The organism is Blastomonas ursincola (genome assembly GCF_013607875.1).
Taxonomy (GTDB): domain Bacteria; phylum Pseudomonadota; class Alphaproteobacteria; order Sphingomonadales; family Sphingomonadaceae; genus Blastomonas; species Blastomonas ursincola.
Window position 1 is genome coordinate 13,866 of the sequence record NZ_VDES01000003.1, and the last position, 113,812, is coordinate 127,677.

Annotated in this window: 101 protein-coding genes and 1 tRNA gene (1 of these 102 running past the window's edge); 45 read left to right on the top strand and 57 right to left on the bottom strand. The window is 64.5% G+C overall.

Annotated features, from left to right (window positions below):
* The first annotated feature begins 94 nt into the window (after positions 1 to 94).
* Positions 95 to 1,528, top strand: a complete 1,434-nt coding sequence (locus tag FG486_RS13925; RefSeq protein WP_181268010.1) for an aldehyde dehydrogenase family protein — start codon at positions 95 to 97, stop codon at positions 1,526 to 1,528.
* Between the two features lie 4 nt (positions 1,529 to 1,532).
* On the opposite strand, the gene FG486_RS13930 is transcribed toward FG486_RS13925, so the two are convergent.
* The 3 genes from FG486_RS13930 to FG486_RS13940 form a co-directional block, all read right to left on the bottom strand.
* Positions 1,533 to 2,237: a hypothetical protein gene (locus tag FG486_RS13930; RefSeq protein WP_066282149.1), complete on the bottom strand. Its 705-nt coding sequence runs from the start codon at positions 2,235 to 2,237 to the stop codon at positions 1,533 to 1,535.
* A 73-nt stretch (positions 2,238 to 2,310) separates the two neighbouring features.
* Complete coding sequence (locus tag FG486_RS13935; RefSeq protein WP_181268011.1) at positions 2,311 to 2,790, bottom strand: GreA/GreB family elongation factor; 480 nt, start codon at positions 2,788 to 2,790, stop codon at positions 2,311 to 2,313.
* Positions 2,791 to 2,942: 152 nt separating this feature from the next.
* Positions 2,943 to 4,994, bottom strand: coding sequence for a lytic transglycosylase domain-containing protein (locus FG486_RS13940; protein ID WP_241695829.1), 2,052 nt, complete (start codon positions 4,992 to 4,994; stop codon positions 2,943 to 2,945).
* A 97-nt stretch (positions 4,995 to 5,091) separates the two neighbouring features.
* On the opposite strand from FG486_RS13940, the gene dapA reads away from it, so the two are divergent.
* The 7 genes from dapA to alaS all read left to right on the top strand — a co-directional run bounded on the left by dapA (position 5,092) and on the right by alaS (position 14,195).
* The gene (dapA, locus tag FG486_RS13945) at positions 5,092 to 5,967 is read left to right on the top strand and encodes a 4-hydroxy-tetrahydrodipicolinate synthase (protein WP_066282153.1); all 876 of its coding nucleotides are present in this window, start codon (positions 5,092 to 5,094) and stop codon (positions 5,965 to 5,967) included.
* Positions 5,967 to 6,449, top strand: a complete 483-nt coding sequence (smpB, locus tag FG486_RS13950; RefSeq protein WP_060978456.1) for an SsrA-binding protein SmpB — start codon at positions 5,967 to 5,969, stop codon at positions 6,447 to 6,449. Before dapA ends, smpB begins: the two co-directional genes overlap by 1 nt.
* A 266-nt stretch (positions 6,450 to 6,715) precedes the next feature.
* Positions 6,716 to 7,237: a DUF2062 domain-containing protein gene (locus tag FG486_RS13955; protein WP_181268012.1), complete on the top strand. Its 522-nt coding sequence runs from the start codon at positions 6,716 to 6,718 to the stop codon at positions 7,235 to 7,237.
* Between the two features lie 142 nt (positions 7,238 to 7,379).
* Positions 7,380 to 9,833 (top strand): hybrid sensor histidine kinase/response regulator, encoded by a 2,454-nt coding sequence (locus FG486_RS13960; protein WP_181268391.1) that lies wholly within the window; start codon positions 7,380 to 7,382, stop codon positions 9,831 to 9,833.
* Positions 9,830 to 10,174, top strand: a complete 345-nt coding sequence (locus FG486_RS13965) for a response regulator (protein ID WP_066282155.1) — start codon at positions 9,830 to 9,832, stop codon at positions 10,172 to 10,174. The genes FG486_RS13960 and FG486_RS13965 overlap by 4 nt, the downstream gene beginning before the upstream one ends.
* 120 nt (positions 10,175 to 10,294) lie before the next feature.
* Positions 10,295 to 11,380 carry a recombinase RecA gene (recA, locus tag FG486_RS13970; RefSeq protein ID WP_060978458.1) on the top strand — a complete coding sequence of 362 codons (1,086 nt, stop codon included), beginning with the start codon at positions 10,295 to 10,297 and terminating at the stop codon, positions 11,378 to 11,380.
* Positions 11,381 to 11,534: 154 nt separating this feature from the next.
* Positions 11,535 to 14,195: an alanine--tRNA ligase gene (gene alaS / locus FG486_RS13975; protein ID WP_181268013.1), complete on the top strand. Its 2,661-nt coding sequence runs from the start codon at positions 11,535 to 11,537 to the stop codon at positions 14,193 to 14,195.
* Positions 14,196 to 14,495: 300 nt separating this feature from the next.
* Here alaS and rpmE read toward each other — a convergent pair whose 3' ends face one another.
* The 12 genes from rpmE to rpsB form a co-directional block, all read right to left on the bottom strand.
* Positions 14,496 to 14,726 (bottom strand): 50S ribosomal protein L31, encoded by a 231-nt coding sequence (gene rpmE, locus FG486_RS13980; RefSeq protein WP_060978460.1) that lies wholly within the window; start codon positions 14,724 to 14,726, stop codon positions 14,496 to 14,498.
* A 111-nt stretch (positions 14,727 to 14,837) separates the two neighbouring features.
* Entirely contained in the window at positions 14,838 to 15,296 is a 459-nt protein-coding gene (fabZ, locus tag FG486_RS13985; RefSeq protein WP_066282160.1) for a 3-hydroxyacyl-ACP dehydratase FabZ, read from the bottom strand.
* Between the two features lie 9 nt (positions 15,297 to 15,305).
* Positions 15,306 to 15,989: an OmpH family outer membrane protein gene (locus tag FG486_RS13990; protein WP_066282162.1), complete on the bottom strand. Its 684-nt coding sequence runs from the start codon at positions 15,987 to 15,989 to the stop codon at positions 15,306 to 15,308.
* The gene (gene bamA / locus FG486_RS13995) at positions 15,989 to 18,673 is read right to left on the bottom strand and encodes an outer membrane protein assembly factor BamA (protein ID WP_066282198.1); all 2,685 of its coding nucleotides are present in this window, start codon (positions 18,671 to 18,673) and stop codon (positions 15,989 to 15,991) included. Before bamA ends, FG486_RS13990 begins: the two co-directional genes overlap by 1 nt.
* 116 nt (positions 18,674 to 18,789) lie before the next feature.
* The gene (gene rseP, locus FG486_RS14000; protein ID WP_181268015.1) at positions 18,790 to 19,902 is read right to left on the bottom strand and encodes an RIP metalloprotease RseP; all 1,113 of its coding nucleotides are present in this window, start codon (positions 19,900 to 19,902) and stop codon (positions 18,790 to 18,792) included.
* A 3-nt stretch (positions 19,903 to 19,905) separates the two neighbouring features.
* Entirely contained in the window at positions 19,906 to 21,117 is a 1,212-nt protein-coding gene (gene dxr / locus FG486_RS14005) for a 1-deoxy-D-xylulose-5-phosphate reductoisomerase (protein ID WP_181268016.1), read from the bottom strand.
* A gap of 7 nt (positions 21,118 to 21,124) precedes the next feature.
* On the bottom strand, positions 21,125 to 21,931 hold the full coding sequence (locus FG486_RS14010) for a phosphatidate cytidylyltransferase (protein WP_181268392.1): 807 nt from the start codon (positions 21,929 to 21,931) through the stop codon (positions 21,125 to 21,127).
* Positions 21,918 to 22,694: an isoprenyl transferase gene (locus FG486_RS14015; protein ID WP_181268017.1), complete on the bottom strand. Its 777-nt coding sequence runs from the start codon at positions 22,692 to 22,694 to the stop codon at positions 21,918 to 21,920. Before FG486_RS14015 ends, FG486_RS14010 begins: the two co-directional genes overlap by 14 nt.
* Positions 22,691 to 23,248: a ribosome recycling factor gene (gene frr / locus FG486_RS14020; protein ID WP_066282169.1), complete on the bottom strand. Its 558-nt coding sequence runs from the start codon at positions 23,246 to 23,248 to the stop codon at positions 22,691 to 22,693. Before frr ends, FG486_RS14015 begins: the two co-directional genes overlap by 4 nt.
* 4 nt (positions 23,249 to 23,252) lie before the next feature.
* A complete protein-coding gene (gene pyrH / locus FG486_RS14025; protein ID WP_023836941.1) occupies positions 23,253 to 23,975 on the bottom strand; it encodes a UMP kinase in 723 nt (240 codons plus the stop codon).
* Positions 23,976 to 24,166: 191 nt separating this feature from the next.
* Positions 24,167 to 25,090 (bottom strand): translation elongation factor Ts, encoded by a 924-nt coding sequence (gene tsf / locus FG486_RS14030; protein ID WP_066282170.1) that lies wholly within the window; start codon positions 25,088 to 25,090, stop codon positions 24,167 to 24,169.
* A gap of 136 nt (positions 25,091 to 25,226) precedes the next feature.
* Positions 25,227 to 26,009 carry a 30S ribosomal protein S2 gene (rpsB, locus tag FG486_RS14035; protein WP_060978467.1) on the bottom strand — a complete coding sequence of 261 codons (783 nt, stop codon included), beginning with the start codon at positions 26,007 to 26,009 and terminating at the stop codon, positions 25,227 to 25,229.
* Positions 26,010 to 26,355: 346 nt separating this feature from the next.
* On the opposite strand from rpsB, the gene FG486_RS14040 reads away from it, so the two are divergent.
* On the top strand, positions 26,356 to 26,631 hold the full coding sequence (locus tag FG486_RS14040; RefSeq protein WP_060978468.1) for a hypothetical protein: 276 nt from the start codon (positions 26,356 to 26,358) through the stop codon (positions 26,629 to 26,631).
* Here the strand turns inward: FG486_RS14040 and FG486_RS14045 are convergent.
* Together FG486_RS14045 and FG486_RS14050 are read right to left on the bottom strand one after the other, a co-directional pair.
* A complete protein-coding gene (locus FG486_RS14045) occupies positions 26,600 to 27,421 on the bottom strand; it encodes a CDP-alcohol phosphatidyltransferase family protein (protein ID WP_181268018.1) in 822 nt (273 codons plus the stop codon). The genes FG486_RS14040 and FG486_RS14045 overlap by 32 nt on opposite strands.
* 49 nt (positions 27,422 to 27,470) lie before the next feature.
* Positions 27,471 to 28,205, bottom strand: coding sequence for a phosphatidylserine decarboxylase (locus FG486_RS14050; protein WP_060978469.1), 735 nt, complete (start codon positions 28,203 to 28,205; stop codon positions 27,471 to 27,473).
* A gap of 211 nt (positions 28,206 to 28,416) precedes the next feature.
* Between FG486_RS14050 and FG486_RS14055 the strand changes: the two genes are divergently transcribed.
* The 3 genes from FG486_RS14055 to FG486_RS14065 all read left to right on the top strand — a co-directional run bounded on the left by FG486_RS14055 (position 28,417) and on the right by FG486_RS14065 (position 33,113).
* Positions 28,417 to 29,637 carry an NADP-dependent isocitrate dehydrogenase gene (locus tag FG486_RS14055; protein WP_066282172.1) on the top strand — a complete coding sequence of 407 codons (1,221 nt, stop codon included), beginning with the start codon at positions 28,417 to 28,419 and terminating at the stop codon, positions 29,635 to 29,637.
* Positions 29,638 to 29,644: 7 nt separating this feature from the next.
* Positions 29,645 to 31,279 (top strand): bifunctional GNAT family N-acetyltransferase/carbon-nitrogen hydrolase family protein, encoded by a 1,635-nt coding sequence (locus FG486_RS14060; RefSeq protein WP_066282176.1) that lies wholly within the window; start codon positions 29,645 to 29,647, stop codon positions 31,277 to 31,279.
* Positions 31,280 to 31,340: 61 nt separating this feature from the next.
* Complete coding sequence (locus tag FG486_RS14065; RefSeq protein WP_066282177.1) at positions 31,341 to 33,113, top strand: cation:proton antiporter domain-containing protein; 1,773 nt, start codon at positions 31,341 to 31,343, stop codon at positions 33,111 to 33,113.
* A gap of 194 nt (positions 33,114 to 33,307) precedes the next feature.
* Here FG486_RS14065 and rlmN read toward each other — a convergent pair whose 3' ends face one another.
* Positions 33,308 to 34,561, bottom strand: coding sequence for a 23S rRNA (adenine(2503)-C(2))-methyltransferase RlmN (gene rlmN / locus FG486_RS14070; protein ID WP_479682245.1), 1,254 nt, complete (start codon positions 34,559 to 34,561; stop codon positions 33,308 to 33,310).
* 81 nt (positions 34,562 to 34,642) lie between these two features.
* On the opposite strand from rlmN, the gene FG486_RS14075 reads away from it, so the two are divergent.
* Complete coding sequence (locus FG486_RS14075) at positions 34,643 to 35,053, top strand: low affinity iron permease family protein (protein ID WP_181268020.1); 411 nt, start codon at positions 34,643 to 34,645, stop codon at positions 35,051 to 35,053.
* On the opposite strand, the gene FG486_RS14080 is transcribed toward FG486_RS14075, so the two are convergent.
* Together FG486_RS14080 and FG486_RS14085 are read right to left on the bottom strand one after the other, a co-directional pair.
* Positions 35,050 to 35,541, bottom strand: a complete 492-nt coding sequence (locus FG486_RS14080) for a hypothetical protein (RefSeq protein WP_181268021.1) — start codon at positions 35,539 to 35,541, stop codon at positions 35,050 to 35,052. The genes FG486_RS14075 and FG486_RS14080 overlap by 4 nt on opposite strands.
* The gene (locus tag FG486_RS14085) at positions 35,538 to 36,194 is read right to left on the bottom strand and encodes a histidine phosphatase family protein (protein WP_066282186.1); all 657 of its coding nucleotides are present in this window, start codon (positions 36,192 to 36,194) and stop codon (positions 35,538 to 35,540) included. Before FG486_RS14085 ends, FG486_RS14080 begins: the two co-directional genes overlap by 4 nt.
* 188 nt (positions 36,195 to 36,382) lie before the next feature.
* Here FG486_RS14085 and dnaN point away from each other — a divergent pair, with 188 nt between their 5' ends.
* Complete coding sequence (gene dnaN / locus FG486_RS14090) at positions 36,383 to 37,501, top strand: DNA polymerase III subunit beta (protein WP_023836928.1); 1,119 nt, start codon at positions 36,383 to 36,385, stop codon at positions 37,499 to 37,501.
* A gap of 418 nt (positions 37,502 to 37,919) precedes the next feature.
* Here dnaN and FG486_RS14095 read toward each other — a convergent pair whose 3' ends face one another.
* Both FG486_RS14095 and gltX read right to left on the bottom strand, forming a co-directional pair.
* Positions 37,920 to 39,203, bottom strand: a complete 1,284-nt coding sequence (locus FG486_RS14095) for a citrate synthase (RefSeq protein WP_060977102.1) — start codon at positions 39,201 to 39,203, stop codon at positions 37,920 to 37,922.
* 42 nt (positions 39,204 to 39,245) lie between these two features.
* Complete coding sequence (gene gltX / locus FG486_RS14100) at positions 39,246 to 40,706, bottom strand: glutamate--tRNA ligase (protein ID WP_181268022.1); 1,461 nt, start codon at positions 40,704 to 40,706, stop codon at positions 39,246 to 39,248.
* Between the two features lie 97 nt (positions 40,707 to 40,803).
* Here gltX and FG486_RS14105 point away from each other — a divergent pair, with 97 nt between their 5' ends.
* The gene (locus FG486_RS14105; protein WP_181268023.1) at positions 40,804 to 42,933 is read left to right on the top strand and encodes a ComEC/Rec2 family competence protein; all 2,130 of its coding nucleotides are present in this window, start codon (positions 40,804 to 40,806) and stop codon (positions 42,931 to 42,933) included.
* Here the strand turns inward: FG486_RS14105 and FG486_RS14110 are convergent.
* Complete coding sequence (locus FG486_RS14110) at positions 42,914 to 44,296, bottom strand: L-serine ammonia-lyase (protein WP_181268024.1); 1,383 nt, start codon at positions 44,294 to 44,296, stop codon at positions 42,914 to 42,916. The two genes, FG486_RS14105 and FG486_RS14110, sit on opposite strands and share 20 nt — an antisense overlap.
* A gap of 24 nt (positions 44,297 to 44,320) precedes the next feature.
* Complete coding sequence (locus tag FG486_RS14115; protein WP_181268025.1) at positions 44,321 to 46,294, bottom strand: S9 family peptidase; 1,974 nt, start codon at positions 46,292 to 46,294, stop codon at positions 44,321 to 44,323.
* A gap of 125 nt (positions 46,295 to 46,419) precedes the next feature.
* On the opposite strand from FG486_RS14115, the gene pabB reads away from it, so the two are divergent.
* The 5 genes from pabB to dxs all read left to right on the top strand — a co-directional run bounded on the left by pabB (position 46,420) and on the right by dxs (position 51,892).
* Positions 46,420 to 48,252: an aminodeoxychorismate synthase component I gene (gene pabB / locus FG486_RS14120; protein ID WP_181268026.1), complete on the top strand. Its 1,833-nt coding sequence runs from the start codon at positions 46,420 to 46,422 to the stop codon at positions 48,250 to 48,252.
* 233 nt (positions 48,253 to 48,485) lie between these two features.
* On the top strand, positions 48,486 to 48,629 hold the full coding sequence (locus tag FG486_RS14125) for a hypothetical protein (RefSeq protein WP_171007788.1): 144 nt from the start codon (positions 48,486 to 48,488) through the stop codon (positions 48,627 to 48,629).
* Positions 48,626 to 49,321, top strand: a complete 696-nt coding sequence (gene msrA / locus FG486_RS14130; RefSeq protein WP_181268027.1) for a peptide-methionine (S)-S-oxide reductase MsrA — start codon at positions 48,626 to 48,628, stop codon at positions 49,319 to 49,321. Before FG486_RS14125 ends, msrA begins: the two co-directional genes overlap by 4 nt.
* 49 nt (positions 49,322 to 49,370) lie before the next feature.
* Positions 49,371 to 49,844 carry a Fur family transcriptional regulator gene (locus FG486_RS14135; protein ID WP_066278693.1) on the top strand — a complete coding sequence of 158 codons (474 nt, stop codon included), beginning with the start codon at positions 49,371 to 49,373 and terminating at the stop codon, positions 49,842 to 49,844.
* Positions 49,845 to 49,957: 113 nt separating this feature from the next.
* Positions 49,958 to 51,892 carry a 1-deoxy-D-xylulose-5-phosphate synthase gene (gene dxs, locus FG486_RS14140; protein WP_181268028.1) on the top strand — a complete coding sequence of 645 codons (1,935 nt, stop codon included), beginning with the start codon at positions 49,958 to 49,960 and terminating at the stop codon, positions 51,890 to 51,892.
* Between the two features lie 84 nt (positions 51,893 to 51,976).
* Here dxs and FG486_RS14145 read toward each other — a convergent pair whose 3' ends face one another.
* The 8 genes from FG486_RS14145 to purE all read right to left on the bottom strand — a co-directional run bounded on the left by FG486_RS14145 (position 51,977) and on the right by purE (position 60,232).
* Positions 51,977 to 52,405: a DUF3035 domain-containing protein gene (locus tag FG486_RS14145; RefSeq protein ID WP_181268393.1), complete on the bottom strand. Its 429-nt coding sequence runs from the start codon at positions 52,403 to 52,405 to the stop codon at positions 51,977 to 51,979.
* Positions 52,398 to 52,970, bottom strand: a complete 573-nt coding sequence (gene lspA / locus FG486_RS14150; protein ID WP_181268029.1) for a signal peptidase II — start codon at positions 52,968 to 52,970, stop codon at positions 52,398 to 52,400. The genes FG486_RS14145 and lspA overlap by 8 nt, the downstream gene beginning before the upstream one ends.
* A 148-nt stretch (positions 52,971 to 53,118) precedes the next feature.
* Positions 53,119 to 55,986 (bottom strand): isoleucine--tRNA ligase, encoded by a 2,868-nt coding sequence (ileS, locus tag FG486_RS14155; protein ID WP_181268030.1) that lies wholly within the window; start codon positions 55,984 to 55,986, stop codon positions 53,119 to 53,121.
* 30 nt (positions 55,987 to 56,016) lie between these two features.
* Positions 56,017 to 56,940 (bottom strand): bifunctional riboflavin kinase/FAD synthetase, encoded by a 924-nt coding sequence (locus tag FG486_RS14160; RefSeq protein WP_181268031.1) that lies wholly within the window; start codon positions 56,938 to 56,940, stop codon positions 56,017 to 56,019.
* Between the two features lie 7 nt (positions 56,941 to 56,947).
* Positions 56,948 to 58,132, bottom strand: coding sequence for a membrane dipeptidase (locus FG486_RS14165; RefSeq protein ID WP_181268032.1), 1,185 nt, complete (start codon positions 58,130 to 58,132; stop codon positions 56,948 to 56,950).
* Positions 58,129 to 58,626 carry a dihydrofolate reductase gene (locus FG486_RS14170; protein WP_066278706.1) on the bottom strand — a complete coding sequence of 166 codons (498 nt, stop codon included), beginning with the start codon at positions 58,624 to 58,626 and terminating at the stop codon, positions 58,129 to 58,131. Before FG486_RS14170 ends, FG486_RS14165 begins: the two co-directional genes overlap by 4 nt.
* Positions 58,623 to 59,708: a 5-(carboxyamino)imidazole ribonucleotide synthase gene (locus FG486_RS14175; protein WP_181268394.1), complete on the bottom strand. Its 1,086-nt coding sequence runs from the start codon at positions 59,706 to 59,708 to the stop codon at positions 58,623 to 58,625. Before FG486_RS14175 ends, FG486_RS14170 begins: the two co-directional genes overlap by 4 nt.
* A gap of 5 nt (positions 59,709 to 59,713) precedes the next feature.
* On the bottom strand, positions 59,714 to 60,232 hold the full coding sequence (purE, locus tag FG486_RS14180) for a 5-(carboxyamino)imidazole ribonucleotide mutase (RefSeq protein ID WP_338401624.1): 519 nt from the start codon (positions 60,230 to 60,232) through the stop codon (positions 59,714 to 59,716).
* Between the two features lie 227 nt (positions 60,233 to 60,459).
* Here purE and FG486_RS14185 point away from each other — a divergent pair, with 227 nt between their 5' ends.
* From FG486_RS14185 to FG486_RS14200, 4 genes are all read left to right on the top strand, one after another.
* A complete protein-coding gene (locus FG486_RS14185; protein ID WP_181268033.1) occupies positions 60,460 to 61,086 on the top strand; it encodes a GGDEF domain-containing protein in 627 nt (208 codons plus the stop codon).
* 65 nt (positions 61,087 to 61,151) lie between these two features.
* Positions 61,152 to 61,868: a GGDEF domain-containing protein gene (locus FG486_RS14190; protein WP_181268034.1), complete on the top strand. Its 717-nt coding sequence runs from the start codon at positions 61,152 to 61,154 to the stop codon at positions 61,866 to 61,868.
* Positions 61,869 to 62,002: 134 nt separating this feature from the next.
* On the top strand, positions 62,003 to 62,719 hold the full coding sequence (locus tag FG486_RS14195; protein WP_181268035.1) for a GGDEF domain-containing protein: 717 nt from the start codon (positions 62,003 to 62,005) through the stop codon (positions 62,717 to 62,719).
* 77 nt (positions 62,720 to 62,796) lie between these two features.
* Positions 62,797 to 63,906 (top strand): alpha/beta fold hydrolase, encoded by a 1,110-nt coding sequence (locus FG486_RS14200; RefSeq protein ID WP_422125056.1) that lies wholly within the window; start codon positions 62,797 to 62,799, stop codon positions 63,904 to 63,906.
* A 6-nt stretch (positions 63,907 to 63,912) separates the two neighbouring features.
* Here FG486_RS14200 and panB read toward each other — a convergent pair whose 3' ends face one another.
* Complete coding sequence (panB, locus tag FG486_RS14205; protein WP_181268036.1) at positions 63,913 to 64,785, bottom strand: 3-methyl-2-oxobutanoate hydroxymethyltransferase; 873 nt, start codon at positions 64,783 to 64,785, stop codon at positions 63,913 to 63,915.
* Positions 64,786 to 64,907: 122 nt separating this feature from the next.
* Between panB and FG486_RS14210 the strand changes: the two genes are divergently transcribed.
* Positions 64,908 to 66,002: an endonuclease/exonuclease/phosphatase family protein gene (locus tag FG486_RS14210; protein ID WP_181268037.1), complete on the top strand. Its 1,095-nt coding sequence runs from the start codon at positions 64,908 to 64,910 to the stop codon at positions 66,000 to 66,002.
* On the opposite strand, the gene FG486_RS14215 is transcribed toward FG486_RS14210, so the two are convergent.
* The 3 genes from FG486_RS14215 to FG486_RS14225 all read right to left on the bottom strand — a co-directional run bounded on the left by FG486_RS14215 (position 66,003) and on the right by FG486_RS14225 (position 67,842).
* Positions 66,003 to 66,989, bottom strand: a complete 987-nt coding sequence (locus FG486_RS14215) for a glycerophosphodiester phosphodiesterase (protein WP_181268397.1) — start codon at positions 66,987 to 66,989, stop codon at positions 66,003 to 66,005.
* 23 nt (positions 66,990 to 67,012) lie between these two features.
* Positions 67,013 to 67,297 (bottom strand): DUF427 domain-containing protein, encoded by a 285-nt coding sequence (locus FG486_RS14220; protein WP_181268038.1) that lies wholly within the window; start codon positions 67,295 to 67,297, stop codon positions 67,013 to 67,015.
* Positions 67,298 to 67,464: 167 nt separating this feature from the next.
* Positions 67,465 to 67,842, bottom strand: coding sequence for an ArsC family reductase (locus tag FG486_RS14225; RefSeq protein WP_422125057.1), 378 nt, complete (start codon positions 67,840 to 67,842; stop codon positions 67,465 to 67,467).
* Between the two features lie 138 nt (positions 67,843 to 67,980).
* Between FG486_RS14225 and FG486_RS14230 the strand changes: the two genes are divergently transcribed.
* Positions 67,981 to 68,367, top strand: a complete 387-nt coding sequence (locus FG486_RS14230) for a hypothetical protein (protein ID WP_206678403.1) — start codon at positions 67,981 to 67,983, stop codon at positions 68,365 to 68,367.
* A 130-nt stretch (positions 68,368 to 68,497) separates the two neighbouring features.
* Here the strand turns inward: FG486_RS14230 and FG486_RS14235 are convergent, their stop codons facing one another.
* Together FG486_RS14235 and FG486_RS14240 are read right to left on the bottom strand one after the other, a co-directional pair.
* Complete coding sequence (locus FG486_RS14235) at positions 68,498 to 70,015, bottom strand: S10 family peptidase (protein WP_181268040.1); 1,518 nt, start codon at positions 70,013 to 70,015, stop codon at positions 68,498 to 68,500.
* A gap of 89 nt (positions 70,016 to 70,104) precedes the next feature.
* A complete protein-coding gene (locus tag FG486_RS14240) occupies positions 70,105 to 71,685 on the bottom strand; it encodes a hypothetical protein (protein ID WP_181268041.1) in 1,581 nt (526 codons plus the stop codon).
* A 126-nt stretch (positions 71,686 to 71,811) separates the two neighbouring features.
* On the opposite strand from FG486_RS14240, the gene queF reads away from it, so the two are divergent.
* The gene (gene queF / locus FG486_RS14245; protein WP_066283431.1) at positions 71,812 to 72,270 is read left to right on the top strand and encodes a preQ(1) synthase; all 459 of its coding nucleotides are present in this window, start codon (positions 71,812 to 71,814) and stop codon (positions 72,268 to 72,270) included.
* On the opposite strand, the gene FG486_RS14250 is transcribed toward queF, so the two are convergent.
* Complete coding sequence (locus FG486_RS14250; RefSeq protein ID WP_181268042.1) at positions 72,267 to 73,346, bottom strand: phytase; 1,080 nt, start codon at positions 73,344 to 73,346, stop codon at positions 72,267 to 72,269. The genes queF and FG486_RS14250 overlap by 4 nt on opposite strands.
* Positions 73,347 to 73,534: 188 nt before the next feature.
* On the opposite strand from FG486_RS14250, the gene FG486_RS14255 reads away from it, so the two are divergent.
* Together FG486_RS14255 and FG486_RS14260 are read left to right on the top strand one after the other, a co-directional pair.
* Positions 73,535 to 76,288, top strand: a complete 2,754-nt coding sequence (locus FG486_RS14255; protein ID WP_082751199.1) for a TonB-dependent receptor — start codon at positions 73,535 to 73,537, stop codon at positions 76,286 to 76,288.
* Positions 76,289 to 76,373: 85 nt separating this feature from the next.
* A complete protein-coding gene (locus tag FG486_RS14260) occupies positions 76,374 to 76,778 on the top strand; it encodes an acyl-CoA thioesterase (RefSeq protein ID WP_066283417.1) in 405 nt (134 codons plus the stop codon).
* A 3-nt stretch (positions 76,779 to 76,781) separates the two neighbouring features.
* Here the strand turns inward: FG486_RS14260 and FG486_RS14265 are convergent, their stop codons facing one another.
* Positions 76,782 to 77,972 (bottom strand): DUF3667 domain-containing protein, encoded by a 1,191-nt coding sequence (locus FG486_RS14265; protein WP_241695830.1) that lies wholly within the window; start codon positions 77,970 to 77,972, stop codon positions 76,782 to 76,784.
* Between the two features lie 86 nt (positions 77,973 to 78,058).
* On the opposite strand from FG486_RS14265, the gene FG486_RS14270 reads away from it, so the two are divergent.
* Complete coding sequence (locus tag FG486_RS14270) at positions 78,059 to 79,342, top strand: enoyl-CoA hydratase-related protein (RefSeq protein ID WP_241695832.1); 1,284 nt, start codon at positions 78,059 to 78,061, stop codon at positions 79,340 to 79,342.
* Positions 79,343 to 79,804: 462 nt separating this feature from the next.
* Here the strand turns inward: FG486_RS14270 and FG486_RS14275 are convergent, their stop codons facing one another.
* From FG486_RS14275 to folK, 8 genes are all read right to left on the bottom strand, one after another.
* A complete protein-coding gene (locus FG486_RS14275) occupies positions 79,805 to 82,123 on the bottom strand; it encodes an EAL domain-containing protein (protein ID WP_181268043.1) in 2,319 nt (772 codons plus the stop codon).
* Between the two features lie 362 nt (positions 82,124 to 82,485).
* The gene (locus FG486_RS14280; RefSeq protein ID WP_181268044.1) at positions 82,486 to 83,553 is read right to left on the bottom strand and encodes a cell wall hydrolase; all 1,068 of its coding nucleotides are present in this window, start codon (positions 83,551 to 83,553) and stop codon (positions 82,486 to 82,488) included.
* A gap of 208 nt (positions 83,554 to 83,761) precedes the next feature.
* Positions 83,762 to 84,724 (bottom strand): glycosyltransferase, encoded by a 963-nt coding sequence (locus FG486_RS14285; protein WP_231750106.1) that lies wholly within the window; start codon positions 84,722 to 84,724, stop codon positions 83,762 to 83,764.
* A 109-nt stretch (positions 84,725 to 84,833) separates the two neighbouring features.
* A complete protein-coding gene (locus FG486_RS14290; RefSeq protein ID WP_181268045.1) occupies positions 84,834 to 86,234 on the bottom strand; it encodes an MATE family efflux transporter in 1,401 nt (466 codons plus the stop codon).
* A 149-nt stretch (positions 86,235 to 86,383) separates the two neighbouring features.
* Positions 86,384 to 88,216 (bottom strand): DUF885 domain-containing protein, encoded by a 1,833-nt coding sequence (locus FG486_RS14295; RefSeq protein ID WP_181268046.1) that lies wholly within the window; start codon positions 88,214 to 88,216, stop codon positions 86,384 to 86,386.
* 168 nt (positions 88,217 to 88,384) lie between these two features.
* Complete coding sequence (locus tag FG486_RS14300) at positions 88,385 to 89,275, bottom strand: cobalamin B12-binding domain-containing protein (protein WP_181268047.1); 891 nt, start codon at positions 89,273 to 89,275, stop codon at positions 88,385 to 88,387.
* Between the two features lie 165 nt (positions 89,276 to 89,440).
* Positions 89,441 to 89,516: transfer RNA gene (locus tag FG486_RS14305), tRNA-Lys, on the bottom strand.
* A gap of 84 nt (positions 89,517 to 89,600) precedes the next feature.
* Positions 89,601 to 90,095: a 2-amino-4-hydroxy-6-hydroxymethyldihydropteridine diphosphokinase gene (folK, locus tag FG486_RS14310; RefSeq protein WP_181268048.1), complete on the bottom strand. Its 495-nt coding sequence runs from the start codon at positions 90,093 to 90,095 to the stop codon at positions 89,601 to 89,603.
* Positions 90,096 to 90,117: 22 nt separating this feature from the next.
* Here folK and FG486_RS14315 point away from each other — a divergent pair, with 22 nt between their 5' ends.
* Positions 90,118 to 90,789, top strand: coding sequence for a uracil-DNA glycosylase (locus FG486_RS14315; RefSeq protein WP_181268049.1), 672 nt, complete (start codon positions 90,118 to 90,120; stop codon positions 90,787 to 90,789).
* Here the strand turns inward: FG486_RS14315 and FG486_RS14320 are convergent.
* Both FG486_RS14320 and FG486_RS14325 read right to left on the bottom strand, forming a co-directional pair.
* Positions 90,773 to 91,312 (bottom strand): (2Fe-2S)-binding protein, encoded by a 540-nt coding sequence (locus tag FG486_RS14320; protein ID WP_181268050.1) that lies wholly within the window; start codon positions 91,310 to 91,312, stop codon positions 90,773 to 90,775. The genes FG486_RS14315 and FG486_RS14320 overlap by 17 nt on opposite strands.
* Positions 91,313 to 91,375: 63 nt before the next feature.
* The gene (locus tag FG486_RS14325; protein WP_181268051.1) at positions 91,376 to 92,137 is read right to left on the bottom strand and encodes a class II aldolase/adducin family protein; all 762 of its coding nucleotides are present in this window, start codon (positions 92,135 to 92,137) and stop codon (positions 91,376 to 91,378) included.
* A 30-nt stretch (positions 92,138 to 92,167) separates the two neighbouring features.
* On the opposite strand from FG486_RS14325, the gene FG486_RS14330 reads away from it, so the two are divergent.
* From FG486_RS14330 to FG486_RS14340, 3 genes are all read left to right on the top strand, one after another.
* Positions 92,168 to 92,815 (top strand): SOS response-associated peptidase, encoded by a 648-nt coding sequence (locus tag FG486_RS14330; protein WP_066278565.1) that lies wholly within the window; start codon positions 92,168 to 92,170, stop codon positions 92,813 to 92,815.
* 189 nt (positions 92,816 to 93,004) lie between these two features.
* The gene (gene rpsU / locus FG486_RS14335; protein ID WP_007688176.1) at positions 93,005 to 93,211 is read left to right on the top strand and encodes a 30S ribosomal protein S21; all 207 of its coding nucleotides are present in this window, start codon (positions 93,005 to 93,007) and stop codon (positions 93,209 to 93,211) included.
* Between the two features lie 129 nt (positions 93,212 to 93,340).
* Positions 93,341 to 93,946, top strand: coding sequence for an FKBP-type peptidyl-prolyl cis-trans isomerase (locus tag FG486_RS14340; RefSeq protein ID WP_181268052.1), 606 nt, complete (start codon positions 93,341 to 93,343; stop codon positions 93,944 to 93,946).
* 64 nt (positions 93,947 to 94,010) lie between these two features.
* Here FG486_RS14340 and FG486_RS14345 read toward each other — a convergent pair whose 3' ends face one another.
* The 3 genes from FG486_RS14345 to FG486_RS14355 all read right to left on the bottom strand — a co-directional run bounded on the left by FG486_RS14345 (position 94,011) and on the right by FG486_RS14355 (position 99,345).
* A complete protein-coding gene (locus FG486_RS14345; RefSeq protein WP_181268053.1) occupies positions 94,011 to 94,478 on the bottom strand; it encodes an acyl-CoA thioesterase in 468 nt (155 codons plus the stop codon).
* Between the two features lie 160 nt (positions 94,479 to 94,638).
* On the bottom strand, positions 94,639 to 97,308 hold the full coding sequence (locus tag FG486_RS14350) for a TonB-dependent receptor (protein WP_181268054.1): 2,670 nt from the start codon (positions 97,306 to 97,308) through the stop codon (positions 94,639 to 94,641).
* Between the two features lie 252 nt (positions 97,309 to 97,560).
* Positions 97,561 to 99,345, bottom strand: a complete 1,785-nt coding sequence (locus tag FG486_RS14355) for an aminopeptidase P family protein (RefSeq protein ID WP_181268401.1) — start codon at positions 99,343 to 99,345, stop codon at positions 97,561 to 97,563.
* A 222-nt stretch (positions 99,346 to 99,567) separates the two neighbouring features.
* On the opposite strand from FG486_RS14355, the gene FG486_RS14360 reads away from it, so the two are divergent.
* On the top strand, positions 99,568 to 101,634 hold the full coding sequence (locus FG486_RS14360; RefSeq protein WP_181268055.1) for a S9 family peptidase: 2,067 nt from the start codon (positions 99,568 to 99,570) through the stop codon (positions 101,632 to 101,634).
* A 48-nt stretch (positions 101,635 to 101,682) separates the two neighbouring features.
* On the opposite strand, the gene FG486_RS14365 is transcribed toward FG486_RS14360, so the two are convergent.
* On the bottom strand, positions 101,683 to 102,522 hold the full coding sequence (locus FG486_RS14365) for a hypothetical protein (protein ID WP_241695834.1): 840 nt from the start codon (positions 102,520 to 102,522) through the stop codon (positions 101,683 to 101,685).
* A gap of 312 nt (positions 102,523 to 102,834) precedes the next feature.
* Between FG486_RS14365 and FG486_RS14370 the strand changes: the two genes are divergently transcribed.
* The 4 genes from FG486_RS14370 (at position 102,835) to FG486_RS14385 (ending at position 105,554) form a co-directional block, all read left to right on the top strand.
* Entirely contained in the window at positions 102,835 to 103,497 is a 663-nt protein-coding gene (locus FG486_RS14370; protein WP_060977892.1) for an energy transducer TonB, read from the top strand.
* A gap of 96 nt (positions 103,498 to 103,593) precedes the next feature.
* Positions 103,594 to 104,361: a MotA/TolQ/ExbB proton channel family protein gene (locus tag FG486_RS14375; RefSeq protein WP_060977891.1), complete on the top strand. Its 768-nt coding sequence runs from the start codon at positions 103,594 to 103,596 to the stop codon at positions 104,359 to 104,361.
* Positions 104,362 to 104,538: 177 nt separating this feature from the next.
* On the top strand, positions 104,539 to 105,072 hold the full coding sequence (locus tag FG486_RS14380) for an ExbD/TolR family protein (protein WP_060977890.1): 534 nt from the start codon (positions 104,539 to 104,541) through the stop codon (positions 105,070 to 105,072).
* A 38-nt stretch (positions 105,073 to 105,110) separates the two neighbouring features.
* Positions 105,111 to 105,554, top strand: coding sequence for an ExbD/TolR family protein (locus FG486_RS14385; RefSeq protein WP_060977889.1), 444 nt, complete (start codon positions 105,111 to 105,113; stop codon positions 105,552 to 105,554).
* An 81-nt stretch (positions 105,555 to 105,635) separates the two neighbouring features.
* Here the strand turns inward: FG486_RS14385 and FG486_RS14390 are convergent, their stop codons facing one another.
* On the bottom strand, positions 105,636 to 107,075 hold the full coding sequence (locus tag FG486_RS14390; protein ID WP_181268056.1) for a hypothetical protein: 1,440 nt from the start codon (positions 107,073 to 107,075) through the stop codon (positions 105,636 to 105,638).
* Between the two features lie 27 nt (positions 107,076 to 107,102).
* Positions 107,103 to 108,350, bottom strand: coding sequence for a TIGR04063 family PEP-CTERM/XrtA system glycosyltransferase (locus FG486_RS14395; RefSeq protein ID WP_181268057.1), 1,248 nt, complete (start codon positions 108,348 to 108,350; stop codon positions 107,103 to 107,105).
* 123 nt (positions 108,351 to 108,473) lie between these two features.
* Between FG486_RS14395 and FG486_RS14400 the strand changes: the two genes are divergently transcribed.
* From FG486_RS14400 to FG486_RS14425, 6 genes are all read left to right on the top strand, one after another.
* Positions 108,474 to 108,647 (top strand): hypothetical protein, encoded by a 174-nt coding sequence (locus tag FG486_RS14400; RefSeq protein WP_167348194.1) that lies wholly within the window; start codon positions 108,474 to 108,476, stop codon positions 108,645 to 108,647.
* Complete coding sequence (locus tag FG486_RS14405; protein WP_181268058.1) at positions 108,640 to 110,001, top strand: putative O-glycosylation ligase, exosortase A system-associated; 1,362 nt, start codon at positions 108,640 to 108,642, stop codon at positions 109,999 to 110,001. Before FG486_RS14400 ends, FG486_RS14405 begins: the two co-directional genes overlap by 8 nt.
* Positions 110,002 to 110,028: 27 nt before the next feature.
* The gene (locus FG486_RS14410; protein ID WP_181268059.1) at positions 110,029 to 111,207 is read left to right on the top strand and encodes a mechanosensitive ion channel family protein; all 1,179 of its coding nucleotides are present in this window, start codon (positions 110,029 to 110,031) and stop codon (positions 111,205 to 111,207) included.
* 199 nt (positions 111,208 to 111,406) lie between these two features.
* Complete coding sequence (locus tag FG486_RS14415) at positions 111,407 to 111,865, top strand: MaoC family dehydratase (RefSeq protein WP_060977884.1); 459 nt, start codon at positions 111,407 to 111,409, stop codon at positions 111,863 to 111,865.
* A gap of 51 nt (positions 111,866 to 111,916) precedes the next feature.
* A complete protein-coding gene (locus tag FG486_RS14420; RefSeq protein WP_060977883.1) occupies positions 111,917 to 113,092 on the top strand; it encodes an acetyl-CoA C-acyltransferase in 1,176 nt (391 codons plus the stop codon).
* 141 nt (positions 113,093 to 113,233) lie between these two features.
* A complete protein-coding gene (locus FG486_RS14425) occupies positions 113,234 to 113,743 on the top strand; it encodes a pyridoxamine 5'-phosphate oxidase family protein (protein WP_181268060.1) in 510 nt (169 codons plus the stop codon).
* Between the two features lie 57 nt (positions 113,744 to 113,800).
* Here FG486_RS14425 and dgcA read toward each other — a convergent pair whose 3' ends face one another.
* On the bottom strand, positions 113,801 to 113,812 hold the 3' portion of the coding sequence (gene dgcA, locus FG486_RS14430) for an N-acetyl-D-Glu racemase DgcA (RefSeq protein ID WP_137775759.1). Its footprint extends 957 nt past the window's final position; 12 of the gene's 969 nt are visible here — the last part of the coding sequence; the start codon falls outside the window, past its right edge; the stop codon is at positions 113,801 to 113,803.

Here is a 113,812-nt window from a genome sequence, read left to right on the forward strand (position 1 = left end):
TGCGCCCCGCTTGCCCTTTCATTGCAACGGGGGAGGGCGGTCCCCTCTCCCAACCCTCTCCCCTGAAGGGGAGAGGGCTTTATGGGATCAGCACATGACCACCCTCAAATCCGTCTACCCGCTCTATCTCAACAACGAGGCGCAGCAGCCGAACACCGATCTGGAGGTGACCGACAAGTTCACCGGCGAGGTCGCGTTCCGTGTGGCGCAGGCCGATGCGGCGACGATCGATGCGGGGATCGCAGGCGCGGTCGAGGCAGCCGAGCCGATGGCGGCGATGCCGAGCTACGAGCGGCAGAACGTGCTCAACCATTGCGTCACGCGCTTCAAGGAACGCGCCGACGAACTCGCCTATGCGCTGTGCGTCGAGGCGGGCAAGCCGATCAAGGACAGCGAGGGCGAGGTCAGCCGCCTGATCGATACCTTCCGCATTGCCGCCGAGGAATCGGTGCGCATGGCGGGCGAGGTCCAGACCATGGACATCAGCCCGCGCGCCAAGGGCTATCGCGGCATGTGGAAGCGCGTCCCGATCGGCCCGTGCTCGTTCATCTCGCCGTTCAACTTCCCGCTCAACCTCGCCGCGCACAAGATCGCGCCGGCGATCGCGGTCGGCTGTCCGTTCGTGATGAAGCCGGCGAGCCGCACGCCGCTGGGCGCAATCATCATGGGCGAGGTGCTGGCCGAGACCAACCTGCCCAAGGGCGCATTCTCGATCCTGCCCGCCAGCCGCGACGGCGCAGACCTGTTCACCACCGACGACCGGCTCAAGCTCCTGTCCTTCACCGGCTCGCCCGATGTGGGCTGGGACCTCAAGGCGCGCTGCGGCAAGAAGAAGGTCGTGCTCGAACTCGGCGGCAACGCGGCGGTCATCATCGATGCCGATGCTAACCTGGATGACGCGATGGAGCGCGTGATCTTCGGTGCTTTCTACCAGTCGGGCCAGAGCTGCATCGGCGTGCAGCGCATCCTCATCCATGCCGATGTCTATGACCGGTTCCGCGACATGCTGGTCGCCAAGACCGCGACGCTGATCGCGGGCGACCCCAAGGATCGCGATACGTTCATCGGTCCGATGATTCACGAGAAGGAAGCATCGCGGCTCGATGGCTGGGTGCAGGAGGCGGTGGCCAAGGGCGGCACGCTGCTGTGCGGCGGCAAGCGCGACGGTGCTATGCTCGAGGCGACGCTGCTCGAGAACGTGCCGCATGACTGCAAGATCGTTACCGAAGAGGCGTTCGGCCCGGTCGCAGTGCTGTCGAGCTTCACCGATTTCAAGGCGGCGATGGCCGAGGTGAACAACAGCAAGTTCGGGCTGCAGGCGGGCGTGTTCACCCGAGACCTGTTCAAGATGTTCGACTGCTGGGACCATCTCGATGTCGGCGGCGTCGTGATCAACGACGTGCCCAGCTTCCGCATCGACAACATGCCCTATGGCGGCGTTAAGGATTCCGGCCTCGGCCGCGAAGGCATCCGCTTCGCGATGGAGGACATGACCGAAATCCGCAACCTGCTGATCCGGGGCGGCTGAGCGTTCAGCCGGTCCCCTGGATCAGCATCATGATCGAGAAGGTCACGAAAAAGCCCTTGAAGACCGCGAATGCGGCGATCCAGCAGGATTTGAGCAGCGAGGTGCCCAGCTCTAGTCGAAACCAGCGCGCCTGCTGCACGGTGTACCAGATCAAGGTCACCAGAAAGATCGGGAAGCCGATATATATACCATCATAATATTTGCCCATGATCGGGTATTCGAAAGTCGTGTCGCTCATGAACGCGATCGCGATATGATTGGCTAGGCCGAACGGCGCGGCGACGAAGCACTGGCTGTAAAAGGGCGGGCGCAGCGACGTTCGGTCGATGGCGATCTTGCGGTGACGCAGCAGATCGATCGACAGCAGCAGCGGGTAGATGCTGAAAATGAACGCCGTGAACATCAGTTCGTTCTTCCAGTCGCGCAGGAATTCGGGGCTGTCCTTGATCGCCTGTGCGACCGCTTCCGGTCCAAGGATGAATTCGCTGACCGTGCTCGCCATCGCGATGGTGATCATCAAGAAGACGGGAGGGTTGATCGTGCTTTCGTAGCGCGCCTTTGGCCGGTCATCGAGCTCGTCATCGGCATAGGCCATCATCCGCTGCGGCCGGAACAGCGAGAGCAGAAAGGTGCGCGGATAGAAATACAGCCAGCTGACGATCTCGAACAAAATGTCCTCGACCGAGCGGAGCAGCCCCATGAAATCCATATGATTGTTCCCCCACTTCAGCGGCAAGAACTATCATAATGATATGGTCGCGCAATGGGGGCGTGGTCGGGCCTCAGCCAGGATAGCGGATCGCCATGACCTCGTATTCCTTCGCGCCTGCGGGCAGTTGCACCGTGCGCAGATCGCCTACGCTGGCGCCCTTGAGCGCGCGGGCGAGCGGGGAGCTCCAGCCGATCCGGCCGGCGCCCGCATCCTGCTCGTCATCGCCGACCAGGGTGAGCGTGCGCCAGTTGTCGTCCTCGTCGGCGATATCGACCTGGGCGCCGAACCAGACGCGGCTCTTGTCGCTCTGCGTCGCAGGATCGATCACGCGCGCGGCCTTCATCTTGCGCGCCAGGCGATTAAGCTCGCGGTCGATCTCGCGCATGCGCTTGCGGCCGTACAGGTAATCGCCATTCTCGCTGCGGTCGCCATTGCCGGCGGCCCAGCTGACGATCTCGACAATCGCGGGGCGCTCAACGCCGAGCAACTGGTCGTAGCGCGCCTTGAGCGCGGCATAGCCTTGCGGGGTGATGTAATTGGGGCGGTCCATGGCGGGGCTTTAGCGTGAACGTGCCAGCAGGTGCAGCCTTTTCAGTTTCCCATCCCCGTCACCCCTGCGAGCGCGGGGGTCCCGCTTCATTTGACCGTCGCACAGAAGCGGGATTCCCGCGTTCGCGGGAATGACGGGGCGGAGGCGTATCGTCAGCCCGGCGTATTCTTCCCCAGATAGCGGCTGAGCTTGTCACGCCCCCGCATCGTCGCGCGCTCGGGGTGCATCACGTCATAGACCACCGCGTTTTCCAGCACGCGCTGGACATAGTTCTTGGTCTCGAAGATCGGGATGCGCTCGACCCATTCGACGATGTCGATGCCGCCCGTGCGCGGGTCACCATTGGCGCGCAGCCATTTGTTCACATTGCCGGGACCTGCGTTGTACGCCGCGACTGCAAGCGGATAGCTGCCGCCGAAATAGTCCATCATCCGGCTGAAATAGCCCGCGCCGAGCTGGATGTTATAGCCGGTATCGTCGGTCAGCGCGCCGAGCGAATAGCTGAGCCCCATCTTGCCCGCCTGTTCGCGCGCGGTGCCCGGCATCAGCTGCATCAGCCCGCGCGCACCGGCATGGCTGACCGCGTTGGGGGCATATTGGCTTTCCTGCCGGGTGATCGCGTGGATCATCGTCCAGCTGCTGAGCGCGCCCGGCGGCACCGGCATTTGCGGGAAGGCGACCGATTGCAGGTCGTCTACGCCCTTGGCGCGCGCCGCCTGGCCGACGATGACCGCAAGGTCGCGCCTCCCGATCTGGCGCGCGAGTTCGGTCGCGAGAACATGCTCTTCCGGGGTCTTCGCCGCCGCTGCCACCGCGCCGAAAAAGCGCCGCTGGGTCGGCCAGTCGCCGCTGCGCGAGATCGCCTGGGTCGCCTGGACCAGCGAGCTCGCGTTGAATCGCCCGCGCTCGACCGCGCTCACTTGCACGCTGGGTGCGGTGGCAAAGGGCGGGATGTCGCGGCCCAGCCGCTCGGTGGCGAGCTGGCCGTAATAATGGTCGGGATAGGCGGCGGCCATTTCGAAATAGCGCATCGCCTCGGCCTGGTCGCCCGCGACGGCGGCTGCACGGCCCGCCCAGTAGAATCCCTTGGAGCGGGTCTGCGGGGTGCGCGCGCCGCCGCCATAGCGCGCGAACATGCCGATCGCATCGCGCGGACGCCCCAGATTCTGCAGCGCCACCGTGCCCGCCAGCCAGGTCAGGCTGGTATAATCGTCGCGCACGCCCAGGCTCTCGTCGGAAATGTCGTGGCCGGGCGCGAAGGCATCATCGACCTTCGAGGCAATGTCGAAGGCAAGCGCATATTGCCCGTCATTGCTCGCCGCGCGCGCCTGGCTCAGCAGCAGCTCGTACCAGCTTTCGGCATTGACCGGACGGTATTGCAGCGCGGGCCGGCTGCCGAGCATCTGGCGCGCGAGCGTCCAGTTGCCGGTATCGACGAGGCGCCTGGCGCGCTGCGCGACATAGCCTGCATCAGCCATCGCCTCGGCGCCGAGCGATCCGGCGAGCGCATCGGCATCGGGCAGGTTCTTGAGCATGGCGAGCCGCGCCGCGAACACCGCGCGCCGTGCTGGGGAGACATAGCCGAACTGCTCCTCGGCATCGGGCGTGGCCTTCGCCCAGAGCAGCGCATCCATCCGCGCGTCATGATCGGCAGCGGTAAAGTCCGTGGCAAAGCGGCTGAACAGCATTGCCTTGTCTTCGGGCATCATCGTGCCGCCGCGCCAGGCGGCGATCGCGACCGTGCGCGCGGCATCGCGCTGCCCCACCGCGTCGAGCGCCATCGCATAGCGCGCGCGGCCGACATTGGTGAGCGGCGCAAAGCGGTTGAAATAGGCGACCACCTCCTGCGGCGCGGCGGGGCCTGCGCCCAGCGCCTGCTCGGCATTGCGGCGCATCTTGTCCTCGTCGGGCCAGCCGGGGTTGGAGATCAGGAAGCTCGCAAAGGTCGAGAAGGTGTAATTGTTGGGCGTGGTGGTCAGCGCGCGCCAGTTGGCGATCGTGCCCGACATGTCGGTCGGCATCGACTGGAGCAGGTTGGCGCGCGCGCGGTCCCAGTCGCTGCCATCGCCGCTGCGGCTCGGCACGGCGGCATAATCGGCGGTCTGGTCGCTGGCGAGACAGGCGGCAGGGACGCCCAGCAGGGGCAGGGCGAGCAGCACGGCGGTGCGCCGCGCAATAGCAATTCGTGAAACCATGCTGGACATGATGCGCTTTCGATCCTTATCAGGCGCTGAACACGCAACCTTGTGTGCGAATGGATTGTTCTTGCCTGATTTGCGGGCAAGGTAAAGGAGCTACCCGATGTTTTCCGGCTCAATTCCGGCCCTTGCGACGCCCTTCCGCGACGGAGCGTTTGACGAGCCTGCGTTCCGCGCGCTGATCGACTGGCAGATCGACAATGGCAGCTCGGGCCTGGTCCCCTGCGGCACCACCGGCGAGGCCGCGACCATGTCGATCGAGGAGCATGATTATGTCGTGCGCGTCTGCGTCGAGCAGGCGGCGGGGCGCGTTCCGGTGATCGCGGGCTGCGGGTCGAACGACACCAAGGTCGCCATCGGGCACATGCTCAACGCAAAGGCCGCCGGCGCCAGCGCAGCGCTGGTCGTGCCGCCTTATTACAACCGCCCCGGCCAGGACGGGGTGCGCGCGCATTTCAAGGCGCTGACCGAGGCGTGCGACCTGCCGATTGTGCTCTATAACGTGCCTGCGCGCACCGTGACCGACATCAAGGTCGAGACCATGGCCAAGCTCTCGCGCTTCCCCACGATCATCGGCGTCAAGGATGCTACCGGCGATCTCGAGCGCGTCAGCGCGCAGCGCGCGCAGTGCGGCAAGAAATTCTGCCAGCTGTCGGGCAATGACGAACTGGCGCTCGGTCATCGCGCGATGGGCGGTGTCGGCTGTATCTCGGTGACCGCCAATGTCGCGCCTGCCTTGTGCGCGCAGTTTCAGGCGGCGCTGGCCAAGGGCGATTACAAGGCCGCGCTCGCGCTCAACGACCGTCTGTACCCGCTACACTCGGCGATGTTCTCAGATGCGTCGCCCGGCCCGGTCAAATATGCGCTGCACCGCGTGCGGCCCGATTTCCTGCCGGATCTCAGGCTGCCGATGACCCCGCCCGACAAGAAGAGCCGCAAGGCGGTCGACGCGGCACTGGTGCACGCTGGGCTTATCTGATGGCGCGGCCCAAGCCCGAGACGTTCGACAAGAAGAAGATCGTCGCCGAGAACCGGCGCGCGCGCTACGATTATGCCATCGATCAGGTGTACGAGGCGGGGATCGCGCTTACCGGCACCGAGGTCAAGTCGCTGCGCTTCGGCGAGGGATCGATCGCGGAAAGCTATGCCGAGGTCAGCGACGAGCAGGTCTGGCTGATCAATTCGAACATCCCCGAATTCAGCCATGGCAACCGCTTCAATCACGAGCCCAAGCGCCCGCGCAAGCTGCTGCTCCACGCGCGCGAGATCGCCAAGCTGCACGGAGCGGTGGCGCGCCAGGGCATGACCTTGGTGCCGCTGTCGATCTTCTTCAACGGAAGAGGCCGCGCCAAGGTCGAACTCGCGCTCGCCAAGGGCAAGAAGGCGCCCGACAAGCGCGCGGCGACCAAGGAACGCGAGTGGAAGCGCGAGCAGGGCCGCCTGCTGCGCGATCGGGGATAAGCAACTCTCCGCCCGTCGAAAATTAACCTCGCTTCATAAGATCGCGTGCGCCAGATCACCGCCGCGCGCTATGGGGCGTGCTCGAACGGGGTCGCAGCCCGATTCGGGTGATTTCGAATCTGGGTAAACGTCGTTTTAATCCGTTGGGGGCTATGGCCTTTTGCGGCGGCGCTCCCACATGGGCCCTGTCGCTTGCAGCGGACAGCAAAGGGCATAGGGTTTTGGAGTTGACGGAAGGCCGTTTCACCCGCTGGGTTGGTCGCAACATGCCGACACGCGAGAGTATGGAGCAGAACCGCTTCATCCGGCCTTTTGCTGCGCGCGTGCTGCGCTCTGACCTGTGGCGATTCACCCGGCGGTCGGTGCCGCGCGGCGTGGCTCTGGGGGTGCTGGTCGGCGTGATCCTGCCGATCGCGCAGATCTTCGGCGCGGCGCTGCTCGCGCTTCCGTTCCGCGCCAATGTGCCGGTCGCGGCGCTGACCACCTTCATCACCAATCCGTTCACGACGCCGCTGCTCTGGGTCGCCGCCTATCATGTCGGCAGCTTCATCCTGCGCGTCGATGCCTCGACCTTCGGCCAGCCGGTGGCGACCGCGCTCAACCAGCCGCATGTCGAGACCTGGATGGAATGGCTGACCGGCGCCGCCTCGATCACCGCCTTTGGCCTTGTCGTGCTGGCCATCGTGATGGCGGCGGTCGGCTATGTCGCCAGCGCGATCGGCTGGCGGATATGGATCGCGGGCAAGCGCCAGCGTCGCCTCGCCAGGGCGCGCCACCGCCTCCCTTGAACGCCTTGCGATTTGTAACGCATCCCGGATTGCGCTAGCGTCGCGCGCGCAACACTGAAGCTGGCCGGACGCGCCATGCCAGGGGGATCCGACGACCTTGACCACCACCCGTGCCCGCCCCGACCTTGACTGGCCGGAATGGCTGCCCGCGCTTCCCGATCCCGACAGCCCCGATGCCCGCATCACCACGCTAATCATCCTCGGCGGACTGGTGGTGAGCGGCGGCCTGATCTGGCTAGCGCTGGGTGACTGGGTGCCGCTGGCGCTGTTCGCGGGTGGTCTGGTGGCGCTTGCCTCGCTGATCCTGCTGGTGCGTCACCAGTTTCCGCCGCGCAGCGACGTGCAGCGCACGATGCCCGACTGGTCGGTGACCTTCGCCGCGACCGACCACCCGACGATCGCGATTGCCATTACTGACGAGGCGGGGCGGATGATCTGCGCCAACCAGCGCTTCATCGACCAGTTCGGCGCCGAGATGGTCCCGCCGAAATTGTCGCTGGCCGGTCAGGGCGGCGACCTGCTCGCCGAGGCAGGACGCGCCGCCTGGCGCGATGGCGAGGGCAGGGCCAGCGGACTGGTCGCTGCAGGCGTTCCGATCGATGCCGAGGTGCGCCGTGTCGGGCGCGGGCAGGACTATCTACTGTGGAAGTTCGAGCCGGTCGCACGGCACGATCTCGCGGTTGAGGCCGATGCGATGCTGGTCGGGCGTCCCGGGCGCGCGCTGGGCGAGGGCGGCTTCATGGCCGCCGCGATCAGCCCCGAAGGTCGCATCCGTGCCGCCAACAGCGCCTTTGCCGCGCGCGCCGCCGGGGCCGAGGCGGGCAATATCGTCGGGCGCGATCTCGCGAGCTTCCTGCGCGCCGACGAGCGCAACCGTATCTATTTCGAGCGCGAGGGCCGCAAGGGCGTCCCGCTGCGCCTGTTCCACCTGCCGCTGGTCGATCCGCTCCACGTCACCGATCCGGCGGAGCGCGAGAAGGCACCTGCGCTGGTCGTGCTGATCGACGAAGACCCGGCTGGCATGGATAAGGGCACCGCACTGGGCTATGTCCAGACGCTGCTCGGGTTGCTGCCGGTGGGCCTGGCGATGACCGATCGCGACGGGCGCTTCCTGTTCGCCAACGATGCGTTCCTGCGCGCGGCAGGGATCACCGAGGCCGAACTGCCGCCCTATCCCGGCGATCTGGTGGTGCGCGAGGACAAGGGCGCGATCGCCGATGCGGTGCGCCGCCATGCCAGCGGACAGGCGATGGCGGGCGATGTCGCGCTGCGGCTACGCAACCAGCCCGACGAGCCGGTGACGCTATCGCTCGCCAGCCTGCGCGGAATGGGCGATGCTGCGGTGCTGCTCTCGGTCAAGGATAACAGCGAGGAAAGCCGGCTCAAGCGCCAGGTCGCGCAGGCAAGCAAGATGCAGGCGATCGGCCAGCTCGCGGGCGGCGTTGCGCATGATTTCAACAACGTGCTGACTGCGATCATCGGCCATTGCGACCTGATGCTGATGCGGCACAGCCCCGGCGACAGCGATTATGACGACATCCAGCAGATCCGCAGCAACTCCAACCGCGCGGCCTCGCTGACCCGGCATCTGCTCGCCTTCTCGCGCCAGCAGACCCTGCGGCCGCAGGTGCTGCAGCTGCCCGATATCGTCTCCGACACGTCCGAGCTGCTCAAGCGGCTGATCGGCGAGAAGATCGTGCTCGAGGTCCAGCACGACCGCAATCTGGGCCCGGTCCGCGCCGATCCCGGCCAGCTCGAACAGGTGATCGTCAATCTTGCGGTCAATGGCCGCGATGCGATGCTCGCCAAGCGCCCGCCCGGCGGCACGCTCACCATCCGCACGCGCAAGGTAACGGCGGCGGACGTGCGCGCGATGAACAGCGACATCCTGCCGGTCGACGATTACAGCGCGATCCTGGTCGAGGATGGCGGCACCGGCATGCCGCCCGACGTGCAGGCGCGCATCTTCGAGCCGTTCTTCACCACCAAGGAGGTCGGCAAGGGCACAGGGCTTGGTCTGTCGACGGTGTACGGCATCGTCAAGCAGTCGGGCGGCTATATCTTTGTCGATTCCGAACCGGGCCAGGGCACGACCTTCTCAATCTATTTCCCGGTCTATCGCGGTGGCGCGGTCGAACAGCGCAGCCGCAAGCAGACCGCCAAGGTCAATCCCGGCCAATGGGGCCATGCGCGGCTGCTGCTGGTCGAGGACGAGGACATGGTCCGCGCGGTCGCCGAGCGTGCGCTGACGCGCCAGGGCTTTACCGTGGTGACCGCGAGCGATGGCGAGGACGGGCTCGAGCGGCTGGGTGATAGCGGCCCGTTCGACCTCGTCGTCAGCGATGTCGTGATGCCCAATCTCGACGGGCCCGGCATGGCGGTGGAGATGCGCAAGCGCATGCCCGGCCTGCCGATCCTGTTCATGTCTGGCTATGCCGAGGAAACGCTGCGGCAGAGCATATCGATCGACCAGGTGCACTTTCTGCCCAAGCCGTTTTCGGTTGCGCAGATTGTCGATGCCGTGCACGGCGCGCTCGCTGCATCGGCACCCCCGCCGAACCAGGCCCCAGCGAATGAAGGAAAGCTACCCACGTGACTGAGTCCAGGACCTTCCTGATCGCCGAGGACGAGGCGATGATTGCGATGCTGCTTGAAGATTTCATCGACCTGGCCGGTCACCAGATCGCTGCCATGGTCGCCAGCCTGGAAGATGGGCTGGCAGCGGTGCAGGCCGGCGGCTTCGATGCTGCGATCCTCGACGTCAACCTGGGACGCGACAAGGTCTGGCCGCTCGCCGATGCGCTGCGCGAGGCCAGTGTGCCCTATATCTTCGCGACGGGGGGCGGCGACACCATACCGTCCGAGCATGCGTCCGCACCCACCTTGCCCAAGCCCTATACGCTGGCGTCGCTCGAGGCGGTGCTCGCGCGGCTCTGACGCGTTTTGCCCTTGCGTTCTGCTGCGATGTTCCCTAACTGTTCCAAAAGAACAGATTGGGTACATCACTGAGTCGTTGCGCCGGAGGTCCGGAGCAATTAGGCAGGAAAGGGCAGGGCTATGGCCGGGCAGCTTAAACTCATCCAGACCGAAAAAGAGGCAAAATCCATGGACAGGCAAAAGGCGCTCGATGCGGCGCTGGCTCAGATCGACCGGGCCTTTGGCAAGGGGTCGGCGATGCGGCTGGGCTCCAAGGAGGCGATGCAGGTCGAGGCGATCTCGACCGGTTCGCTGGGCCTGGACATCGCGCTCGGCGTCGGCGGCCTGCCGCGTGGCCGCGTGATCGAGATCTACGGTCCTGAAAGTTCGGGCAAGACCACGCTCGCGCTGCACGTGATCGCAGAGGCGCAGAAGAACGGCGGCACCGCCGCGTTCGTCGACGCCGAACATGCGCTCGATCCGGTCTATGCCAAGAAGCTCGGCGTCAATATCGACGAACTGATCGTCTCGCAGCCCGATACCGGCGAACAGGCGCTCGAGATTACTGACACGCTTGTCCGCTCGAACGCGATCGACGTGCTGGTGGTCGATTCGGTCGCGGCTTTGGTGCCGCGCGCGGAGATCGAGGGCGAGATGGGCGACAGCCATGTCGGCCTGCAGGCGCGCCTGATGAGCCAGTCGTTGCGCAAGCTGACCGGATCGATCAGCCGTTCGCGCTGCATGGTGATCTTCATCAACCAGCTGCGCATGAAGATCGGCGTTATGTACGGCAATCCGGAAACCACCACCGGCGGCAATGCGCTCAAGTTCTACGCCTCGGTGCGTCTCGACATCCGCCGCACCGGCCAGATCAAGGACCGCGACGATATTGTCGGCAACACCACCCGGGTGAAGGTCGTCAAGAACAAGGTCGCCCCGCCGTTCAAGCAGGTCGAATTCGACATCATGTATGGCGAGGGCATTTCCAAGATCGGCGAGATTCTCGATCTCGGCGTGAAGGCGGGAATCGTCGAGAAGGCGGGCAGCTGGTTCAGCCACGATTCGGTGCGGATCGGCCAGGGCCGCGAGAACGCCAAGAACTTCCTCAAGGAAAATCCCGAGATGATGGCCAAGATCGAAGGCCTGATCCGCGGGCAGCAGGACAAGGTGGCCGAAGAGATGATGACCGGCCCTGATGCCGAGGACGATATCGGCGACGATATGTAATCGGCGCGGCTCTTGCCCGCTGTCGTTTCGCCAGGGCGGGCAGGCAATCGGTTGGAACAGATCGAAGGGGCAGGGCGGCAGCAAGCGGCTCTGTCCCTTCATTTTTGCGCATATATTGCTTCAATCTCGCTTCAACTCGCCTTATGTCGCAGCCATGACATCGACAAATGACATCCGGCGTTCGTTCCTCGACTATTTCGGGGGCAACGGCCATGACATCGTGCCTTCCGCGCCGCTGGTTCCGCACAACGACCCGACGCTGATGTTCGTCAACGCCGGCATGTTGCCGTTCAAGAACGTGTTCACGGGGCTCGAATCCCGCGCCAATGCGCGCGCCACTTCGTCGCAGAAATGCGTGCGCGCCGGGGGCAAGCACAACGATCTCGACAATGTCGGCTATACCGCGCGGCATCACACGTTCTTCGAGATGCTGGGCAATTTCTCGTTCGGCGACTATTTCAAGGAAGAGGCGATCCACCACGCCTGGACGCTGGTCAACAAGACCTGGGGCCTGGCCGCTGACAAGCTGACCGTCACCGTCTATCACACCGACGACGAGGCATTCGGCCTGTGGAAGAAGATCGCGGGTCTTCCCGACGAGCGCATCATCCGCATCGCCACGTCGGACAATTTCTGGTCGATGGGCGATACCGGGCCCTGCGGTCCGTGCAGCGAGATCTTCTACGACCATGGCGACCATATCTTCGGCGGCCCGCCGGGATCGCCCGACGAGGATGGCGACCGGTTCATCGAGATCTGGAACCTGGTGTTCATGCAATATGAACAGCATGCCGATGGCCGCCGCACCAACCTGCCGCGTCCGTCGATCGACACCGGCATGGGCATCGAGCGCATCGCTGCTGTCATGCAGGGCGTGCACGACAATTACGATATCGACCTGTTCAAGGCGCTGATCGCCGCCTCGGGCCAGGCGACCGGCACCGCGACCACGGGCGCCAATCAGGCGAGCCACCGGGTCATCGCCGATCACTTGCGCGCGACCTCGTTCCTGATCGCCGATGGCGTTCTCCCCGCCAATGAAGGGCGCGGCTATGTGCTGCGCCGGATAATGCGCCGCGCGATGCGCCACGCGCATATCCTGGGCGCGGCGGACCCGCTGATGCACCGGCTGGTGCCCACGCTGGTCGCCGAAATGGGCCAGGCATTCCCCGAACTCGTCCGCGCGCAGCCGCTGATCGAAGAGACCTTGGAGCGCGAGGAAACCCGTTTCCGCCAGACGCTCGACAAGGGGCTGAGGCTGCTCGACGAGGCGACGGCCGACCTGTCCGAAGGCGCGGTGCTCTCGGGCGAAACCGCGTTCCGGCTCTACGACACCTATGGCTTCCCCTATGACCTGACCGAGGATGCGCTGCGCAGCCGCGGTCTCGGCGTCGATCGCGCAGGCTTCGACACCGCAATGGCCGCGCAAAAGGCTGCGGCACGCGCCGCGTGGAAGGGTTCGGGCGAGGCAGCGTCAGCCGAGATCTGGTACGACATTGCCGAACGCGCCGGTGGCACCGAGTTCACCGGCTATACGGCGACCGAAGGCGAGGCCGAGGTGGTCGCGCTGGTCCGTGACGGCACCGAGATCGAGAGCGCTTCTGCAGGCGACAGCGTCACCATCCTGGTCAACCAGACCCCGTTTTATGGCGAGAGCGGCGGCCAGATGGGCGACGCCGGGACGATCTCGTCGCTCGGCGGGCTGAAGGCGGTGGTCGACGATACCTCCAAGCCGCTCGGCCGTCTGCACGCGCACCAGGCGCGCGTTGAGGCGGGGACGATCAAGGTCGGCGATACCGTGCATCTCGCGGTCGATGTCGAACGGCGCGACGCACTGCGTGCCAACCACAGCGCGACGCACCTGCTGCATGCAGCCTTGCGCAATCATCTCGGCGGCCATGTTACCCAGAAGGGTTCACTGGTCGCGCCCGACCGGCTGCGCTTCGACTTCTCGCATCCCAAGGCCCTGACCGAGGCCGAGATCGCGGCGATCGAGGCCGAGGTCAACGCTGAAATCCGCGCCAACGAGGCGGTGACGACCCGGCTGATGAGCCCCGATGATGCGGTCCAGGCGGGCGCGCTGGCCCTGTTCGGCGAAAAGTACGGCGAGGAAGTCCGCGTGCTCTCGATGGGCCGCGCCACCGACAAGCATTATTCGGTCGAACTGTGCGGCGGCACGCATGTGCGCGCGCTCGGCGATATCGGCATCTTCCGCATCGTCAGCGAGAGCGCGGTGTCGAGCGGCGTCCGCCGGATTGAGGCGCTGACCGGCGAAGGTGCGCGGCAGTGGCTGGTGGCGCGTGACGAGCGGGTCAAGGCGATCGCCGCGCTCGTCAAGACGTCGCCCGACGAGGTCGAGGCACGCATCGCCTCGCTGGTCGAGGAACGCCGCGCGCTCGAACGCGAACTCGCTGAAGCCCGCAAGGCGCTGGCGCTGGGCGGCGGTGCCGGTAAGGCGGGGCCGGCGGTCGAAAGCATCGGCGGAGTCAGCTTCCAGGCGCAGGTGATCGACGGGCTCGACCCCAAGGAACTGCGCGGGCTGCTCGATCAGGCCAAGTCGGCCCTCGGATCGGGCATCGCGGTGATGGTCGCGACCAATGACGGCCGCGCTGCCTTTGCGGCTGCCGTAACCGACGATCTGACCGGTCGCTTCAGCGCGGTCGATCTGGTGCGCGCAGGCGTCGAGGCGCTGGGCGGCAAGGGCGGCGGCGGCCGTCCGGACATGGCGCAGGGCGGTGGTCCCGATGCCAGCAAGGCGGAAGCCGCCGTCGCGGCGGCGCGCGCACTGGTCGAGAACGCTGCAGCACCTGCTTGATTGATAAATCCCCTGCGAAGGCGGGGCACCTTGTTATAGCTACCACAGCAAACCGGTCCCCTGCGAAGGCAGGGGCCCATCACCTGCACTCGCCTTCTGCGTGGGCGGTCAGCGAATCTGGTAGGCGGTCTGTTGCGAGCGAGCCGGTGATCACATCCTGACAGCTCTGGAGATGGGCTGCTGCCTTCGCAGGGGATCGGCAGAGGGGCTGGCCACAGGAACGCCAACCATAAAAAAGGGCTGCGAAACCATGCGGTTCGCAGCCCTTTTTGATAGCGTCTCTCAGATGAGAGGCGGTTCTCAGCCCTTCTTGAGCGAGATGCCGCCGAAGCGCTTGTTGAAGCGGGCAACCTGGCCGCCCGAGTCCATCAGGCGCTGGTTGCCACCGGTCCAGGCCGGGTGCGAAGTCGGGTCGATATCCAGCTGCAGCGTGTCGCCTTCCTTGCCCCAGGTCGAGCGGGTCTGGTACACGGTGCCGTCGGTCATCTTCACATTGATCATGTGGTAATCGGGATGGATATCGTTCTTCATCGTCTTTGTCCTTGAATATGGCTGGTTCCGACCAGCCCGCAGGATGAATGGGAAGCGGCGCGCATAACGCTGCACGCCGCCAAAAGCAAGGGATTTACCAGAGCCGCCGGATCAGGCGGGCGGATCGGCGATCATTGCGGTAAAGCCGACCTCGCAGGCGAGCTTGCCGTTGATCTCGGCCCGCGCCTTGAACTTGCACACCTTGGCACGCTTCTGTTCGAACTCGGCATGCAGGTCGAGCAGCACGCCGGGTTCGACCGGAACGCGGAACTTCGCGCCGTCGATCGCCATGAAATAGACCAGCTTGCCCGAGCCTGCCAGGCCGAGCGATTCGACCGCCAATATGCCCGCCGCCTGCGCCAGCGCCTCGACGATAAGCACGCCGGGCATGATCGGGCGGGTGGGAAAATGGCCCTGGAAGAACGGCTCGTTCATGCTGACGGCCTTGATCGCGTGGATCGACTGGTCGATGTCCAGCCGCGCCACGCGGTCAACGAGCAGCATGGGATAGCGGTGCGGAAGCGCCGCCATCACCTTGAGGATGTCGTAGTTCACATCGCCTTCAGCCATGGGCCGGACTTACCGGCCTTCGGGCTGCTGTGCGGCAGGGGCTGCCGGACGGGCCTGGCCCTGGGCGGCCTGCTGCGCAGCCTGGGCTTCGCGCTGCTGACGCGGCAGCCAGCCCTGCGGCGGGACCAGCTGGGCGGTCGGGATCAGCGCGTTCAGTTCGGCAGTGATGTCCTTGGTGATGTCATAGCCATCGGCGCGGGCGAGCGTGGCGCCGGCTTCGAACACGATGCTGACCTTGCGCTTGGTCATCGCCTGACGGACCGCCTGGTCGAACTTGTCGCTGATCTGCTCGAGCACATAGGCTTCCGACAGCGCGACCGGCTGCAGGATTTCCTGCACTTCCTGCGAACCCTGCTCGCGCAGCTGCTGGATCTGGCCCAGCTGCTGCTGCAGCGCTGCCTGGTTCTGCTGCGCGTTGGGCGCCTGCACGTCGGTGTTGAACTTGTTCACCAGCGGCTCGAGCTGCTGGCGGATCTGGTTCGACTTGGCCTGGGCGGCGTCATACTGCGCCTTGTAGGTGGTCGGACGCGCGGTGTTGGCGTTGACGAAGGCCGACGATTCGACCACGGCGCGGCGCTGATCGGCCACGGCGATACCGGCCACGGTCTGCGCCGCAACGGGAGCGATCGCGCCCGAAGCCAGGGTGCCGGCAGCCATCAGGGCTGCGGCGGTGCATTTCAGAAAGAGTTTCATCAGAACTGGGTCCCTACGTTGAATGTGAATAGACGGGTGTCGTCGCCAGGCTCCTTGAGCAGGGCGCGGGCAATATCGATGCGGAACGGGCCGAAGGGCGAGTTCCAGTTGACGCCAAAGCCGACGGTGACGCGAGGCTTGGGCGAATCGCCGAAAAACTGTTCGGTAAAGGCGAGGCTCGGCGTATTGGGCTGACCGGCGGCATTGGTCGCATTGGTCACGGTGTTGATCACCTGATTGCCCTGCGTGTCGGTTCCGAGTTCCAGATATTGCAGATTGCCGTTCGCGTCGCGGTTCTGCGGCGTCTGCAGCAGCGGCCGCACCACGCCGAACACGGCGCCGGCATCGACGAACACCGACGGACGCAGGCCAAGTTCGCGGGCGCCGCTGCCCAGCGGGATGTCGAGCTCGGCACGGGCGAGATAGTAATAGCGACCGCCAAGCGCGTCATCGACGCGGTTGCGGCGTCCGGTGACGGGGGTGTTGACGATCGCGCCGTTGACGATCTCGGGCGTGAAGCCGGTACGGATTACGCGCGGGCCGACGCCGCGGATGTCGAAACCGCGGATCTGCGGCTGCCCCAGGAAGAAGCGGTCGGTCAGGCGGATATCGTCGATCCCCTGTGCCGGCGTGCCACGGTCCTCGAACGCGATGATATGGCCACCTTCTGCCGCAATGGTGAAGATGAAGCCGCTGCGGCCGATGCGCCAGTGCTTCGACGCGTTGAGACGCGTGCGCAGATAGCTTACCGCACCGCCAAGGCCGGCAAAGTCCTGCGACAGCGTCACGTTCTGGCCGCGCGTGGGACGGATGCGGTTGTCGCGATTGTCATAGATCAGCGAATAGCCGATCAGCGAGGTCGTGCGCTGTCCCAGGTTGTCGCACAGGAAGAAGCCTGCACGGACCGGGTCGCATTCCAGCGTGCCGTTGCCGTCAAGGTCGGAGAAGAACTGGGTACGGTCGAGCGTGACGTCGTCGACCGTCAACGAGTAGCGCAGCAGCGCCGAGACATATTCGGTCAGCGGCACGCCAAGACGGAACGATGCGCCGGTGGTTAGCTGTTCGAACGTGGTATTGCGCGAATTACCAACGAAGTTGAAGCTGTTGAGGTCGCGGCGGAAAATATCCGCACCGAACGAGATGTTCTTGTCGAACACATAGGGTTCGGTGAAGCTCAGATTGAGCCCTTGCGAGAATTGCGAGTAGTTGATGCTGAGGCCGACGGTCTGGCCCTTGCCGCGGAAGTTGCGCTGACGGATCGACGCCTGAAGGATGAAATTCTCGATCGACGAGAAACCGGCGGAGAGCTGAAGCTCGCCGGTCGCCTTTTCCTCGACATTGGCTTCGAGGATGATGCGATCGGGCGCGCTGCCCTGCTTCTGCTCGATCTCGAACTTTTCCTGGAAATAGCCGAGCGAGTTGATGCGGTTTTCCGAGCGCTTGACCAGGAAGCTGTTGAACGCGTCGCCCTCGTTCAGGCGGAACTCGCGCCGGACGATCTTGTCCTGGGTGAGCGTGTTGCCGTTGATGTCGATCCGCTCGACATAGACGCGCGCCGATTCCGCCAGCTCGAACGTGATGTCCATCGTGAGCGTTTCGCGGTTGCGGTTGAAATTGGGGCGCACGTCCGCGAACGCGTAACCGAACAGGCCAGCGGTTTCGCTGAGCTGTTCCACGGTGTCCTCGACCAGCTTGGCATTGTACCAGTCGCCGGTCTTCATCGGCAGCTGGGCCTTGAGGCCATCTTCGGAAAAGTCGCGAATCTGGCTGTCGACGCCGACATCGCCGAACTTGTAGCGATCGCCTTCCTCGACGACATAGGTGATGATGAAGTCGCGCTTGTCCGGGGTCAGCTCGGCCACTGCCGAGATCACGCGGAAATCGGCATAGCCCTGGGTCAGATAGAACTGGCGCAACTTCTGCTGGTCATAGGCCAGCTTGTCGGGATCGTAGGAATCGCCCGAGCTGAAGAAGCGGTAGAAGCGCGACTGCTTGGTCGCCATCTCGCCGCGCAGTTCTCCGTCGGAGAATTTCTCGTTGCCCAGAATGTTGATCTGGCGGACCTTGGAGCGCGGACCTTCGTTGATCTCGAACACCACGTCGACGCGGTTCTGGTCCTGCTGGACCATCTTCGGCTCGACCGTGGCGGCAAAGCGGCCCTGGCGCTTGTATAGCTCGATGATGCGCGCGACGTCGGCGCGGACCTTGGTGCGGGTGAAGATCTGGCGTGGCGCAAGACGGATCTCGGGAAGGATCTTGTCTTCCTTGATGCGCTTGTTGCCTTCCAGGATCACGCGGTTGATGACCGGGTTCTCCTTGACGTCGATAACCACCGCGCCGTCATTGTTGCGGATGGCGACGTCGGCAAAGAGTTCGGTCTCGAACAGGTCGCGCAACGCCTGGTCGGCCGCAACCTGGGTATAGATGTCGCCGACGCGCAGCTGGATATACGAACGGACGGTATCCGCCTCGATCCGCTGCGATCCGTTCACGGTGATCGACCGGATCTGCTGGCCTGCAGGCGGTACCACGGCAGCGGGAGTTGATGCCTGGGGCGGTGCGGGAGGGGCTGCCGGACCTGCAGCCTGGGCGAAGGCGGCGCTTGCGGTTCCCGCCAGAACGGTGGAACTCAGCAACAGGCCGAGGGCACGCGCGCCAATGGCGATTTTCTGTTCAGATTTCACGAAAAAAAGACCCACCCTAAGCCAAAAAACATCGGACGGTCCCTGCATTGCCGTCCGATAACCCGCCCCGGTGCGCAAACCCCTGCATCATCCGCCGCAATCAATCAACCCGTCTTTCAGCCGAGCAGGCCGAACGATGCCAGATCGTTGACGGTCACGAACACCATCAGGGCCAGCACGGCCGCCAGGCCCGAACGGAACGCCCATTCCATGACCTTGGGATTCACGGGTTTGCGCCGGATTCCCTCGATCGCATAGAACAGCAGGTGACCGCCATCGAGCATGGGAATTGGCAGCAGGTTGATGAACCCCAAATTAATTGAAATCAGCGCGATGAAGAAGATGAAGTCGTCGAGCCCGGCCGAGAGCTGCTCGCCCGAAACCTGCGCGATTTTGAGCGGCCCACCGAGTTCGGAAACCGAGCGGCGCCCCGTGATGACCTGACCCAGGGTCGCGACCATCAACCGGACGACATCGCCGGTACGCTCGACCGCGACCACGGGCGCCTCGACCAGCGAGACTGGCCGCATGACCGGCTTGGCGGACATGATGCCGAGGCGACCGATGCGATATTCGTTGCCGAAACGGTCCTTCTGGATCTCGACCCCGATCTTGAAATCGAACTCGCGGACCTTTCCGGCGCGTTCGGCGCGCAGCGTGATGCGTTCATCTGGCCGGTGAGCGATGCGGCGTCCAAGCTCGTCGAACCACTCGATCCGCTCGCCATCGACCGAGACGATGCGGTCGCCCGGCAGCAGCCCGGCCTCCGCCGCTGACGATCCAGGGAGCACGCCTGCGACCACCGGCGGGGTGACGCTCTTGCCATAGGCAAAGGCGAAGCCGGCGAGGATCAGGATGGCGAACAGGAAGTTGATCGCAGGGCCCGCGAACACGATCAGCGCGCGCTGCCAGAGCGTCTTGGACTGGAAGGTGCGGTTGCGCTCTTCGGCGGGCAGGGCGGCCCAGTTGGGATCGGCGCGGCTCGAGGGGTCCATGTCGCCCGCGAACTGGACATAGCCGCCCAGCGGCAGCATTCCCAGTTTCCAGCGGGTGCCACGCTTGTCGGTCCATCCGGCAATCTCGCGCCCGAAGCCGATCGAGAAGGACTCCGCCTTCACCCCGAACCAGCGTCCGACCAGATAGTGGCCCATTTCGTGGACGAACACCAAAGGGCCGAGCACGAGGAAGAAGGCGAAGACGGTCAGCAACAAGCCGGGATTTTCGTTCAAGGGTCAGTTCCTGGTTCGCACGGAGGAGGCAGCATGCACGCGTGCCTCTCGATCAATCGCCAGCACATCCTGCAGGCTTTGCGGCTCCTGCGGGCTATAGCCTGCCAGGACCTCCGACACAATTGCGGCAATATCGAGAAATCCGATCTCTTCGGCAAGAAACGCCGCGACCGCGATTTCATTCGCGGCGTTGAGGATCGCGGGCGCGCCGCCGCCCGCTGCAATCGCCTGACGGCAGATGCCGGGGCCGGGAAAGCGTTCGTTATCCAGCGGTTCGAACGTTAACTGGCCGATGGTGGCAAGGTCGAGCGGCGCACAATCGGTCGCGATCCGGTCGGGCCAGGCCAGCGCCGAGGCGATCGGGATGCGCATGTCGGGCGCGCCCAATTGTGCCAGCGTGGAACGGTCGCGATACTCGACCATCGAGTGGATCACCGATTGCGGATGTACCAGGATGCGGATGGCATCGAGCCCGACCGGGAAGAGGTGATAGGCCTCGATCAGCTCGAGCCCCTTGTTGAACATGGTCGCGCTGTCGACCGAGATTTTCGCGCCCATCGACCAGTTGGGGTGGGCGACGGCTTGCGCGGGACCGGCGACGCGCATCTGATCGAGTGTCCATGTGCGGAAAGGTCCGCCGCTCGCGGTCAGCGTGATGCTTTGCACCTGATCGTAGGAGGCGCCTGCAAGGCACTGGAATATCGCATTATGCTCGGAATCGACCGGGAGCAGCGTCGCCCCCGAGCTGCGCGCCGCCTCGATCATCAGCGCGCCCGACGAGACCAGCGCCTCCTTGTTGGCGAGCGCAACGCTGCGTCCGCGCAGCAAGCTGCGCATGATCGGCGCGAGCCCCGCACAGCCGACGATCGCAGCCATGGTCCAGTCGGCGTCGAGATCGGCCGCGTCGAGCAGAGCCTGCGGGCCCGACCAGGCCTGGGTGGCGCTGCCCTCGAGCGCTTCAGCCAGCGCCTGATGCTGCGCCGGGTCGCCGATCACAGCGACCTCGGCGGAGAATTCCCGCGCCAGCTTCGCCAGTCCTGCGGCATCGCTGTTCGCGGTCAGTGCGACGATGCGATAGGCCAAGGGGTTGAGGCGGATGAGATCGAGCGTCGAGGTGCCCACCGATCCGGTTGCGCCGAATATGCTGATCGAGCGCGGCTCAGCGGACGGCGGCGGCACGATCAGGCCGGGAGAGAGCGTTTCGGGGCGCGACATGGAATGTTTATCCTAGCGCCCAAAATGCGTTGGCTGCAACCAGAGTTGCAACGATCGGTGCGACGGGCACAAGTCCGTCGACGCGGTCGAGAATGCCGCCATGCCCGGGGATCAGCGTACCCGAGTCTTTCACGCCTGCCTGGCGCTTCATCCAGCTCTCCAGAAAGTCGCCCATCTGCGCAACGATGGCGAGCGGCGCGCTCGCCAGCACGAGGATATAGGGCAGGTCGAGATGCTCGCGCAGCAGCATCGCGAACAGCAGCGCTGCCGTCATGCCGCCGGCCAGGCCCGCCCAAGTCTTGCTGGGGCTGATCGACGGGGCGATCTTGGGCCCGCCTATGCCGCGCCCGGCAAAATAGGCGCCGATATCGGTCGCCCAGACGGTCGCCATCGTCCAGAAGGCGAGCAGCAGGCCGTTCTCCTGCTGGCGCAGATAGAGCAGCGCCATGACCGGCAGCGCGCAATAGAGCACGCCCCAGGCGAGGCGAAAGCCGCGATCGATCGTCGCGATGAAGAAGGCTCCGCCGATGATGAAGCCCAGCGAAAGAAAGCCGGGGCCATCGGCAAAGGGGGAGAGCATCGAAAGCGGTGCCATCAGCGCGAGCATCGACAGGCGGCGGCGCTCCATCCGCCCGACCAGCCCGGCCCATTCGTGCTGCATCGCCAGCGCACCCGCCATCAGCAGCAGCCAGAAGGCGATGCCGCCCAGCCACAGCGCGGTTCCGGCGATCGCCACCAGCACTATGCCCGAAACCGTGCGGATCGCGAGATCCTGGCCGAACAGGGACCGCTTCACCGGTTCAGCGGCCACCAAAGCGCCTTTCGCGAGTGGCATAGGACTGGAAAGCTTCCGCGAGCGAATTCCCGTCGAAATCCGGCCAGAGCGTGTCGGTGAAATAGAGTTCGGCATAGGCCGCCTGCCAGAGCAGGAAGTTGCTCAGCCGCTGCTCGCCCGATGTGCGGATCAGCAGATCGAGCGGGGGCAGGTCGCTGGTGTCGAGCATGGCATCGATATGCGCCGCCTCGATCGCGTCGGCGTTGACCTCACCGCGCGCAGCCGCAGCGGCAAGCGCACGCGTCGCGCGCACAAGCTCGTCCTGCGCGCCGTAATTGAGCGCGATGACGAGCGTCGTGCCGCTGTTATGCGCCGTGCGCTCCACAATGTCGTCGATCATTTCGACCAGATCGGGCGCGAGCACGCGATAATTGCCGATGATCTTGAGCCGCACGTTATTGGCGATGAACTCGTCGACATCGGCGCGGATGAAGTGCCGCAGCAGCCCCATCAGGTCCGAAACCTCGTCCTCCGGACGCTTCCAGTTTTCCGACGAGAAAGCGTAGAGCGTCAGCGCCTCCAGCCCCATGTCGCGGGCCGCGCGCACGGTGGTGCGCACTGCCTCGACGCCCTGCTTGTGGCCGACAAAGCGGGGCAGGTTGCGCCGCGCGGCCCATCGGCCATTGCCGTCCATGATGATGGCGGCGTGGCGCAACCCGCAGGCAGGCGCCAGCCCCGCATGTGCAGGCGCTGCGGAATGCGCCTCTGCCTTGGACAGCTTGGGGCCGGGCCGAAAGATCACTGGCCCAGAATTTCTTTTTCTTTCTGCGTCGCGGCGGCATCGGCCTGGGCGATCATGTCGTCGGTCAGCTTCTGCACTTCTGTCTCGAAGCGCTTGCGCTCGTCCTCGCTGATCACGCCCTTCTTCTCGTCGGTCTTGAGCGAATCCATGCCGTCGCGGCGGACATTGCGGATCGCGATGCGCGCCTTTTCGGCATATTGACCGGCGAGCTTGGCCAGTTCCTTGCGGCGTTCCTCGGTGAGGTCGGGGATCGGCAGGCGCAGCGTCTGGCCATCGACGATCGGATTGAGGCCGAGGCCGGCCGAGCGGATCGCCTTGTCTGCCGGGCCGACATTCGACTTGTCCCAGACCTGCACCGACAGCATGCGCGGTTCGGGCGCGGACACCGTCGCGATCTGGGTCAGCGGCATGTGCGCGCCATAGACCTCGACCGTCACCGGATCGAGCAGCGTGGTGTTGGCGCGCCCGGTGCGCAGGCCCGAAAGATCGCCCTTGAGCGATTCGACCGCGCCGTTCATCCGGCGCTCGAGATCTTTCTTGTCAAACTGTGCCACTGGTTCAGTCCTTCTGATGTACGGTTGTCGCGGTGCCTTCGCCGCTCAGAACGCGGGCAAGATTGCCCTGTTCGCGGATCGAGAACACCACGATGGGAATGGAATTGTCGCGGCAGAGCGCCACGGCGCTCGCGTCCATGACCTTGAGATTGTCCTGCAACACCCGGTCATAACTCAATGTTTCGTAACGCACGGCGGTGGGATCGAGCTTGGGATCGGCATTGTACACGCCGTCGACGCTAGTGCCCTTGAGCAGCGCATCGCACTTCATTTCGGCCGCGCGCAGCGCCGCGCCGGAATCGGTGGTGAAATAGGGCGCGCCGACGCCCGCGGCGAAGATCACGACGCGGCCCTTTTCGAGGTGGCGCTGGGCGCGGCGGCGGATCACCGGCTCGCACACCTTGTCCATCTCGATCGCCGACTGGACGCGCGTGGGCACGCCCATCTGTTCGAGCGCGCTCTGCATTGCGAGTGCGTTCATCACCGTGGCGAGCATGCCCATGTAATCGGCCTGCGCACGGTCCATGCCCTTGGCTGCGCCTGCCATGCCGCGGAAGATGTTGCCGCCGCCGATGACCAGGCAGATTTCAAGCCCGGTGTCCTTGGCCGCCTTCACCTCTGCGGCCATGCGCGCGACGGTGGCGGGATCGATGCCGTACTGGCCGTCGCCCATCAGGGCTTCCCCCGACAGCTTCAGGAGGATGCGGCGGTAGGATGCGATGGTCATGAATGTTCCGGTATCTGGAATGAAATGCGGCGCTTCTGGCCGAGTGGCGCGCACCATAGTCAGTGCATCCGGCACTGCCAAGCACGTTCCTGCACAGTTTGACGTCACGCGATCGATCGGGCGTCGCGGACGCAAAAACAGCGGGCAGCCCCAGGGGCCACCCGCCGTCTTTTTGCTGAAAGGCTAAAGGCTTAGAGGCCTGCAGCCGCCGCGACTTCGGCTGCGAAATCGGTTTCTTCCTTCTCGATGCCTTCGCCGAGCTGGAAGCGGACATAGTCCTTGAGCACGATCTTGCCGCCCGCATCCTTGGCGGCCTTGGCCACCACGTCGGCGATCGGGGTCTTGTTGTCGATCACGAACAGCTGGCTGAGCAGCGCGTTTTCCTTGGCGAACTTGGCGATCGCGCCATCGACCATCTTGGCCTGCACTTCAGCGGGCTTGCCGCTTTCGGCCGCCTTTTCCTCGGCGATCTTGCGCTCGCGCGCGATCAGCTCGGCATCGAGGCCATCGGCGTTCAACGCCAGCGGGAAGGCCGCCGCAATGTGCATGCCGATCTGCTTGCCCAGCGGCTCGAGCACGTCGGCAGCGACATCGCCTTCGAGCGCGACGAGCACGCCGATCTTGCCGAGGTTCGGCGCGACGGCATTGTGCATGTACGACACGACAACGCCCTGATCGACCGAGACGGTCTTGATGCGGCGGATCGACTGGTTTTCGCCGATGGTGGCGATCGAGCTGGTCAGCTTGTCGCCGACGCTGCCGCCATCGGGATATTCGGCCGACTTGAGCGCTTCGACATCGTCACCGGTGGTCAGGGCGACCGAGGTCACCTTCCGGACGAAATCCTGGAACTGGTCGTTCTTGGCGACGAAGTCGGTTTCGCTGTTCACTTCGACGGCCACGCCCTTCAGGCCGGCGACCTCGATGCCCACCAGGCCTTCGGCGGCGGTGCGGCTCGACTTCTTCTGCGCGGTGGCCAGGCCCTTGGCGCGCAGTGCGTCGACGGCGGCTTCGATATCGCCATTGGCTTCGGTCAGCGCCTTCTTGGCGTCCATCATGCCAGCGCCGGTGCGCTCGCGCAGTTCCTTGACAGTAGCAGCGGTTACAACAGCCATGTTCGTGTTCCTTGTTTTGAATATGGACGCAGGGGCCACGGGTGCGGGCCAATGCCCGGCCCGTAGCCCCTGCATGTGTCAGTTTTGTGCAAGCAGGGCAGGGGCTGGCCCCGCCCGGCTCGATCAGCCAATCCGATTAGGCGGCGTCGCCGGCATCGGCAGCGGCGTCTTCCAGCGCGGCTTCTGCCGGCGGTTCGGCCATCTCGCCGACATCGGCGCCCGAAGCCACGGCAGCGCCGGTGCGGCCCTTGGTGGCGGCAGCAGCAACAGCGTCGCAATAGAGGCGGACGGCGCGCGCGGCGTCATCGTTCGCGGGAACCGGGAAGGCGATGCCCTGCGGGTCGACGTTCGAATCGAGGATCGCGATCACCGGGATGCCGAGAACATTGGCTTCCTTGATGGCGAGGTCTTCCTTGTTCGCGTCGATCACGAACATCACGTCGGGAATGCCGCCCATGTCGCGGATGCCGCCGAGCGACAGTTCGAGCTTATCGCGCTCGCGGGTCAGCTGCAGCACTTCCTTCTTGGTGAAGCCCGAGGTGTCGCCGGCGAGCTGCTCTTCGAGCATCTTGAGGCGCTTGATCGAGCCCGAGATGGTCTTCCAGTTGGTGAGCATGCCACCCAGCCAGCGGTGGTTGACGAAATGCTGGCCGCTGGCGCGGGCCGCTTCGGCGATCGGGGCCTGGGCCTGGCGCTTGGTGCCGACGAACAGCACCTTGCCGCCTGCCTGGACGGTGGCCGAGACGAATTCGAGCGCGCGTGCGAACAGCGGCACGGTCTGCGACAGGTCGAGAATGTGGATGCCGTTGCGCGCGCCGAAGATGTACGGCTTCATGCGCGGGTTCCAGCGGTGGGTCTGGTGGCCGAAATGCGCGCCGGCTTCGATCAATTGCTGCATGGTGACGACAGGTGCCGCCATAGGGATTTCCTTTCCGGTTGTGCCTCTGGAAGACGGGAACCTTGTGGGCCTGACCCTCAAAGGGTGGCCGGGGCACCGGTATGTGTGTCTTCCATGTGGATTGCATGCGGCACAGCGCCGCGTGCGAGCGGGCCCTTAGGCGAACTGGCGCACGAAATCCAGTCTCAAAATGTGCGACGAACCGAATTTTCCGGTTGACGATGCGAAACATAAGTGGAACAAAACACATACAAAGAGAGGCAAGGGCTCCGGATCGTCCCGATATGGAACCAATGGCTTTCCACTGAGTTATCCACAATGTTCCACCGGGCTCCAATCCGGCGGACGCAAGTCAGGATGTAGCGTTATGTTTGCTGTAGCCATTGCCCTGTTCTTCGCCGCCGCCGCAATCGGGGCCGTGCTTGTCATCGCCCAGTCGTTCGCCGGATCGGCGGAGCGCTTCGATGCGCTGTTCGCCGCCTATCGCGCTGCAGGACAGGGGCGGGTTGCCCAGGGCCAGATGCGTGCTGTCGCGACCTATGTTCCAAACCGCGCGCCCGATTACAGCCCGCGCAACGTGATCGCGATGCCGGTTCGCGGCAGCGTCCGCGTCAGCCAGCCGGATTGGCGCGCTGCCGCTTGACCCTGGCGTAGGATGCGATGCCGAACGGGATTAGCGCCAGATAGATCAGGCAAATTGCCGTCAGCGTGATGAACGGCACGGTAAGCAGCGACGCTGCCGTGATCGCGAACACAGCAAGCGCTTCCAGGCGAATGTTCTTTCGTACATTGAGCGACGACCAGCTGAAGGTCGCAACATTCGATATCATCAGGAATGCGATCAGCAGAACCCAGGGGCCGATGACGCTATAGTGTCGGAAGATGTCCTCACCCGTCTCGATCCACAGGTAAAGTGGCAGCATGGCGAGGCCAGCGCCGGCCGGGGCCGGGATGCCGGTGAGATAGCCTGCAGATTTGTGCGGTTGATCCTCCAGATCGATCTGCGCGTTGAACCGCGCGAGCCGCAGCGCGCAGCATACCGCGAGCGTGAGCGCGATAAGCCAGCCGAAGCGCGGCAGCTCGTTGAGCGACCACAGGAACAGGACAAGGGCAGGCGACACACCGAACGCGATCGAATCCGCCAGCGAGTCCAATTCGGCCCCGAACCGGCTTTGCGCCTTGAGCATTCGCGCGACGCGTCCGTCGATCCCGTCGAGCACGCCTGCCAGCACGATCGCGCCCGCTGCCAGCGGCCATTGGTCCTGCAAGGCGAAGCGGATGCCGGTAAGCCCGCAGCACAAGGCGCTGGCGGTGATCGCGTTGGGGACCATCGCGCGCAGCGTCAGTCCTTCGCGGAGGCGAAAACGGCGTCCCGCCAGATAACGGATCGGACCGCGGCGTCCGCGACGCTCCAACGGATCGCGCTCGCTCATGCCGTGATGCTCCTTGAAGGACCGGATGCCGGGGCAGGGGACTGTCGCATCAATGCGCGATCCCTTCGCGCACCGGTGCGTCACCGACAATGCCGAGCACGGTTTCGCCCGCGACAATGCGCTGGCCCTTGACCACATTGGGTGCGGTGCCGCGCGGCAGATAGACATCGACCCGGCTGCCGAACCGGATCAGCCCGACGCGCTGGCCGACCGCAACGAAATCGCCTTCCTTGACGAACGGCACGATCCGCCGCGCGACCAGGCCTGCAATCTGGGTAAACCCGATGCGCAGACCGTCCGACCGCTCGACCATGATGTGCTGGCGCTCGTTCTCGTCGCTCGCCTTGTCGAGATCGGCATTGAGGAACTTGCCCGAGATATAGACGATGCGCCGGATGGTGCCGCCGATCGGTGCGCGGTTGATGTGCACGTCGAACACGCTCATGAAAATCGATACGCGCCAAAGCGGATCGGGGCCCAGTCCGTCATGGTCGGCCAGCTCGATCGGCGGCGCGACCTCCTGGATCAGGGTGACCAGGCCATCGGCCGGCGCGACGACGAAGCGCTCGTCGAGCGGCGTGACCCGGGCAGGGTCGCGGAAGAACGCAAGGATCCACAAGGTGAGCCCGCCCATCGGCCAGGCCAGCGTTTCCCATGCCATCAGCGCGAAGATGAGCGTGATGCCTGCTGCGATAACGGCGAATTTGCGACCTTCGGGATGGACCGGGGGCAGGCTCCAGCTCGCCAGGCCCTTGCCCCGGTTATCCAGTAATTCTTGCGACATGCCCGCCCTCTTAGGGACACTGACCGGGTGTGACAACGGCCAATGGCCCCACAATGCGGTGAATGCTGCGCTGCGGCATAAACTTGCTAGTGATTTGCAATACTGAAAGTGCAGCGATTGCGCTGATCCGCAAGGTTGAAACCTCGCCCGACTTTGCTAAGAGCGTCCCAGATTTCCTGATTCCTCCCTAGCAAGAAGGCGCAAAATCCGCATGGCAAAGATCAAGGTGGCCAAGCCCGTCGTCGAAATCGACGGCGATGAAATGACCCGCATCATCTGGGAGTGGATCCGCGAACGCCTGATCCTGCCCTATCTGGACATCGACCTGAAATATTACGACCTGTCGATCCAGAAGCGCGACGAGACCAACGACAAGATCACCGTTGACGCGTCGAACGCGATCCGCGAGCATGGCGTCGGCGTCAAGTGCGCCACCATCACGCCGGACGAGGCGCGCGTCGAGGAGTTCAACCTCAAGAAGATGTGGAAGTCGCCCAACGGCACCATTCGCAACATCCTGGGCGGCGTCGTGTTCCGCGAGCCGATCGTGATCTCGAACATCCCGCGGCTGGTGCCCGGCTGGACCGACCCGATCGTCGTCGGCCGTCACGCTTTCGGCGACCAGTACAAGGCGACCGATTTCCGCGTGCCCGGCCCGGGCAAGCTGCGCCTGGTGTTCGAGGGCGAGGACGGCACCACGATCGACGAGGAAGTGTTCCAGTTCCCGTCCTCGGGCGTCGCGATGGCGATGTACAACCTTGATGACTCGATCGCCGATTTCGCCCGCGCATCGATGAACTATGGCCTCGATCGCGGCTGGCCGACGTACCTGTCGACCAAGAACACGATCATGAAGGCCTATGACGGCCGCTTCAAGGACATCTTCGAGGAGATTTACGAGAAGGAATTCAAGGCCAAGTTCGAGGCCGCCGGCATCACCTATCAGCACCGCCTGATCGACGACATGGTCGCGTCCGCACTGAAATGGTCGGGCAAGTTCGTCTGGGCGTGCAAGAACTATGACGGCGACGTTCAGTCGGATACTGTCGCGCAGGGCTTCGGCTCGCTCGGCCTGATGACCTCGGTGCTGATGACCCCCGATGGCAAGACCGTCGAGGCGGAAGCCGCGCACGGCACGGTCACCCGCCACTATCGCATGCACGAACAGGGCAAGGCGACCTCGACCAACCCGATCGCCTCGATCTTCGCCTGGACCCGCGGCCTCATCTATCGCGGCCGCTTCGACGAGACGCCCGAAGTGGTGCGCTTCGCCGAAACGCTGGAACGCGTCTGCATCGAAACCGTTGAGCAGGGATCTATGACCAAGGACCTCGCCATCCTGATCGGGCCCGACCAGGCCTGGATGACCACCGAGCAGTTCTTCGAGGCGATCCGGGTCAATCTTGAAAAGGAAATGGGCAACTGGGCATGAGGGGTTGATGGCGCAACGCAGCAGCAAGGCACGGCTGGAGGTCAGGCAGGCACGCAGGGGCGATATTCCCGGAATATCGGCCCTGGTCGAGCGAGCCTATCCCAGCCTGCCGCCGTACAAGTTCGGCGAGCTGCGCGGCCAGATCAACAATTTCCCCCAAGGCCAGTTCGTCGCCATTCTTGACGGCGAGATCGTCGGCTATTGCGCCTCGTCGCGCGTGACCGAGGCCATGGCCTTCGGTCCGCACGACTGGGAAGAGATCAGCGGCAACGGCTTCGGCACCCGCCATGTGCCCACCGGCGAATGGCTTTACGGCTATGAAATGTGCGTCGACCCCGCCCAGCGCGGGGTCCGCATCGGCAAGCGGCTCTACGAGGCGCGCCGGGCGCTGGCCGAACAGCTCGAACTCAACGGCATCGTCTTTGCCGGGCGCATCCCCGGCTATGACCGGGCCAAGCGCACCAAGAAGGCCGAGAGCCCCGAGGACTATCTCGCCAAGGTGATCGACGGCAAGCTGCGCGATCCGGTCATCGGCTTCCAGATCGCCAACGGTTTCACCCCCGTCGGCATATTGAAGCGCTATCTGCCCGAGGATCGACAGTCGCGCGGCCATGCGGCGCACATGGTCTGGCGTAACCCCTATGTGAACGCGGACGAACCACCCAAGCACCGCGTCCCGCGCGGGGTGGAGAGCGTCCGGCTCGCCACGGTGCAGTTTCAGGCGCGTGCGGTCGCGAATTTCGAGGAATTCGTCCGAAACGTCGAATATTTCGTCGATGTTGCAGCGGATTACCGGGCGGACTTCGTACTGTTTCCCGAAATGTTCACCATGTCGCTGCTGTCCTTCGCCAAGAAGAAGATGGGGCCGCAGGAAGCGATCGAGGCGCTGAGCGAGTTCACCCCGCGCATCCGCGACGAGCTCACCCGCATGGCGATGGAATATAACATCAACATCATCGGCGGATCGCACCCGACCCGCGCCGATGATGGCGATATCCAGAACATCGCGCTGGTGGCGCTGCGTGATGGATCGATCCACGCGCAGGAAAAGATTCACCCCACGCCCAACGAGCGGTACTGGTGGAAGATCAAGGGCGGCGACAGCATCGACGCGATCCAAACCGATTGCGGGCCGATCGGCGTGCTCATCTGCTATGACAGCGAGTTTCCCGAACTGGCGCGCCGTCTGGCGGACGAGGGCGCGCGGATCATCTTCGTGCCCTTCTGCACCGACAGCCGCGAGGCCTATATGCGGGTGCGCTATTGCTGCCAGGCGCGCGCGATCGAGAATCAGTGCTATGTCGTGATGTCCGGCAATGTCGGTAATCTGCCCGATGTCGAGAACATGGATATCCAGTACGCGCAAAGCTGCATCCTGACGCCGTGCGACCTGCCGTTCGCGCGCGATGGCATCGCGGCGGAGGCGAGCGAGAATGTCGAGACGCTGACGATCAGCGACGTCAATCTGGATGACCTCAGCTGGGCGCGGCACGAGGGCACGGTGCGCAACCTGGGCGATCGTCGCTACGACCTCTACCACATTGAATGGGACCGCGCCGTTGGGCGCGGCAATGCCGCCGCGAAGCGCGAACGCGCCCGTCAGGCGGCGCCTGCAGGGCCGCAGGGCGGCGGGGGCGGCTGATCGCTCGCATCAGAATGATTTATGGCTGACATGCTGTCCTTTATCCGCCATGAATTGATCCATGCACACGCCCTTTGAGAATCCGGTCTTCAGCGATGCCCTGGTGATCCTAGGGGCGGCTGGCATCGTCATTCCGGCCTTTGCGCGGCTCCGGATCAACCCTGTCATCGGTTTCATCCTGGTCGGCATGCTGGTCGGGCCATCGGGCCTCGGCTCGATTGTCGACCAGTTCCCATGGCTCTATCACATCACCATCACCGACCGCGAGGCGATCGATCCGTTCGCCGAATTCGGCATCGTGATGCTGCTGTTCACCATCGGGCTCGAGCTGTCGTTCAAGCGCCTCTGGGCAATGCGGGTGCAGGTGTTCGGGCTGGGCTCGGCGCAGCTGCTGGCCTCCGGGCTGGTGATCGGCTTTGCGCTCAACCTGATCGGTCAGCCGCTCGCCGGCGCCCTCGGCCTCGGCATGGCACTCGCTTTGTCCTCGACCGCGCTGGTGCTGCCGATGGTCGGCACGACCGGGCCGGTCGGGCGTTCGGCGCTCGCCATGCTGATCTTCGAGGATCTGGCGCTGGTGCCAATCATCTTCGCGCTCGGCGCGCTGGCGCCGCGCGCCGAGGCCGCCGGACTGGACGGGCTGGTCGAGACCTTGTGGCTGGGTGGGCTGACGATCGTCATCATGCTGCTCGCCGGGCGCTATCTGCTGCCTTATCTGTTCGCGCAGGCGGCGCGCACCAAGAGCCCCGAGCTGTTCCTCGCAGCATGTCTGCTCGTCGTCATCACCGCTTCGGTCGCCACGGCGGCGGCGGGCCTGTCGCCGATCGTCGGCGCGCTGATCGCGGGCGTGATGATCGCGGAAACCGAATATGGCGACGAGGTCGAGATCATCACCGCGCCGTTCAAGGGGCTGGCGCTTGGGGTGTTCCTGATCACCGTCGGCATGTCGGTCGATCTGCGGGTGGTTGCGGCTAACTGGCAATCGCTGGCGATCGCCGTGGTCGGCGTGTGCCTTATCAAAGCGGTGGTCACCGGCGGGCTGTTGCGGCTGGTCGGCGCACGGCGCGGGGTTGCGGCGGAAACCGGCGTTTTGATGGCCAGCCCTGCCGAAACCACGCTGATCGTGCTCGCCGCGGCAGTGCAGGCGCAGCTGATCCAATCGAGCACCGCGCAATTCTGGCAGATCGTCACCGCGATCGGCCTCACGATCACGCCGCTGCTCGCCAAGCTCGGCCACGTCATCGCCACGCGCATCGACATGCGCGCGAGCGAAAGCGCTGCTCCGGACGAGGAATCTGCAGGTGCGGGCAGGGTGGTGCTGTTCGGCTATGGCCGCGTGGGCGAGATCGTCTCGGACATGCTGGCCAAGCACAACCAGCCCTATGTCGCGATCGAATCCAATGTCGATGTCGTGGCCGCCGCGCGGCGCAAGGGCGTGCCGATCCTGTTCGGCGATGTCGCCCGGCCCGAACTGCTCGACCGGCTGCGGCTCGGCCATGCCAAGGCGCTGATCCTGACGATGGACGATCCGGTGCTGGCGGTGCGCATCGTGCGCCGCGTCGCCGGCTGGGTGCCGGACCTCACCATCATCGCCCGCGCGCGCGATGCCAATCATGCCGCAGAACTCTACCGCGCCGGCGCTACCCTGGCCGTGCCCGAGGCGCTGGAAAGCTCGCTGCAGCTGTCCGAGGCCTTGCTGGTCGATCTCGGCATCGCCATGGGCCCGGTGATCGCGTCGATCCACGAAAAGCGCGACGAACTGCGCCGCAAGATCATGCAGGAGGGCGAGCTGTCCAAGCAGCCGCTGCTCAAATCGGGTGAGGCGCCGGCGGGGTAGAAACGAATAGCGTCCAGCAGACCGCCTCTCCCTCGATGGGAGAGGCAGCGAGACTTGGCGACGAAGGAGCCTAGTCGCAGCGGTGAGGGTGATGGTGCGGCTGGGTCTGCGGGTCTACGGAAGGACAGAGGGCACGATCTCGCGCGTTCACCCCCACCCAACCCTCCCCCATCAAGGGGGAGGGCTTTGAGGTCTTAACCCAAAGCCGCCTGCTTCTCTTCCGCCAGCCGGTCGAGCTCGGCGCGGCTCTTCTTCTCCGCGGCGGACTTGAGCTGGCCGCAGGCCGCCATGATGTCGCGGCCGCGCGGGGTGCGGACGGGTGCGCTGATGCCGCCTTCGAACACGATGTCCGAAAAGCGCTTGATCCGCTCCGGGTCCGAGCATTCGTACGCCGCGCCGGGCCAGGGGTTGAACGGGATGAGGTTGACCTTTGCGGGCAGGCCATAGGCCTTGAGCAGCCGGACGAGCTCGCGCGCGTCCTCGTCGCTGTCGTTCTTGTCCTTGAGCATCACATATTCGAAGGTGATGCGCCGCGCGTTGCTCGCGCCGGGATAGTCGGCGCAGGCCTGGAGCAGCTGTTCCAGCCCGTATTTGCGGTTCAGGGGCACGATCTCGTCGCGCACCTCCTTGGTCACCGCGTGCAGCGAGACCGCCAGGTTGACGCCGATCTCCTCGCCGCAGCGCGCCATCATCGGCACGACGCCGCTGGTCGAAAGCGTGATGCGCCGCTTGGACAGCGCGAGGCCATCGCCATGCATCACCACCTTCATCGCGTCGCGGACATGATCGAAATTGTACAGCGGCTCGCCCATGCCCATCAGCACGATATTGGTGAGCAGCCGACCATCGGCGGTATAGGCGGCGGCGTCCTCGTCCTCGTCGAGCCGGTCCATCGCGCCCTTGGGCCATTCGCCCAGCGCATCGCGCGCCAGCATCACCTGGCCGACGATCTCGCCCGGGGTGAGGTTGCGCACCAGCCGCATCGTGCCGGTATGGCAGAAGCGGCAGTTGAGCGTGCAACCGACCTGGCTGGAGATGCACAAGGTGCCCCGGTCAGCATCGGGGATGAAGACCATCTCGTAATCCTGGCCGTCATCGGTGCGCAGCAGCCATTTGCGCGTGCCGTCGCTCGATACCTGCGCCTCGATGATCTCGGGCCGGCCGATGACGAAGCGCTCGGCGAGCCAGGGGCGCATCGGCTTGGCGATATCGGTCATTGCGTCGAAATCGGTGACGCCGCGATGGTAGATCCAGTGGAACAGCTGTTTGGAGCGCAGCTTGGCCTGCTTGCGGTCGAGCCCGGCAGCCTCGAGCAGCGCGCCGATATCCTCGCGCGCAAGGCCCATCAGGTCGCTGCGGCCATCGGCGCGCGGCGTGATCGCGCGCGGCACAGGCACGGGGTCGATATGGCCCGGAATGGGCATGGAGATCGGGGTTTCGGCGTTCATGGCGGCGCACATAGTCAAATTCGCCCGCAATTGCTAGCTGTGCCGCTGGCGCAGCACCGTTCCCCGTCTTCAGGAGCCCCCATGGATCGTTTCTTCACCGTGATTGCCACCCGTGTCGCCTGGCTGGTGGGCAGACCCTTTGCCTTTTTCGCGGCGACACTGATCATCGTGATCTGGGGGGTGACGGGGCCGGTGTTCGACTATTCGGATACCTGGCAGCTGGTGATCAACACCGGCACCACGATCATCACCTTCCTCATGGTGTTCGTCATCCAGAACAGCCAGAATCGCGATGCGGCCGCGATGCAGGCCAAGCTCGATGAGCTGATCCGCGCGCAGCAGGACGCGCGCAACGCCTTTATCGGCATCGAGCATCTCACCGATGTGCAGATCGACGCGATCCGCGCCGCTTTGGAAGAGGAGGGGCGCGCCACTGGCGACCATCACAAGGCGGCGCATGCCAGTGTCGAGCGGCTGCTCGATCGTATCTAGCTGCGGCGCGCACATCCCAAAGCTGCCGCGTCCATCGCGGTCGCGGCCCCTTTCAGCAGATACAGGTCGCGTATCGTGTTGCCGCGCGCGTCCTCGCTGCTGGCGGTCATCTCGCGGGCCGAGCGCATCGCGGCGATGATGCTCGCGTCCATCGTCTTGTCGCGCGCCCAGGCATCGCCGCCGCCGCCGGTCAGGCGAAAGCGGCGGATGCCGATGGTCAAGGTGACGGCCTGGCCTTTGGCCATCGCGCGGCTGAGCCGCAGATGGAACTGGCCGCGTACGCCGCGCTTCGGCCAGTAGCCGATGCTGGCAAAGGGGCGATATTGCTGGGTCCCGCGCACCTCGTCAGGCTGGGCGATGGCATAGCAGCGGGGCACCTGCGGATCGCGGAACGCGCCCCAGGCGTCGAACACGCCCAGGCTGTCGCGCGCCTCAGCCGCGGTGGCCAGCGCCGCCAGCAGCAAAAGCGCGGCGGCGTAGTGCCTCACGCATGGCCTCCGCCGGTGCCGGTGACGACGACATGCTCCACGCCATTCTCGATCATCACCACCGATCCCTGCGGAAGGCCGGGCGCGATCGGCGCGCCGAACTCGGGGTGCACCGAAATCCCCAGCAGCACGCCGCGCAGCACCCGGCTCGAAATGCCGTGCATGATCACCAGGCGGTCGCCCGGTTCACCCGCATGATCGGCGAGCCAGCCCGTCACGCGCTCGGCAATCTCGGGATAGCATTCGCCGTCGGGGGCAGGGGTGAGCAGCATGTCGGCGCTGACGATCGGTCCGACTTCCTCGACGACTTCGGCATAATAACGCCCGCCCCAGCAACCCATGCCGATCTCGGCAAGACGGACATCGCGCGCGGCATCGTGCCAGTCGAGCCCGAGATGTTCGGCGATCACCGCTAGCGTCTGCAGCGCGCGGCCCGTATCCGATGCCCAGAGCTTCAAATCCGGCTTTGTTCCCAGCACGCCCGCGAGCGCTGCGCCCATGGCGTCGGCCTGGGCAAAGCCCGCTCGGGTCAGCGGGGTGTGGAGATGGTCGCCCTGCAGCCTTTTCGCGGCGTTGAATACGGTCTCACCATGGCGCGCGATGAACAGGCGACCGGGCACCGGCGGGCAGGCAAAGCGGGAATTTTGCGTCATATCGAACCCGTTTCGGCAAAGGGGCGGGAATAGGCAAGCCTATCCCGTCATTTTCCACAGTTTTGGCGCGTTTCCCCGGCTATCGGCTTGCCCCTAAAGCCAATCTTGTTAATGAAGTGGGTCCGGAATCTGCCTGCGTGGCGGATATGTCATTTGCTGATGAGGCTGCAGCGCCTCGGGGGATTTTCATGAAAGCGACAATCGAACGCGCGACGCTCCTCAAGAGCCTCAGCCATGTTCAGTCGGTGGTGGAACGGCGCAACACGATCCCCATCCTGTCGAACGTGCTGATCGAGGCGTCGAGCGATGGCGCGCTGCGCTTCATGGCGACCGATCTCGACCTGCAGATCGTCGAGACGATGAGCGCCTATTCGGTCGAGACCCCCGGATCGATCACGGTTTCGGCGCACACGCTGTTCGAAATCGCGCGCAAGCTGCCCGATGGCAGCCAGGTGATGCTCGATGCCGCCGACGGCAAGATGCTCGTGCGCGCGGGCCGCAGCCGTTTCACGCTGCCGACGCTGCCGCGCGACGATTTCCCGGTGATCGCCGAGGGCGACCTGCCGACCAGCTTCGAGCTGGCTGCGGCGGAGCTGGTGCAGATCATCGACAAGACCCGCTTTGCCATCTCGACCGAAGAGACGCGCTATTATTTGAACGGCATCTTCCTGCATGTCGCCGATGACGACCGTCCGGTGCTCAAGGCCGCGGCGACCGACGGCCATCGTCTCGCGCGCGTGACGCTCGACCGGCCCGATGGCGCCGAGGGCATGCCCGACGTGATCGTGCCGCGCAAATGCATCGCCGAACTGCGCAAGCTGCTCGACGAGCGCGGCGATTCGCGCGTGCAGGTCGACCTGTCGGCGAGCAAGATCCGCTTCACCCTGGGCAGCGCGATCCTGACCTCGAAGCTGATCGACGGGACCTTCCCCGATTACAGCCGCGTCATCCCGACCGCGAACGACAAGCTGCTCAAGATCGATCCGCGTGCCTTCGAACAGGGCGTCGACCGCGTCGCCACCATCGCCACCGAAAAGACCCGCGCGGTCAAGATGGCGCTGGAAAAGGACAAGATCACGCTCTCGGTCACCAGCCCGGAAAACGGCACCGCGGCCGAAGAGGTCGAGGGCCAGTATGGCAGCGACGGCTTCGAGATCGGCTTCAACGCGCGCTATCTGCTCGACATCCTGGGCGAGATCGATGGCGATGTCGTCGAACTGCACCTGGCCGACAGCAGCGCCCCGACGCTGATCCGCGAGAACGACAAGGCCACCGCGCTCTACGTGCTGATGCCGATGCGCGTCTGACGCGCATTTGTTCTCATCCAACCAAGCTCTTCATTCCCGCGAAAGCGAGAATCCCGCTTCTGCGCCTGTCGTCGAGAAGTAGTGGGATCCTCCAAGGAGCGTAGCGGACCTTCTGAGCGGCGCTCCATTCTTGGCGCAGACGTCCCTCGACTTCGCTCGGGACAAACGGTTTAGGCGTTTGCCTGGGTATTGGCGACCCCTGGCCGCACTCAGAACAATAAGCGATCGTCCAACCACCTCCCGTGTTCCCGAGCCCCTCGGCTGGCTGGCAAGCCAGTGGCTCGGGATGAACTTCCCGGCTTTGCCGGGAAGTCGAGGGACGTTGTAAGACAGCGTTTCCCATCGATGCAGCACCAAAGCAAAACGCCCTCCCGGTGAGGGGAGGGCGCTTCGTTTATCGCGATGGCCGCTGAAGAAGTTAGCGGTCGCCGATCTTCACATAGGGGCGCTGCGTCGGGCCGGTGTACAGCTGACGCGGGCGGCCGATCTTTTGGCCGGGGTCGGAAATCATCTCGTTCCACTGCGCGACCCAGCCCACGGTGCGCGCGAGCGCGAACAGGGCGGTGAACATGGTGGTCGGGAAGCCGATCGCCGAAAGGATCACGCCCGAATAGAAGTCCACGTTCGGGAACAGCTTCTTCTCGATGAAATAGGGGTCGTTGAGCGCCATTTCCTCGAGCTGCAGCGCGACCTCGAACACCGGATCGCTGACCTTGAGCGCGTCGAACACCTCGCGCACGGTCTTCTGCATCACCGTCGCGCGCGGGTCGTAGTTCTTGTAGACGCGGTGGCCGAAGCCCATCAGGCGGAACGGATCGTTCTTGTCCTTGGCGCGCTCGATATAGTGCGGGATCTTGTCGGGCGTGCCGATCTCGCGCAGCATGTTGAGCGCGGCCTCGTTGGCGCCGCCATGCGCCGGGCCCCACAGACAGGCAATGCCCGCCGCGATGCACGCGAAAGGATTGGCGCCCGAGGAACCGGCCAGACGCACGGTCGAGGTCGATGCGTTCTGCTCGTGGTCGGCATGCAGGATGAAGATGCGATCGAGCGCGCGCTCGACCACCGGGTTCACCTCATAGGGCTCGGCGGGGACACCGAAGGTCATCTTGAGGAAATTGCCGGTATAGGACAGCGAGTTGTCGGGATACACGAAGGGCTGGCCGACCGAATATTTGTACGCGGCCGCCGCGATCGTCGGCATCTTGGCGATCAGCCGGTGGCTGGAGATGCGGCGATGGTCGGGATCGGCAATGTCGGTCGAGTCGTGATAAAAGGCCGAGAGCGCGCCGACGACACCGCACATGATCGCCATGGGGTGCGCATCGCGGCGGAAACCGCGATAGAATTGCATCAGCTGCTCGTGCAGCATGGTGTGGCGCGAGATCGTGTAGGTGAAGCTGTCGAGCTCGTCCTTGCTCGGCAGCTCGCCGTTGAGCAGCAGGTACGAGACTTCCATGAAGCTCGAATCCTCGGCCAGCTCGCCGATCGGATAGCCGCGGTGCAGCAGCACGCCTTCGTCGCCATCGATATAGGTCAGCGCGGAATCGCAGCTGGCGGTCGAGGTGAAGCCGGGGTCATAGGTGAAGCAGCCGGTTTCGGCGTAGAGCTTGCGGATGTCGATGACGTCCGGACCGATCGTGCCGGAGCGGATCGGATAGCCGCTTTCCTTGTCGCCGATCTTCAATGATGCGCTGTCTGACACGGTTCTTCTCCTCCAAACGTAGTGACGGTGCGCGTGGGGCCGTCAGGCGGCCACGTGCGTTATATCCTTGATCCGGGCGAGCGATTCCTCGCGACCCAGCAGTTCGAGCACGTCGAATATACCCGGTGAGCGCGCCTGTCCGGTCAGAGCGGCGCGCAGCGGCTGGGCATAAGTGCCAAGGCCGTGCCCCTGTGCCTCGGCAAATTGGGTAAGCTTTTCCTCCAGCGCGGCGCCCGTCCATGACGGTGCTTCGGCCAGAACCGGTTCTACTGTCTGCAAGACCGCGACCCCGGCTTCGTCTAGCAGGGATTTTGCTTTCTCGTCCATGCTTAACGGGCGATTCTTGAAGAGAAACTGCGCTCCTTCCGCGAGTTCGTTGAGGTCGCGCGCGCGCAGCTTCATCACCGGCATCGCGCGGCCCAGCAGATCGATGCCGCCCGCAGGATCGAATTCTGGCATCCGTGCGGCGACGCGCGGCGCGACCAGCGCGGCAAGCGCGGTATCGTCCATCTCGCGCAGATACTGGCCATTGAGGTTGATCAGCTTCTTGGCATCGAAGCGCGAGGGCGACTTGCCGACATTGGCGAGCGAGAACAGCTCGACCGCCTCGGAGCGCGAGATCTTCTCGCGGTCGCCATAACCCCAGCCGAGCCGCAGGAGGTAATTGAACATCGCGTCCGACACCACGCCCATATCGTCGCGATAGGCCTCGACGCCCAGTGCACCGTGGCGCTTCGAGAGTTTTGCGCCGTCATTGCCGTGGATCAGCGGGATATGCGCGTATACGGGCTCCGGCCATCCCATCGCCTGGATCAGCGCGAGCTGGCGGAAAGCATTGTTCAGATGGTCGTCGCCGCGGATGATGTGCGTCACGCCCATGTCGTGGTCGTCCACGACCACCGCGAGCATATAGGTGGGGGTGCCATCGGAGCGCAGCAGGACATAATCGTCGAGTTCGCGCGTATCGACCGTGACGTTACCCTGGACCTGGTCGGCAATCGTCATCTTGCCCGATTGCGGGGCCTTCAGGCGCACGACATAGGGCGCGCCCGCCGGGGCCTCGCTGGGATCGCGGTCGCGCCAGCGGCCGTCATAGCGCATCGGCAGCTTCTTCTCGCGCTGCTCGGCGCGCATCGCCTCCAGCTCCTCCGCGGTGGCGAAGCACTTGTACGCCTTGCCCATATCGAGCAGCTGGTGCGCAACCTCGGCATGGCGCGCCGCGCGTTCGCTCTGGAATACCGGCGTGTCGTCCCAATCGAGACCCAGCCAGTCGAGCCCGGCAAAGATCGCGTCGATCGCTTCCGGAGTTGAGCGCGCCTTGTCGGTATCCTCGATCCGCAGCAGCGCCTTGCCGCCATGGTGGCGGGCGAACAGCCAGTTGAACATCGCGGTGCGCGCGCCGCCGATATGGAGGAATCCGGTGGGTGACGGGGCGAACCGGGTTACGACCTGTCCGCCGGACGCGCCCGCCGGAAGGTCCGATTTTTCGCCGCTTGCACTCACTTACGCTTTCCTTTCAAACTCGCCGATGATGGCAATTTCGACCGCCTCTAGCACGGCTTTCTGGCAGCGACAAATGGCCAGTCTGCGCCGGTTTTCAATGGCCCCGCCTTCCGTCGCGGCCATGGGGCAATGGCTGCTGTCAGAGCGCGATCAGCTGCCGGTATGGATCGTCGTCGCGTTCGGCGCGGGGATTGCCGCCTGGTTCGCGCTGCCTGGCGGCGAGTGGCCGGTAGCGCTGATCGCGCTCAGCCTCGCCGGAGCGCTGGCACTGCTCGCCTGGTGCCGGTCCTTTGGCGCGATGGAACTGGCCGCGCGCTGCCTGTTCGTCGGTCTGCTGATGCTCGCGGCAGGCTGCGCGACCATGGCCTGGCGTGCCGAGCGCGTAGCCGCCGACCCGCTTCCCGCGCCCTGGTTCGGCGTGCTGACCGGGCGGATCGAGGCGCGCGAGACGTTGCCTGCGCGCGACATGGTGCGGCTCATCGTCCAGCCCGGTCCCTCGCTCGGCCTGCCGGAGCGGGTGCGGGTCAATCTCGACCTTGAACTGGATAGCCCCGCGCTGCAGCCCGGCGCGATCATCACGGGCCGGGCGCGGCTGATGCCGCCTGCGCAGGCGGCGCTGCCCGGCGGTTACAGCTTTGCCCAGCGCGCGTGGTTCGACCGGCTCGGCGCGACGGGCAGCATGCTCGACAAGCCGCAGCTGCTCAAGCCCGGTGAAACGGCGGGGGCGCTCGATTCGCTGCGCGCGCGGCTCTCGGCCCATATCCAGGCCTCGGTGCCCGGCGGGGCGGGGGGCATTGCCGCGACCCTGGCGACGGGCGATCGTGGCGCGATCAGCGAGGAAGATGCCGAGGCCATGCGGTCGAGCGGCCTGGCGCATCTGCTCTCTATCAGCGGGCTGCACGTTACCGCGCTGATCGGCGCGGTCTGGCTGCTGACGCTGCGGCTCCTTGCATTGTTCCCGCCGCTCGCCCGCGCCTGGCGGCTGCCGCTCGTCGCAGCCGGAGCAGGGGCGCTGGCCGGGATCGGCTATACTTTGCTCACCGGGGCCGAGGTGCCAACGATCCGATCGTGCGCGGCGGCGTTGCTCGTGTTGCTCGCGCTGGCGCTCGGGCGCGATCCGGTCTCGCCCCGGCTGATCGCGGCGGGCGCATTCGCGGTGCTGCTGGTCTGGCCCGAATCGCTGATGGGGCCGAGCTTCCAGCTGAGCTTCGCCGCCGTTACCGCGATCGTCGCGCTGCACGATCATCCCGCGATGCGGAACTGGGCAGCGGCGGACCTGGGCTGGGCTGGGCGAGTGGCGCGCTTCCTGGCGATGACCTTCCTTACCGGGCTGCTGATCGAGTTCACGCTGATGCCGATCGCGCTGCACCATTTCGGCAAGGCGGGGCTTTATGGCGCGCTCGCCAACATGATCGCGATTCCGCTCACCACCTTCATCATCATGCCGGTCGAGGCGCTGGCGCTGCTGCTCGATCTTGTCGGGCTCGGCGCGCCCTTCTGGTGGCTGTGCGGCATCGCGATCCAGGCGCTGATCGATGTCGCGCATGGCGTCGCCGATACTCCCGGCGCCGTCGCGCTGTTTCCGCGAAGCGGCGCGCCGGTGTTCGCGCTGTTCGTGATCGGGGGGCTGTGGCTGTTCCTGTGGCGCACGCGCGGACGCTGGCTGGGGCTGATCCCGGTGGCATTAGCCACGTTGCTCGCCGCGCTTCAGCCCGCGCCCGACCTGCTGGTGACGGGCGACGGCCAGCATCTCGCGCTCAGCGCCCCCGACGGCGCGCTGGTGGTGCTGCGCCGCAATGCGGGCGATTATGCGCTGCAAAGCCTGAGCGAGAGCGCTGCGTTCCAGGGGCAGCCGATCGCGATCGAGGACTGGCCTGGCGCGCGGTGCAATGCCGATTTCTGCAGCCTGATACTGCGCGATCAAAGGGTGCTCATCGGCAGAAGCCGCGAGCGGATACCAGAGCGCGACCTGGCCGCTGCGTGCCGCAGGGCCGATATTGTCATCGCGGCGCGCTGGCTGCCGAAGAGCTGCCGCCCGCGCTGGTTCAAGGCGGACCGGGCGCTGCTCGACCGGACGGGGGGACTAGCGATCTATCTGGGCGACCGCAGCGTCAGGACGGTGGCCGAGAGCCATGCCGGGCACCCCTGGTGGGACCGAGCGATGGCGCTGCGCCAGGCCGCGCGCGAGAAGGCACGCGCCGAACGGCTCAGCACTCGACCACGTTGACCGCGAGCCCGCCCTGCGAGGTTTCCTTGTAGCGCTCGTTCATGTCGAGCCCGGTGCGGCGCATCGTCTCGATCACCTCGTCCAGGCTGACCCGGTGCGTGCCATCGCCCATCATCGCCAGCCGCGCCGCCTCGATCGCCTTGACCGCGCCGACCGCGTTACGCTCGATGCACGGCACCTGCACCAGCCCCGCGACCGGGTCGCAGGTGAGCCCCAGATTGTGCTCCATGCCGATTTCCGCCGCGTTCTCGACCTGCATCGGCGAACCGCCCCAGGCTGCGACCAAGCCCGCTGCCGCCATCGAACAGGCGACGCCGACCTCGCCCTGACAGCCGACCTCCGCGCCCGAGATCGAGGCATTCTCCTTGAACAGCGATCCGATCGCGGCGGCGGTGAGCAGGAAGCGTTCGATGCCTGCCTGGTCGGCGCCGGGCGCGAAGCGATCGTAGAAACGCAGCACCGAGGGGATGATCCCCGCTGCGCCATTGGTCGGCGCGGTGACGACCTTGCCGCCCGCTGCATTTTCCTCGTTCACCGCGAGCGCCCAGAGGTTGACCCAGTCGATCACGGTCAGCGGATCGGACAGCATCCGCTCCTGCCGCTCCATCAGATGCGCCATCACGAGCGGCGCGCGGCGCTTCACCTTGAGGCCGCCGGGCAAAATGCCGCCGGTGCGGATGCCGCGGTCGATACAGGCCGACATCGCCTGGGCTATGTCGGAAAGCCCGGCCGACAGCGCCTCCGGGCTGCGCGCTGCCAGCTCGTTGGCGCGCATGATCTCGGCGATCGACAGCCCCGTCTCCGCCGCGATGGCAAGCAGATCGGCACCCGAGCGAAAGACATGCGGAACATCCCACAGCCCGCCGCCGCCAGGCGCGTTGCCGCCGGTCTCGCCCTCATCGATCACCGCCCCGCCGCCGACAGAATAATAGGCGCGTCGGTCAAGCTCTTCCCCGTCGGGCCCGAAGGCGGCGAAGGTCATCGCATTGCTGTGATATTCCAGACGCTCGCGCTGCAGGAAGATCAGGTCTGCCGGTTCGTCAAAGGCGATGCGATGGTGCCGGGCGAGCAGGATCTCGCCGTTCGCCCGGATCGTTTCGATCAACCGGTCCGCGGCGTCGGGATCGCAGGTTACCGGCTCCTCCCCGGCCAGGCCGAGCAGGATCGCGCGGTCGCTCGCATGGCCCTTGCCGGTAAGCGCGAGCGATCCATAGAGCCGCGTCTCCACCCGCGCTACCCGATCGAGCTGACCGGCATCGGCGAGCCTGGCGACGAAGCGTCCGGCCGCGACCATCGGCCCCATGGTGTGCGAACTGGAAGGGCCGATGCCGATCTTGAACAGATCGAAGACGGAGGCAACCATGAGCAATCCTTGTGCGAGAAAGGTTCAGTCGGCGGCGCCGGGCTGTGCGCCGAGCAGGTGCTGCTGCCAGAAGGCGAGCGTGGCCCAGAACAGGTAATCGGCATTTTCCTTGCGGCGGAAGCCATGCCCTTCGTTACGCGCGAGCAGGTGCCAGGCCGTGCCGCCATGCGAGCGTACCGCATCGATGATCTGATCCGCCTCGCTCGCCGGAACGCGCGGATCGTTGGCGCCGGTCACCACCATCAGCGGAATCTTCAGTTGATCGACCCGGGTCAGCGGGCTGATCTCCTCGAGCTTGGCACGCAGCTCCGGAACGCGCTCGTCGCCATATTCGATCCGTCTGAGGTCCCGCCTGTATTCCTCTGTATTTTCGAGGAATGTGACGAAGTTGGAGATGGCGACGATACAGCTGGCGGCATTGAAACGGCGGCCATAGCGGATCGCGCTGGCATAGCACATATAGCCGCCATAGCTGCCCCCGGTGACCCCGAAGCGCTTGGCATCGAGCGTCGGATATTTGCCCAGCCGGTCGAGAAAGGCGCCGATGTCCTTGACCGAATTCTCGCGGCGGAACGGGCCGTTGTCGAGAGCGACGAAGCGCTTGCCGAACCCGGTCGAGCCCCGGACATTGGGATAGAAGAGCGCGATACCGAGCTCGTTGATGAGATAGTTGGTCCGGCCCAGAAAGCCCGCAGTTGCCTGACCCTCGGGGCCACCATGGATCGACATGATCAGTGGTCGCTTGCCTGGGTGCCGTTTCGGATCAGGCCGGTAAAGCAGGCCGGAAATCGGCTCGCCGTCGAAGCTCTTGATCTCGACCAACTCGGGCAGGACGTTGGTCGCCGGGTCGAGCCCACCGGTCTCGCTCTCGGTCCAGCGGGTGACCTTGAGCGTCGCGGGGTCGAGGCTATAGGCATCGCCGGGCGACTGGTTGGAATAGACGGTGAAACCGAGATCGCCCCAGGGTGCAAACTTCATTCCCGATCCGATCTCGCCCGGGGGGAGCCCTGTCACCTGACGCTTGGCGCCACTGGCGATATCGTAAAGATAAAGCCTGGAAAAACCCGCTTCATTAACGACATAGGCGATGGTCCTGCCATCTTTCGCGATGTCGAAACTGCTGATGTCCCAACGCCCGCCGTCGATCATCGGGGTGAACATCCCCGTCTCTGTGTCGAGCAGCCCGAGGCGCTGGACGTCCGAGTCCTTGTCGCTGGAGACCCAAAGACGGCCATCGGGGGCGAATTGCAGATTGCCATAGGCGACCGGGGTGGCATCGCGCGTCACCTGCCGGATCGCGCCGGTCTCGACATTGATGATGTGCAACTGGCTGTCGGTGACCGAGATATAGTTGAACACCAGCAGATCGCGGCCATTGGGGGCGAAATCGATCGCCGCCCAGCCGCCGCTGTCGGTGGAAAGCACCATCCGCGCCGATCCGGGCGTACGCGGGTCCATGACATAGATGTCATTATAGACGCCGGTGCGCATGTTGCTGCCATAGGCGACGAGCTTGCCGTCATCGGAAAACGGTCCCAGCGCATGACGGCTCTTGCCGTCGGTCAGCAAAGTCAGCCGCCCTGATTCCAGCGCATAGATCTGCGAGACCTCGTTGCCACCGGCGTCCTTCTCGAGCAACAGCACCTCGCCATCGGGCGACCAGCTGCCGCTGAAGATCGGCTCTTCCTCGAAGGTGATCTGCCGCCGCGCCGATCCGGGGGCTGCGACGCGGTGCAATTGCGCGACATTGGCAAAGCGCGTGGTGATCAGCATCGACCGGTCGACAGGGTGCCAGCCGACAAAACCGGCGGTGCGATATTCGAGATAGGGGCGCGTGTCTGCGACCAGCGATTGCGCGATGGGCGGAACGCCATCGGCCACCATCGCAGCCGGGGGCGGAACTATGGGATCGGCCGGGGCGGCGTCCTCGGCGGCCACAGGGACAGCCAGACCGACCGCCAGCGCGGCCAGCGCCCATGTCCAACTGCGCCGATGCATCCTGCGTCCCTTCATGTCTTGCTGCCCGTCTATGCGGCGCGCGCGCCCTTGGCAACCGCACAGCCAGATGGCCTGCCAAACACCCCTCTAGGCAGTGATGCAGCCAGGCCCTAGAAGCGCGGGCCATGGACCCCAGGCCCGCCCGTCTTTCCCAGCCCTTTGTTCTGCTCGATGATGCCCGCGTGCAGGGGGGTAGCCCGGCGCGGCTGTACCGCGATCCGGTGCGCTGCCTGTCGGCGCACACCGCCGAAGAGCTGGACCAGTTGCTCGACGAGTTGCGCAGCGCGGGGCGGTCAGGGCTGCATGCGGCGGGCTATCTGACCTACGAAGCCGGCTATGCGCTCGAATCCCGGCTGCGGCCGCTGCTCGATGCGCTGGGGCCGATGCGGCTGGCCTGGTTCGGGCTGTTTGAACGTCATGACGTCATGCCGCCAGAGGCCGTGCCCGGCTGGCTCACGCTGCAGGGCGGGGAGGCGCAAGCCTCTCTGACCCCGGCGCGCCCCGAAATGGCCGAGCATGACTATGCGGCGCGCTTTGCGCTGGTGCACGAAGCGATCGCGCGCGGTGACATCTACCAGGCCAATCTTACCTTCCAGAACCATGCTGCGGTTTCGGGCCATCCGCTGGCGCTCTATCGCGCGCTGCGCGCGGGATCGGCGGCGGGCTATGGCGGTGTGGTGTTCGATGGTGCCGACTGGCAATTGAGCCTTTCGCCCGAAATGTTCTTCTCGCTGCGCCAGGGCGAGATGACCGCGCGCCCGATGAAGGGCACGCGCCCGCGCGAAGCCGATCCCGCGCGCGATGCCGAGGCTGCGGAACAGCTGCGCAGCTCGGAAAAGGACCGCGCGGAAAACCTGATGATCGTCGATCTGCTGCGCAACGATCTGGCGCGCGTCGCGGTGCCCGGCAGCGTGCGCGTGACCGATCTGTTCCGCATCGAAAGCTATCCCAGCGTCCACCAGATGACCTCGACCGTACGCGCGGGCCTGGCGCCGGGCCGCGATGCGATCGACATCATTCGCGCGATCTATCCCTGCGGATCGATCACCGGCGCGCCAAAGATCCGTGCGATGGAATTGCTGCACGCAATCGAGGCGAGGCCGCGCGGCATCTATTGCGGATCGATCGGCCGGATCGACCCGCATCGCGAAGGCCAGCCGGGTGACGCCGCTTTCAATGTCGCAATTCGCACCTTGCATCTTGCCGCCGATGCGCAAAAGGTCAGCCTTGGGCTGGGATCGGGGGTGGTCGCGGATTCCGGCGCAGCAGACGAATGGCGCGAATGTCTGGTCAAGGGGGCGTTCTTGAAGGCGGCGACAGGATTGCAGGCAAGGGCGGGGCGGTTCGATCTCATCGAGACCATGGGCTTTGATCCTGCGAGCGGCATCGTCCGGCTGGAACTGCATCTGGAGCGGATGAAGGCAAGCGCGGCGGCGCTGGGTTTCTCGTTCGATCGGCACGCCGTGCGCAACGCGCTCAACCATGCCTGCTTCTTTCTGGAGGTGCCCACGCGCATCCGGCTGCTGCTTGCCGCGACGGGCGATACCGCGATCGAGATGCGCCCGATGCCCGCACCGCTGGGCGAGCCGCTGAAGGTGGCGCTTCGGCCGATGGCGCTGGCTGCCGACGATCTGCGGCTGGCGCACAAGACGACCGACCGGGATTGCTATGACGCTCCCCGTCGCGAGGCTGCAGCGCAGCAGGGCGCGGACGAGGTGTTGTTCACGGATGCCGGCGGCGCGCTGACCGAGGGGAGCTTTACCAGCCTGTTCGTCGAGCGTGACGGTCGGCTGCTCACCCCATCACTTGCCCAGGGCCTGCTGCCCGGCGTGCTCAGGCGCGAGCTGATCGAGCAGGGCAGGGCGGCGGAGGCGCGGCTGGTGCCCGGCGACCTGACAGACGGCTTCTGGCTGGGCAATTCGCTGCGCGGGCTGATGCGGGCGCGGCTGATCGGTTGACCGCTGGGTCACCTGATCGACCTCCATCCGACGTTCGCCGAAAAGCTGAACCATCGCCTGTGCCGTGGTTCACAGCGCGTACAGCCGATTCAGGCACATTGCGGGCACCCCAAGCAGAACTATCCGCAGTGCTGCTTGATTCGCCCGTCGGGGGCACCAGATGGTCCTTCCGATGTAACCCCGCAGGCCATTCCCCCGAACCGGGCCTGCGGACACATGACAAGAGACGAACCATGACTACTATCCTCAAGTCGGATCTGTTCCGCAATTTCCTGGGCGGTTTTGCCATCGGCGCGATCGCGATGTTCGTGCTGCTGCCCGAAGACGGCCGTGCCGAAAGCGCGCGGCCCGCTATCGAGAGTTCGATCCTGAAATGAACCTGCCTTCGCGTCTTCTCCCCATCCTGGCCGGCATCGGCCTGTTCGGCGCGGCCCTGACCGTGCTGGAGCCCGCTGCCCTGGCTGCGGAGGAGGCGAAGATCATTCCCGCGCCCAAGCTCAAGGCAGCCGAATCGGGCAAGCAGGCGGTCGCGATTTTTGCCGGCGGCTGCTTCTGGGGCGTCGAGGGCGTGTTCAGCCATATCAAGGGCGTGAAGAGCGCCGTCTCCGGTTATCATGGCGGCGGCAAGGCTAATGCGACCTATGACGAGGTGTCGAGCGGCAGCACGCGCCATGCCGAGGCGGTCCGCGTGGTCTATGATCCTGCGCAGGTCAGCTATGGCCAGCTGCTGCAGGTCTTCTTTTCGGTGGTCGCTGATCCCACGACGCTGAACCGTCAGGGACCCGATAGCGGCACCCAATATCGCACCGCATTGGTGCCGGTAAGCAAGTCGCAGTCGCAGGTGGCGCGCGCCTATATTGCAGAGCTCGACAAGTCGGGGGCGTGGAAACGCAAGATCGTCACGGCGGTCGAGCCGTACAAGGCCTTCTATCCGGCTGAAACCTATCACCAGGACTTCATGTTCAAGAATCCGGCTCACCCTTATATCGTCCGTTGGGATGCGGTGAAGGTGAGCAATCTCAAGCGGACCTTCCCGGCACTCTTTATTGCCAAGCCCGTGCGCGGCTGAGCCCGGTCGGGCCATTGCAACCTGCGGGCGGGATGCGTAGATAAGCGCCATGTCGACCGTCACAGACCAGGCCCACAAGCATCACGAGCACGAGGGCGAAGACCTTGCCGTCGCCGCGCGGCGTTCGCTCGAAGCAGCGGGCGAGCAGTGGACCGAGATGCGCGAGTCGATCTTTGCCGCCCTGGCCGAGATCGAAAAGCCGGCATCGGCCTATGACATTGCCGATTCCGTCAGCCGCAAGCGCGGCAAGCGGGTGGCGCCCAACTCCGTCTATCGCATTCTCGACCTGTTCGTGCGCACCAATCTTGCGCGCCGGGTAGAGAGCATCAACGCCTATATCGCCAATTCGCACCCGGGATGCGTGCACGATTGCATATTCCTGGTGTGCGATTCTTGCGGAAACGCGACGCATATCGATGATGATGGGCTGTCGCGCAGCGTTCGCAGGACGGCAGAATCGGCGGGCTATGTCGATATACGCCCGGTCATAGAGGTGCGCGGACGCTGCGCAGCCTGTGACTGAAATCCGCGTTTGCGGAACTGTCCAAAAAACTTTACACTCCAGACCGTCATCCGGGTCGATCATTCGACAGAACCCAAAAATGGGTCTAGGATTCGCGGTTGAAAGGGAATTCAATGACCAATCTGCCCGAAACGCCATTGCTGGACACCGTCAAGACCCCGGCAGACCTGCGTCAGCTGAAACCGACCCAATTGCGCCAGTTGGCCGACGAACTGCGCCAGGAAGTGATTTCGGCGGTATCGGTCACCGGCGGGCATCTGGGCGCGGGCCTCGGCGTGGTCGAACTGACCACCGCGATCCATTATGTGTTCGACACGCCCAACGATCGCCTGATCTGGGACGTCGGCCACCAGTGTTATCCGCACAAGATCCTGACCGGCAGGCGCGACCGCATCCGCACGCTGCGCACCGGCGGCGGCCTGTCGGGCTTCACCAAGCGTAGCGAGAGCGAATATGATCCCTTCGGCGCGGCGCACAGCTCGACCTCGATCTCGGCCGCGCTCGGCTTTGCCACTGCCAACCAGATGAGCGGCGCGCCCGGCAAGGCGATCGCAGTGATCGGCGATGGCGCGATGAGCGCCGGCATGGCCTATGAGGCGATGAACAATGCCGAACGCGCGGGCAACCGGCTGGTCGTCATCCTCAACGACAATGACATGTCGATCGCGCCGCCGGTGGGCGGCCTTTCGGGCTATCTCGCGCGCATCGTGTCGAGCCGCGAATTCCTGGGCGTGCGAGAGGCGCTGAAGCGGCTCGCGCGCAAGCTGCCGCGCAGCTTGCACCAGGCCGCACGCAAGACCGACGAATATGCCCGCGGCATGGCGATGGGCGGCACCTTGTTCGAGGAACTGGGCTTCTATTATGTCGGCCCGATCGACGGGCACAATCTCGACCAGCTCGTGCCGGTGCTCGAGAATATCCGCGACGCCGCCGAAGGGCCGTGCCTGGTCCATGTCGTGACGCAGAAGGGCAAGGGCTATGCCCCGGCCGAAGCGGCGGCGGACAAATATCACGGCGTCGCCAAGTTCGATGTCGTCACCGGCAAGCAGGACAAGGCTGCGGCGGGCCCGCCGGCCTATCAGAACGTGTTCGGCGAAACGCTGGCCAAGCTGGCGGAGACCGACCCCACGATCTGCGCGATCACCGCCGCAATGCCCTCGGGCACCGGCGTCGACAAGTTCGCGCAGGCGCATCCGGACCGCAGCTTCGATGTCGGCATTGCCGAGCAGCATGCGGTGACCTTCGCCGCGGGGCTTGCCGCACAGGGCATGCGCCCGTTCTGCGCGATCTATTCGACATTCCTGCAGCGCGCCTATGACCAGGTGGTGCACGATGTCGCGATCCAGAACCTGCCCGTGCGCTTCGCGATCGACCGCGCCGGCCTGGTCGGCGCCGATGGTTCGACCCATGCCGGATCGTTCGACATCACCTATCTCGCAACGCTGCCCAACATGGTGGTGATGGCCGCCGCCGACGAGGCGGAACTGGTGCATATGACCTATACCGCCGCGTGCCACGACAGCGGTCCGATCGCTTTCCGCTATCCGCGCGGCAATGGCGTCGGCGTCGCCCTGCCGGAAGTTCCCGAGCGGCTCGAGATCGGCAAGGGCCGCATCGTGCGCGAAGGCAAGAAGGTGGCGATCCTCTCGCTCGGCACGCGCCTCGCCGAGGCGCAGAAGGCCGCCGATGTGCTCGACGCCAAGGGGCTGTCAACAACAGTCGCCGACCTGCGTTTTGCCAAGCCGCTCGACGAGGAGATGATCCGCAAGCTGCTCGCCACGCACGAGGTGTGCGTGACGGTGGAAGAGGGCGCGATCGGCGGCCTCGGCGCGCATGTACTGACCATGGCATCGGACGAGGGTCTGATCGATGCGGGCCTCAAGCTGCGTACGCTGCGCCTGCCCGACGTGTTCCAGGACCAGGACAAGCCAGAAAAGCAATATGCCGAAGCCGGGCTCGATGCCGATGGCATCGTGGAGACCGTGCTCAAGGCACTGCGCCACAACAGCGCCGGCGTCTCGGTGGTGGGGGATGGCGCGCGGGCCTGATCCCGATCCCATCTCGGCTCCAGAAACAAGAAAGCCCGGCGAATCAGACGATTCGCCGGGCTTTCTTGTAACCTGTCTGCGCGCTTATTGCGGCGGAACGGCAGCCTTGGCGTCCTGACCGTCGCCCTCGGGCGCGGCGACGATGTCGCGGGTGGTGGCACCCTTGTCGGTGGTCTGCGTCTTGGGATCGCCAACCTGCGAACGGATGGCGGCATCGGGCGTGCCGGCGCGGTTCAGGGCGGCGCCCTCGACACCGCTGCGCGGCTGCGGGCCGCCGAACAGCGCATCGAGCGCCTGCTGGCTGGCAGAGACCGACTGCGGACGTGCCGCGCCGGGGGTCGGCGGGGTCAGCGAGAAATCGGGCGGGATCACAAGCGGCGCCTGGCGCGAGACGGCGAACTCGTCCGGCCGGTCGCGGTTGAAGATGCCGCCGCTCGATCCGCAGGCCGAAAGCGTTGCTGCTGCGAGGGAAACACCGGCGATCAGGGCAAGTTTGCGCCCGGAATTAAGCATCATAATTCTCCGTCTTGGCAGCCGTAGCTTCTCCGCTAGGCCCGCCAGCCTGAACCCCCGATTTAGGGGCTTCAGATTTCGCGGCTTTGTCGCCGATTATCAGAACGCGGGCAAGCAATAACAGCACGCCGATGGTGATCGCGGCATCCGCGATGTTGAAGATCATGAACGGCCGGAAGGCGCCGAAATGCAGGTCCGCATAGTCGACGACATAGCCCAGCCGCGCGCGATCGATGATGTTGCCGAGCGCCCCGCCCAGGATCATGCCCAGCGCCAGGATGTCGCCGCGCGCGCGCTCCTTGAACATCCACAGCAACACGATGGTGGCGATGATGCCGGTCAGCGCGACGAGCATCCAGCGCGCGGTTTCGGTCTCTGCGGTGAGAAAGCCCATCGAGACGCCGCGATTTTCCGCCCAGGTGAGGTTGAAGAACGGCGTGATCTCGATCTGCATCCGGCTGCTCAGCGCAAGTGGACCCGCAACGATGAACTTGGCGAGTTGGTCGATAACGAGAATGGAAAGCGCCAGGACAACGCCCTCGGTGCGAAAGCGGGTGAGGGTCATGCCGCGCACTCCCGGCTCGCATCACGCTCGTCACCCTGAACTTGTTTCAGGGCCCATCGGGCACCAAGCGCCTTCACCCTGTCGGCTCCCGGACGGTCGATGGGTGCTGAAACAAGTTCAGGGTGACAGGATACGACCGGCTGCACCATCACGCCAGCATCTCCGAGCAACGACCGCACAGCGCGCCGTCTTCGGTCACCTCGGGCAGATGCCGCCAGCAGCGGCCGCATTTGTGGTGGCTGGTGCGGGTGACGCTGATCGTCTCGCCGCCAGTCGTCGAAACATCGGCGGTGATGAAAAGTTCTGCCAGCTCGGTGGCGCTAAGCTGTCCATCCGGCACGGCATCGGCTGCGATCTTGACTTCTGCCTCCAGGCTCGAGCGGATCACCTTGTCGCGGCGGAACGGTTCGATCGCACCGGTCACGCTGTCCTTGAGGTCGCGCAAGCGGCTCCAGCGGCCCATCAGTTCGCTGCCATCGCCCAGCTCGGGGAGTTCGGGCCATTCCAGCAGATGCACGCTGCCAGCATCGGGATAGCGCGTGGTCCACACCTCCTCGGCGGTGAACACCAGCACTGGCGCGGCATAGCGGACCAGCGCCTCGAACAGCACATTGAGCACGGTGCGATAGGCGCGGCGCTTGAGCGTGCCCTGCGGAGCGGCCGGGCCGATATCACAGTACAGGCAATCCTTGCGGATATCGAAGAAGAAGGCCGACAGGTCGTTGTTCGCGAAATCGGCAAGCGTGCGGACATAGGTGTTATAGTCGAAGTCCTCGACCGCGCGGGCCAGCTTCGCGTCCATGTCGGCGAGCAGGTGCAACACATAGCGCTCGAGCTCGGGCATGTCTGCGACCGCCACCTTCTCGCTCTCCTCGAACCCGGCGAGCGCGCCGAGCAGGTAGCGGAAGGTGTTGCGCAGCTTGCGATACTGGTCGGACACGCCGGCGAGGATTTCCTTGCCGATGCGATGATCCTCGGTGAAATCGACCGACAGCGCCCAGAGCCGCAGGATGTCCGCGCCCGAATCCTTGATCAGCGTCAGCGGATCGATGGTGTTGCCGAGCGACTTGGACATTTTCATGCCCTTGGCGTCCATGGTGAAGCCGTGGGTCAGCACCGCCTTGTACGGCGCGCGGCCGCGCGTGCCGCAGCTCTGCAACAGGCTGGACTGGAACCAGCCGCGATGCTGGTCCGATCCTTCCAGATACAGGTCAGCGGGGCTCTGCAGGTCGGGCCATTTGCCGCTTTCCAGCACGAAGGCATGGGTGCAGCCGCTGTCGAACCAGACATCGAGAATGTCGGTAACGCGCTCGTAATCGGCCGGATCGTAATCCGGGCCGAGCAGGGCAGGGGCGTCCGCCTCGTTCCAGCCGTCCACGCCGCGTTCGCGGATGGCAGCGACGATGCGCGCATTGACGCTCGCGTCCTTCAGATACTGGCCGGTCTTGCGGTTGACGAACAGCGTGATCGGCACGCCCCAGGCGCGCTGGCGGCTGATCACCCAGTCGGGGCGACCCTCGACCATAGACCGGATGCGGTTCTCGCCCTTGGCGGGCACCCAGCGGGTGTCGCTGATCGCCTGCAGTGCGGTGCCGCGCAGCGTGTCGCCGGTTGCCAGCGGTGCATCCATCGGGATGAACCATTGCGGGGTGCAGCGGAAGATCACGCGCGCCTTGGAGCGCCAGCTGTGCGGATAGCTGTGCTGGAACGCACCCGCCGACAACAGGGCACCGGCGGCGCGCAGATCCTCGCAGATCGGGCCGTCGGGTGCGTTGAACTTGGGATTGATTACCGACATCCGCCGCTCGTCCGCGCCGCCGAGCCAGGCCCAGTCGTCGCGATAGCGCCCATCGCCCTCGACCGCGAATACCGGCTCCAGCCCGTGCGCCTTGCACAGGTCGAAATCGTCCTCGCCATGGTCGGGCGCCATATGGACCAGACCCGTACCCGCATCGGTGGTGACGAAATCGCCAGGCAGGAAGGGGCGCGGCTTGGCGAAGAATCCGCCGAGGGCGTGCATCGGGTGGCGAGCGGTGGCGTCCTTCAGTGGCCACGCCCCGCCGACAGATTCAAACAAGCAGCTGTCGCTATTGTCAAACTCGCAGCCGATACGTCGCAAAAAGTCTGGGACCAGCTTCGCTGCAACGACGAAACGCTTATCCCGCATCCATTCGAGATGAGGCTTGCCCTCGATTTCGCCCGACTTTAGCTCGAACATCGCATAATCGACGTCCGGCCCATAAGCGAGCGCCTGGTTCACCGGGATCGTCCACGGCGTGGTCGTCCAGATCACCGCATAGGCACCGACCAGCTCGGGCGCATTGGGCGCGTCGACGATCTCGAACGCCACGTCGATCTGCGTACTCGTGACATCCGCGTACTCGACCTCGGCCTCGGCGAGCGCGGTCTTCTCGACCGGGGACCACATAACCGGCTTGGCCCCGCGATAGAGCTGGCCGCTCTCCGCGAACTTCATCAGCTCCTGCACGATCGTCGCCTCGGCGGCGAAGTCCATCGTCAGGTACGGATTGTCCCAGTCGCCGTTGATGCCCAGGCGCTTGAGCTGCTCGCGCTGGGTATCGACCCAGTGCTGCGCATAGGCGCGGCATTCTGCGCGGAACAGGGCAGGGTCGACCTCGTCCTTGTTCAGCTTCTTCTTGCGATATTGTTCCTCGACCTTCCACTCGATCGGCAGGCCGTGGCAGTCCCAGCCGGGGACGTACGGCGCGTCCTTGCCGAGCAGCGACTGGGTGCGGCAGACCATGTCCTTGAGGATATGGTTGAGCGCATGGCCGATATGCATGTCGCCATTCGCATAGGGCGGGCCATCGTGGAGGATGAACTTTTCGCGGCCGCGGCGCGCATCGCGCAGCTGCTTGTAGAGGTCCTGTTCCTGCCAGCGCGCCAAAATCGCCGGTTCCTTCTGGGCGAGCCCGGCCTTCATCGGAAAGTCGGTCTGCGGCAGAAAGACGGTGTCTTTATAGTCGGCGGCGGCGCTGGCGGATTGGTCAGTCATAGTGGCTGGCGCTTACGGCGCGGCGGCGTTTCAGGCAAGCAATTCCCGCGCGCGGTCGCAGTCGGCATCGATCTGGCGCTTGAGCTCGTCCCAGTCGGCAAACTTCGCCTCGGGCCGGATGAAATGGCGCAGCGCCACCTCGATCGTCTGGCCGTACAGGTCTTCGGAAAAATCGAAGAAATGCGGCTCGAGCAATTCCTTGGGCGGATCGAATTGCGGGCGGATGCCCAGGTTCGCCGCGCCCTTCAGCACCCGGCCGTCGGGTAGATGCCCGGTCACCGCGTACACCCCGTATTTCGGCCGCAAATAGCTGCCCATGTCGAGATTGGCGGTGGGAAAGCCGAGCAGCCGTCCGTTCTTGTCGCCATGCTGGACCACGCCCTGCACCGCAAAGGGCCGGGTCATCAGCCGTTCGGCTTCGTCGGGGCGGCCCTCGGTCAGGCACTGACGGATGCGGCTCGACGAGATGACCGCATCGTCGGTGGTCACCGGGCCGACCGCCTCACTGCGCAGGCCAAGCAGCGCGCCGAGATCGCGCAGCACCTGGATATTGCCGCCGCGGCCCTTGCCGAAGGTGAAATCCTCGCCGGTCACCACGCCAACCGCGCCGAAGCGTTCGATCAGCAGATCGGCGATGAAGCTTTCCGCACGGGTTTCGGCCAATGTCTTGTCGAAGGCGAAGACCAGCATTGCGTCCGCGCCGGCATCAGCGAACAGGCGCTGGCGCTGATCGAGGCTGGTGAGGCGGAAGGGCGGGGTGTCGGGCTTGAAATAGCGCACCGGGTGCGGATCGAAGGTAGCGATGATCGCGGGGCGGCCTTCGCCCTTCGCCCAGCGGATGGCGCGGCCGGCCACGGCCTGATGACCGGCATGAAAGCCGTCAAAATTGCCCAGCGCGATGATGCCCCCGCGCAAACTGTCCGGCAGCCGCTCGCTGCCCTCCACCCTCAACATGTGCGCCCTATAGGCCCTTGCCCGGCAGGGGTTCAATGCCCTGTTTGAGGATGCGCAGCGTATTGCCGCCCATCACCGCGCGGATTTCCGACTCGGTAAAGCCGATATCGAGCAGCGCCTGCGTCACCTGCACGATCTGGCTGGTATCGAAGCGCGTCGTCACCGCGCCGTCGAAATCGCTGCCGAGCGCGACATGCTCGATACCGACGAGGTCGCGCACGTGCTTGATCGACCTGGCGATCATCTTCGGATCGGTCGAGCAGATCGCGCCGTCCCAGTACCCGATGCCGATGATGCCGCCGGTCGCGGCGACGGCGCGGATCTCGGTGTCGGACAGGTTGCGATTGACGCCGCACACCGCCTGCACGCCGCCATGGCTGGAGACGACGGGGCGACGCGCCATCGCCAGGATATCGGCCACCGCCTTGTGGCTCGAATGCGCGATGTCGACGATGATGCCCCTGGCCTCCATCGCGCGAACCATCTTGCGGCCGAACGGGGTCAGCCCGCCCTTGCGCTCCCCGTGCATCGAGCCGGCGAGCTCGTTGTCGAAGAAATGCACCAGTCCCGCCATGCGCATGCCGACGCTATAGAGCCGGTCGAGATTCGCCGCCTTGCCCTCGAGATTCTGCAACCCCTCGACCGAATAGAGCGCGCCGGTCACCTGCTTGCCCGCAGCGCGCGCCGCGAGGAGCTTGTCGATATCGGCAGGCTTGCGGACCAGCATCAGCCTGCCGCCGGAATCCTTGGCCGCCGTTTCGAGCCGCTGGCCATGCCACATCGAGCGTTCGTGCACCGAGAACCAGGTCCGCACCGGCTGCAGCTGCGCCATGGCGAGCAGGGTGATATTGTCGGTATCGGCCGAGTTGCTGTCGTAGTTCTGGCCCTTGGGCGTCTTGGAAACTGACGAGAAGACCTGCAGCGCGACATTGCCGGCTTCAAGCCGGGGCAGGTCGATCTGGCCGCGGCTCGCCCTGTCGAGCAGGTCGCGCTTCCAAAGCAGGGTATCGCCGTGCAGATCGGCAATCTGCAGTGTCGCGTGCAGCGCCTTTGCATCGGCGCGGATGGTCGGCAGCGGTTCGTCGGTGACGACGTTCGTCTGCTTCTCGAACAGCCCGGGCAGCACGGTGACGGTGAAGATCAGCCCTGCGACGACGAGCAGGACCAGCCCCAGCAGAAGCTTGCGGATCACCGCCGCACCAAGGTCACGAAACTGAACGCGGGCCGGTCGCGATGCTCGGGATCAGCGGGATGATCGGTGCGTGCGCTTTCCTGCCAGATTTCCGCGTCGAAGGCCGGCATGTGCGTGTCCCCGGGCACGTCGGCATGCACCTCGGTCAGCTCGATACGGTCGGCGTGCGGCAGGAACAGGGTGAAGATTTCCGCGCCGCCGATCACCGCGACATGCGGCGCATTGGCCGCTGCAATGGCTTCGTCCATGCTGTGCACGACCTCCGCGCCATCCTCCGCCCAGTCCTCATCGCGGGTGAGCACGATATGGCGACGACCGGGCAGCAGGCCGGGCAGGCTGTCGAAGGTCTTGCGGCCCATGATCATCGGCCGGCCCTGAGTCAGCGCCTTGAAATGGCGAAGGTCCATCGGCAGGTGCCAGGGCAGGGTGCCGTTCGCGCCGATCACGCCATTGCGCGCGCGGGCGAGGACCAGAAAGATCTCGGGATGGTTCATGATTCCGCCCCTGAAGGTTCCAGCGTGATGCGTGTCACGTGCCCCATCTTGCGACCGGGAAGCGCGCGGTGCTTGCCATAGAGGTGCAGATGGTTGGCGGGATCGGCGAGCAGCTCGGGCCAGCCATGCGCCGCCTCGCCGATCAAGTTGCGCATTTCGGCGCGATCGCAGGCAAGCGCGGTCTCGCCCAGCGGCAGGCCACAGATCGCGCGGATATGGTTCTCGAACTGGCTGGTGAACGCACCCTCGATCGTCCAGTGGCCGCTATTGTGCACGCGCGGGGCCATTTCGTTGAACACCGGGCCATCGCGCGTGGCGAAGAATTCCAGCGTCAGCACGCCGACATAATCGAGCTTTTCCGCGACCTTCGCGGCGAGCGCGCGCGCGGCGGGCACCTGCGCCTCGATCGCCGCGCTGGCGGGAACGCTCGACAGGTCGAGAATCCCTGCGACATGGACATTCTCGGCGCTGTCCCAGAAGCGGATCTCGCCCTGCGGCGAGCGCGCGAGGATGACCGAGAATTCGGCATCGAAGGTCACGAAACCCTCGATGATCGCCGGAACACCGCCCGCCTCATGCCAGCGCGCGACCGGATCGTCGCCGGGCAACACGCGCGCCTGGCCCTTGCCGTCATAGCCCATGCGGTTCGACTTGATGATGGCAGGGGTGCCCGCAACCTGCATCGCGGCGGCGACGTCCGCCTCGGTCTCGGCAAAGCCGAACGGCGCGGTGCGACCGCCGAGTTCGGCGACAAAGCGCTTCTCGTCGATCCGGCTCTGCGCGACCTCGAGCGCACGCGGCGAGGGGCGCAGCGGCACGAGGTCGGCAATTCCATCGAGCGGCGCGACCGGCACATTCTCCCATTCATAGGTCACGACGTCACAGGCCTGGGCGAAGCTGGCGAGCGCGGCGCTGTCCGAATAGTCGGCGCTGGTGGTCTCGGCCGAGACCTCGCCCGCCGGGCTGGTCGTCTCGGGCGCGAAGACATGGCAGCGATAGCCGAGCTGCGCGGCGGCAAGACTGAGCATCCGCCCGAGCTGCCCTCCGCCCATGATGCCGATGGTGCTGCCGGGAGGGATCATGTCGCTCATGCCGGACGTTCGCCCACCGAATCGCTCTGCGCCGCGCGCCAGGCATCGAGCCTTTCGGCCAGCACGGGATCATGGAGCGCCAGGATCGAGGCGGCGAGCAGCCCGGCATTCTTCGCGCCAGCAGGCCCGATGGCGAGCGTGCCCACCGGAATGCCGCCGGGCATCTGGACGATCGACAACAGGCTGTCCATGCCGCTGAGCGCCTTGCTCTGCACCGGCACGCCGAGCACGGGCAGCCGGGTCATGCTGGCGACCATGCCGGGCAGATGCGCCGCGCCGCCTGCTCCCGCGATGATGACCTGAAAGCCCGAATCGACCGCCGTCTTGGCGAAATCCACCAGCCGGTCGGGGGTGCGATGGGCCGAGACGATGCGGCATTCATGCGCGATACCGAGCTCGTCGAGCACCGCTGCGGCGCCCGACATGGTGTCCCAGTCCGACTGGCTGCCCATGATGATGGCGACGCGGGTCGCTCCGGCGGTCTGGCGGTCGGGCGTTTCAAGTGGCTCGGCCACGCATGTCTCTCCGCGTAATTGCTGGTCTCGCCAGGGTCTTAAAGGCAAAGCCTGAGACCCGCAATCACCCTGCACGCGAAAAGCATCGAGCCGCGCCTGGGCGCGCGATTGTCCCGCTTGTGCACAGATTATACATGGTGAATGTGATTTAAATCATGCCTGGCCTGGCCTTGCTTGCTATGCCGGAGGTTCAAGGGACCGCGCCGGGGATAGTTGCAGGCACAAAGATGAAGATGACCGATGTGCAAGGCGGCCCGGGTGGACAACCACCCCAGGCTGACGTGGCGTTGAGCCACGAGCAGCTCGCCCTGTTGTGCGCTGACCTCAAGCACCAGAATGCGCTGCTGATCGCCCGCGTGCGCCAGCTCGAGGACGAGATCTGCCGCGATACGCTGACCCCATTGTTCAACCGCCGCTATTTCGAGCAGGCGGTGGCGAGCGCGATCGCGCATTGCCAGCGTTACCAGAGCCGTGCGGCCCTGCTGTTCGTCGATGTCGACGACCTGAAGCTGATCAACGACACTTTCGGCCACGCGGCCGGCGACGAGGCGCTGCGCTGCGTCGCAAGGGTGCTGCTCGACAATGTCCGTTCGACCGATGTCGTCGCGCGGATCGGCGGGGACGAATTCGCCCTGATCCTGGGCGCGATCGGCGAAGGCGATGTCGAGCACAAGGTCGCGCAGCTGACCGCCGGGATCGCGGCCTGCCGTGTCGGCCATGGCGAGGCGGCGAGCAGCCTGTCGGCGACCTTCGGCCATGCCTTCATCCACCCCGATGACGAGGCGGAAAAGGTGCTGGCGCGGGCCGACGACCATATGTACCGGCTGAAGCGGTCGCGCGCGACCGCGCGCTGATCCTCCTCCGGTCGTCCACGCGGACATTTGCCGTGTCTTAAACCTTTTGCTTTACCGGGTTTTACATGCGCCCGTGGCAAAAGATCCTTCTCGCAATCGCGTTCAGCGTCGTCGCCACGCTTGTGGCGCTGGAAACGCTGGTCCTCGCGACGGGCGAGCCGATCGAATTCATCTACTGGGCCTTTGGCATCATCTGCCCGATCTTCGTCTCGGCGCCGACCAGCTATGTGCTGGTTCGTCAGGCCGAGGCAAACCGGCGGCTCAATCTCGAACTGCTGGTGGCGCAGCGCGAGCTTCTCACGCGGGCGGACCGCGATCACCTGACCGATGTGCTCAGCCGTGCCGCCTTTTACCGCCATGCCGCTGCCTATGCGGGCGACGCGCCGGCGAGCGTGCTGCTGGTCGATATCGACCATTTCAAGGCGATCAACGATGGCCATGGACATGCGCTTGGCGACGCCGCGCTGAGGCTGGTCGCATCGACGCTGCAGGCGGCCCTGCGACCCGACGATCTTCTCGGCCGGGTCGGCGGCGAGGAATTCGCGGTGCTGCTGAGTGAAATGCCGTTGCCGCTGGCGCTGGCGATCGCCGAGCGGGCCCGCGGCGCCATCGCCGGATTGTGCATGCGATCGGCAGATGGCTCGCGGGTCGGCCTTTCGATCTCGATCGGCGTGGCAAGCTATGATGCAGGAGCTTCGCTCGACGCTGCGCTCGCGCAGGCGGATCAGGCCATGTACCGCGCCAAGCGCGAGGGACGCAATCGCGTGATGGTTGCCCATTGAAGCAATCCTTGCCGACCTGGTCATCGCGACCTGAGTGGCGGATGATTGCAAGCTTATCGGACCCTTATCGGTGCTTCGGACCAAGTCAGGGCGCATTTGGTTAGTCTTAAACTTTCCAGATTAACCGGCTTTCCATGAGCCCGCTCAAGAAAATCCTGTTCTGTGTCGCGTTTGGCGTCCTGGTGACTTTGGTTGGTCTAGAGGCGATGGTGCATGCACTGCACGAGAATGTCGATTGGCCGTTCTGGATCTTTGCCGTTGTATCGCCCGCCGCCGTTACGGCAACCATCAGTATCGTGCTGGTGCGACAGATCGAGGCCAATGGCCAGCTCGCGGCGCAATTGCTCGACATGCAGACGGATCTGCTGATCCGGGCCGATCGGGATGCGCTGACCGGGGTGATCAATCGCGCAGCCTTTTATCGCGATGCTGCTGCCTATTCCGATGAGGCTCCCGCCTGCGTGCTGCTGGCCGATATAGACCATTTCAAGGCGATCAACGACGAGCATGGCCATGCTGCCGGGGATGAGGCGCTGAAGCTGGTGGCATCGACCCTGCAGGCGGCGCTGCGGCCCGACGATCTGCTGGGGCGCGTCGGCGGCGAGGAATTCGCGATGCTGCTGTGCGGCCTGCCGTTCGGGCTGGGCATGACGATCGCCGAACGCGCTCGCGGTGCCATTGATGCGCTGGATTTCCGATCGCCCGAGGGGGAACCGATTGCGCTGTCGATCTCGGTCGGGGTTGCGCCCTATCGTGCCGGCTGGTCGCTCGACAATGCGCTCGCGCAGGCCGACGCGGCGATGTACGGCGCGAAGCGTAGCGGTCGCAACCGGGTGCATGCGGCGGCCTGACATCCGGCACCGCCTGCAAGGTTGCAACCTCTTGATTGCGCTGCAATGTTGATCCCTCGAAACAAGAGGGGTTTGCCATGAAGATGAAGTTGCTGGGCGCGCTGATGGGCTGCGCCATGCTTGCGATGCCGGCGATTGCGCAGCCGGGACCGCCCCAGGCCGCGCCGGCGGTAGATTATGCGGTCCAGCTGCAGCAGGGCGATGTCATCCTCAAGGATTTCCGCTTCGGCACCGGCGAGGTGCTGCCCGAATTGCGCATGCATTATGCGACGCTCGGCACGCCGAAGCGCGACGCGAAAGGCCGTGTCACCAATGCGGTCATGGTGCTGCATGGGACCGGCGGTACCGGGCTGCAGTTCCTGCAACCGCAATTCGCCCAGGAGCTGTTCGGGCCCGGCCAGCCGCTCGATATAACCAAATACTACATCATCCTGCCCGACAATATCGGCCATGGAAAGTCGTCCAAGCCCTCGGACGGGCTCAGGATGCGCTTTCCCGCCTATGATTATACCGACATGGTCCGGGCGCAGCGGCAGATGCTGGTCGAAGGGCTCAAGGTCGATCACCTACGCCTGATCATGGGCACCTCGATGGGCTGCATGCACGGCTTTGTCTGGGGCCAGGTCGATCCGGGCTTTGTCCAGGCGATGATGCCGATGGCGTGCCTGCCGATGCCGATTGCCGGGCATAACCGCATGTGGCGCAAGGCCTCGATCGAGGGCATCAAGTCCGACCCCGCCTGGCAGGGCGGCAATTACACCAGCCCGCCGGTCATGGGCCTGCGCGTCGCGGCCAGCCTGTTGCAAGTGGCGGGCTTCGCGCCGCTCTATCTGCAAAAGGCCTATGGCACGCGCGAGGCGGCGGATGCCTATATCACGCAGCGGATCGAGGCTTCCATGAAGGGCATCGACGCCAATGACATCATCTACCAGATCGAATCCTCCCGGAATTACGACCCTTTGAAGACGATCGAGAAGATGACCATGCCGGTCACCTGGATCAACTCGTCGGACGATTTCATCAATCCCTGGGACTATGGCGTCGCCGAGGATTTCGGCAAGCGGCTGCCCGATGGCAAGTATCTGCTGATCAAGGCGACCGACGACACGCGCGGGCACAGCACGCACACCTGGGCCAAGTTCTGGAAGGACGAACTGCTGGCGCTGCTCAAGCGCAGCGAGAAATAGCCGCGCTCAGTCCTTGGGCGCGTAGGTCTGGTCGGCGCTGGGGAAGCTCCGGTTGCTTACTTCCCCGGCATAGCTTTTCACGGCAGTCTCGATGACCTCGGCAAGGTTCTCGTAGCGCTTGACGAAGCGCGCGGTGCGCTCGAACAGGCCGAGCATGTCCTCGGTGACCAGCACCTGGCCGTCGCAGCGCGCCGATGCGCCGATGCCGATGACCACGGCGGAGACGGCCTCGGTCACCGCGATCGCGATCGGCTCGACCACGCCCTCGACGACGATGGCAAAGGCGCCTGCCTCGTCGAGCGCCTGTGCATCGGCGACGATCTTGTCGGCTTCACTGTCCGATCGGCCGCGCGCAGCATAGCTGCCCAGGATGTTGATCGCCTGCGGCGTGAGGCCGACATGGCCGACCACGGGAATGCCGCGTTCGGTGAGGAACTTGACCGTAGGCGCCATCGCCGCGCCGCCCTCGAGCTTCACCGCCGCTGCGCCAGTCTCCTTGAGCAGACGTGCGGCGCTGGCAAAGGCGATTTCGGGCGAGGCCTCATAGCTGCCGAACGGCATGTCGATCACGACGATGCTGTGATAGCTGCCGCGAACCACCGCCGCGCCATGCGCCGCCATCATCTCGAGCGTCACCGGCACCGTGCTCGGCAGGCCGTAGATCACCTGGCCGAGCGAATCGCCGACCAGCAGCATGTCGCAATGCGGATCGAGCAGCTGCGCCATGCGCGCGGTATAGGCGGTCAGCATCACCACCGGCTGCTCGGTGACGCCCGCCTTCTTGCGCCGCTGGATCGCGGGCACGGTCAGGCGCTTCATCGGCGCAGGGGTGGGATTGGCGCGGCTGGTCGACGTGTCGAGCGTGTAGGTGGTGGACATGGACGCCGGTGTAGCGGCGGCGGGGGCAGGGTGCAAACCTAACCTATGTGCAACGCTTGCTTGCCTTGTGCGTCCGACACGGCGACAAGGCGTTGTTTCTTCTGGCTCGGGTGATTTCAGGCATGCTGCGAATCCTGGTTTTCGCACTGGCGGCGCTTGCCGCTACCGGCACGGCGCTCAGTCTGCTGACCAGCTATCGCTGGTATATCCGCATGTGGGATTTCCCGCGTCTGGGGCTGATGGTGCTCGCGCTGATCGCCCTGGTGCTGGCGATCCCCATCCTGTCCGGCTGGGCGCGCGCCATTGTCGTGGCGGCGATGCTGCTCGTGGTCGGCTGGCAGGGCTTTCGCATCTATCCCTATACCCCGCTTGCGAAAACCGAAGTGGCGCAGGCGGTGATCAACAAGGAGAACTGCATCTCCGCCTTCTCGTTCAACGTGCTGCAGACCAATCGCGACTATCAGCGCACGATCGACCTGATCGACCGCGAGGACCCCGACATCTTGCTGCTGCTCGAAACCGACGAGGGCTGGGAAAAGGCTTTGAAACCGGTGATCGACCGCTATCCGCACCGGCAATCGGCCCCACTGCCGAACCTTTACGGCCTGATCTTCCTGTCGCGGCTGCCGGTCGAGGATGCCGAGATCACCTGGCTGATCGATACCGAGACGCCCTCGGTCTTTGCGACCATCTCGACCGGGGCAGGGGCGAAATTCCGCTATATCGGCCTGCACCCGCGTCCGCCCCAGCCCGGCGAGGATACCGCCAAGCGCGACGCCGAGATCGCGATTGCCGCGCGCCATGCCAAGCTCACCGATCTGCCGGTGCTCGCCATGGGCGATTTCAACGATGTCGCCTGGTCGCGCACCTCACAGATGTTCAAGCGGATCGGCGGCTATCTCGATCCGCGCATCGGGCGCGGGCTCTATGCGACCTTCCCCGCGAACCTGCCCGGCCTGCGCTGGCCGCTCGACCATCTGTTCATGTCGCCCGATTTCACGCTGGTGCAGATGAAGGTGCTGGAAAATGTCGGGTCGGACCATCTCCCCGTCGCGGCCACGGTGTGCCTCGCGCCGCGCGCGGCCAAGGTGCTCAACGACGAGCCCGAAAAGCCCGATGCCGCCGATCGCAAGGACATGATCCTATCGATCCGCGACGGCAAGAAGGCGGCGATCGAGGAGGGCACGGCGTCGGGCGAGAAGGCGCCGAAACCCTGATCAGCGTTTCGCGGCGACCGCCTCGGCGACATTGTCGGAGAACAGCCCGTCGATGCCCGTGGCGAGGAACGCCCTGATCTCCGCGCCGACATTACCGACCGCGACCGGGTTCTCGCCAGCCTTGAACTCGGCGGGCAGGAAATAATTCTCGCGGCGGAAGGTCCAGACATGCACCTTCAGCCCGGCGGCGTGCGCATCTTTGACGATGCGCGTCGGCGCGGCCAGCTTTCCGTCGGCGGTACGCGGAATGACCATCGCCTTTTCGAGGCCCACGCCATCGGCATAAAGCGCGATCTCGGCCAGGCCCTCGGGCGTGCTCATCGCGGCATAGGTGACGCCTGAGCGATCCGGCGGACCGGCCACGCTCGCCATCAGCTGGATCAGCGGCAGCGCGGTCATGCCGTTCAGGCGCTTGAGATTGTCGACCTCGAAGCTCTGGATGAACACGGGATCGTCCGCGCCGTCATAACCTGCCTTGGCGAGCGTCGCGACCAGCCGCTCCTCGAGCGGCAGGCCGAGCGCACGGAAATGGCTCGGATGCTTGGTTTCGGGGTAGAGGCCGATGCGCCGCCCGGTCTCCTGTTCGCGCCGCTTCACCAGCGCGATGATCTCTTCGAGCGTCGGCACGTCCCATCGGCCGTCATAGGCGGTGTTGGCCGGGCGGAGCTGCGGCAGGCGTTCCTTCGCGCGCAGCGTCTTCAATTCGGCGAGCGTGAAATCCTCGGTGAACCAGCCGGTAAGGCTCTGGCCGTCGATGGTCTTGGTCGTCTTGCGGTCGGCAAATTCGGGGTGCGCGGCGACATCCGTGGTTTCGGAAATCTCGTTCTCGTGCCGCGCGACCAGCACGCCATCCTTCGTGCTGACCAGATCGGGCTCGATGAAATCCGCGCCCTGGTCGATCGCGCGTTCATACGATCCCAGCGTATGCTCGGGCCGCTCGCCGCTCGCGCCGCGATGCGCGATGATGATCGGTCCGTTCGCAGCCATCGCGAGCGCCAGTGCCGCCAGGATCACGCGATGACCTCGACACCCTTCCAGAAGGCGAGCCGGTCGCGGATTTCCTTCGCCGCATCCTTGGGCTCGGGATAATACCAGACCGCGTCGGTGTTGGTCTTGCCGTCGACCTCAAGCGAATAATAGCTCGCCACGCCCTTCCACGGGCAGAAGCTGGTGGTATCGCTGGGCGTCAGCAGATCAGCGCGCACATGCGCACGAGGGAAATAATGGTTGCGCTCGACGACGACGGTATCGTCGCTCTCGGCGATGACGGTGCCGTTCCAGATGGCCTTGGGCATTTTCGGGTCTCCTTGGCTCGCGATAGTCTCGTCACCCCCGCGATGGCGGGGGTCCCGCTTTTGCGCCGGGATCAGCGATCATAGCGGAATTCCCGCGTTCGCGGGAATGACGATGATCTATCGACAGGCCCTATACGCCCAAGCTGACAGGCATGTGACAGCCCGGCTCAGCCCAGCGCCGCCGCCCAGTCCTCGGGCTTGAAGCCGACCAGCACGCCGCCGGGATATTCCAGCACCGGGCGCTTGATGAGCGAAGGCTGCTCCACCATCAGCGCTATGGCCTTGGCCCGGTCGATCCCCGCCTTGTCGCTGTCGGGCAGCTTGCGGAAGGTGGTCCCCGCCTTGTTGAGCAGCACCTCCCAACCGACCGCATCGGCCCAGGCACCCAGCTTCTCCGCGCTGATCCCGGCCTTCTTGTAGTCATGGAAGTCATGGGCGATGCCCTGACCCTCTAGCCAGGTCCGCGCCTTCTTCATCGTGTCGCAATTGGGTATGCCGTGGATGGTGATCGCGGTCATGGATTCCTCTGGTGTTGTTTCGCTCATGCAGAATGCGATTCCTTCGCATTGTGTGGTGACTTGCGATGACAGCTTTTCATTTCATCGTCAAAAAAGCGATCCTTGCGCAACCGACCCCAAAGCGGAGATCAACTTTGTATGCACGAATTACCGTGCTACATTTTCATGATGTGGACGCTCCGTGTTATGAATTTGTTGCTTGCCGCCTATCTCGGAGGCTTGGCCGCCAGCTACCTTATCCTGTTGGCAACTCCCAATGCCATCGCCTCGCCAACTCTTATCGTCTACCCGTTTCAGTTCGCAGCCGGCATTCTTTTGTTTACCCTACCGGGTGCACTCTGGGTTGCCGCGATTTTTCGTATGGCCAAAAATAAATGGTCGGTAGCGCGATCCTACTGCCTCGCGATTTTTTGTGGAGCTTTGATGGGAGGAACCGTTCTCTTGTTTCTTTCTCCGTCTTCGATGTCAGTTTTTGCCGTTGGAGCGTTTTTTGGCTTTATCACAGCATCCGTGTGGGCCAGCCTCAATCGTTACGTCTTGCGGGCCTTCTAAAGTCTCCAAACCACCCAATTTCGGTCTTTGGACGATCCTATCCCCGAAGCTGAAAGCGGTCGTAAAGACGCGCGCCTACTTCTAGAACGCCCCACATCCGTGTAACCAGCGACCGCCCCCGCGCCGCCGTTCACCGCCGCCCGATAAACGCGCGAATGTCGCGCGACAATTTGCTGAGGTCGGTCTCGTTCACGTACATCATGTGCCCCGCGTCATAGCGGGTATATTCGATGCGGTCGGTGGGGATGCCGGTGCGGGTGAGCGAATATTCCGCGCCGAAGAACGGGGTGGCGAAATCATACCAGCCCTGGGCGACGAGCACGCGTAGGCCGCTGTTCTCGCGCAGGGCGCGGCCGATATAGGGCGCGACATTCTTGTAATAGCGCGATTCGCCGCCATTGCCGGGCAGGTCCCAGTCCCAGTCGCGCACGCCGCCGATGGTGACATATTGCCGCTCGGGGCTGAACTTCAGCTCCTGCCGCACATAGGCGTTGAGCGCGGCGGTATAGCTGCCGTCGATGCCGTAGAAGCTGGGATCGTTGTCGGGCTCTTCGCCGGCATTGTCGTAATCCTTGCCGGTATAGCGCGCGTCGAGCCGCCCGACGACGAGGCCGCGATCGCGCAGCAACTCCTTGTAGAAGCGGCCCGGCGTCACGCGCAGATCGGCATTTTCCAGATATTGCTCGGACAGCCCGGTGTAGCGCGCGAGCTTGGCGCGGATGCGGGCGCGTTCCTCGCCGACCAGCGCGCTGCCCTTCATCAGCGCGGGCAGATATTCGTTGGTGGCAAAGGCGCGCGCCTCCTGTGCCAGCGCATCGGGGCCGGGGCCCGAGGCGGCGGGGGTGGTCTTGCCGTGATAGAGCGCGGTCACCGCCATGCTCGGCACCATCAGCACATAGGGCATCTCGTTGCCAGGAACCTCGGCCTGCGCGCCGAAATCGAGGATGGTCGAAATCAGCAACAGGCCGTTCAATGCGACGTCGTTATATGTGCCCTCCAGCTCGTTCGCGACGGCAGCGGTGCGGGTGGTGCCATAGCTTTCCCCGCCCAGGAACTTGGGCGCGTTCCAGCGGCCATTGTCGCTGAGCCACTGGCGGATGAACTGCGCGACCGACTTGGCGTCCTTGGTGACGCCCCAGAATTCCTTGGGATCGGTATCGCCGAGCGCGGTCGAAAAGCCGGTGCCGACCGGATCGATGAACACGATATCAGTCACGTCGAGCAGGCTGTCGGGATTGTCGATCAGCCGATAGGGCGGCGCGCCATCGTCGCGGCCATCGCTGGGGATGGCGACGCGCTTGGGACCGAACGCGCCCATGTGCAGCCAGAGCGAGCCCGAGCCCGGTCCGCCGTTGAACAGGAAGGTCACCGGGCGGTTGGGTTCGGGCGCGTCCTTGACATAGCTGACCGAGAAGATGCGCGCTTTCGGGTTGCCCTTGTCGTCCTTGAGGAACGTGTCGCTGGCGGTCGCGGTATAGGCGACGCGCTGCCCGCCGAATGTGCCGCTGTGCTTCGTGACCGACACCATCGGTTCGACCTTGGCGGGAGCGGCCTTTTCCGGCGCCTTGCCGCCATCCTGCGCGGCGAGCGGCACGGGCGAAAGACAAAGGCACAGGGCCAGGGCGGACGAAGCAAAGCGGTTCAGCATATGGGGGACCCTCTCAGCGCGGAATCGTTGTTCCGTATACAGTTACGCTGATTGGCATGATCGCCCCATGCTTGGCAAGCAGTGCCGCGTCAGGCTGGCTGCAAGGGTCGCTGGCCGATCGATGTGAAGCGGCGCGGGCCGAGATCGAGCCGCAGCGGGCCGACGCGCGGGCCGGGCGGGTTGCTCTCCTCGCCCAGCACGAACGACTGGGTGACCGCATAGCGCGTGCCATCGGGTCCGTCATAGCCGATCCAGATATGCACCAGCGGCACGAACAGCATGCGGCCCTGCATCGCGATCGGCTCGATCTGGCCGAGCGGCAGGCGGATCTGGCCCTCGCAGCGCTGGGTGCTGCCGGGTTCGATATCGGCGATCTTCTGCAGGTGCGGCAGCACGCTGTCTCCGCGCATCGGGTCGATCGTTGGCGGCATGCCCTTGCGCGCCTGAACGATCGCGCCGTGCAGCGCGATGTTGCTTACGGGCATGTCGGACATGTTGGTGATGCCCAGATGATAGCGCGCGACCGCGTTCACCAGCGTTACGTCGATGCCGAGCGTCGTATAGTCGAGCAGCAGGCGCGGGACCACCGGCGCCGGGGTTTCTCCGCCCAGCTGATGTCGCTGCGGCACGCCCGGAGCAGCGCCGAGCGAGGCCGACGCGCCACCGGCGGAATCGGCGAGCGCCGAATCGGGCAGGATCTCGTCCATGTCCTCCACTTCCGGCTCGGGCGGCGGAGCCATGACAGGCGCACGGGCAGGCGAGGGGGGCGGCGGCGGTGGCGTGGGGGCGGCAGTGCGCCAGCTTCCCGCCATCTGCGCAGCGTCGAATTTCAGGTCCGCTTGCGGCTGCAGCTGAGTTTGCGGCTGTGGCGCAGCGGGGCGTGGCGCGGGGGCAGGCGGCGCGGCCACCTTGGGCTGCTGGCGCAGCGGCGGGGTCGGCACTGTCTCGACCGGCTGCAGGTGCACTGGCGTGTCGGCAGCGACTGCGGGCTTTGGCTTGCGCGCGCGCAGGCCCATGAAAACCAGGCTCGCCAGCGCGACCAGGCCAGCGGCGGCCCACCACCAGATCGAGCCGGCATCTTCAACCTCGGCAGGGTCGGTCTCGGGCGTGGTTGCCGGATCGGGCTCGGAAAGGCCCGGCAGTTCGGGCACGGGCAGAGCGTCGGTTGCAGGGAGCTCGGCGGCGGGAGCCTGAGCGGGCGTCTCGGCCGAGCTGACCGGCGTATCGGGCGCGGGCGAGGGGGCTGGCGTCGCGGCAGGCGCCTGCACGCGGGGCTGCGCTTGCTGCTGCTGCTGCGCCGCCGGGCGTGGGCTGGCGGGGCGTGGACGCGGCGTTTCCTGCGCGCGCGGGGTCTGTTGGCGCGGAGTCTGCTGGCGCGGAACCGGGGTCGGCGCGATCGTCGCCACCGGCGGACGCGGTGCGGGCTCGGCGGGTTCATCCGTCCGGCGCGGCGGGGTCGATTCGGCATCGACCGGACCTTGCACGTCGGATGGCGGCTGGGGGCTCGGCTGCGTCCCTGCCGGGAGCGAGAAGCTGCCAGGATTGTCCTGCGCCATGCCGGGCGCGCTCAGGCCGAGCAGGCCTGCTGCCAATAGCATCCCAATGATCTTGCGGCCGTCACCGTTCATGCCGACGAAATTCCCCGTATAGCTGATGCGGCCGGTGCGCATGCGACCGGTCCGACAAAAGGCTGACCATCCCCAGTTTGATCTGCCGCCACGCTCCTCGCGCGCTTAATCGGCGCTGAATGCGGGGCGGGAGATGACATCAGCCGTGTGCCGCATTAGATGAGGCGCATGACTGATCAACCCCAAACACGCTTTCTGGGCAAAGACAGCCCGATGCCGACCTCTCCCGAAGAGGCGGTGCTGGACTATGTGCCCAATCCCCGCCCCGGCAGACCGTATCTGGTGCGCTTCACCGCGCCCGAGTTCACCTCGCTCTGCCCGGTCACCGGCCAGCCCGATTTCGCGCACCTGGTCATCGACTATGCGCCCGACAAGGTGATGGTCGAATCCAAGTCGCTGAAACTGTTCCTGGGCAGCTTCCGCAACCACCAGGCGTTTCACGAGGACTGCACCGTCGGCATTGCCGAGCGCCTGTTCGAGGAGATGCAGCCGCACTGGCTGCGCATCGGCGGCTACTGGTATCCGCGCGGCGGCATTCCGATCGACGTGTTCTGGCAATCGGGCGAACCGCCTGCGGGGCTGTGGCTGCCGCCGCAGGATGTTCCGGGCTATCGCGGGCGGGGTTAAAGACCGAGCGCGGCGAGGATCGCGGCCCAGCTCACCAGCTTGAAATTCTGCGTGCCGCCGCCATTGTCGCCGTCCTGCGCGATGAACAGCCCCTGCTCGAAACCGGGGCCGTAATCGCCGACCGCCAGTTCAATCCCGTCGGTCTCCGATGTCCCGTCGAGCGAGCCGCCGTTGATGCGGAAGCGGCCGACCAGTCTGCCCGTGGCCGTATCGAACACGGCATAGGCATTGTCACCCTGGCTCGAGGCGACGAGCAGGCTGCTCGCGCCGTCGCGGGTGGCGAGCGCGAGGCCCTCGACATCGGCGACCAGCTGCTTGTTGTCGGCGGCGGCGAACAGCACCGGCGCGGCCTGGGGGCGCGCGGGGTCGACCTTCCAGATGCCGACATCCTCTTCGCCGACATAGAGCGCGCCGGTGGCGGGATCGACCACGCAGCCCTCGATCTGGGTCTTGAGCTTCCAGGTTGCGCCCGGCTCGTGCTCGACCTTTCCATTTTTGTGCGTGATCCGGATCTCGCGGACAGTGCCGTCCTTGATCGCAGCATAGGCGGTCATCGCATCGGGCGCGCCGACCATCGCGATGCGCGGGGCAGGGGCAACGCACACGCCATAGCCTTCGCCCGCACCGCTCGGCACGCTCGCCAGCGGCGACAGCGAACCGGTTGCAGGATCGAGCAGGAACAGCGCGAGCTTGGAATTGACCGGATCGGTCCGATCGCTGGCGATGACGACGATGCCATGCTCGCCCGCGAACAGCGTCACGTTGTTATACCGCCCGGTGAGCGACGATCCGCGCACCTTGCCGTCCAAGCCATAGACATAGAGCCCGGCCTTCTTGTCGGTGCCGACGATCAGGCTGGCGGCGGGATTGGCCGGGTTGCGCCAGATTGCCGGATCGTCCGCCGCATCCGCATTGGCGGTGCCGACGGGGACGGTCTCGACGGTCGCGGGCACGTCGATGGCGGGCAGCGCATTGGCAATTCGCACCTCGAGCGGGATTTCCTTGGGCGCGCAGGCGCTGGCCAGCAAGGCGAATAGGCTCACCCCGACCAGGGTGGCGGAAGAACGAGCGGCCATGACAGGAAATCCTTTTTCGAAGTCAAATTGCGGTCGAGGGCCGCTGCCACGTCGATATGGCGCGTTGATGACAGTTTTGTGCAAGAAGTGACGCAAAACTGAAACCTGAATTTCATCCACCCGTCTTGGAGCGCTGTTAGCGGGCCCGGCAACGGCCGATGGTGTGCCGGTTGAGTCGGGGGCATTTCATGAAAATTGTTACGGGTTGTCGCTCGCGCGCCGTGTCGCGCGCACGTTGCGCTCTGCTGGGCAGCATTGCAGCGGTGGCGCTTTTTCCTTCGGTAGCACTGGCGCAGGACGCACAGGCGCAGCCGGAAGCCGAAAATACCGAGGGCGACATCATCGTGCGCGGCTCGCGCCCGATCGCCGAATCAGAAGCCGCCGCGCTGATCGTCCAGCGCAACTCGGATTCGCTGGTCAGCGTCGCGGCATCCGACGCGATCGGCCGTCTGCCCGATCAGAACATCGCTCAGGCTGCCGGGCGCCTTCCGGGCGTCGCAGTGCAGCGCGACCAGGGCCAGGCCCGCTACATCAGCCTGCGCGGAGCGCCGATCAACTGGACCACGCTCGCCATCGACGGCATCTCGATCGTCAGCCCCGAAGGCCGCGACACGCGCTATGACAGCCTTCCTTCAGCGCTCGCCTCGCAGATCATCGTGCGCAAGGCGGTCACTCCGGACATGACTGGCGAGACCGTTGCCGGCCAGATCAACATCCGCACGCGCTCAGCCTTCGACTACAAGGGGCTCCATGCCCAGGCCAAGCTCGGCGGTGGCTATGTCGAACTCGGCAGCCGTCAGGAATATGAGGGGCAGCTGGTCCTCTCCGATCGTTGGAGCACCGGCATCGGCGAGATCGGCGTGCTGCTTTCTGGCAGCTATTATCAGCGCGACATGGTCACCGACAATTTCGAGAACGACTGGGAACCGGTGGCGCAGGACGTGCAGCCTGGCAATGCGAACCGCATCTGGGCGCGCGAGACCGAAAACAAGCTCTACCGGCTGACGCGCAAGAATTACAGCTATTCGGGCCGTCTCGACTGGGAGCCGGTGTCGGGCCAGCGCTTCTTCGTGCAGTCGATCTTCACGACCTTCACCGATGACGAAGCGCGCGACAACTATATCTTCGACCTCGACGACCGTCAGGGCGACCTGAACCGTCCGGCGACCTCGGCCTGCGCGATCGTCCCGAATGCCCAGCCGACCACCAGCGGCTATGCCGATGTCTGTATTGGCAACACGCCGCTGCTCGGAACCGTCTATGGGATCGACATCAATCAGCGCGCCACGCTCCGCGCGTTCGAACAGTCGATCTTCACCACCACCATCGGCGGCGATCAGGAATTCGACAATGGCTGGAACCTCTCCTGGCGCGCCAACTATACCCGCGCCAAGGACGACCGCAGCGTCGTCGGCGAAGCGCGCTATGACAGCCCGAGCACGCGCAACCTGCGCCCGACGGTGAGCTATGACCTGCGTGATCGTGACTTCGCGCGCATCCGCCTGTTCCGCACCATCACCACGACCAACCCGACGACTTTCCGCGCGGGCGATGCCGTGGTGGACATCGATCAGTTCCAGCGCCCGCTGACCTCGCTGGTCTCGAATGACTTTGTCGACATCACCAAGGCCTATACCGGCAAGTTCGATGTCACCAAGGAGCTCGACCTGTTCGGCGGCGAAGGCAAGCTGATGTTCGGCTTCCAGTTCGACCAGCGGACCAAGGAAGCCAATGAAATCCAGTATGCCGCGAATACGGCGCAGGCGACCGCGCTGGGCATCAGCACAACCTTTGCCGACCAGTCACTGAACATCCCGTTCAAGGGCGAGATCCCGCTGGGCTACAGCTTCCGCTATTTCGACCTGGAAAAGATGCGCGCCAACGTCCGCGTGCTGCGCCAGAACCGCCCGGCGACCTTCCTCGCCAACAATTTCTACAATGTCCGCGAGCAGGTCTATGCGGGCTATTTCGCGGGTCGGGTCGGCTATGACTGGGGCAGCGTGCTCGCCGGCGCGCGTGTCGAGCATATCAAGAACCGTGGCAGTGCGTTTGCCAATGGCAATCTCAACCTGCCGGTGACGGTCGAGAATGACATCACCCTGGTTTATCCCAGCCTGCACGTGAATTACGATATGGCAGAAGACAAGAAGCTGCGCGTGTCGTTCAATACGGGTGCCGCGCGTCCGGACTACGACCAGTTGCGTCCCAACTTCACCTTTAACGACCAGAACCTGACGATCTCGGGCGGCAACCCGTTTGCAAAGCCTGAAAAGGCCTATGGCGTCGATGCCTATTTCGAATGGTACATCCAGCCTCAGGGCTATATTTCGGTCGGTGTCTTCTACAAGCGTATCGAGGACGTCCTGTTCGATCAGACCCGTACCTTCAATTCGGACGCGCTGGACAGCGGTGGCGTGGATCGCTCGCAATATCTGTTCACGACGATCGGCAATGGGGGCAAGGGCCATATCTTCGGTGCTGAAATTGCGGTGCAGACCCAGCTCGAGCCATATACCGAGGATCTCGGTCTGCCCGACTGGATGGGTGGTTTCGGTCTCAGCACCAACTTTACCTTCAACGACAGCAGCGCCACCACGCCGGATGGCGACAAGGTGCCGCTGCCCGGCACCTCGGACATCGTCTATAATCTGGGCGTCTATTACGAGAAATACGGGCTTTCGGTCCGCGCCAACTACCAGAAGCGTACCGACTGGCTTGATGGCCTGGGTTCGGTCGCGGATGGCGGTGATTTCTACTGGACGACCGATGACGAGCTCGACGTTTCGGCGCGCTATGCAATCACGCCCAATGTCGAAGTCTATTTCGATGCCTCGAACCTGCTGAACCAGCCCGGACGGCGATTCGTGCGCGATCGGCAGTTTACCATCGAGTGGGAGCGCTTCGGTCGCCGCTATACCGGCGGTGTTCGCGTTACCTTCTGATTGCTCTGGAGCATTGCCGGAGGCTCGCTGCAGCCTCCGGCAATTGCCGCTTTCGTAAACCTGCACAAATCGCTACATTGCGGCCATGCCTGACTCCGCTGCCATCCGCCATGACCATCCCATCAGCGTCGACGCGTCCGAGATCGACTTCATGGGGCATGTCAACAATGCCCATTATCTCAAATGGGTGCAGGATGCCGTCATCGCACACTGGCAGAATATCGCGCCGCCCCAGGCGGTGGCCGAGCATCTGTGGGTCGCGCTCAAGCACGAGATTACCTATCGCAAGCCTGCCTTTCTTGACGATCAGGTGATTGCGTCGGTGATGCTCGAAAAGGTGCACGGCGCGCGCGCCTTCTACGAGACGATCATTCGCCGCGGCGAGGATGTGCTCGCCGAGGTCAAGTCAAGCTGGTGCTGCCTTGATGCCGAAACGCTGCGCCCTGCGCGGCTGGCCGAGGATATCAAGCGGCGCTTCTTCGGCAGCTGAGCTTCAGCCGATCAGCCCCAGGTTGATCAGGATCGTCAGGAACAGCAGCACGACGATGCCGGTGCAATTCAATAGCAGGAACAGGCGGAAGACCGCGCCGATCCGCGATGTGCCATAGGCGTGGCGCAATTGCCGATACATGTGGAACGGCGCGTAGAACAGCGCGGCGGTGATGACCAAGCCGGGCACAATGTTGAACTTCCACGACAGCGTCACGACGATGAACAGCAGCGACATGAACGCGATCGAATAGGTCGTGAACACCGCATGGTCGTAGAACCGATGCCCGCGCTTGCCGATAGTGGCGAGCCAGACGAACGGGATCGATAGCGGGATCAGCAGCCAGGCGAACTTGTAGCCGTTCGACTGGATCTTGTAGAGCAGCAGCTCCGGGTTCTTCTTGGCCTTGGCTGCAACCTTGTTGATCCAGGCGTCGAAGGCAGGAAAGCCGGTATCGACATCGGTATTGAATTCAAACGGCACAGAGTCGGGAGCGCCCTTGTCCGACAGAAAGTCGGGATAGCGCGGCTTGCCCGTGGTGGCATAAGACAGCGCGTTGATCTCTCCCTTGAGGTCCGAAACTTCGGCCTCGAGTTCCTTGCGAGCGGCACTGTCGGCGGGCAGCGCGGCGAGCTGCTTGACCTTGGGAGCGAGCTCGCCTTCCAGCTTGAGCATCTCCCGCTGCATGCCCTCGCGCCAGCCGGTGACCTTGACGCCTTCCTTTTGTGCTTCGGCCCCCGCTTTCCCGGAGAAATCGGGCGAGCCGACATAGGAGAAGATCGCGAACATCAGGAAGATCGCGAACAGGAACAGCGCCATCGGGCTGATGAACTTCGCCCGCTCGCCATGGATATAGCGGCGGGTGAGGTGCCCCGGCTGCCAGGCGAGCAGCGGCAGCGTGTTCCAGAACTTGCCGTCGAAATGCAGCACCCCGTGCAGGATGTCGTGCCAGAAGGCCGAGATCGAGCGATGCACATGCGCCGCCTGGCCGCACTGATGACAATGCGGTCCAGCGAGGAGCGTCCCGCAATTAAGGCATTTGCCATGGCCTTCGGCATGCGCCTCGCCGGCCTCGGGCTCGGCGACGCGCGCCCACATTCCGCCCTCGGCAATAGCGCCTGCCATTTCGAATTCGCCGCTCATTGCCGTCGCTGCCCCGCCGCCCTGTGTCTCGGCTGCCAGTGTACTGGCCATGGCAAAACCGGCCAAGCAAATTGTCCCGATCAGGCGCCGGACTTTTGCCGTTGCGCGGGGCAATCGCGTGCGGCTAGGGCAGGGGAATGGCCCATTTCGATCCCAAGACCTATCGCAATGCGCTGGGGCAGTTTGCCACCGGCGTCACCATCGTCACCACCCGCGATGCCAATGGGGCGCCTGTCGGGGTGACGGCGAACAGCTTCAACTCGGTGTCGCTCGATCCGCCGCTGATCCTGTGGTCACTGGCCCGCTCGGCCCGGTCGATGGCAGCGTTCGAGCAGGCAGGCCAGTTCGCGGTGCACATCCTGGCGAGCGATCAGGACGATCTTTCCAACCGCTTCGCCTCCCGGATCGAGGACAAGTTTGCCGGGCTCGATATCGGGGAGGAGGGGTTGCCCAACATCCAGGGCTGTTCGGCAAGGCTGATCTGCAACACGCGGCATCTTTATGAAGGCGGCGATCATGTGATCATGGTCGGAGAGGTCGTCGATTACGAGAGCGAGGGCAAGCCGCCGTTGCTGTTCCACGGCGGCGGCTATGCCGACCGGGTCGCCCGCACCGCAAGCGACACGCCGCCGCCCGTGCTCTATGCGGTCGAGGGCCGGATCGCGACGATCACGCTCAACCGGCCCGAAACGCGCAATGCGCTGGCCGAAGAGGTGATCGCGGCGCTGGTATCCGCGCTGGAGGCCGCCGACGCCGATCCGGAGATCGACTGTGTCGTGCTCACCGGCGAGGGGCCGGGCTTCTGTTCGGGCGGCAATATTAAGCAGATCAAGGCGCTGACATCCGAGCAGCATATGAGCCCGATGCAGCTCGAGCATTGGTACAAGACGCAGATTCAGCGCATCCCGATGACGATGGAGCGGCTTTCGGTCCCGGTTATTGCGGCGATTCGCGGGCATGCCATCGGTGCCGGTTGCGACCTTGCCTGCATGTGCGACATCCGTATCGCGGCGGAGGACGCGGTCTTTGCCGAGAGTTTCCTGCGGGTCGGCATCATCCCGGGCGATGGCGGTGCCTGGCTGCTGCCGCGGATCATCGGTCATGCCAAGGCGACGCAGATGATGCTGACCGGCGAATTCATCGATGCAGCCAAGGCCGAACACTATGGCCTGGTGTCCGAAGTGGTGCCGGGCGACGCGCTGATCGGGCGTGCCATGGAGCTTGCGAACATGGTCGCGCAATTCCCGCCTGCCGCGATTCGCAAGACCAAGCGATTGATCAAGGATGCGCGTGACGTGACGCTCGCCGAGCATCTCGATCAGGCGGCGATCTGGCAAGGGGTGCTGCAGCAGATGGACGATCATCGCGAGGCGATCGATGCCATCCTCGAAAAGCGCCCGCCGCGCTTCGAAGGCAAGTAACGAACGACAACGCTGAATATTGCGGCCTGTGCGGCCACGAATTGCACAGCTCCGGCATTAACCTTTTCGAATCGCCAGTCACCTTTGACTGACGATCGGCGGATGGTATCTGCACGACGATGCTGCGTTTCGTCGGTGCCGCTGGCGGCGTAGCCCGGCGATACGAAAAATGGCCCCGATCTTGCGATCGGGGCCACCTGATCGAAGTCCTTGAAAAGGAACCCCTAAATCAGTTGCTCCAGCCGCCGCCCAGGAGCCAGTCCCAGAATCCGCGCACGGGCTGTTTGGTACGCTTTGCCATTTTTAGCACTCCATTTAGGGCGCGAAATACGAGACACGCCCAGAAACAAGGTTACCAGAATGTAAAATGGTCAACAAGCCATTAACCAATGACATTGCGCAACGCGGCACGCGGCGATTCGCCACGGGCTGGAAAGCTTAGAATTTTCAAGGATTTGTTGTTCAGGCAGCCTTGGCTGTCGAGTGATCTGCCAGATAGTCGACCAATGCCTCATAGGGCATCGGGCGTCCGATCAGATAGCCTTGGGCCTTGTCGCACCCCATCTGACCAAGCAGCTGGAGCGTCTCATTGTCCTCGACGCCCTCGGCTACCACCTCTTCTCCGAGCGAATGAGCGAGTTCTATCGTCGAATTGACCATGATCCGGTCGGACCGGCTCGATACCAGCATGCGCACGAAGCTGCGGTCGATCTTGAGCTCCGTCGCCGGACAACGCTTGAGATAGTCGAGCGTCGAAAAACCGGTGCCATAATCGTCGATCGACAATTGCAGCCCGATACTGCGCAGATCGCGCAGCTCCTGCATCGCTGCTTCGGCGCTGGACATGGCCGCGGTCTCGGTGATTTCCAGTATCAACCGCTCGGCAGCAAGGCCGTGGCGGCGCAGCGTCTGGACCACCATCGGCTTGAGATTCGCATGACCGATGAGCCGCGGCGACAGGTTGACCGCCATGTCGAACTTGCGCCCGCCCTTGTTCAGGCTGGCTGCGACCTGCACCGCGCGGTTGAGCACATGTTCGGTCAGCTTTTCGATCCGGTCATGGCGCTCGGCCGCAGTAATGAATTCCTCGGGATTGATCGGCCCCTTTTCGGGATGCGTCCAGCGGACCAGTGCTTCCGCGCCGCAGATTTCGCCGGACAGCAGATCGAGTTTCGGCTGGAAGGCGACCCAGACCTCGCCATTGTCGATAGCCGCATCAAGTTCGCCCAGCATGGTGACGCGCCATTCGGTCGCTTCGAGCTTGGTCGGATCATAGACGCGCCAGTGTTCGCCCGCATTCTGCGCTTCCTGGCAGGCGAGTAGGGCGCTCGACATGCGGCTCTGGATCGAGCGGCCGGGATCGGCGTCGACCCCGAACGCAACACCCAGGTCGATCAGTCGGCCCGAAACATTGGCGGGGCTCCTGAAAATCGCACTCAGCCCGGCGAGCTGATCACCCACATTGTTGATCGATGTACCCGGCACCAGCCACATGAAGATGCCTTCGTCGCCGTGATACACCTTGCAACCGCCATTCCCGAGGGAGAGCCGCAGAATGATCTGCTCGACAAGCTCTTTCTCAGCGGCAACTGGCAGGGCTGTGGCCGCTTCAGCATAATTGTGGATTCGGGCAGCGATCAGTCCGTCCTGGGTCTCTGCCCCTTCTGCACGCAGGGCGTTGAGATTGGGGTGGCCGGAGACTTCGTTGAGCATGCCTCTCTCGTCGAAGCGCTGACGGTGCAGTTGCCAGGCAAGATGGCCCATTGAGCCGAGCATCAGGACGGTGGCCGGCATGATTGCTGTGTAATACCCGGCAGATTCGAGCAGAAACGGCAGTCCCAGTGCACAGGTCGGCAGGAGAACAAGCATGCCGAGAACGAGCGGCGTTCTGGACACCCGCATCATCATCGCAGTCACCGCGAGGGCAAGAAGAAAGGGTAGCCACCAGCCATATGTGCTCGGAGCGCCTGCCAAGAGCGTTTCGGCCGCCAGCGCGCTTACAAAAACGCTGGCCGACGGGCCGTGGCCGGGAACCGAATAACGATTGCCTGCGCCACTTGCGTTGGTGCCGATGATGATGTCGCGGCCGGCTACGCGCGACAGCACAGCATCGCCGCGAAGGATTTCGCTGGCGCTGACATACGGGATGGAGCCCATCGCGATCGAATAATCGATGGGAAATTCCTGCTCCGCGCCACCTCGAATGTCGGAAATCTCTGACGCGATCGACGGAACGATGAGATCGCCAACCTGGTTGGCATATCGGCCTGACCAGACGACGTTATAGCCGTTGATCCAGACATTGGAATTCACAAGACGCGAGAACCGCCTCGCGTCCGGCGGTGGTATCATCGGTACCCGTTTGCCCGTTGCGCCGTCCTCCGAAAAGGCTGCGGAGAGATAGACCTTGCCATCATGCTTCTTCAATGCCTCAACCAGGCGGCGGGCACCCGGGTCGTTTGCCAGGCCCTTGATCGTGAAATCGAAAAATATGCGATTCGCGCCGGCTGCGTTCAGGTTGTCGACCATGCGGGCGTAGCGATCAGCCTTCCAAGGCCAATCGCCTATCTCCTGCTGCGCCAGATCGTCGATGCCTACAACGACCACCTGGCCGCTCGCATTGTGTTCGCGCATCTTGTTCCGCGCGATCCGGAAAATGTCATCCAGCGGCTCACCGAATTCCGCGACCCCGAACAACAGGCCCGACACCAGCGTCCAGATGAGCAGGATGCGCATCGGGCTGGCCGGTCTCTTGCTGTTACGAGTGGTGACGGGCTTCATGTGGTTACTTCCTCGTAAACCGTCATATCCTGCAGGCGGTTAACCAAATGCAAATCTGCCTCGGATCGAAGGTTTCATCGGTCGTTTGCATCCGACTCTGGAAGCAGCCCCGGATGCGACGATCGCGAGGCCGAGCCAGAGCGCCAAGTTACAGAAAACAGGACGATTTTTTCGCGCCTCCCATGGCTTTCGAATCCGAACGGCCGACAGGCCTTGCTGGAGGCCCGTCCCAATTCGGGACAAGGCCGAGCCGACAGGCCTGCAGAGTGCCGATGATAGGATAGCAAGTGCTAAGCACGGTTTCGCGAAGCTGGTTGGCAAAGCTGGTTAACGCCAGCGCAACGCCATATCCTGCGCTTGCCTCAGGTGCCGGGCTGACGGATCCACTGGCCGGAATTGCGATATTCGGGGCGTATCTGGCTGTTGTCGGGCAGGTTGCTGCCGCGCAGTGCATTCTCGCCGCCCCGCCGTGCGATCTCGGGGGCATAGGCGGGCGCCGGGCTGGCCGATATGGCAGGATTGGCAACGGCAGAGGGGCGGCCGAGCCGCTGGGCTTCCAGCGCGCCCGCATTTTCGGCCTCGGCCTTCAGCCGCGCTGCCTCATAGGCCTTGGCCAGCACCAGCGGGTCGAGCGGATCGACGCCGCCCGCCAGCGTGAAGACGGTGCGCGGCTTGGGTCCCGGAAAGGGTTCGCCGCCCAGGTAGCGCGCGTTGAAGGCGATGCTGCGCCCCGCCGCGCCCTGCCAGCGATAGAAGCGATGCGCACCGATGGTGCCGATATAATCGAGGCTGGGTGCCCAATAGGGCGAGACTTCGGTGGTGTGATAATGCGTTGCCGTGCCGACCGGGCGATAGACATAGCCGGCCAGCGCGCGTTCGGCGACGCGGCGCGCCCGCGCCCAGTAGATCGGGCTCGGTGCACGCGCCATTGCGCCATCACAGCTGAAGGTGAACTGGCAGCCGCTGGCGCGTTCCGACCCCTGATAGACGACGCCGCACACGGTGTTGGGATAGCTCGGATGCATGACTCGGTTGAGCACGACCTGTGCGACCGCCTGCTGGCCGGCATCGGGTTCCATCGCCGCCTCGTAATAGATCGCGGCAGTCAGGCATTGCAGCGCGCGGGCATGATCAAGCGGCGATCCGGTCAGGGCCATGCCGCGCACCATGTAGGTGGCTGTGCCCGGGCCAGGCTCCTGATCGATGAGCACCGCAGGCGCGGGCGGCGCGAGCGAGCCTGCATCGTCGAGATAATAGAAGGCCGAGCCCGGAAAATTCTCGCCAGCGTGCTCGAACGCCATGCCGCCTTCGGGCTGATAGCGGGGTGCGCGCTCGATCTCGTCGGCGCGCTGGGCGCGCACGATCTGCGAAGCTCCGACCGAAAGGACCAGCGCCAGCAAAAGCCAGGCGATCCATTCGCGCAGACCCATCGCGCCATGGGCTCTCAAAAGGGGGGCAAGGCGCGAAAGCATGGGGAGGAGCGATATCCTGACGGTGGGGGAGGCGTTATGATCGCCGTCACATGCCCCGATAGCGCAAAACTGTTACCAAATCAGCGCCCAAATTGCGCTGTCTCGCACAGGGACACGCATGGCAGCAGGGGTTAACAGCCTGAAAAGCCGGGGTGTCTCGAAAGCGTCAGTAGCGCATCAGGTCGAGCGAGAGGGTGAGTGCCTGCGGGATCATCCCCATCTTCACCATGCGTCCTGCCGTCCGCCAGAAACCCTGTTTGGTTCCCCCGTCGCGCAGATGCGCCTGCATCAGTTCCAGTCCGCCGCCGCTCATCGCTTCGGGCGAATATTTGATGCTGTCGATCACCTCGAGCCGCATCCGCGCGCCCACGCCGCTGCTGCCCAGCACCGCATCGATCTGGTCGAGCGAGGGGAGGCTGGTGGCGCCTTCGAACGGATCGGGGAGGCCTGCGCGGCGTTGCTGCGCGGCATAGCGCGCGCATGCCGCCCCGATCGCCTGCACCAGAATGTGCTTCTCGCTCACCTGGTCGGGCGAACGGCGATAGAGAAACAGCCGGTCGGGCAGATTGTACAGGTCGTGGCGTTCGCTGACCCGCAGCCACAGGTCATAATCCTCGCAATGCCGGAACGCGGCGCGATATCCGCCGAGCGCCCGGATGACATCGCGGCGCATCATCACCGAAGGATGGCACATCGCGCTCGCCGCCATCAGCCGCTCGCGAATATCGGCGGGATGTTCGGGATGGAAATCGCTGCACGGAAAGAACGCACCGTCGGCGTCGAGTTCGTCGGTATTGGTGCCCAGCACCGCAATATCGGGATGTGCCTGCATCCAGGCGAGCTGCACGGCAAACCGCTCGGGCCGCGAGACATCGTCGCTGTCCATCCGGGCCACCAGAGGTGCACGCGCCTCGTCGAGCATGCGGTTGAGGCTGACGATCAGCCCGCGATTTTCCTGGTGGATCGCCCGTATGCGGCTGTCCTGCGCGGCATAGCGATCGATGATCGACCCCGAGGCATCGCGCGACCCGTCGTTGACGATCAGGAATTCGAATCGGCCCTCGGTCTGGCCCAGGATGCTCTGGATGGCCTCGGCAACGTACCGCTCCGCGTTGTACACGCTCATCATGACCGAAATCAGGGGAGTATCGGGCGAAGACATGATCAGCGTAAAACCGGATTAGAGAAACTGACTTGCACAAATAGCTGCAACATCGCCTATCGCCAAACGGGTTAACCTATAATTGCCGCAGCTGATTTACCCTGTACCGGGTGAGCCAATAGGCGCCCAGCCCGAACAGCACGCCGCCCACCGCCTGGCCAATCAGCACGCCCGGGGCTCCGGCCATCTGGCTGCCCAGCATCGCGAGTGGCAGGACGCCCAGCGTGTTGCGCCCCCAGTTGGTCCAGGTCGACCACGAGGCACGATCGAGATTGTTGAAGCTGGCATTGGCGATGAACAGCAGGCCGTTGAAGAAGAACAGCGGCACGACCACCCAGGCAAAGGCGTGGATCAGGTCCATGCCGCCTGTCGGCAGATCGAACAGCCAGCCGATGGTATCGACGCCCAGGATCAGCAGCGGCCAGATCAGCAGCGTGAATCCGGCGGCGAAGATCACCGCGCGGTCGATGGTGCCGCGCACCCGGTCCAGCTGACCCGCACCGTAATTCTGGCCGATGATCGGGCCGATCGATCCCGACAGCGAGAAGAGCAGGCAGAAGGCGAGCGGGATGATGCGGCCGATCACCGCATAGCTGGCCACCGATGCCTCGCCATAGACCGCGATCAGGCGGAAGGCGATGATGCCGCCCACCGGCGTCGCCAGATTGGTCAGCACCGCCGGCACCATGATCTTGCGAATATCGGTGAGATTGGCAGCGAAACTCTCGCGCGAGGGCATGGCAAAGCCGCCATAATGGCGCAGGATCGGGACGACGCCGGTGATCGCCATCAGCATGATCGAGATCACGGTCGACCAGGCCGCGCCGACAAAGCCCCAGCCCAGGCCGAAGATCAGCAGCGGATCGAACACCGCATTGCCGATCGCCATGGCCAGCGTGGTATTCATCGCGCGCCGGGCATCACCATAGGCCCGCAGCAGCCCCGAACACACCATCCCGGTGACGGTGACGGGGCCGAAGGGGGCGACGATGCGGATATAACTGACCGCGGCGTCCTTGGCGGTGCCGCTGCCCCCCATCAGATCGACCCATTGCGGTGCGAAGGTCCAGAAGATCGTGGCGATGATGGCCGACAGCACGATGCCGAGCAGCAGCACCTCGCCCAGCAGCGCGCGGGTCGTTTCCGCCCGGCCCATGCCGATGCGCCGCGCCGCGAGCGCGCTGATCGTGATCATCAGTCCGATATTGAGCGAGGAGTTGAGGAAGAGCAGCGTGCTGGCAAAGCCGATGCCTGCGGTCAGTGCCGGATCGCCGAGGCGCGAGATGAAGAACAGGTTGACGAAATCGACCACGAACAGCGCCAGCAGGCCGATGCTCGAGGTGAGCGTCATCACCGCGACATGGCGCATCAGGCTGCCGGTCAGGAACTTTGCGCCCCCAGGGCGCCCGGCTGCCGCAGCGGGTACGGCTGCGGCGCGGACACCGGTCTCCTCCGATCCGGCATCGGTGGGGGTCATCTCGAGCGGGGCGGTGGCGGAGTCAGAAATGGCGGCGTGTCCATGCTGTGGGCGAGCGAAGCTGGCTGCCCCGCGCCGTCCATATAGGGCATAAGCGCGCCAGCAAAAGCGGGTTTCGAACAGAAACCCGCTTTTGCTCCGCCGCGCGGTCAGCCCTGGCTGCGCCTGATCCAGTCATCGACCCTGCGTTCGAGGATCGACAGCGGCTGCGAACCCGATGCGATCAGCAGGTCGTGAAAGCCCTTGATGTCGAACTTGGGACCCAGCGCCTTTTCGGCCTTCTGGCGCAGCTCGACGATCTTGAGCATGCCCATCTTGTATCCGGTCGCCTGGCCCGGCAGCGTGATATAGCGCCGGATTTCCGAGCGCGAGCGCTCGATCGGCTGGCGTCCGGTGGTGTTCATGTATTCGACCGCCTGGTCCTCGGTCCAGCCCTTGGCGTGCAGCCCGGTATCGACCACCAGACGCGCCGCGCGGAAGAGCTCGGCATCGAGCCGCATGAAATCGGCGGCGATATCGGGAAAGGCGTTCATCTCCTTGCACAGCGATTCGGCATAGAGCGCCCAGCCTTCGCCGAACGCGACATATCCGGTCACCGCGCGGAACTGCGGTCCGCTCTTCTGCCGGACCTGGATGTCGCCCTGCATGTTGTGCCCCGGCACTGCCTCATGGCACATCAAAGTGTACTTGGCCGCCGGATCGGGGACGGTGCCGACCAGATGCACATAGGTGCGCGCGGGGCGCGCGCCATCGGGGCTGGGGGCAGAGGCATGCGCAGCGCCGCCTGCCACTTCGGAGAACGCGGGTTCGCGGACCACCTCGATGCCATAGGCGGGCAGCGTGTTGAAATAGGGGCCAAGCAGACCGCGCGTGTGCTTCACGAACGCATTGGCGCTGTCGAGATACTCCTTGCGCGCGGCATCGTCGAACTGGCGCGGTGGATTGAGGCGCGCGCGCTCGGCATAATAAGCGCTGCGATCCTTGAAGCCGGCCTTCTGCGCCAGCGCATCCTGTTCGGCCTCGATCCGCGCGACTTCCGACAGGCCGATCTGGTGAATCTGCTCGGCGGTATAGTCGGTCGTCGTGTTGAGCCTGAGCTCATTGGCATAATAGGCTGCGCCATCGGGCAGCGTCAGCGCGCCCACCTTGCCGCTGGGGGCGTTGGGCAGGCTTGCCCTGGCCCAGGCGATGACCCGCTCATAGGCGGGCTTGAGCGCGACGATCGCCGCGCGCGCCTCGGCCAGATGCTTGTCCGCAGCAGCGCGCGGCAGCTTGCCGGCACTGACCAGCGCCTCGGTCTTGGCCTTCACGTCGGCCCAGAGTGCGGCATCGGGGCCGTCTCCGAAAGGCGCGCCGCTGGTCAGCTTCTCGCTGCCCGCGACGATGGTTTCGACCTGGAATTTCGGGGCACGGATGCCGGCTGCCTCACTCGCCTTGGTCCGCTCGATCGCCACGTCGAGCACCGCAGGCATTCCCTTGATCCGCGCGATATAGTTCTTGAGATCGGTCTCGTCGGCGATCGTGTGCGTGTTGATCAGGAAATCGGGCAACTGGCTGTGCGCCGAATAGAGCCGCGAATAGAAGGGCGGGCGATAGAGGCGGTTGGCATGAGACAAGGCGGCACGCTCGGCCTCGAGTTCCCAGATATCATAGTTGACCTGCGCTTCGGGCGACAGCTTCGCACGGTCGAACTTTGCCTTCATCCGCGCGACGCTGTCCTGCCGCCATTTGAGCTGCGCTGCGGCGGCAGCTTCGCTCGGATCGTTCCACTTGTCGCCGCCGTCCTTGCGGCCGAGCCGCGTGGCGAGCTGCGGCTGCATCTTCACCCACGCCTCGAACTCGGCATCGAGAAAGGCGGTGAGCGCGGCATCCTGGGTGGTTTCGGCCGTCTGCGCAGCGGCATCACCGGCGATGGTGACCGAAGCGGGCAGCGCCAGGGCAAGCGAGAAGGCGGAAACGGCGAAACGAAGCGACATTTTCATGATGATTCCCCTTGGTTTGGCGCGGACCATAAGTGCATGATTGCAAACGGGGAAGCCTGTCTTCGACGAACGGTATACGAATGGCCAGCGTTGCCGACCCGGCATTGCGGCATCGATCGAACCCAGTCCTATGGAAGTACCTTGCCGGGCGCCGCGATCTGACCGAGCTCAGTTCAAATGGGCGGATGCTGCATCCGAGAGCTTTTGCGCCACCAGGACGGCAGTAGGCGCACTGGGGGCTGTCGCGTCGGCACCGACGGCGGCAACCAGCGAAGGATCCTCCGCAAAAAGCGGCCCGCCGACCATGATCCCGATATGCGGGTTTTGCGAGCGCTTGCGGATCAGGCCGATGGTCTCGGAAAGGCTGTCGATCATCTGGGTGGAGCCGGCGGTAAGACCGGCAACCGCAAACCAGCGTGTCCTCGCAGCTTCGGCGATCTCCTCGGCGCACGCGGCTGTTTCGGTCTGCACTTTCCAGCCCGACGCTTCCAGAAACCGCTCAACCATTGTCACGCCGAAAAAATGCTGATCGCCGGGCGTCATGGCCATCAGGACAGTGCGCCGCATGTCGAGCGCATCGCAGCTATGCGTGTTGTTGAATGCGGCAAGCAGCTTCTGCAGCCGTGCAACGCCGAGCGTCACGTCGATGAAGTCGCACGCATCATTGTCCCACATCTCGCCCAGGTGACGCGCCGTTGGCTCGAGCAGTTCGATGAAGAGCGTTTCCATCGAAAGCCCACGGTCGCGGAGCACAATCACATAGCGCACCGCCGCTTCGAGATCGTCGCCCAGAACAATGTCGGCCAGTCCCGCAATGTCCACGCGATCGGGCGCCAGCACGGAGAGCACCGCCTCCACCGACGGTGCTTCGGGCACGATCTCGTCGTGCAGGCGCAGCAGCTGCGGTATCACCCGATCGGAGACCATCTGCGCAAGCTGGCTCTGGCGCAGCGCGAGGTCACCGCGCCGGTAAATGTCCGGCGCAACGAAATGCGTTTCCAGCTGCCGCAAGCTGTGTCGATCGATCTGCGGGATCGGTGCCTGCGCGCCTCGCCCCATGGCCCTCTCCTATGCGTTCACTGCTTCGGAATTCTATGGACGAACAACATCATGGCCGGACCGGAATGTCGAGAACTTCCTGTTGGTGGGATGAACGACAATCATCAGCGGCTTTCGGAAAGCCGAAAATGTCCGACGCGCTCCAAGTCCGTGCATTTATGGAAATGGTGAGCCCTGCTGGGTTCGAACCAGCGACCTACTGATTAAAAGTCAGTTGCTCTACCGACTGAGCTAAGGGCCCCCTGGGGGTGGCGCGAGGTCTGCGCCATCGGTGGCCGGGCGGACCCGGGTGCGGGCATCCCCCTAGTCGGGCCGGTCCATCGGGTCAACCCCGTGCCGCACGATGGCAGAGCTGCGCGATACTGAGCCCGGTCAGCGGGTCGCGCCAGTTTGCGGCGATTGTCGCCGCCGGGCGCAGCACGAAGTCGCGGGTGCGAAAGGCGGGGTGTGGCACGACGAGCGGCGGGGAAGGGGAATACCAGCTGCCGCCCGACCAGAGAATGATGTCGAGATCGAGCGTCCGCGCCGACCAGCGCTGACCGCGCCTTCTGCCGAAGCGCGCCTCGATCCGCTTGAGCAGTGCCAGCAGCGCGTCGGGCATCAGCGGCGTCGCGATGATCGCGGCGCCATTGGCGTAGCGGCGCTGCGATGGGCCGATCGGCGGCGTCTCGATCACCGGGGCGATTCCCAGCACGTCCGCGCCCTCGCTCGCAAGCGCGAGCAGGGCAGCTCCCAGCACCTGGCGCGGCGCGCCGATGCGATGATGCCGGCGGTTCGATCCCAACGCTATCAGATAATGCTGTATGCTTGCCTCATCCATGCCCAGCGCCTAGCGCGAGGACATGATGGAGTTAAGCCCCATTGCGCATACCGAACCGCCGGTCGACTGTCTGCTATGTCCGCGTCTGGTCGCGCTGCGCCGCGAATGCCAGTCCAGGCACCCCGGTTGGTGGAACGCGCCGGTCCCCGCCTTTGGCGATGCGAACGCCTGGCTGGGCATAGTCGGGCTGGCCCCCGGCATGCACGGTGCGAACCGGACGGGCCGCCCCTTCACCGGCGATTATGCGGGCGACCTGCTGTTTGCGACCTTCCTGAAGTTCGGCCTGTCGCGCGGCACATACCAATCGCGGGTCGATGACGGGCTCGAACTCGAGGGCGTGATCATCATCAATTCGGTCAAGTGCCTGCCGCCACAGAACAAGCCGACTCCGCAAGAGATCAATACCTGCCGCCGCTTTCTATCCGCGCAGCTCGATGCGCTGCCCCAGCTTCGCGTGTTCATCGCGCTCGGCCGGATCGCGCATGACAGCTTCCTGCGGCATCTGGGGCTGCGCGCGGCGAGCCATCCCTTCGGGCACAACGCCCTGCACGATCTGGGCGATGGCCGGGTGCTGATCGACAGCTATCATTGCAGCCGGTACAACACCAATACGGGGCGGCTGACCGAAGCGATGTTCGAGGCGGTGTTCGAGCGCGCGCTGGCTGCACGCGATCGGATCACTCCGCCGGGGTAAGCGCGGGCACGTCCTTGGCCGCGTCCTCGGGCGAGATGCCCGGCGGCGGCGCGGCGGCGATCGTTTCCTGACGCCGCATCACCCGGCCTGCGCGCTTGATCGCGGCGCGGACGCGGGGATAGGTGCCGCAGCGACACAGGTTGCGGATCGCGGCGTCGATTTCGGCATCGCTGGGATCGCTGTTCTTGCGCAGCAGCACGCTCGCCGCGATGATCATGCCGGGGGTACAGAAGCCGCATTGCACCGCCTGTTCGGCGACGAATGCCTGCTGCACCGGGTGGCTGCGATCGCGGCTCAGCGCCTCGATCGTGGTGACATAGCGCCCCTCGACCTCGGCGATGCTGACCAGGCACGAGCGGATCGCCTCGCCATCGACCACGACCACGCATGCGCCGCAATCGCCATTGCCGCAGCCATATTTGGTGCCGGTGAGGTTCGAGGCATCGCGCAGCGCCCAGAGCAGCGGCGTCTCCGGGTCGAGCCGGTACTGGACCGGGCGGTCGTTGACGGTGAACTTGGTCATGGGCTCAGCGCTTATCCGAGCCGCGCTTGCAAGTCACCCATGCACAGACCGCCCGGATGCGGATCAGTCGCGCCAGCTCGGGTCGATCTTGTCGACCTTGCGCACCATCGCGGCAAAATCGGGCACGCCTGCGCCCATCGGCAGTTGCACCTGGCTGAGATCGCGCTGGTGCACCGCGACGACCTCGTCGGGCACGATGATCGGCTTGCCCATCGACATGGTGGCGAGCTGGATCTCGCACGCGCGCTGGAGCGACCAATAGGTGATGAACGCCTCTGGCAGGGTGCGGCCCATGACGACGGGGCCATGGTTCTTCAGCATCAGCACGCGCTTGCCGCGAACGGCCTCGACCAGGCGCGCGCCCTCTTCGGCGCGCACGGTGACGCCCTCGAAATCATGATAGGCGATGTTGCCGATGAAGTTGCAGGCATAGAAATTGGTCGGCTGCAATCCACCTTCGGTCGAGCAGACCGCCATGGTCGCGGTGGTGTGCGTGTGGATGATGCAGTGCATGTCCGGCAGTTCCTTGTGGAACACGCTATGCTGCGTGAAGCCCGCCTTGTTCACCGGATAGGGCGAGCCGTCGAGCTTTTCGCCATCGGAGTTGATCTTGACCAGGTTGGAGGCGCAGACCTCGCTGAAATGCAGGCCATAGGGGTTGATCAGGAAGGCGTCTTCCTCGCCCGGCACCTTGAGCGTGATGTGGTTGTAGATCATTTCCGACCAACCCACCATGTCAAACACGCGGTAGCAGGAGGCGAGCAGCTTGCGCGCTTCATGCTCCTCGGTGGTCATCTGGGGGCTCGGCTTCAACGCGGTGGCCATCACGCTCTCCTGTCTCTATCTTGGGTGGCTATGTGCAACCTGTATCGCATGACAAGCAACGCCGATGCAATCCGCCAGTTGTTCGGCGCGGCGCTGGGTACGGTCGATCTGGGCGGGGCGAACCTGCCGCCGTTCGAGGGCATCTATCCCGATTACGATGCGCCGGTGCTGGTGGCGCAAGGGCAGGGCGCTAGTCTCGCGACGATGCGCTGGGGCTGGCCCCCATTTGGCGAGGTCAAGCGGCCGATCACCAATGTGCGTAACCTGAACTCGCCGATGTGGCGCGGCGCATTGCGCGATCCGGCGCGGCGCTGCCTGGTGCCGGTGACCGCGTTCTGCGAATATGGCGCCGCCCCCGATCCGGTCACGAAGCGCAAGCGGCAGCACTGGTTTGCGCTTGCATCGGGCGAACCCTTCGCCTTTGCCGGGATATGGCGCCCGGTGGAGGAGGGCGCACGCTTCGCCTTTCTGACCTGCGAGCCCAATGCGCTGGTCGGTGCGGTGCATCCCAAGGCGATGCCGGTGATGCTGGCGGGCGAGGGGCTGGGTCAATGGCTGCGCGCCGAATGGGACGAAGCCGAGCGGCTCGTCGCACCCTTTCCCGATAATGCCATGGCCGAGCTGCCATCAGTGTCACCAACCGATGCAAGCGAGGCACAGCCCGGGCTTTTCGGCTGAAACGCGGCGAAATTCCTTGAAAATGCCGCGATGCACTGGTATCGGCCCCGCGTGACCGACAGCCATGCGGCTGGCGTGCCCTATTTTATTGGCCTTCTAGCTTTGGCTTTGCTGTCCGTTTTCCGCGCCCCTCGGCGTGGCGCGAGCGGGTTTGCAGGCCGTGAATCGAAATGGAGCTGACGTAAGTTTATGCAGATTCTCGTACGCGATAACAATGTTGACCAGGCGCTGCGGGCGCTCAAGAAGAAGCTGCAGCGCGAAGGTGTGTATCGCGAGATGAAGCTGCGTCGGCATTACGAGAAGCCCAGCGAAAAGCGCGCGCGCGAAAAGGCTGCTGCCGTGCGTCGTGCACGCAAGCTGGAGCGCAAGCGCATGGAACGTGACGGCGCGAAATAAGCCGGTTATAGCATCGCTAACCTGACGGATCGGGGACGCCGATTCGTCGCAACGACCCCTGATGGGACTGGAAGGTGGAGGCCTTGCAGTGCTTTTCAGGGGTTTGTGGTACGATAACCGGAGGCTTCCATGTCCGTTACCCGCGTTCCCATTCCGCCGCTGGCCAAAGGCTCGCTGACCAAATTGTGGCTGGGCGTCGCCGCAGCCGTCGCGATCGCGGGCGGTACGGCCTGGGCCGGACTGCAGTCGGTGCCGCAATCGGCCGCCGGTTTCCTGTCGAGCAATGCCGACGAGCCGGGCGTGGTGACGACCGAGAGCGGGCTGCAGTTCAAGGAACTGGTCAAGGGTAATGGTCCGTCGCCGACCGATGCGGACGTCACGCTGATCAACTATCAGGGCACGCTGATGGACGGCACGCCGTTCGATGCCAACCAGCGCGTGCCGATGCCCGTCGCCGGATCGATCCCAGGCTTTTCCGAGGCGCTGAAGAAAATGCAGCGTGGGGGCAAGTACCGCCTCTGGGTCCCGCCCGAGCTTGGCTATGGCGCGGAAGAGAAGAAGAATCCGCAGACCGGCGAGGTCGTCATTCCCGCCAACAGCCTGCTGGTGTTCGACGTCGATCTGATCGAGTTCATCCCCGAGATGCAGCTGCGGGCCATGCAGCAGCAGCTTCAGGGCCAGGGTGCGCCCGGTGGTCCTCCGGGGGCACCGCCGCCGGGAATGCCGGGCAACTGATCTGGGAACATGAAAAAGCCCGGTGGCAACACCGGGCTTTTTCTTTGGCTGGCGTTGCTGGCGGTCAGACGCCTTCGGGGCGGACTGGCTCGAACGCGGCGACCATGTCCTTGAACCATTGCGGCACCGGCGCGGGGCGACGGGTCGCCATCGCGAAATGGACATAGCTGATCGTCACCACGGTGAGCAGCTCTTCACCGCGAAAGATGGCGCACTCGCTGGTCAGCGAGCTCGAACCGAAGCGCTTGATGCGCACCGCGAGGTCGATGATGTCATCTGCGACGGCGCTGCCGCGGAAATCGACATCCGCATGGCGCACCATCATGTCGTGATCAGGGCCGAACAGGTTGAAGCCGGTGCTCTCGGGCTTCCCGCTCGCCAGATTGAGCGCGCGGAAATATTCGGTGATGCCGACATCGGCGTACATCAGATAGTTCGCGTTGAAGACGATATTCTGCATATCGACCTCGTGATAGTGCACGCGCTTGGGCGCGATGCTGCGATAATGGGCGCGGATGGGCGCGTCCGACATGCTGTTCCCCTCTCTTGTTCTCGTTCCGGATCGTCTGCTCCGCATACACAATGCTGGCCACAAAAAAAGGGGGGCACGAAGCCCCCCATTTCCCTGTTTTCAATCGGTTGGGTCTTTTGCCAACCTGATCGTGACCAAGCCCGGTCAAACCGTGATTGGATCAGAACTTGAAGCGGACCGAACCGCCATAGGTGCGCGGCAGGCTCGGATAGCCCGAAATGCTGCCGCTCTGGGCGACCGAGTCGAACACGGTCGAGATGAACCGGTCGTCGAGCAGGTTGCGTGCCCACGCGCTGATCTCGAAGCCATTGGTCAGCTCCAGCGTCGCCGAGACGTTGACCAGGTCGGTCTGGCGACGGAACTGGCGGGCAATGTCCAGGGCAGGCTGGAAGTTGCGCGTGCCGTTGGCGTTGGTAACGATGAAGCCCGGCAGACCTTCGGCGATCTGCACGTCGCTTTCATAGGCATAGTCGCCGCGCACGGTGAACTTGGTGCCGCCTGCGAACTCGTAGGTGTACGAACCGCCCATCGATGCCGACAGGGCAGGGATGCCCGCCGGGGTTGCGCCGGTCAGATCACCGACCGCCGAGTTGAGGAAGCTGTCATACTTCGGATCGAGATAGGTGAAGGCGACGAACAGGTTGAGGCCGTCGGTCGGACGGACGGTGCCGTCGAACTCGATACCGAAGGTCGACTGCTTGCCCGCATTGGCGAGCGCGAAGCCGGTGCCGGTGAAGACGTTGCTCTGGAAGCCGCGGATCGACTGCTTGAACACGGTCAGGTTGAATGCGACCAGCGGCCACTGGGCCTTGATGCCGGCTTCATAGACTTCCGATTCTTCGGGACCCGCAAAGCGCGAACCGGTGGTCAGGTTCGGCAGCGCCAGACCGGCATTGCGGATCGGCGAAGCAGCCGGATTGTTGACCGGCGAGCCGGGGATGAAGTCGGTCGGGAACGGACGGCTGTCACGCGACAGGTTGAACGAGGTCGCCTTGAAGCCGGTGGCATAGGTGGCGTAGATGTTCAGATTGTCGGTGATCTCGTAATTCGCGCGGATGGTGTACGAGAAATCGTCGTCCTTGGTACGGCCGCTTTCCACCGCGTTGGGGAAGTTGAGGAACGGCGGCAGGAACTGCAGCGCGCGCAGGCCGAGCAGCGGGTTCACCGCCGGGTTGGTGTTGTTGGCGCGGGCAAAGGCAGCGGCACCGGTCTGGATCTGGCCGAAAGCGGCGGGCTGTGCCGCAGCGAACGCAGCGATCTGCGCCGCATTGGCCGGTCCGGGCAGGCGCAGCGCCTGGCCGACGGTGGTGGCGATGCCCTGCTGGGTGATCAGCGTGTTGCCGATGGCGACGAAATCAAGCGCCGAGAACGGGTCGGTGCTGACGACGTTCGAACGGACGCGCTTCTTGTCTTCGGTATAGTTGAAGCCGAAGGTGAAGGTCAGGCGATCGGTCGGCTTCAGGTCGAACTGGCCGAACAGCGAGAACGCATCGTTGCCATAGGTGAAATCGTCGAAAATACCCTGGCCCTGGCGGAAGAAGGTGTTGTTGGGCACGCCCAGCAGCGCTTCGACACCGGCGGCGCCGCCGACGGCGGGGCCGATCAGCGCGCTGGCATAGCCGCGGAAGTCGCGACCGAAGAGCAGGTCGTTGGTGAACTTGATGTCTTCGTTGAAATAGAAGCCGCCGAGCAGGAAGTTCAGCGGGCCGTCAAAGTCCGATGCGACGCGCAGTTCCTGCGTGAAGGTGTCGATCGAGGTATTGGCGAGGTTCTGGCCGATCAGGTCGGCGCTGGTGAAGTCCGAATCCTGGTTGGTGGTCGAACGCACCTCGCGATAGGCGGTGATGCTGGTGAAGGTCAGCGCGCCGACATTCCAGTCACCCTGCAGCGATGCGCCATAGTTCTCGATCTCGTTGGTCGAGGGGATGTTGTTACGCACGCGGTACGAGAACGGATCGGCCGCCTCGAGCGGACGCGCCTGACCGCTGGCAGCGCGCAGCGCCGCAGTGATGGCCGGGTTCTCGCGGACATTGGCAGCGATACAGCAGTTTTCGTCGATCTTGTCATAATCGCCGATCACGCGGAACGACAGGTCGGCGCTGGGCTCCCAGAGCAGCTGGCCGCGCACGCCCCAGCGATCGCGGTTGTTGAACTTGGTGCCGAGGTTCAGGTCGCGAGCATAGCCGTCACGCTTGTTGATGTTGCCGGCGAGGCTGAAGGCGAGGGTCTCGCTGATCGGGCCGGTAATGTCACCGCGCAGGATGCGCGCGTTGAAATTGCCATAGGTCGCTTCGACCTGGCCGCCGAATTCGAACTGGGGGCGCTCGGTCACGATGCTGATGATACCCGCCGAGGCATTCTTGCCGAACAGGGTCGACTGCGGGCCGCGCAGCACTTCAACGCGCTGGATGTTGGGCAGGTCGCCGATCTGGGCAGCCGAGCGCGAGCGGTACACGCCGTCGATGAACACGCCGACCGAAGGTTCGATGCCGGGGTTGTTCGCGCCGTTACCGAAGCCGCGGATGATGAAGTTGGTGTTGGCCGAGCTCTGCAGCTGCGAGACGCGCAAGCTGGGGACCAGGGTCTGCAGGTCGATCAGGTCACGGACCTGTGCGTCCTCGATATCTTCACCGCTGGTGACCGAAACCGCGATCGGAATTTCCTGCAGCGTGGTTTCGCGCTTGGACGCGGTCACGATGATGACGTTGCTGTCGGCGTTCTCGGCGTCCTGGGCCGCGTCCTGCGCAAAGGCAGCGGCGGGCATGGCGAGCGAGCCGAGCGCTGCACCCGAAAGCAGAATCGTTTTCAGGCGGGTGTCGGTGATGATCATCGGGTGTTCTCCCCTAAAATGGCTGACAAAAACGGCCCCGTCCCAGGGCTCGTATGGCTTTGGGATGTCCTTATGACTGACACCCGACTGTCACAAATGAAAAGCTAGGAAACGCAGGCGATTCCGCTACCTGCGTGACATTCTTGCAACGCAATTAACCTTTGCCGCGACGTCAATTGCATGGGCGGCAATTGTGCGTCGCAGCATTCCGTTGGCGTAAAGCGGCAGGATCGCCCCAAATTGACGCGGACGTCAACCGATCGGGGCGCAGGCGGCCTCCAGCCAGGCCAGTGCCTCGCCATCAAGCTGCGGCGCGACCACCTCCAGTACCTTGGCATGATAGGCATTGAGCCAGCCGAGTTCGGCGGGGCTGAGCAGTTCGGGTTCGATGCAGTTGCGGTCGATCGGCGCGAAGGTCAGAGTCTCGAAGCCGAGCATGTCGAGCTCGGCACCGGCGATCTCGAGCGGTTCGACCAGCACCAGATTCTCGATGCGGATGCCGAATTCTCCGGCCTTGTAATAGCCGGGCTCGTTCGAGCAGATCATGCCGGGGCGCAGCGGCTCGCCCTGGCCGCCGAACGCGGCAATGCGCTGCGGTCCTTCATGCACCGCCAGGAAACTGCCGACGCCATGGCCGGTGCCGTGCGCATAATCGACGCCATCGGCCCAGAGGAATTGGCGTGCGAGCGTATCGAGCTGCCCGCCGGTCGTCCCCTTGGGGAAGCGGATGGTGGCGAGCGCGATATGGCCCTTCAGCACCTGGGTGAAGCGCCGCTTCATTTCCGCTGTCGGCGTGCCGATGGCGATGGTGCGGGTGATGTCGGTGGTACCGTCGAGATACTGGCCGCCGGAATCGACCAGATACAGGCTGTCCGTCACGATCGGCAGGTTGGTTTCCTCGCTGACCCGGTAATGGCAGATCGCGCCGTTCGACGACGCGCCGGAGATGGTGTCGAACGAGGTGTCGATCAGCTTGCCGGTCGCTTCGCGGAATTCGAGCAGCTTGGCTGCGGCGGAAAGCTCGGTCTCGCCACCTGCCGGGCCGGCGATCGAGAGCCAGTGGAGGAAGCGACTGACCGCCGCGCCGTCGCGCGCCTGCGCGGCGCGATGGCCTTCGATCTCGGTCTGGTTCTTCATCGCGCGCGGCAGCACGCTCGGGTCGCGCTTGGCCACGATCCTGGCGCCGGCGGCTTCGAGCCGGGCAAAGATCGCCGCGACCGCGCGTTCGGGATCGACCGCGACGGCCTTGCCGCTCAGCGCGTCGAGCCCTGCCGGAAAATCGTCATAGCCATGCAGCGCGACCTGGTTGCCCAGATGCGCGCGCAGATCGTCGGTCACCTTTTCGGGGGCGACATAGAGATCGGCGCTGCCGTCCCGATGCACCACGCCATAAGAAAGCGTCACCGGCGTGTGCGTCACGTCGCCGCCGCGCACGTTGAACAGCCAGGCGACCGAATCGAGTGCGGTGATGACCGCGGCATCGAGCTTCTCGTCCGCCAGCCAGGCCGCGACATCTGCGCGCTTGTCGCCCGCATCCTTGCCAGCATATTCGAGCGCATGCGGCTTCATCACCGCATCGGGGCGCGCGGGCTGATCGTGCCATACCGCATCGACGGGATTGCTCGCGACCTCCCTGAGCGACGCGCCGACCTTGGCCAGCTTCGCGCTCGCCTGTTTCACCCAGTCGCGGGTGTGCAGCCAGGCATCATAGCCGATCACGGCCCCTTCGCCGACGTTCGCCCCCAGCCAATCCGCGACGCTCTGTTGCGCGGTGCCGACATATTCGAACAGCCGTCCGTCTACCTGATCGCGCACCTGGATCGTATAGCGCCCGTCGACGAAAATCGCCGCCCGGTCGGATAGCACCACCGCGCTGCCCGCCGATCCGCCAAAACCGGTCAGCCATTCCAGCCGCTGCGCATAGGCGCCGATATACTCGCTCATATGCTCGTCACAGATCGGAACGACAAAACCATCCAGCCCCTGACGCTTCAGTTCTTCGCGCAAGGCGGCGAGGCGGGCTTCATGGGTGGACATCAGCATGGCGGGGTATCAACTCCTTGCAAAAGCGGTTGGGCGGCAAGATAGAGACAATCCGTGACCAGCGCCAGTCTGGCGACCGGAACGTTCTGTCGTGATCCAGTTCGAAGGGAGCCGTACATGCCGATCCGACCCAGTTTCTCATCCGTGATTGCCCGCGCCGCGCTGGTGGCGGCAATGGCCCTGTCATCCCCTGTTCTTGCTAGCGAAAGTGCATCCATGTCCGACAAGCCCCAGCCGCCCATCGCCGAGCAGCGGCCCTATAGCTACGAACGCCACGGCGTGACCGTGCAAGATCCGTGGCACTGGCTGCGCGACCAGGGCTATCCCAAGGTCGATGATGCCGATGTGCTGGCCTATCTGGAATCGGAGAACCGCTGGTTCGAAGCCGCGATGAAGCCGCACCAGGCGCTGACCGACGCGTTGTTCGAGGAGATGAAGGGCCGCATCAAGGAGGATGACAGCTCGGTCCCGCAAAAGGATGGCGACTGGCTCTACTGGGTCGAGTACGACAAGGGCGCGCAGTACAAGAAATGGTATCGCAAGCCGGTTGCGGGCGGCGAGAAGCAGCTGATCCTCGACGAGACCGAGCTTGCCAAGGACAAGGACTATTTCCGCCTCGGCGCCTTCTCGGTCAGTCCCGACGGCAGGCTGCTCGCCTATTCGGTCGACGACAACGGGTCGGAGCGGTTCGAGGCGCGGTTCAAGGACCTGACCACCGGCACCATCCTGCCCGATGTCATCCCGGGGACGCTCTCCAGTCTGGTCTGGACCGCCGACGGCAAGTCGCTGATCTATGGCCTGGCCAACGAGAACTGGCGCACCGACAATGCCCGGCTGCACGTGCTGGGCCAGCCGCTGGACAAGGATGTCGAGCTCTACAAGGAGGCGGATGAGGGCTTCCGCGTCGACGTGGGCATGACCTCGAACGAGAAGTACATCGTGATTGCCACCGGCGACAACGAGACCAGCGAGATCCGCCTGCTGCCTGCGGACAATCCGCTGGGCGAGCCGATCCTGATCAGCCCGCGCAAGAAGGGCCGCGAATATGACGTCGAGGAGCGCGACGGCACGCTATTCATCCACACCAATGACGAGCATGTGAACTTTCGCCTCGCCACTGCGAGCATCGACAATCCGGGCGAATGGACGACGCTCATCCCCGGCAGCGACGATTTCTACATGACCGACATGAATGCCTTCAAGGACTTCTATGTCATCGAAGGGCGGCGCGGTGGCCTCGATCAGATCGAGATCCGCGATTATGCCGACCCCAAAAAGGTCCAGCCGATCACCTTCCCTGAGGCGAGCTATTCCGCGTCATTAGGCGACAATCCCGAATGGGACATGAAGGTGCTGCGGCTTTCTTATGAATCGATGGTCACGCCCGACACCGTCTATGATTATGATGTCGCGACGCAGAAGCTGACCGTGCTCAAGGTGCAGGAGGTGCCGTCGGGCTATAACGCCGCCGATTACGAGACCGAGCGGCTTATGATTGCCGCGCGGGACGGGACCGAGGTTCCAGTTTCGGTTATCTACCGCAAGGGCTTCAGGAAGGATGGCAGTGCGCCGCTGCACCTCTATGCTTACGGCGCCTATGGCTATGCGGTTCCACCGAGCTTCTCGGTCACGCGGCTCAGCCTGGTCGATCGTGGCTTTGCCTATGCCATTGCGCATATCCGCGGCGGCGACGACCTCGGCCGCAAATGGTATCTCGATGGCAAGCTGACCAAGCGGACCAACACGTTCAACGATTTTGTCGATGTCGCCAAGGGGCTAATCGCCAAGGGATATACTGCAAAGGGCAAGGTGACCGCGAGCGGCGGCTCGGCGGGTGGCGAGCTGATGGGCGTGGTCGTCAACACCGATCCCGATCTGTGGGGCGCGGTCGTGGCGCATGTGCCGTTCGTCGACGTGGTCAACACGATGCTCGACGAGAGCCTGCCGCTGACGCCGGGCGAATGGCCCGAATGGGGCAACCCTATCACCGACAAGGCGGCGTTCGACCTGCTGCGATCGTACAGCCCCTATGACAATGTGAAGGCCCAGGCCTACCCGCCGCTGCTGGTGACCGCAGGGCTCAACGATCCGCGCGTGACCTATTGGGAGCCCGCGAAATGGGTGGCGAAGCTGCGCGTCACCAAGACCGATGACAACGCACTGCTGCTCAAGACCAATATGGGCGCAGGCCATGGCGGCAAGTCGGGCCGGTTCGACTCGCTCAAGGAGACGGCCGAGGAGTTCGCCTTCATCCTCTGGCAGATGGGCATGGCGGGCAAGTAACCGGGTCGGGGCCGGGGCAGGGCGGATGCGCTCGGCCCCGGTGCCGGCTCAGCGGCAGGGACCGAGCTGCTCGAGCACGAAATTATAGTCACGCCGCGCCAGATCGTTGTCCGCAGGCGTGTCGGAGACAAGCGCCCGCGCAGGGATTTCGCGGGGGAGCGAGCAGGCGAGCCGATACCAGAGCAGCGTGTTGCGCTTCGGCGGCGCGGCAGCCTCGTCGACGATCTCGGTGAGCGAAACTGCCCAGCGCGCGGCAAGGCCGGGACGGCGCAACACGGTGATCGACACCGGGTCCCCGGTCGACGTCGCCAGAAAGACCTGCGTCTCGCCTTCACCCTGCAGATTGCCGCGTACGTGCAGCGCCTCGCGTATGCCCTTGATCGCTGGCGGCGCGCCGGTGCTGACCAATTCGGTCACGATGTCACGCACTTGCTGTTCGGTGGCCGCCGTCCAGGCGACTTGCGCGTCCTTGGAGACAAGCTGGACCTCACCGGGGCGCGTGCCGGGCCGGGCGAACAGCAGGAACTGTTGCTTTTTCAGCTTGGGAACGTTGCCCTTGGCGTTACGCGGCACGTCAACCAGATAGCGAATCGATTCGCTGACGCCCTGCTTTCCGCGAATGAGATTCAATACCTGCGCCTCGACGAACAGCCGTGCCATAGTGGGTGCGACGTCGGGCGCGCGCGCCGGATCGACGACGGTGGTCTTCTTAACCTGGACCCGCAGCACCTGCGGAGCGGCATCCGCAAGGCGTGCCAGAGCGACATAGCCCGGTCCCTCCGTTTCGGATGAAACCTGTGCATTCGCGGCGTATACGATAGGAAAACCGCCACTAATTGCGATGGTTAAGGCGGTGGCGGCAGCAAGCGATTTGAGCGCGTGCGGCATGGGGGAGTCTCCTCGTTTTCGCTGTCCGGAAGGGCGGCTGTCGGGGCTCAAAGGTTAATTCAAACTGAATCCATTTAAGCGATTGCCTGCTGATAAGTTGCGCGTTAAATCCCCTTTCGGGCAAGAGAAAAACAAACCAGAGGCTGGAACACAGCGGGGGAGCGGGAAGCAAGCCGGAAGGGTTGCATTCCGCAACTTGCATGTTTCATGCACCAGCTGCGGTCATCGGCTGGTTTGTCCGGGTGTCGTGGATTGCAATGTCGGCGCTCCCCGGATGACGGGTTTCAATAGGGTAAGGAGCGTCGTTTCTGAATGGCCTATGCTGATCAACAGGCAAGCGGAAACAAGATAGTTTCCCTCGTTATCGTGGCATTGATCCACATTGTGGTGATCTATGCCCTGGTAACAGGACTTGCATATAGTGCGGTCAAGACGGTGGCTGAAAAGCTGAACGTCGTTGACGTTGAGGAAGAGGTGATCGAGCCGGAAGAGCCGCCGCCACCTCCGCCGGACCAGCCGATCACGCCGCCGCCGGTCGTAACGCCGCCGCCGATCGTTCGGACGCCGCCAACTACGGCGCCGGTCATCACCACCACCAACACTCCGCCGCCGGTGTTCATCCCGCAGCCTGTCGCTGCGCCGCCGCCTGCGCCTCCGGCACCGCCGCCGCCGCCTTCCAAGGCTTCGGGTGCATCGCCGCGTGGCAACCCGGGCAGCTGGGCAACCCCCAACGATTACCCCGCTCGCGCACTGCGTGAAGAGCGTGCTGGTACCACTCGTTTCCGCGTCACCATCGGCCCCGACGGCCGTGTGACGAACTGCGAGATCACCGGATCGAGCGGCCATGCCGATCTCGACGAGGCGACCTGCAAGAACGTGACCCGCAGGGCACGCTTCAAGCCGGCTCTCGACGCTGCCGGAAACGCGATTTCGGATACCTATTCGAACGCGGTTCGCTGGGAAATTCCGAAGTAACATTTGGACTGGATGCCGCTGCGGCGGATTGGGTTTTGGTTCTAGACGCACCGATTTTTGGACGGCGCTCTATCTATTTTCTGAGAGGAAGTTTTGATGTTGATTGAAATGCTGGCTGCGGCTGCAGGTGAAGCGCCGAAAAACGCTTTCGGTTTCGCGGAAGCTCTCGAGCAGGGCGGTGTGATCGCTTACGCCACCGTCGTTATCCTGGGTATCATGTCGTTCGGTTCGTTCTTCATCCTGTTCACCAAGCTGTTCGAACAGCAGAAGGTGCTCTCGCAGGGTGCCAAGGTTCGTGAAACCTTCTGGCGCGCTGGCAGCATGAAGGAAGGCGCCAACAAGCTCGAGAAGAACACCGCCTATCGCCAGATCGTCGACGACGGCCTGAAGGCACAGGAAGAGCATGCCAAGCTGACCGACCCCGTCGAAGCCCATGACTGGCTGCACGGTTCGCTGAGCCGTTCGGAAGCTGCCATCAACGCCAAGCTGGCTGGTGGTCTGCCGTTCCTGGCAACCGTGGGTGCGACCTCGCCGTTCATCGGTCTGTTCGGTACCGTTATCGGTATCTATCGCGCACTGATCAAGATCGGCATCGCCGGTCAGGCATCGATCGACCAGGTCGCCGGCCCCGTCGGTGAAGCTCTGATCATGACCGCACTGGGTCTGGGCGTGGCCGTTCCCGCCGTGCTTGCCTATAACTGGCTGCAGGCTCGCAACAAGCTGATCGCTGCTCAGCTGAGCGCCTTCTCGACCGACGTTCTGGGCTACATGGCTTCGAACGGCGCTGTGGTCCCGGCGACCAAGGCTCCGGCTGCTCCCGCTGCCAAGCCCGCCGCTCCGGCCGCCGCACCGATCAAGAAGTAATCCGGCACAGGGCAGGGATGCGGCCAGCCTTTCCGGCACCGCATCCCTCCCGCGCAGCCCGGCCGATAGTGCCGAAGCTGCATCGGATAGACTGGCCGTTCCGGATTTTCCCGGCCGGCCGGTGACACAGCCACCGCTCTTTCGGGCTAGTGGCATGACAGAATAGGATTTGTTGCGATGGCAATGAGCGTTGGAGGCGCCGGCGGCGAAGAGAAGCCGATGTCGGACATCAACACCACGCCCCTCGTGGACGTGATGCTGGTGCTTCTCATCATCTTCCTGATCGCGATCCCGGTCGTGATCCAGACGGTGGATGATCTGGAAATCCCGGTCGTCGAATTCGAACCGACCGAGACGAAGAACGAAAACATCCTGCTTTCGGTTTCCTCGACTGATGCCAATGGCCTCAGCCCGGGTGACGAAGGCTTCGCGGGCGCAAGCCCGAACGGCGAATGCCGCGTCTATGTGAACGTGACGCCGGTGGACAATGCCGAGCTTCAGGAACTCGCTGTGAAGCGCCTGGAATCGATCATTGAAAATGCCGGTGGCGTGGAAAACCTGAAGGAAGAAGATCTTCCCGAAGTGCACATCCGCGGCGACGTCAATGCACCCTATCGTTGCATCGGTGGCGCAATCTTCACCGTGCAGCGCGCCGGTTTTGCCAAGGTGGGCTTCATTTCCTCGCCCATCGCGCTGGTTGAAGCAGGTTAAGCGCTTCGGTGCGCACACAGGAATTGGAGTAGCTTGATATGGCAATGAGTGGCGGCAAGGACGATGGCGAGCCGATGATGGAGATGAACACGACGCCGTTGATCGACGTCATGCTCGTGCTCCTCATCATGTTCATCATCACCATCCCGGTCCAGACCCATGCGGTGAAGATCGACCTGCCGGTCGACAGCCAGACTCCGCCGGATGTCCAGATCGAACCGGTCAAGAACAAGCTGACCGTCGATACCAACGATACCATCGCCTGGAATGGCACCCCGGTATCGCAGGGACAGCTGGCCGGGATTCTGGCACAGACCCGCAACATGGATCCGGAACCCGAACTGCAGTTCCAGCCGGATGCCCGTTCGCGCTATCAGATCACCGACGAGGTTCTCGCCGTGATCAAGCGCAGCGGCGTGACCAAGCTGGGCTTCGTGGGTAACGAACAGTACGGCACCTTCCAGAAGCCGCCGGGCCAGTAATGGACCGGCAGCCCTGGTGCTGACACAGAGAAGGGCGGCGTAGCGATACGCCGCCCTTTTTCTTTGCCTGCAGTGCGGCGATCAGCTGCCGCGCTGGCGATCCGAAAGCTGACGCAGCGTCGCAAGCGCATCGCGCAGCGCGGCGTCCATGTCGTCCTCGGTGGCAGCCGGTGCCGCAGGAGCGGCTTCGACAGATCCGGCCGCGTCGGTCGTAGCTTCATCGACCATCGGCTCCGCGGCGCTCGTCGAAACCGAAGGCGGCAGATATTCAACATCCTCGTCCCAGAGCGGCTGCGCCCGGAAACTGGCCGTCTCCGCTTCAGCGCTGTCCTCGACCACCGGGACTTCGGTGGGTTCGTCCGCAGCGACGGCCTGTTCTTCGAAGCGCGGAACACCGCCAAGGCGGAGGCGAAACGGACGGACGGCCTCGCCTTCGCCGGTTTCGTCGACCGACGGCTTGCCAAGCGCGAAAATCTGCGCCCCAGTCCCGTCAGCAGCCATACCGGTCCGATCGGTTTGCGCCTGGTGCCGCCGCCGCGCCAGACCGGCTTCGAGCCGCGCCAGCAATTCGGCCACGCTGAGATGGTCGAGCTCGTCCGCTAGCCCGGTTTCGGGCAGAGCGTCGACCGGCATGGCATCCAGCACGGGATGCGCTGCAGCGGCGACGGACCATGCCGCTTCGGCTTGTTTGGGTTCGGCGGCGTGTTTGAACGGTGCGTCGGCAGTCGGTTCTTCCGATGCTTGCGCCAGTTCGACAGTAGGTTCGGGTTCGGGCGCGTCCGGCGCCGCGAAGCGCGTTTCGGCCTCCTCTTCGATATCAGGCTCGATGAACGGCGCTGCAAAGGGCGGCGGCGCAAAGCGCAGCGACGGGGCAGGGGCCGGCGCATTCGGCGCGGGAGCGTTCACGGGCGCGATGACCGCCATGCTTTCACCCAGCTCGAGCGGAGCTGCCGCGACCGGCTCGCTTTCGGTCAGCGGTGCGCCCAGGTCTTCGCTGGCGCGGATCGGCGCACGGACCGGAGCATCGGGATGCTGGTCGCCATTGCGGATGCGCGGCGCGGCGAGGTCAGAAAAGTCGGTGATCGTGCCGGGAGCGGGCTCGCTCTTGCCGAAGCGCAGCGTGCGCAGCCAACTGGCCAGCTTGCCGCTCTTGGCCACCGGCGCGCCAGGCTGGCTCGCGTCGTTGCCGGTGTTGTCGGCTTTCCGGATGGAAGTTTCAAAACCCATTTCGTCGCTCTCCGCACGCGGCAGCAGCGACAGCAGCGCTCCTGCGGTCAGTGTGCCAATGCCTGCGCTCAGCGCCAGCCTGGCGGTATCGCCCAGCGGCGGGGCGGCCGCGGGCAGCAATTCGGCGATGCCATAGGCGGTGACAAAGCCTTCGATGGCATTCATCGGGATGAAGCTGCTGCCGAACGCTGCAGCCACCCCTCCACCCAGCGCAATCGCTGAAGGATGGCGCGCGAGGACGCTGGCTCCGGCGGCGCCGGTGCTTTCCTGTTCGTCCGCTTGCGGTGTCGCCATGCTGCTAAGACCCTGGTGCCATCGTCATCAGGCCGCGCTGGAAATGCGCCCGCCCATGGTCCGTTCTAGCATGCGTTGGTAAACGGGTTGATAACGCTCTACATTTCGCGCCCAGTTGCGTTCCTCGCCAACAAAGCGCCGGGCTGTGGCGCGTCGCTCGTCCCAGCCCTCGCGCCCCGCGATGAGCCCGGCCAGCGCATCGGCCATCGCCTGCGGATCATCGGGCGCGAAAAGCGTGCCGGTGACGCCATCGGCGATGAGCTCGCGGTGGCCACCGACATTCGAGGCCGCGACCAGCCGCCCCTGGGCCATCGCTTCGAGCGGCTTCAAGGGGGTCACGGTTTCGGTGAGACGCATGGCCTTGCGCGGGTAGACCAGAATGTCGGTCAGGCTGTAATAATGCTCCACCTCCGAATGCGGCACGCGGCCGACAAAGCGGATGGCGTGTGCCGCAGGGGAGGCCTCGGCTTGTGCGCGCAGCGCCGCCTCGGCAGGGCCTCCGCCGACCATAAGCAGGCGGATGTCGGGATCGCGCGCGATCAGCATCGGCATGGCGGCGATCAGGTCATCGAGCCCCTCATAGGGGTAGAAGCTGCCGATAAAGCCGAGCACGGTCTTGCCGGTCAGCCCCAGCGCCTCCGCGCGCGCCGGGTCCGCAGGGACGGGCGTCCCGAAAAGTTCCAGATCCACCCCATTGGGCGAGACCATGATCTTGTCGGCAGGAAAGCCGCGCGCGATCAGGTCGTCGCGCAAGCCTTCGCAGATCACTGCAACGGCATCCGCCTGGGCGACGACGCGATTCTCCATCTGCCGGGTAAGCCAGTATTTGGCGGACGTCTCGCTGCCCGTGCCATTGCCGACCGCCGCATCTTCCCAGAAGGCACGGATCTCGTAGAGCACCGGCAGGCCCAGCCTGCGCCCGGCGCGGATCGCGGCAAGCCCATCGAGCGCGGGCGAATGCGCGTGCAGGATGTCGGGCTTCCAGATCGCCGCCGTCGCTTCGGTGGCACGGGCAAGCGCGGCGATGTCACGCCATTCGCGTAAGCCGGGCGGACCCGATACCGGCTCCATCGTGCGATGAAAGGTCAGGCCGTCATGCTGCTCGACCGCCTCGACATGCGAACCGGTGGGCAGCGACGCCTGGTGCCGGACGCTGGTCACGCCGCGCACCTCCAGCCCGGCGCGATGCTGCGCGGTCAGGATCGCGCGCGTGCGGAAGCTGTAGCCGCTGTGCAGCGGCAGGCTGTGATCGAGAACGTGCAGGATCCGGGTCATGGCGCGCAAGCCTATGGCGCAAAAGGATTAACGCCGCGTCAACCCATTGCGCTTATGGCTGTAAACCGCAAGCCGGCTGTTGCATAGTCGGTGCATCACCATTCGGGGCAGGGCCGCAGGTTCATGGTCGACAATTTTGCCATTGCGATCTCGCACCTGCTGATTGCCGTTGCGGCATGGCGGCTCGTCTGGCGCGCCGATCTGGACAAGGAAGATCCGCCCGAGAAGGACAAGCTGGGCTCGGGCTTCTTCCAGCCGAAACCACGGCCTCGCCAGCAGGAGCGCAGCGATGCGTGACCTTGCCTTTGTCGCATTCCTGGCCGCATTTCTTGCGCTGGGCTTCAAGCGGCCGTTCCTGTTCGTGCTGGCCTATGCCTATATCGATATCGTCGCGCCGCAGCGCCTGTCCTACTGGATGCTCAATGCGGTGCCCATCTCGCTGATCGTCTTCGGCCTCGCGTTTCTGGGCTGGCTGATCGCCGACGACAAGAAGGACATGCGCGTCTCGTTTCGCCAGGGCGTGATGCTGCTGCTGTTCCTGTGGTGCGCCTATACCACGCGAACGGCAGACTTTCCGATCGACGCGCAAGGCAAATGGGAATGGGTGTGGAAGGCGCTGGTTTTTGCGATGTTCCTGCCGCTGACCTTGCGCACCAAGCTGCGCATCGAGGCGCTGGGGCTGATGATGGTGCTGTGCGCCAGTTCGATCATCATCACCGGCGGCATCAAGACGCTGGCCTCGGGCGGAGGCGGCTATGGTGTCATGCAGCTGCTGATTTCGGACAATAGCGGGCTTTATGAAGGTTCGATCATCTCGACCGTCGCCATCTGCATCATCCCGCTGATCCTGTGGCTGGCCAATTACGGCACGGTGTTTCCGCCCGACTGGCGGGTGAAGACCTTTGCCTATGCGCTGATCTTCGCCTGCCTGCTGATCCCGATCGGCACCCAGGCGCGAACCGGGCTCGTCTGCATCGGGGTTCTCGGCGTGCTGATGCTGCGCTTCGTGCGCTATCGCTTCCTTTATGCCGGAGTGGCGGCTGCGCTGGCGGTGGCAGCGGTACCGTTCCTGCCGCAAAGCTATACCAACCGCATGGCGACGATCGGCGAATACAAGGCGGATCAGTCGGCCTCCACCCGGGTCGCTGTCTGGGCCTGGACCTGGAAATATGTGCAGCAGAACCCCGGCGGGGGCGGTTTCGAGGCCTATCTCCAGAACAGGGTCAAGTTCGATACGGTGGCGGCCAAGGGCGATGGGCCCAACACCCTGATCGAGAAGAACGAGATCGTCGACAAGGGCCGCGCCTATCATTCGAGCTATTTCGAGATGCTGGGCGAGCAGGGCTTTTTCGGGCTCTTCCTGTGGCTGGTCATCCATTTCGGCGGAATCGTGCGGATGGAGGTCATCCAGCGGATCCACCGCAAGCGCGATCGCGAGGACGAGAAATGGGTCGTCCCGCTCGCGCTGGCGTTGCAGAACGGGCAGATCATCTTCATGGTCGGCTCGGCCTTTGTTGGCATCGCGTTCCAGCCCTTCGTCTACATGCTGATCGCGATGCAGATCGGGCTCGACACCTATCTGGCGCGTCGTCGCAAGGAGGCAGCCTTCCGTCCGCTGATCGACGGGAAAGCCGCGCCCAAACTTGCCTAATGCGCGGCGCAGCCCTAACTCGGCAGCATGACGACCAAGAAGACCGCCGACGCAACCCCCGTCCTCGCCGAACCGATCACCGCTGAAGATGTCGAGCAGAAGCTGACTGGGCTATGGGCCTGGATCAGCGCGCATGCGGTCGAAATCGCCATTGCGGTGGGTGTCGGCACGGCGATCTATCTGGCGCTCGCCTATGTCCAGCGACACGCGCGGCTCTATGCGGAACGCCAGCCCGATCGGCTGTCGCTTGCTGCTATCATCGGACGCACCCTGTCCAAGACCAAGCAGTATTTCCTGATCATGGTCTCCGCGCGGCTCGTCGTCGGCTTTTCCGAAGCGCCCGACGGCATCTTCCGCATCGTCACCTTCCTGTTCACCGTTGCCGCCGTGTTCCAGGTCGCCATCTGGGCGCGCGAGATCATTCTGGGCATGATCGAGCGCCGTGCCTCTGGCAGCGACGATGCGGGCAGCGAGACCCTCGCCAACGCGATGTCGCTGATCCGGCTGCTGGTCACGGTGGTGCTGTTCGCCATCGCCGCGATCATGGTGCTCGACAATCTGGGCGTGAACGTCACGGGCCTGATCGCGGGCCTGGGCATCGGCGGTATCGCCATCGGTCTGGCGGCGCAGGGCATATTCTCGGACCTGTTCGCGGCGCTGTCGATCATCTTCGACAAGCCGTTCAAGCGTGGCGAGACGATCGGTTTCGATACCACCACCGCGACGGTCGAGAAGATCGGGCTGAAAAGCGCGCGGCTCCGCTCGGTCAATGGCGAGGAGATCATCATCTCGAACACCAATCTGCTCGGCAAGCAGATCATCAATTATACCCGGCTCAACCGCCGCCGGACGCGCTACCGCATCGGCCTGGTCTATCAGACCGCGCCTGACCGCGCGCGGCTCGTCCCGGGCATGCTGCGCGAAATCGTGGAGCAGGGCGGCGGCATCTTCATCCGCTGCGGCTTTGTCGGCTTCGGCGCGAGCTCGATCGACTTTGAACTCGATTTCGACGTGATGAGCGCCGATTTCGAGGTGGTGTTCGAAACCCGCCATCGCATCGGCATCGCCATTCTCGAGCGCTTCAACGCCGAGAAGCTGGAATTTGCCTATCCTACACAGACATCGTTCACTGCCGCGCCTGATGGCCGGTTCATCATGCCCTATCCCGAGGGCGGCTATCAGGTGACGATGCAGGATCACGAATGAGCCCTACCCGGTGCGCCCGACCCGAGTCGGGTGACCGGATTTCGCTTTCCGTTTCCGTAAACTGCGCCGCATAACCCGCTTGCCGTAGCGGCGCGCAGTCTTGCCTTGTATGACTGGCGGAAAAGCGCCAAAAGACGCGCATTCCAAACGACAGCGGCGCGCCGCGGCGGCTGCTGCACTATCGACAGGAGGGATAGAAATGAGCGCAATTTCCCCGCAGGAAATGAAGGACATGGTGGGCCAGAATCTGGGTACATCGGAATGGCTGCTCGTCGATCAGGAGATGATCAACAAGTTTGCTGATGCCACCGGCGATCACCAGTTCATCCATGTGAACGAGGAAATGGCCAAGATGACGCCGTTCGGCGGCACCATCGCGCACGGCTTTCTCACGCTCTCGCTCTTCCCGGTGCTGATGGCCAAGTCGGATTGCCCGCGCGTCGAGGGCGTGAAGATGGGCGTCAACTATGGCGGCAACAAGGTTCGCTTCCTCGCCCCCGTCCGCTCGGGCAAGCGCGTTCGCGGCCATTTCAAGCTGCTCGAGCTCGAGGAGAAGCGCCCCGGCCAGTGGCAGCAGACGCTCGAGTTCACGGTCGAGATCGAGGGCGAAGAGAAACCCGCCGTGATGGCCGAGTGGATCAGCCAGTTTTTCGTGTGACCCGTTTCCGCTCGCCATCGAACAGCGGCGAGCCTTTGAAGGAGAATTTCCATGCGTGATGCAGTTATCGTTTCCACCGCACGTACGCCGATCGGCAAGGCCTATCGCGGCGGCTTCAACGCCACGCCGTCGCCGACGCTTGCGGCGCATTCGATCCGCGCTGCCGTCGAGCGCGCCGGTATCGAGGGCGCTGAGGTCGACGATGTCGTGATGGGCGCCGCGCTCCAGCAGGGCGTGCAGCACACCATCGGCCGTACCGCCGCACTGCGCGCCGGTCTGCCGGTGACCGTCGCGGGCATGTCGATCGATCGCCAGTGCTCGTCGGGCGTGATGTCGATCGCGACCGCCGCCAAGCAGATCATCGTCGATCGCATGGACGTTGTCGTCGCAGGCGGCGTCGAATCGATCTCGATGGTGCAGACCCCCGAAATGCGCGTCGGCCCCGATCCGGAGCTGCTGGCGATGCACAAGGACATCTACATGCCGATGCTGCAGACCGCCGAAACGGTGGCCAAGCGCTACAATATCAGCCGCGATCGTCAGGACGAATATGCCTATCGCTCGCAGATGCGCACCGCCGCCGCCCAGGCTGCCGGCAAGTTCGACGACGAGATCGTGCCGGTTAAGGCGAAGATGGCGTTCAAGAACAAGGAAACCGGCGAGGTCACGATGACCGATGTCGAGGTGACCAAGGACGAGGGCAACCGCGCCGACACCACGCTGGAAGGCCTGAAGGGCCTGCAGCCGGTCATGGGCCCGGGCATGAACATCACCGCGGGCAATGCCAGCCAGCTGTCCGACGGCGCATCGTCGTCGGTGCTGATGGAAGCCAAGCTTGCCGAGCAGAAGGGTCTGCAGCCGCTGGGTCGCTATGTCGGCATGGCTGTCGCAGGCACCGAGCCCGACGAGATGGGCATCGGCCCGGTGTTCGCCGTGCCGCAGCTGCTCAAGCGCTTCGGCCTGAAGATGGACGATATCGGTCTGTGGGAACTCAACGAGGCGTTCGCGGTGCAGGTGCTGTACTGCCAGGACGTGCTCGGCATTCCTGACGAGCTGCTCAACGTCAACGGCGGCTCGATCTCGATCGGTCACCCCTATGGCATGACCGGCGCGCGCTGCACCGGCCACGCGCTGATCGAAGGCAAGCGTCGCGGTGCGAAATACGTGGTCGTCACCATGTGCGTCGGCGGCGGCATGGGCGCGGCGGGCCTGTACGAGGTCTTCTGATCGCGCACCCGCCGCTAAGGCATCCGGAACCCGCCCTGGCAGCGATGCCGGGGCGGGTTCTTCTTTGCCTTCGGCAGAGGATAGCTCGGGAACGCGCTTCGCGGTCCGTCGTATCCCCTGTTACCAAGACAGGAGCACGATATGACCCCCGACACCCCCCATGCTTCCAACGAAGATACGTCCGAGGCGCTCGACGCATTCTGGAGCGCGCTCGAGAGCAGCCCGTTCCTGATGCTCGGCCTGCCCGCGCAGGTTGCGCACAGCATGCCGATGACCGCGCAGTTCGATGGCCGCCACGGTCCGATCTGGTTCTATGGCTCGCGTAAGAGCCGCCTCGCCGAGGGGCTCAGCTCGACCAACGATGCGATGGCGCAATATGTCGGCGAAGGGCACAAGCTGTTCGCGTGCATCGCGGGCATGCTCACCATCGACAACGATCCCGCGATCATCGACAAGTTCTGGTCGAACGCGGTCGAGGCCTGGTACGACCAGGGCAAGGCCGATCCCGATCTGGTGATGTTCCGCTTCGACCCCAGCCATATCGAAATCTGGCAGGCGGACATGTCGCTGATGGGCAAGCTGAAAATGGCTTTTGGCGGCACGATGTCGCCCAAGGACCTCGAGGGCAAGCACGTCGAAACCGCGCTGTGACCTGAAAGTTTCCGCCGTCTGCCCATCGCGTCCGGGCAGGCGGCGGATTAACCCTGATCAGCCGAGGCT

What these genes read in the sequence shown, in the direction of transcription:
- FG486_RS13925 (WP_181268010.1), top strand. Translation starts at nt 95, where the DNA reads ATGACCACCCTCAAATCCGTCTACCCGCTCTATCTCAACAACGAGGCG.
- FG486_RS13930 (WP_066282149.1), bottom strand. Translation starts at nt 2,237, where the DNA reads ATGGATTTCATGGGGCTGCTCCGCTCGGTCGAGGACATTTTGTTCGAG.
- FG486_RS13935 (WP_181268011.1), bottom strand. Translation starts at nt 2,790, where the DNA reads ATGGACCGCCCCAATTACATCACCCCGCAAGGCTATGCCGCGCTCAAG.
- FG486_RS13940 (WP_241695829.1), bottom strand. Translation starts at nt 4,994, where the DNA reads ATGTCCAGCATGGTTTCACGAATTGCTATTGCGCGGCGCACCGCCGTG.
- dapA (WP_066282153.1), top strand. Translation starts at nt 5,092, where the DNA reads ATGTTTTCCGGCTCAATTCCGGCCCTTGCGACGCCCTTCCGCGACGGA.
- smpB (WP_060978456.1), top strand. Translation starts at nt 5,967, where the DNA reads ATGGCGCGGCCCAAGCCCGAGACGTTCGACAAGAAGAAGATCGTCGCC.
- FG486_RS13955 (WP_181268012.1), top strand. Translation starts at nt 6,716, where the DNA reads ATGCCGACACGCGAGAGTATGGAGCAGAACCGCTTCATCCGGCCTTTT.
- recA (WP_060978458.1), top strand. Translation starts at nt 10,295, where the DNA reads ATGGCCGGGCAGCTTAAACTCATCCAGACCGAAAAAGAGGCAAAATCC.
- alaS (WP_181268013.1), top strand. Translation starts at nt 11,535, where the DNA reads ATGACATCGACAAATGACATCCGGCGTTCGTTCCTCGACTATTTCGGG.
- rpmE (WP_060978460.1), bottom strand. Translation starts at nt 14,726, where the DNA reads ATGAAGAACGATATCCATCCCGATTACCACATGATCAATGTGAAGATG.
- fabZ (WP_066282160.1), bottom strand. Translation starts at nt 15,296, where the DNA reads ATGGCTGAAGGCGATGTGAACTACGACATCCTCAAGGTGATGGCGGCG.
- FG486_RS13990 (WP_066282162.1), bottom strand. Translation starts at nt 15,989, where the DNA reads ATGAAACTCTTTCTGAAATGCACCGCCGCAGCCCTGATGGCTGCCGGC.
- dxr (WP_181268016.1), bottom strand. Translation starts at nt 21,117, where the DNA reads ATGTCGCGCCCCGAAACGCTCTCTCCCGGCCTGATCGTGCCGCCGCCG.
- pyrH (WP_023836941.1), bottom strand. Translation starts at nt 23,975, where the DNA reads ATGACCATCGCATCCTACCGCCGCATCCTCCTGAAGCTGTCGGGGGAA.
- tsf (WP_066282170.1), bottom strand. Translation starts at nt 25,090, where the DNA reads ATGGCTGTTGTAACCGCTGCTACTGTCAAGGAACTGCGCGAGCGCACC.
- rpsB (WP_060978467.1), bottom strand. Translation starts at nt 26,009, where the DNA reads ATGGCGGCACCTGTCGTCACCATGCAGCAATTGATCGAAGCCGGCGCG.
- FG486_RS14040 (WP_060978468.1), top strand. Translation starts at nt 26,356, where the DNA reads ATGTTTGCTGTAGCCATTGCCCTGTTCTTCGCCGCCGCCGCAATCGGG.
- FG486_RS14045 (WP_181268018.1), bottom strand. Translation starts at nt 27,421, where the DNA reads ATGAGCGAGCGCGATCCGTTGGAGCGTCGCGGACGCCGCGGTCCGATC.
- FG486_RS14050 (WP_060978469.1), bottom strand. Translation starts at nt 28,205, where the DNA reads ATGTCGCAAGAATTACTGGATAACCGGGGCAAGGGCCTGGCGAGCTGG.
- FG486_RS14055 (WP_066282172.1), top strand. Translation starts at nt 28,417, where the DNA reads ATGGCAAAGATCAAGGTGGCCAAGCCCGTCGTCGAAATCGACGGCGAT.
- FG486_RS14060 (WP_066282176.1), top strand. Translation starts at nt 29,645, where the DNA reads ATGGCGCAACGCAGCAGCAAGGCACGGCTGGAGGTCAGGCAGGCACGC.
- FG486_RS14065 (WP_066282177.1), top strand. Translation starts at nt 31,341, where the DNA reads ATGCACACGCCCTTTGAGAATCCGGTCTTCAGCGATGCCCTGGTGATC.
- rlmN (WP_479682245.1), bottom strand. Translation starts at nt 34,561, where the DNA reads ATGAACGCCGAAACCCCGATCTCCATGCCCATTCCGGGCCATATCGAC.
- FG486_RS14075 (WP_181268020.1), top strand. Translation starts at nt 34,643, where the DNA reads ATGGATCGTTTCTTCACCGTGATTGCCACCCGTGTCGCCTGGCTGGTG.
- FG486_RS14085 (WP_066282186.1), bottom strand. Translation starts at nt 36,194, where the DNA reads ATGACGCAAAATTCCCGCTTTGCCTGCCCGCCGGTGCCCGGTCGCCTG.
- dnaN (WP_023836928.1), top strand. Translation starts at nt 36,383, where the DNA reads ATGAAAGCGACAATCGAACGCGCGACGCTCCTCAAGAGCCTCAGCCAT.
- FG486_RS14105 (WP_181268023.1), top strand. Translation starts at nt 40,804, where the DNA reads ATGGCCCCGCCTTCCGTCGCGGCCATGGGGCAATGGCTGCTGTCAGAG.
- FG486_RS14110 (WP_181268024.1), bottom strand. Translation starts at nt 44,296, where the DNA reads ATGGTTGCCTCCGTCTTCGATCTGTTCAAGATCGGCATCGGCCCTTCC.
- FG486_RS14115 (WP_181268025.1), bottom strand. Translation starts at nt 46,294, where the DNA reads ATGCATCGGCGCAGTTGGACATGGGCGCTGGCCGCGCTGGCGGTCGGT.
- pabB (WP_181268026.1), top strand. Translation starts at nt 46,420, where the DNA reads ATGGACCCCAGGCCCGCCCGTCTTTCCCAGCCCTTTGTTCTGCTCGAT.
- FG486_RS14125 (WP_171007788.1), top strand. Translation starts at nt 48,486, where the DNA reads ATGACTACTATCCTCAAGTCGGATCTGTTCCGCAATTTCCTGGGCGGT.
- msrA (WP_181268027.1), top strand. Translation starts at nt 48,626, where the DNA reads ATGAACCTGCCTTCGCGTCTTCTCCCCATCCTGGCCGGCATCGGCCTG.
- FG486_RS14135 (WP_066278693.1), top strand. Translation starts at nt 49,371, where the DNA reads ATGTCGACCGTCACAGACCAGGCCCACAAGCATCACGAGCACGAGGGC.
- dxs (WP_181268028.1), top strand. Translation starts at nt 49,958, where the DNA reads ATGACCAATCTGCCCGAAACGCCATTGCTGGACACCGTCAAGACCCCG.
- FG486_RS14145 (WP_181268393.1), bottom strand. Translation starts at nt 52,405, where the DNA reads ATGCTTAATTCCGGGCGCAAACTTGCCCTGATCGCCGGTGTTTCCCTC.
- lspA (WP_181268029.1), bottom strand. Translation starts at nt 52,970, where the DNA reads ATGACCCTCACCCGCTTTCGCACCGAGGGCGTTGTCCTGGCGCTTTCC.
- ileS (WP_181268030.1), bottom strand. Translation starts at nt 55,986, where the DNA reads ATGACTGACCAATCCGCCAGCGCCGCCGCCGACTATAAAGACACCGTC.
- FG486_RS14160 (WP_181268031.1), bottom strand. Translation starts at nt 56,940, where the DNA reads ATGTTGAGGGTGGAGGGCAGCGAGCGGCTGCCGGACAGTTTGCGCGGG.
- FG486_RS14170 (WP_066278706.1), bottom strand. Translation starts at nt 58,626, where the DNA reads ATGAACCATCCCGAGATCTTTCTGGTCCTCGCCCGCGCGCGCAATGGC.
- FG486_RS14175 (WP_181268394.1), bottom strand. Translation starts at nt 59,708, where the DNA reads ATGATCCCTCCCGGCAGCACCATCGGCATCATGGGCGGAGGGCAGCTC.
- FG486_RS14185 (WP_181268033.1), top strand. Translation starts at nt 60,460, where the DNA reads ATGAAGATGACCGATGTGCAAGGCGGCCCGGGTGGACAACCACCCCAG.
- FG486_RS14190 (WP_181268034.1), top strand. Translation starts at nt 61,152, where the DNA reads ATGCGCCCGTGGCAAAAGATCCTTCTCGCAATCGCGTTCAGCGTCGTC.
- FG486_RS14195 (WP_181268035.1), top strand. Translation starts at nt 62,003, where the DNA reads ATGAGCCCGCTCAAGAAAATCCTGTTCTGTGTCGCGTTTGGCGTCCTG.
- FG486_RS14200 (WP_422125056.1), top strand. Translation starts at nt 62,797, where the DNA reads ATGAAGATGAAGTTGCTGGGCGCGCTGATGGGCTGCGCCATGCTTGCG.
- panB (WP_181268036.1), bottom strand. Translation starts at nt 64,785, where the DNA reads ATGTCCACCACCTACACGCTCGACACGTCGACCAGCCGCGCCAATCCC.
- FG486_RS14210 (WP_181268037.1), top strand. Translation starts at nt 64,908, where the DNA reads ATGCTGCGAATCCTGGTTTTCGCACTGGCGGCGCTTGCCGCTACCGGC.
- FG486_RS14215 (WP_181268397.1), bottom strand. Translation starts at nt 66,989, where the DNA reads ATGGCTGCGAACGGACCGATCATCATCGCGCATCGCGGCGCGAGCGGC.
- FG486_RS14220 (WP_181268038.1), bottom strand. Translation starts at nt 67,297, where the DNA reads ATGCCCAAGGCCATCTGGAACGGCACCGTCATCGCCGAGAGCGACGAT.
- FG486_RS14225 (WP_422125057.1), bottom strand. Translation starts at nt 67,842, where the DNA reads ATGAGCGAAACAACACCAGAGGAATCCATGACCGCGATCACCATCCAC.
- FG486_RS14230 (WP_206678403.1), top strand. Translation starts at nt 67,981, where the DNA reads ATGATGTGGACGCTCCGTGTTATGAATTTGTTGCTTGCCGCCTATCTC.
- FG486_RS14235 (WP_181268040.1), bottom strand. Translation starts at nt 70,015, where the DNA reads ATGCTGAACCGCTTTGCTTCGTCCGCCCTGGCCCTGTGCCTTTGTCTT.
- FG486_RS14240 (WP_181268041.1), bottom strand. Translation starts at nt 71,685, where the DNA reads ATGCGCACCGGCCGCATCAGCTATACGGGGAATTTCGTCGGCATGAAC.
- queF (WP_066283431.1), top strand. Translation starts at nt 71,812, where the DNA reads ATGACTGATCAACCCCAAACACGCTTTCTGGGCAAAGACAGCCCGATG.
- FG486_RS14250 (WP_181268042.1), bottom strand. Translation starts at nt 73,346, where the DNA reads ATGGCCGCTCGTTCTTCCGCCACCCTGGTCGGGGTGAGCCTATTCGCC.
- FG486_RS14255 (WP_082751199.1), top strand. Translation starts at nt 73,535, where the DNA reads ATGAAAATTGTTACGGGTTGTCGCTCGCGCGCCGTGTCGCGCGCACGT.
- FG486_RS14260 (WP_066283417.1), top strand. Translation starts at nt 76,374, where the DNA reads ATGCCTGACTCCGCTGCCATCCGCCATGACCATCCCATCAGCGTCGAC.
- FG486_RS14265 (WP_241695830.1), bottom strand. Translation starts at nt 77,972, where the DNA reads ATGGCCAGTACACTGGCAGCCGAGACACAGGGCGGCGGGGCAGCGACG.
- FG486_RS14270 (WP_241695832.1), top strand. Translation starts at nt 78,059, where the DNA reads ATGGCCCATTTCGATCCCAAGACCTATCGCAATGCGCTGGGGCAGTTT.
- FG486_RS14275 (WP_181268043.1), bottom strand. Translation starts at nt 82,123, where the DNA reads ATGAAGCCCGTCACCACTCGTAACAGCAAGAGACCGGCCAGCCCGATG.
- FG486_RS14280 (WP_181268044.1), bottom strand. Translation starts at nt 83,553, where the DNA reads ATGGGTCTGCGCGAATGGATCGCCTGGCTTTTGCTGGCGCTGGTCCTT.
- FG486_RS14285 (WP_231750106.1), bottom strand. Translation starts at nt 84,724, where the DNA reads ATGATGAGCGTGTACAACGCGGAGCGGTACGTTGCCGAGGCCATCCAG.
- FG486_RS14290 (WP_181268045.1), bottom strand. Translation starts at nt 86,234, where the DNA reads ATGACCCCCACCGATGCCGGATCGGAGGAGACCGGTGTCCGCGCCGCA.
- FG486_RS14295 (WP_181268046.1), bottom strand. Translation starts at nt 88,216, where the DNA reads ATGAAAATGTCGCTTCGTTTCGCCGTTTCCGCCTTCTCGCTTGCCCTG.
- FG486_RS14300 (WP_181268047.1), bottom strand. Translation starts at nt 89,275, where the DNA reads ATGGGGCGAGGCGCGCAGGCACCGATCCCGCAGATCGATCGACACAGC.
- folK (WP_181268048.1), bottom strand. Translation starts at nt 90,095, where the DNA reads ATGGATGAGGCAAGCATACAGCATTATCTGATAGCGTTGGGATCGAAC.
- FG486_RS14315 (WP_181268049.1), top strand. Translation starts at nt 90,118, where the DNA reads ATGATGGAGTTAAGCCCCATTGCGCATACCGAACCGCCGGTCGACTGT.
- FG486_RS14320 (WP_181268050.1), bottom strand. Translation starts at nt 91,312, where the DNA reads ATGACCAAGTTCACCGTCAACGACCGCCCGGTCCAGTACCGGCTCGAC.
- FG486_RS14325 (WP_181268051.1), bottom strand. Translation starts at nt 92,137, where the DNA reads ATGGCCACCGCGTTGAAGCCGAGCCCCCAGATGACCACCGAGGAGCAT.
- FG486_RS14330 (WP_066278565.1), top strand. Translation starts at nt 92,168, where the DNA reads ATGTGCAACCTGTATCGCATGACAAGCAACGCCGATGCAATCCGCCAG.
- rpsU (WP_007688176.1), top strand. Translation starts at nt 93,005, where the DNA reads ATGCAGATTCTCGTACGCGATAACAATGTTGACCAGGCGCTGCGGGCG.
- FG486_RS14340 (WP_181268052.1), top strand. Translation starts at nt 93,341, where the DNA reads ATGTCCGTTACCCGCGTTCCCATTCCGCCGCTGGCCAAAGGCTCGCTG.
- FG486_RS14345 (WP_181268053.1), bottom strand. Translation starts at nt 94,478, where the DNA reads ATGTCGGACGCGCCCATCCGCGCCCATTATCGCAGCATCGCGCCCAAG.
- FG486_RS14350 (WP_181268054.1), bottom strand. Translation starts at nt 97,308, where the DNA reads ATGATCATCACCGACACCCGCCTGAAAACGATTCTGCTTTCGGGTGCA.
- FG486_RS14355 (WP_181268401.1), bottom strand. Translation starts at nt 99,345, where the DNA reads ATGTCCACCCATGAAGCCCGCCTCGCCGCCTTGCGCGAAGAACTGAAG.
- FG486_RS14360 (WP_181268055.1), top strand. Translation starts at nt 99,568, where the DNA reads ATGTCCGACAAGCCCCAGCCGCCCATCGCCGAGCAGCGGCCCTATAGC.
- FG486_RS14365 (WP_241695834.1), bottom strand. Translation starts at nt 102,522, where the DNA reads ATGCCGCACGCGCTCAAATCGCTTGCTGCCGCCACCGCCTTAACCATC.
- FG486_RS14370 (WP_060977892.1), top strand. Translation starts at nt 102,835, where the DNA reads ATGGCCTATGCTGATCAACAGGCAAGCGGAAACAAGATAGTTTCCCTC.
- FG486_RS14375 (WP_060977891.1), top strand. Translation starts at nt 103,594, where the DNA reads ATGTTGATTGAAATGCTGGCTGCGGCTGCAGGTGAAGCGCCGAAAAAC.
- FG486_RS14380 (WP_060977890.1), top strand. Translation starts at nt 104,539, where the DNA reads ATGGCAATGAGCGTTGGAGGCGCCGGCGGCGAAGAGAAGCCGATGTCG.
- FG486_RS14385 (WP_060977889.1), top strand. Translation starts at nt 105,111, where the DNA reads ATGGCAATGAGTGGCGGCAAGGACGATGGCGAGCCGATGATGGAGATG.
- FG486_RS14390 (WP_181268056.1), bottom strand. Translation starts at nt 107,075, where the DNA reads ATGGCGACACCGCAAGCGGACGAACAGGAAAGCACCGGCGCCGCCGGA.
- FG486_RS14395 (WP_181268057.1), bottom strand. Translation starts at nt 108,350, where the DNA reads ATGACCCGGATCCTGCACGTTCTCGATCACAGCCTGCCGCTGCACAGC.
- FG486_RS14400 (WP_167348194.1), top strand. Translation starts at nt 108,474, where the DNA reads ATGGTCGACAATTTTGCCATTGCGATCTCGCACCTGCTGATTGCCGTT.
- FG486_RS14405 (WP_181268058.1), top strand. Translation starts at nt 108,640, where the DNA reads ATGCGTGACCTTGCCTTTGTCGCATTCCTGGCCGCATTTCTTGCGCTG.
- FG486_RS14410 (WP_181268059.1), top strand. Translation starts at nt 110,029, where the DNA reads ATGACGACCAAGAAGACCGCCGACGCAACCCCCGTCCTCGCCGAACCG.
- FG486_RS14415 (WP_060977884.1), top strand. Translation starts at nt 111,407, where the DNA reads ATGAGCGCAATTTCCCCGCAGGAAATGAAGGACATGGTGGGCCAGAAT.
- FG486_RS14420 (WP_060977883.1), top strand. Translation starts at nt 111,917, where the DNA reads ATGCGTGATGCAGTTATCGTTTCCACCGCACGTACGCCGATCGGCAAG.
- FG486_RS14425 (WP_181268060.1), top strand. Translation starts at nt 113,234, where the DNA reads ATGACCCCCGACACCCCCCATGCTTCCAACGAAGATACGTCCGAGGCG.